106 protein-coding genes, 4 tRNA genes and 2 pseudogenes (1 of these 112 running past the window's edge) are annotated in these 115343 nt (G+C 52.3%); 94 read left to right on the forward strand and 18 right to left on the reverse strand.

Going from position 1 to position 115343, the window contains the following annotated elements:
* The first annotated feature begins 261 nt into the window (after positions 1-261).
* From asnS to EDM54_RS17645, 16 genes are all read left to right on the forward strand, one after another.
* A complete protein-coding gene (gene asnS, locus EDM54_RS17570) occupies positions 262-1551 on the forward strand; it encodes an asparagine--tRNA ligase (RefSeq protein ID WP_003387030.1) in 1290 nt (429 codons plus the stop codon).
* A 135-nt stretch (positions 1552-1686) separates the two neighbouring features.
* Complete coding sequence (locus EDM54_RS17575; protein ID WP_003387029.1) at positions 1687-2382, forward strand: DnaD domain-containing protein; 696 nt, start codon at positions 1687-1689, stop codon at positions 2380-2382.
* Positions 2383-2529: 147 nt separating this feature from the next.
* Positions 2530-2853: a hypothetical protein gene (locus tag EDM54_RS17580; RefSeq protein ID WP_024985019.1), complete on the forward strand. Its 324-nt coding sequence runs from the start codon at positions 2530-2532 to the stop codon at positions 2851-2853.
* Positions 2834-4012 carry a glycosyltransferase family 4 protein gene (locus EDM54_RS17585; protein WP_031933277.1) on the forward strand — a complete coding sequence of 393 codons (1179 nt, stop codon included), beginning with the start codon at positions 2834-2836 and terminating at the stop codon, positions 4010-4012. Before EDM54_RS17580 ends, EDM54_RS17585 begins: the two co-directional genes overlap by 20 nt.
* Positions 4013-4137: 125 nt before the next feature.
* Complete coding sequence (locus EDM54_RS17590; RefSeq protein WP_003387024.1) at positions 4138-5184, forward strand: glucose-1-phosphate thymidylyltransferase; 1047 nt, start codon at positions 4138-4140, stop codon at positions 5182-5184.
* A complete protein-coding gene (locus EDM54_RS17595; RefSeq protein ID WP_003387022.1) occupies positions 5181-6005 on the forward strand; it encodes a glycosyltransferase family 2 protein in 825 nt (274 codons plus the stop codon). Before EDM54_RS17590 ends, EDM54_RS17595 begins: the two co-directional genes overlap by 4 nt.
* The gene (locus EDM54_RS17600) at positions 6002-6952 is read left to right on the forward strand and encodes an NAD-dependent epimerase/dehydratase family protein (protein ID WP_122958560.1); all 951 of its coding nucleotides are present in this window, start codon (positions 6002-6004) and stop codon (positions 6950-6952) included. Before EDM54_RS17595 ends, EDM54_RS17600 begins: the two co-directional genes overlap by 4 nt.
* Positions 6953-6967: 15 nt before the next feature.
* On the forward strand, positions 6968-8044 hold the full coding sequence (locus EDM54_RS17605; RefSeq protein WP_122958561.1) for a glycosyltransferase: 1077 nt from the start codon (positions 6968-6970) through the stop codon (positions 8042-8044).
* Between the two features lie 9 nt (positions 8045-8053).
* Positions 8054-9343, forward strand: a complete 1290-nt coding sequence (locus EDM54_RS17610) for a UDP-glucose dehydrogenase family protein (protein WP_122958562.1) — start codon at positions 8054-8056, stop codon at positions 9341-9343.
* Between the two features lie 123 nt (positions 9344-9466).
* The gene (gene pepF, locus EDM54_RS17615) at positions 9467-11278 is read left to right on the forward strand and encodes an oligoendopeptidase F (protein ID WP_003387016.1); all 1812 of its coding nucleotides are present in this window, start codon (positions 9467-9469) and stop codon (positions 11276-11278) included.
* Positions 11279-11555: 277 nt separating this feature from the next.
* Complete coding sequence (locus EDM54_RS17620) at positions 11556-12779, forward strand: efflux RND transporter periplasmic adaptor subunit (RefSeq protein ID WP_003387015.1); 1224 nt, start codon at positions 11556-11558, stop codon at positions 12777-12779.
* 2 nt (positions 12780-12781) lie between these two features.
* A complete protein-coding gene (locus EDM54_RS17625) occupies positions 12782-15865 on the forward strand; it encodes an efflux RND transporter permease subunit (protein WP_024985023.1) in 3084 nt (1027 codons plus the stop codon).
* A 199-nt stretch (positions 15866-16064) separates the two neighbouring features.
* Positions 16065-16853 (forward strand): SDR family oxidoreductase, encoded by a 789-nt coding sequence (locus EDM54_RS17630; RefSeq protein WP_003387013.1) that lies wholly within the window; start codon positions 16065-16067, stop codon positions 16851-16853.
* Positions 16854-16896: 43 nt separating this feature from the next.
* Positions 16897-17388 carry a YajQ family cyclic di-GMP-binding protein gene (locus tag EDM54_RS17635; RefSeq protein ID WP_003387012.1) on the forward strand — a complete coding sequence of 164 codons (492 nt, stop codon included), beginning with the start codon at positions 16897-16899 and terminating at the stop codon, positions 17386-17388.
* A gap of 84 nt (positions 17389-17472) precedes the next feature.
* A complete protein-coding gene (locus tag EDM54_RS17640; RefSeq protein ID WP_003387011.1) occupies positions 17473-17946 on the forward strand; it encodes a hypothetical protein in 474 nt (157 codons plus the stop codon).
* A 120-nt stretch (positions 17947-18066) separates the two neighbouring features.
* On the forward strand, positions 18067-19725 hold the full coding sequence (locus EDM54_RS17645; protein ID WP_003387009.1) for an AMP-binding protein: 1659 nt from the start codon (positions 18067-18069) through the stop codon (positions 19723-19725).
* A 113-nt stretch (positions 19726-19838) separates the two neighbouring features.
* Here the strand turns inward: EDM54_RS17645 and leuD are convergent, their stop codons facing one another.
* Entirely contained in the window at positions 19839-20429 is a 591-nt protein-coding gene (gene leuD, locus EDM54_RS17650) for a 3-isopropylmalate dehydratase small subunit (protein ID WP_003387008.1), read from the reverse strand.
* A complete protein-coding gene (gene leuC / locus EDM54_RS17655) occupies positions 20426-21856 on the reverse strand; it encodes a 3-isopropylmalate dehydratase large subunit (RefSeq protein ID WP_003387007.1) in 1431 nt (476 codons plus the stop codon). The genes leuD and leuC overlap by 4 nt, the downstream gene beginning before the upstream one ends.
* A 114-nt stretch (positions 21857-21970) precedes the next feature.
* Here leuC and EDM54_RS17660 point away from each other — a divergent pair, with 114 nt between their 5' ends.
* The 5 genes from EDM54_RS17660 to EDM54_RS17680 all read left to right on the forward strand — a co-directional run bounded on the left by EDM54_RS17660 (position 21971) and on the right by EDM54_RS17680 (position 26122).
* Entirely contained in the window at positions 21971-22858 is an 888-nt protein-coding gene (locus EDM54_RS17660) for a LysR family transcriptional regulator (RefSeq protein WP_003387006.1), read from the forward strand.
* A gap of 86 nt (positions 22859-22944) precedes the next feature.
* Positions 22945-23286 carry a thioredoxin family protein gene (locus tag EDM54_RS17665; protein ID WP_003387005.1) on the forward strand — a complete coding sequence of 114 codons (342 nt, stop codon included), beginning with the start codon at positions 22945-22947 and terminating at the stop codon, positions 23284-23286.
* Positions 23287-23323: 37 nt separating this feature from the next.
* Positions 23324-24250: an RluA family pseudouridine synthase gene (locus EDM54_RS17670; protein ID WP_003387004.1), complete on the forward strand. Its 927-nt coding sequence runs from the start codon at positions 23324-23326 to the stop codon at positions 24248-24250.
* 41 nt (positions 24251-24291) lie between these two features.
* The gene (locus EDM54_RS17675) at positions 24292-25383 is read left to right on the forward strand and encodes a YheC/YheD family endospore coat-associated protein (protein ID WP_122958563.1); all 1092 of its coding nucleotides are present in this window, start codon (positions 24292-24294) and stop codon (positions 25381-25383) included.
* A gap of 289 nt (positions 25384-25672) precedes the next feature.
* Positions 25673-26122, forward strand: a complete 450-nt coding sequence (locus EDM54_RS17680) for a hypothetical protein (protein ID WP_039071327.1) — start codon at positions 25673-25675, stop codon at positions 26120-26122.
* A gap of 101 nt (positions 26123-26223) precedes the next feature.
* On the opposite strand, the pseudogene EDM54_RS17685 reads toward EDM54_RS17680, so the two are convergent.
* Together EDM54_RS17685 and trhO are read right to left on the reverse strand one after the other, a co-directional pair.
* Positions 26224-27672 (reverse strand): annotated as a pseudogene (locus tag EDM54_RS17685) (amidase family protein).
* Between the two features lie 145 nt (positions 27673-27817).
* Positions 27818-28759 (reverse strand): oxygen-dependent tRNA uridine(34) hydroxylase TrhO, encoded by a 942-nt coding sequence (gene trhO, locus EDM54_RS17690; protein ID WP_003387000.1) that lies wholly within the window; start codon positions 28757-28759, stop codon positions 27818-27820.
* Between the two features lie 276 nt (positions 28760-29035).
* Between trhO and EDM54_RS17695 the strand changes: the two genes are divergently transcribed.
* The 4 genes from EDM54_RS17695 to EDM54_RS17710 all read left to right on the forward strand — a co-directional run bounded on the left by EDM54_RS17695 (position 29036) and on the right by EDM54_RS17710 (position 33934).
* A complete protein-coding gene (locus EDM54_RS17695; protein WP_003386999.1) occupies positions 29036-29677 on the forward strand; it encodes a hypothetical protein in 642 nt (213 codons plus the stop codon).
* A gap of 329 nt (positions 29678-30006) precedes the next feature.
* Positions 30007-32256 carry a ribonucleoside-diphosphate reductase subunit alpha gene (locus EDM54_RS17700; protein WP_003386998.1) on the forward strand — a complete coding sequence of 750 codons (2250 nt, stop codon included), beginning with the start codon at positions 30007-30009 and terminating at the stop codon, positions 32254-32256.
* Between the two features lie 81 nt (positions 32257-32337).
* Complete coding sequence (locus EDM54_RS17705; protein ID WP_003386996.1) at positions 32338-33369, forward strand: ribonucleotide-diphosphate reductase subunit beta; 1032 nt, start codon at positions 32338-32340, stop codon at positions 33367-33369.
* A gap of 31 nt (positions 33370-33400) precedes the next feature.
* Positions 33401-33934, forward strand: a complete 534-nt coding sequence (locus EDM54_RS17710) for a dUTP diphosphatase (protein ID WP_003386995.1) — start codon at positions 33401-33403, stop codon at positions 33932-33934.
* A gap of 101 nt (positions 33935-34035) precedes the next feature.
* Here EDM54_RS17710 and EDM54_RS17715 read toward each other — a convergent pair whose 3' ends face one another.
* Positions 34036-34338 carry a DUF3846 domain-containing protein gene (locus EDM54_RS17715; RefSeq protein WP_003386994.1) on the reverse strand — a complete coding sequence of 101 codons (303 nt, stop codon included), beginning with the start codon at positions 34336-34338 and terminating at the stop codon, positions 34036-34038.
* Between the two features lie 144 nt (positions 34339-34482).
* Between EDM54_RS17715 and EDM54_RS17720 the strand changes: the two genes are divergently transcribed.
* The 6 genes from EDM54_RS17720 to EDM54_RS17745 all read left to right on the forward strand — a co-directional run bounded on the left by EDM54_RS17720 (position 34483) and on the right by EDM54_RS17745 (position 41416).
* On the forward strand, positions 34483-35118 hold the full coding sequence (locus EDM54_RS17720; protein WP_122958564.1) for an MOSC domain-containing protein: 636 nt from the start codon (positions 34483-34485) through the stop codon (positions 35116-35118).
* Positions 35119-35358: 240 nt separating this feature from the next.
* Positions 35359-36417 (forward strand): sulfate ABC transporter substrate-binding protein, encoded by a 1059-nt coding sequence (locus tag EDM54_RS17725; protein ID WP_003386992.1) that lies wholly within the window; start codon positions 35359-35361, stop codon positions 36415-36417.
* 88 nt (positions 36418-36505) lie between these two features.
* A complete protein-coding gene (gene cysT / locus EDM54_RS17730; RefSeq protein ID WP_122958565.1) occupies positions 36506-37342 on the forward strand; it encodes a sulfate ABC transporter permease subunit CysT in 837 nt (278 codons plus the stop codon).
* 12 nt (positions 37343-37354) lie between these two features.
* Complete coding sequence (gene cysW / locus EDM54_RS17735; RefSeq protein ID WP_003386990.1) at positions 37355-38218, forward strand: sulfate ABC transporter permease subunit CysW; 864 nt, start codon at positions 37355-37357, stop codon at positions 38216-38218.
* Positions 38215-39291 (forward strand): sulfate/molybdate ABC transporter ATP-binding protein, encoded by a 1077-nt coding sequence (locus EDM54_RS17740; protein ID WP_122958566.1) that lies wholly within the window; start codon positions 38215-38217, stop codon positions 39289-39291. The genes cysW and EDM54_RS17740 overlap by 4 nt, the downstream gene beginning before the upstream one ends.
* Positions 39292-39802: 511 nt before the next feature.
* Positions 39803-41416, forward strand: a complete 1614-nt coding sequence (locus EDM54_RS17745) for an ABC-F family ATP-binding cassette domain-containing protein (RefSeq protein ID WP_003386987.1) — start codon at positions 39803-39805, stop codon at positions 41414-41416.
* A gap of 140 nt (positions 41417-41556) precedes the next feature.
* Here the strand turns inward: EDM54_RS17745 and EDM54_RS17750 are convergent, their stop codons facing one another.
* Positions 41557-43194, reverse strand: a complete 1638-nt coding sequence (locus EDM54_RS17750; RefSeq protein WP_003386985.1) for a PucR family transcriptional regulator — start codon at positions 43192-43194, stop codon at positions 41557-41559.
* Positions 43195-43352: 158 nt separating this feature from the next.
* Here EDM54_RS17750 and EDM54_RS17755 point away from each other — a divergent pair, with 158 nt between their 5' ends.
* The 25 genes from EDM54_RS17755 to EDM54_RS17875 all read left to right on the forward strand — a co-directional run bounded on the left by EDM54_RS17755 (position 43353) and on the right by EDM54_RS17875 (position 70877).
* Positions 43353-43553: a DUF3311 domain-containing protein gene (locus EDM54_RS17755; RefSeq protein WP_003386984.1), complete on the forward strand. Its 201-nt coding sequence runs from the start codon at positions 43353-43355 to the stop codon at positions 43551-43553.
* Positions 43550-45046: a sodium:solute symporter family protein gene (locus tag EDM54_RS17760; RefSeq protein WP_003386983.1), complete on the forward strand. Its 1497-nt coding sequence runs from the start codon at positions 43550-43552 to the stop codon at positions 45044-45046. Before EDM54_RS17755 ends, EDM54_RS17760 begins: the two co-directional genes overlap by 4 nt.
* Before the next feature lie 22 nt (positions 45047-45068).
* Positions 45069-46685: an amidohydrolase gene (locus EDM54_RS17765; RefSeq protein ID WP_122958567.1), complete on the forward strand. Its 1617-nt coding sequence runs from the start codon at positions 45069-45071 to the stop codon at positions 46683-46685.
* Between the two features lie 76 nt (positions 46686-46761).
* Complete coding sequence (locus EDM54_RS17770; protein ID WP_122958568.1) at positions 46762-48021, forward strand: M20 family metallo-hydrolase; 1260 nt, start codon at positions 46762-46764, stop codon at positions 48019-48021.
* 252 nt (positions 48022-48273) lie between these two features.
* A complete protein-coding gene (locus tag EDM54_RS17775) occupies positions 48274-49131 on the forward strand; it encodes a carbon-nitrogen hydrolase family protein (protein ID WP_122958569.1) in 858 nt (285 codons plus the stop codon).
* Between the two features lie 10 nt (positions 49132-49141).
* Entirely contained in the window at positions 49142-49831 is a 690-nt protein-coding gene (locus EDM54_RS17780; RefSeq protein ID WP_039071322.1) for a GNAT family N-acetyltransferase, read from the forward strand.
* A 24-nt stretch (positions 49832-49855) separates the two neighbouring features.
* The gene (locus EDM54_RS17785) at positions 49856-50527 is read left to right on the forward strand and encodes a GNAT family N-acetyltransferase (RefSeq protein WP_122958570.1); all 672 of its coding nucleotides are present in this window, start codon (positions 49856-49858) and stop codon (positions 50525-50527) included.
* 96 nt (positions 50528-50623) lie between these two features.
* Complete coding sequence (locus tag EDM54_RS17790; protein WP_122958571.1) at positions 50624-50869, forward strand: hypothetical protein; 246 nt, start codon at positions 50624-50626, stop codon at positions 50867-50869.
* Complete coding sequence (locus tag EDM54_RS17795) at positions 50866-52176, forward strand: sigma-54 interaction domain-containing protein (RefSeq protein ID WP_024985040.1); 1311 nt, start codon at positions 50866-50868, stop codon at positions 52174-52176. The genes EDM54_RS17790 and EDM54_RS17795 overlap by 4 nt, the downstream gene beginning before the upstream one ends.
* A gap of 208 nt (positions 52177-52384) precedes the next feature.
* The gene (locus EDM54_RS17800) at positions 52385-53461 is read left to right on the forward strand and encodes a tartrate dehydrogenase (RefSeq protein WP_003386975.1); all 1077 of its coding nucleotides are present in this window, start codon (positions 52385-52387) and stop codon (positions 53459-53461) included.
* 3 nt (positions 53462-53464) lie between these two features.
* Positions 53465-54910, forward strand: coding sequence for an aldehyde dehydrogenase family protein (locus tag EDM54_RS17805; protein ID WP_122958572.1), 1446 nt, complete (start codon positions 53465-53467; stop codon positions 54908-54910).
* A 13-nt stretch (positions 54911-54923) separates the two neighbouring features.
* On the forward strand, positions 54924-55682 hold the full coding sequence (locus EDM54_RS17810) for an SDR family oxidoreductase (RefSeq protein ID WP_039071141.1): 759 nt from the start codon (positions 54924-54926) through the stop codon (positions 55680-55682).
* Between the two features lie 20 nt (positions 55683-55702).
* Positions 55703-56572 (forward strand): energy-coupling factor transporter ATPase, encoded by an 870-nt coding sequence (locus EDM54_RS17815; protein WP_039071140.1) that lies wholly within the window; start codon positions 55703-55705, stop codon positions 56570-56572.
* Positions 56569-57429, forward strand: a complete 861-nt coding sequence (locus EDM54_RS17820; protein ID WP_003386969.1) for an energy-coupling factor transporter ATPase — start codon at positions 56569-56571, stop codon at positions 57427-57429. The genes EDM54_RS17815 and EDM54_RS17820 overlap by 4 nt, the downstream gene beginning before the upstream one ends.
* 15 nt (positions 57430-57444) lie before the next feature.
* A complete protein-coding gene (locus tag EDM54_RS17825; protein WP_003386968.1) occupies positions 57445-58281 on the forward strand; it encodes an energy-coupling factor transporter transmembrane component T family protein in 837 nt (278 codons plus the stop codon).
* Between the two features lie 125 nt (positions 58282-58406).
* Positions 58407-58967 carry an ECF transporter S component gene (locus EDM54_RS17830; RefSeq protein WP_003386967.1) on the forward strand — a complete coding sequence of 187 codons (561 nt, stop codon included), beginning with the start codon at positions 58407-58409 and terminating at the stop codon, positions 58965-58967.
* On the forward strand, positions 58967-59926 hold the full coding sequence (locus EDM54_RS17835) for a P1 family peptidase (protein WP_024985044.1): 960 nt from the start codon (positions 58967-58969) through the stop codon (positions 59924-59926). The genes EDM54_RS17830 and EDM54_RS17835 overlap by 1 nt, the downstream gene beginning before the upstream one ends.
* Before the next feature lie 23 nt (positions 59927-59949).
* On the forward strand, positions 59950-61167 hold the full coding sequence (locus EDM54_RS17840) for a M20 family metallopeptidase (RefSeq protein WP_031933292.1): 1218 nt from the start codon (positions 59950-59952) through the stop codon (positions 61165-61167).
* Positions 61168-61332: 165 nt separating this feature from the next.
* Positions 61333-63114 (forward strand): M3 family oligoendopeptidase, encoded by a 1782-nt coding sequence (locus EDM54_RS17845; RefSeq protein WP_003386964.1) that lies wholly within the window; start codon positions 61333-61335, stop codon positions 63112-63114.
* A 127-nt stretch (positions 63115-63241) separates the two neighbouring features.
* Positions 63242-63481, forward strand: a complete 240-nt coding sequence (locus tag EDM54_RS17850) for a hypothetical protein (RefSeq protein WP_003386963.1) — start codon at positions 63242-63244, stop codon at positions 63479-63481.
* A gap of 318 nt (positions 63482-63799) precedes the next feature.
* A complete protein-coding gene (locus tag EDM54_RS17855; protein WP_039071137.1) occupies positions 63800-66019 on the forward strand; it encodes a hypothetical protein in 2220 nt (739 codons plus the stop codon).
* A gap of 26 nt (positions 66020-66045) precedes the next feature.
* Entirely contained in the window at positions 66046-67209 is a 1164-nt protein-coding gene (locus EDM54_RS17860; protein WP_170208349.1) for a HEAT repeat domain-containing protein, read from the forward strand.
* A gap of 19 nt (positions 67210-67228) precedes the next feature.
* Positions 67229-68644, forward strand: coding sequence for a glycosyltransferase family 2 protein (locus EDM54_RS17865; RefSeq protein WP_024985047.1), 1416 nt, complete (start codon positions 67229-67231; stop codon positions 68642-68644).
* Between the two features lie 24 nt (positions 68645-68668).
* Positions 68669-69493 carry a response regulator transcription factor gene (locus EDM54_RS17870; protein ID WP_003386957.1) on the forward strand — a complete coding sequence of 275 codons (825 nt, stop codon included), beginning with the start codon at positions 68669-68671 and terminating at the stop codon, positions 69491-69493.
* Between the two features lie 25 nt (positions 69494-69518).
* Complete coding sequence (locus EDM54_RS17875) at positions 69519-70877, forward strand: nucleotide sugar dehydrogenase (protein WP_003386956.1); 1359 nt, start codon at positions 69519-69521, stop codon at positions 70875-70877.
* A 223-nt stretch (positions 70878-71100) separates the two neighbouring features.
* Here EDM54_RS17875 and EDM54_RS17880 read toward each other — a convergent pair whose 3' ends face one another.
* Positions 71101-71655: a helix-turn-helix domain-containing protein gene (locus EDM54_RS17880; RefSeq protein ID WP_003386954.1), complete on the reverse strand. Its 555-nt coding sequence runs from the start codon at positions 71653-71655 to the stop codon at positions 71101-71103.
* A 108-nt stretch (positions 71656-71763) separates the two neighbouring features.
* Here EDM54_RS17880 and EDM54_RS17885 point away from each other — a divergent pair, with 108 nt between their 5' ends.
* Entirely contained in the window at positions 71764-72345 is a 582-nt protein-coding gene (locus tag EDM54_RS17885; protein WP_122958574.1) for a LysE family transporter, read from the forward strand.
* 137 nt (positions 72346-72482) lie between these two features.
* Here EDM54_RS17885 and EDM54_RS17890 read toward each other — a convergent pair whose 3' ends face one another.
* Positions 72483-73406 (reverse strand): C40 family peptidase, encoded by a 924-nt coding sequence (locus tag EDM54_RS17890; protein ID WP_003386952.1) that lies wholly within the window; start codon positions 73404-73406, stop codon positions 72483-72485.
* A gap of 181 nt (positions 73407-73587) precedes the next feature.
* Here EDM54_RS17890 and EDM54_RS17895 point away from each other — a divergent pair.
* The 6 genes from EDM54_RS17895 (at position 73588) to EDM54_RS17925 (ending at position 77115) form a co-directional block, all read left to right on the forward strand.
* Positions 73588-73664, forward strand: a tRNA-Asp gene (locus EDM54_RS17895).
* Positions 73665-73726: 62 nt separating this feature from the next.
* A tRNA-Thr gene (locus EDM54_RS17900) sits at positions 73727-73802 on the forward strand.
* Between the two features lie 19 nt (positions 73803-73821).
* Positions 73822-73905 (forward strand) — tRNA-Leu (locus tag EDM54_RS17905).
* A 321-nt stretch (positions 73906-74226) separates the two neighbouring features.
* A complete protein-coding gene (locus EDM54_RS17910) occupies positions 74227-75144 on the forward strand; it encodes an NAD(P)/FAD-dependent oxidoreductase (protein WP_122958575.1) in 918 nt (305 codons plus the stop codon).
* 715 nt (positions 75145-75859) lie between these two features.
* Positions 75860-75946 (forward strand) — tRNA-Leu (locus EDM54_RS17920).
* A 227-nt stretch (positions 75947-76173) separates the two neighbouring features.
* Entirely contained in the window at positions 76174-77115 is a 942-nt protein-coding gene (locus EDM54_RS17925) for an aminoglycoside phosphotransferase family protein (RefSeq protein ID WP_122958576.1), read from the forward strand.
* 255 nt (positions 77116-77370) lie between these two features.
* On the opposite strand, the gene EDM54_RS17930 is transcribed toward EDM54_RS17925, so the two are convergent.
* Positions 77371-78762 (reverse strand): sensor histidine kinase, encoded by a 1392-nt coding sequence (locus EDM54_RS17930; RefSeq protein WP_122958577.1) that lies wholly within the window; start codon positions 78760-78762, stop codon positions 77371-77373.
* Positions 78759-79475 (reverse strand): response regulator transcription factor, encoded by a 717-nt coding sequence (locus EDM54_RS17935; protein WP_122958578.1) that lies wholly within the window; start codon positions 79473-79475, stop codon positions 78759-78761. The genes EDM54_RS17930 and EDM54_RS17935 overlap by 4 nt, the downstream gene beginning before the upstream one ends.
* A gap of 174 nt (positions 79476-79649) precedes the next feature.
* On the opposite strand from EDM54_RS17935, the gene EDM54_RS17940 reads away from it, so the two are divergent.
* The 12 genes and pseudogenes from EDM54_RS17940 (at position 79650) to EDM54_RS17995 (ending at position 90283) form a co-directional block, all read left to right on the forward strand.
* Positions 79650-80561, forward strand: a complete 912-nt coding sequence (locus EDM54_RS17940; RefSeq protein WP_122958579.1) for an ABC transporter ATP-binding protein — start codon at positions 79650-79652, stop codon at positions 80559-80561.
* Positions 80561-81310 carry an ABC transporter permease gene (locus EDM54_RS17945; RefSeq protein WP_081924459.1) on the forward strand — a complete coding sequence of 250 codons (750 nt, stop codon included), beginning with the start codon at positions 80561-80563 and terminating at the stop codon, positions 81308-81310. Before EDM54_RS17940 ends, EDM54_RS17945 begins: the two co-directional genes overlap by 1 nt.
* 11 nt (positions 81311-81321) lie before the next feature.
* Positions 81322-82053 carry an ABC transporter permease gene (locus tag EDM54_RS17950; RefSeq protein ID WP_174768851.1) on the forward strand — a complete coding sequence of 244 codons (732 nt, stop codon included), beginning with the start codon at positions 81322-81324 and terminating at the stop codon, positions 82051-82053.
* 119 nt (positions 82054-82172) lie between these two features.
* Positions 82173-82799: a DsbA family oxidoreductase gene (locus EDM54_RS17955; protein ID WP_039071132.1), complete on the forward strand. Its 627-nt coding sequence runs from the start codon at positions 82173-82175 to the stop codon at positions 82797-82799.
* Between the two features lie 226 nt (positions 82800-83025).
* Positions 83026-83622 carry a VanW family protein gene (locus EDM54_RS17960; RefSeq protein WP_024985058.1) on the forward strand — a complete coding sequence of 199 codons (597 nt, stop codon included), beginning with the start codon at positions 83026-83028 and terminating at the stop codon, positions 83620-83622.
* A gap of 191 nt (positions 83623-83813) precedes the next feature.
* On the forward strand, positions 83814-84356 hold the full coding sequence (locus EDM54_RS17965) for a hypothetical protein (protein WP_003386939.1): 543 nt from the start codon (positions 83814-83816) through the stop codon (positions 84354-84356).
* A 58-nt stretch (positions 84357-84414) separates the two neighbouring features.
* The gene (locus tag EDM54_RS17970) at positions 84415-85041 is read left to right on the forward strand and encodes a fumarylacetoacetate hydrolase family protein (RefSeq protein ID WP_003386938.1); all 627 of its coding nucleotides are present in this window, start codon (positions 84415-84417) and stop codon (positions 85039-85041) included.
* Positions 85042-85364: 323 nt separating this feature from the next.
* A pseudogene (locus tag EDM54_RS17975) lies at positions 85365-86141 on the forward strand (C40 family peptidase); the annotation flags it as partial.
* Between the two features lie 270 nt (positions 86142-86411).
* On the forward strand, positions 86412-86951 hold the full coding sequence (locus tag EDM54_RS17980) for a TlpA family protein disulfide reductase (protein ID WP_003386935.1): 540 nt from the start codon (positions 86412-86414) through the stop codon (positions 86949-86951).
* Positions 86951-87664 (forward strand): hypothetical protein, encoded by a 714-nt coding sequence (locus EDM54_RS17985; protein WP_122958580.1) that lies wholly within the window; start codon positions 86951-86953, stop codon positions 87662-87664. The genes EDM54_RS17980 and EDM54_RS17985 overlap by 1 nt, the downstream gene beginning before the upstream one ends.
* An 81-nt stretch (positions 87665-87745) precedes the next feature.
* Entirely contained in the window at positions 87746-89332 is a 1587-nt protein-coding gene (locus EDM54_RS17990) for an acetate--CoA ligase (RefSeq protein ID WP_122958581.1), read from the forward strand.
* Between the two features lie 162 nt (positions 89333-89494).
* Positions 89495-90283: a transglycosylase domain-containing protein gene (locus tag EDM54_RS17995; protein ID WP_003386932.1), complete on the forward strand. Its 789-nt coding sequence runs from the start codon at positions 89495-89497 to the stop codon at positions 90281-90283.
* A 150-nt stretch (positions 90284-90433) separates the two neighbouring features.
* Here EDM54_RS17995 and xerS read toward each other — a convergent pair whose 3' ends face one another.
* Positions 90434-91546 carry a tyrosine recombinase XerS gene (xerS, locus tag EDM54_RS18000; RefSeq protein ID WP_003386931.1) on the reverse strand — a complete coding sequence of 371 codons (1113 nt, stop codon included), beginning with the start codon at positions 91544-91546 and terminating at the stop codon, positions 90434-90436.
* Between the two features lie 193 nt (positions 91547-91739).
* On the opposite strand from xerS, the gene EDM54_RS27050 reads away from it, so the two are divergent.
* Positions 91740-91871, forward strand: a complete 132-nt coding sequence (locus EDM54_RS27050; RefSeq protein ID WP_255320301.1) for a hypothetical protein — start codon at positions 91740-91742, stop codon at positions 91869-91871.
* 29 nt (positions 91872-91900) lie between these two features.
* Here EDM54_RS27050 and EDM54_RS18005 read toward each other — a convergent pair whose 3' ends face one another.
* From EDM54_RS18005 to EDM54_RS18025, 5 genes are all read right to left on the reverse strand, one after another.
* A complete protein-coding gene (locus tag EDM54_RS18005; RefSeq protein ID WP_122958582.1) occupies positions 91901-92227 on the reverse strand; it encodes a hypothetical protein in 327 nt (108 codons plus the stop codon).
* A gap of 33 nt (positions 92228-92260) precedes the next feature.
* Positions 92261-92605, reverse strand: a complete 345-nt coding sequence (locus EDM54_RS18010; RefSeq protein WP_255320303.1) for an aminoglycoside adenylyltransferase domain-containing protein — start codon at positions 92603-92605, stop codon at positions 92261-92263.
* Between the two features lie 104 nt (positions 92606-92709).
* Positions 92710-93030, reverse strand: coding sequence for a nucleotidyltransferase domain-containing protein (locus tag EDM54_RS18015; protein WP_183189171.1), 321 nt, complete (start codon positions 93028-93030; stop codon positions 92710-92712).
* Between the two features lie 112 nt (positions 93031-93142).
* The gene (locus EDM54_RS18020; RefSeq protein WP_051567398.1) at positions 93143-93442 is read right to left on the reverse strand and encodes a DUF2178 domain-containing protein; all 300 of its coding nucleotides are present in this window, start codon (positions 93440-93442) and stop codon (positions 93143-93145) included.
* Complete coding sequence (locus tag EDM54_RS18025) at positions 93439-93645, reverse strand: helix-turn-helix transcriptional regulator (RefSeq protein WP_024984333.1); 207 nt, start codon at positions 93643-93645, stop codon at positions 93439-93441. Before EDM54_RS18025 ends, EDM54_RS18020 begins: the two co-directional genes overlap by 4 nt.
* Positions 93646-93875: 230 nt before the next feature.
* Here EDM54_RS18025 and EDM54_RS18030 point away from each other — a divergent pair, with 230 nt between their 5' ends.
* The 4 genes from EDM54_RS18030 (at position 93876) to EDM54_RS18045 (ending at position 98158) form a co-directional block, all read left to right on the forward strand.
* Positions 93876-95222 (forward strand): sensor histidine kinase, encoded by a 1347-nt coding sequence (locus EDM54_RS18030; RefSeq protein ID WP_031933310.1) that lies wholly within the window; start codon positions 93876-93878, stop codon positions 95220-95222.
* A 44-nt stretch (positions 95223-95266) separates the two neighbouring features.
* A complete protein-coding gene (locus tag EDM54_RS18035) occupies positions 95267-95644 on the forward strand; it encodes a (2Fe-2S) ferredoxin domain-containing protein (RefSeq protein WP_024984335.1) in 378 nt (125 codons plus the stop codon).
* A 361-nt stretch (positions 95645-96005) separates the two neighbouring features.
* Complete coding sequence (locus EDM54_RS18040) at positions 96006-97199, forward strand: glycine C-acetyltransferase (protein ID WP_024984336.1); 1194 nt, start codon at positions 96006-96008, stop codon at positions 97197-97199.
* Complete coding sequence (locus EDM54_RS18045; protein ID WP_003386922.1) at positions 97196-98158, forward strand: L-threonine 3-dehydrogenase; 963 nt, start codon at positions 97196-97198, stop codon at positions 98156-98158. The genes EDM54_RS18040 and EDM54_RS18045 overlap by 4 nt, the downstream gene beginning before the upstream one ends.
* 75 nt (positions 98159-98233) lie before the next feature.
* Here EDM54_RS18045 and EDM54_RS18050 read toward each other — a convergent pair whose 3' ends face one another.
* The gene (locus tag EDM54_RS18050; protein ID WP_003386921.1) at positions 98234-99826 is read right to left on the reverse strand and encodes an S-layer homology domain-containing protein; all 1593 of its coding nucleotides are present in this window, start codon (positions 99824-99826) and stop codon (positions 98234-98236) included.
* Between the two features lie 248 nt (positions 99827-100074).
* Here EDM54_RS18050 and EDM54_RS18055 point away from each other — a divergent pair, with 248 nt between their 5' ends.
* Positions 100075-101064, forward strand: a complete 990-nt coding sequence (locus EDM54_RS18055) for a YpdA family putative bacillithiol disulfide reductase (RefSeq protein ID WP_122958610.1) — start codon at positions 100075-100077, stop codon at positions 101062-101064.
* Between the two features lie 50 nt (positions 101065-101114).
* Here the strand turns inward: EDM54_RS18055 and EDM54_RS18060 are convergent, their stop codons facing one another.
* Positions 101115-101453, reverse strand: coding sequence for a histidine triad nucleotide-binding protein (locus tag EDM54_RS18060; RefSeq protein WP_024984339.1), 339 nt, complete (start codon positions 101451-101453; stop codon positions 101115-101117).
* Positions 101454-101953: 500 nt separating this feature from the next.
* Between EDM54_RS18060 and fdhF the strand changes: the two genes are divergently transcribed.
* The 13 genes from fdhF to EDM54_RS18125 form a co-directional block, all read left to right on the forward strand.
* Positions 101954-104911, forward strand: a complete 2958-nt coding sequence (gene fdhF, locus EDM54_RS18065) for a formate dehydrogenase subunit alpha (protein ID WP_039071126.1) — start codon at positions 101954-101956, stop codon at positions 104909-104911.
* Positions 104911-105390 (forward strand): helical membrane plugin domain-containing protein, encoded by a 480-nt coding sequence (locus EDM54_RS18070; RefSeq protein ID WP_003386917.1) that lies wholly within the window; start codon positions 104911-104913, stop codon positions 105388-105390. The genes fdhF and EDM54_RS18070 overlap by 1 nt, the downstream gene beginning before the upstream one ends.
* 28 nt (positions 105391-105418) lie before the next feature.
* Complete coding sequence (locus EDM54_RS18075; protein ID WP_024984341.1) at positions 105419-105814, forward strand: Na-translocating system protein MpsC family protein; 396 nt, start codon at positions 105419-105421, stop codon at positions 105812-105814.
* A gap of 453 nt (positions 105815-106267) precedes the next feature.
* Entirely contained in the window at positions 106268-106846 is a 579-nt protein-coding gene (locus tag EDM54_RS18080) for a TVP38/TMEM64 family protein (RefSeq protein WP_003386915.1), read from the forward strand.
* 58 nt (positions 106847-106904) lie between these two features.
* The gene (locus EDM54_RS18085) at positions 106905-108557 is read left to right on the forward strand and encodes a multicopper oxidase family protein (protein WP_122958585.1); all 1653 of its coding nucleotides are present in this window, start codon (positions 106905-106907) and stop codon (positions 108555-108557) included.
* A gap of 63 nt (positions 108558-108620) precedes the next feature.
* Complete coding sequence (locus EDM54_RS18090; protein ID WP_122958586.1) at positions 108621-109322, forward strand: response regulator transcription factor; 702 nt, start codon at positions 108621-108623, stop codon at positions 109320-109322.
* 156 nt (positions 109323-109478) lie between these two features.
* Positions 109479-109877: an FAS1-like dehydratase domain-containing protein gene (locus EDM54_RS18095; protein WP_024984786.1), complete on the forward strand. Its 399-nt coding sequence runs from the start codon at positions 109479-109481 to the stop codon at positions 109875-109877.
* 16 nt (positions 109878-109893) lie between these two features.
* On the forward strand, positions 109894-110274 hold the full coding sequence (locus EDM54_RS18100) for a MaoC/PaaZ C-terminal domain-containing protein (RefSeq protein WP_003386911.1): 381 nt from the start codon (positions 109894-109896) through the stop codon (positions 110272-110274).
* Positions 110275-110815: 541 nt separating this feature from the next.
* Positions 110816-111268 carry an SRPBCC family protein gene (locus tag EDM54_RS18105; protein ID WP_003386910.1) on the forward strand — a complete coding sequence of 151 codons (453 nt, stop codon included), beginning with the start codon at positions 110816-110818 and terminating at the stop codon, positions 111266-111268.
* A 26-nt stretch (positions 111269-111294) separates the two neighbouring features.
* On the forward strand, positions 111295-111822 hold the full coding sequence (locus EDM54_RS18110) for a (2Fe-2S)-binding protein (protein ID WP_003386909.1): 528 nt from the start codon (positions 111295-111297) through the stop codon (positions 111820-111822).
* A 3-nt stretch (positions 111823-111825) separates the two neighbouring features.
* Positions 111826-114174 carry a xanthine dehydrogenase family protein molybdopterin-binding subunit gene (locus EDM54_RS18115; protein WP_039071143.1) on the forward strand — a complete coding sequence of 783 codons (2349 nt, stop codon included), beginning with the start codon at positions 111826-111828 and terminating at the stop codon, positions 114172-114174.
* Positions 114171-115043, forward strand: a complete 873-nt coding sequence (locus EDM54_RS18120; protein WP_003386907.1) for an FAD binding domain-containing protein — start codon at positions 114171-114173, stop codon at positions 115041-115043. Before EDM54_RS18115 ends, EDM54_RS18120 begins: the two co-directional genes overlap by 4 nt.
* Positions 115040-115343, forward strand: the start of a protein-coding gene (locus tag EDM54_RS18125; protein WP_122958587.1) for an AAA family ATPase. Its footprint extends 581 nt past the window's final position; only the first 304 of its 885 coding nucleotides appear in the window; its start codon is at positions 115040-115042; its stop codon lies beyond the right edge, outside the window. Before EDM54_RS18120 ends, EDM54_RS18125 begins: the two co-directional genes overlap by 4 nt.

Genomic DNA, 115343 nt, shown 5'->3' on the forward strand with positions numbered 1-115343 from the left:
GTCAAGCTTGGTGAACCGCCGTATACCGAACGGTACGTACGGTGGTGTGAGAGGACGGGGGTTAGTCGCCCCCTCCTACTCGATTATAATGGAGTCCGGTTTTTTGCTTTGATGAAGGGCTATAAAGTTGTCATAAAAATATTATGGTAAACTAACAGGCGCAGACTCTCATTGAATTCAACTACGCTGAATAGTATAATTGATTCGATATCAAGTAGTATGGATTTTGTGTTGCAATGGCAAATGGAGGGAAACAAGCCGATGATGACGACCATTGCCCAGTTGGGGCAGCATGTGGGACAAGAAGTACGATTGGGCTGTTGGCTTTTTAACAAGCGCAGCAGTGGAAAAATACAATTTTTGCAGCTGCGCGACGGCTCCGGATTCATTCAGGGAGTAGTCGTCAAAGCAGAAGTATCGGAAGACGTATGGGAAGCAGCATCGCAATTGACACAGGAGAGCTCTTTGTACATAAACGGCATCGTTCGGGCAGATGACCGTGCGCCGAGCGGCTATGAATTGACCGTGACCGGCATTGAAATTATTCAAATCTCCCACGATTACCCGATTTCGCTGAAGGAGCACGGGGTTGACTTCCTGATGGACCACCGCCACCTGTGGCTGAGAAGCCCTCGCCAGAGAGCGGTTATGTCGATCCGTTCCGAAGTGATTCGTGCGGTAAACGAATATTTTCACCAAAACGGCTTTTACAAAGTAGATCCGCCGATTTTGACTCCTACCTCTGCGGAGGGGACGACAAACCTCTTCCATACGAAGTATTTTGACGAGGACGCCTATCTTTCCCAATCCGGCCAGTTGTACATGGAAGCTGCTGCGATGGCTCTGGGACGGGTATACTCCTTTGGTCCGACCTTCCGTGCCGAAAAATCCAAAACGCGCCGTCACCTGATCGAGTTTTGGATGATCGAGCCCGAGATGGCCTTCGTCGATCACGAAGAAAACCTGCGCATTCAAGAAGAGTTTGTGTCTCATGTCGTACAGTCTGTTTTGAAAAACTGCCAGCGCGAGCTGAAAACACTGGAGCGCGACACGACCAAGCTGCAAAATGTCGTCGGACCGTTCCCGCGGATTTCTTATGATGACGCGATCAAACTGCTTCAGGAAAAAGGAAGCGAGATCAAGTGGGGCGATGATTTCGGCGCTCCTGACGAGACGGCGATTGCCGAGCATTTTGACAAACCGGTATTCATTACCCACTACCCGACAGAAATCAAGGCGTTCTATATGAAGCCAGATCCGAACAGACCAGAGGTTGTCCTCTGTGCCGATCTGATCGCACCGGAGGGATATGGGGAAATCATTGGCGGAAGCCAGCGTATTGACGATCCTGTCCTTTTGGAAGAGCGGTTCAAAGAACATGAACTGTCTGAAGAAGCGTATAAATGGTATCTCGATCTGCGCAAATACGGGACTGTGCCTCACTCCGGATTTGGTTTGGGACTGGAGCGCACAATCGCCTGGATTTGCGGTTTGGACCATGTCCGCGAAACGATTCCGTTCCCGCGCATGCTTTATCGCCTCTACCCGTAACCCGCTGCTTTTTTGGCGGTTACACGCTCAGTATCTTACACCCTGCTGCCGGAGGGCGGCAGGGTATTTACGTTCTTCAAACCAACGCGAACAGCACGCCAGCATGCAATCATGGCGATGAGGTGAAAATGTCTCATGGAATCACAACTATTACAGATTTTGCAAGAAGGAGCCACATCGATTTCCAACCTCCTTTTAAAAATGTACAAGCAAACGTCGCTCTCTGATGAAGAAATGATTCTCATTATCCATTTGTTATCCTTTCAGCAAGAGGGAAATCGCTTTCCGACGATTCAGGAGCTGGAGGATCGGATGTCGATGTCATCAACCAGACTGATCCAGACATTGCAAAAGCTTTTGAAGGAAGAATGGATCAGCATTGACGAATACATCGATCCCGAGACAGGGATGCGTCATGAGCTGTACAATCTGACTCCCTTGTATCGCAAGCTTTATCAAAGCTGGCGGGAGCAGCGCAGCGTATCCCGGATGATTGACCCGGTGGTAGAGCCTTTTGCCGAAATGGCCAGTACATTGGAAGGCGAGCAGACGGGATTGTACACCCGCTTTGAACAGGCGTTTGGCCGTCCGCTATCGCCGTTTGAGCTGGAGACGATCCACATCTGGACCAATCAGGACGGTTATTCGGATGAACTGATTCTGACAGCATTGCGGGAGGCAGCTACGGTCGGCAAGCTGCACATCCGCTATATCGACCGAATTCTTTTGGAATGGCAAAAGCAAAAGATAACAAGCGTCGAAGAAGCAAGGCACTATAGTCTCCGTTTCAGGCGCCATACGCCTATAAGCGATCAGCGTCAGCCGCTGTGAGGAAATCCCTCGCAGCGGTTTTTTCTTTTCCCCTGTACATGTACCTATTTGGGATCTTGTTCATACCATAAAAAGAGCGAAAGCTGTCGGAATGATTGACTTGGTCAAGCGAATCTTGATGTCGGATTGGTCTGGAGGTCATGAAGCATGGAAAAGCGAAAAAAAGGTGAGACCACACATTGGATTATGCCGGGAGTGTTTTCTGGCGAATTCGTGGTGGATGAAGCTGTTGAACGCGTTCAATTGAAAAAACTGGGAGACCAACGGGACGCCGCGGAAGCGCTGTGGAAAGAGAGGGCGGAAGAAATTCAAAAAGAGCTTGCGGCTCTCAAAGAAGCGGTGTCACGCTGGGAAGAACGGTTTAAGGTGCTGCAGGAAGAGCAGAAGCGCGAGCGAGAGTACCTGTACCAGGTCGTTCTTTCTTTAAAACAGGAGTGGGAGCGGGAGCGAAATGAAAATCGCCATCATTAGTCCCGGCCCCTTCTCTGTGCCGCCGGTCAAGGGCAGCTCAGTAGAGCATGATATCGATGAAGTGAGCAAGATGTTTGGGCCGGAGCATCAAGTGACCATCTACACGCGAACGTGCCCGACCTACCCTCGTTCGAGCTTTGAAGAGGGGAGAGACATTATCCGTTTTCCTTATAAGGGTCCCGGCCCTTATCTCAAGCGAATCATCGGCGATTTGAAAAGACGAAGTCCCGACGTGATCCTGGTGGAGAATCGCCCCAATTTCGTGCCTGCTTTGCGGAGAAAATTTCCATCAGTTCCGATCTATGTGAATATGCACTCTCACGTATACGCCGCCAAATGGTTTATCAGTCCGGAGAAAATGAGACAAATCGTACGGCTCGCAGATGGGTTTATCACCAACAGTGAATATCTGCGTCAGCATTTTATAGAAAAGCATCGTATCCCCCCAGACAAAGTCCATGCGGTTCACCTGGGGGTAGACGTGACGCCTTATCAGCTAGCAAAAATCAATTTCGGAGTAAGAAATTTGCGGCGGAAGCTGGGACTCAGACATGATGATCGGATCATGTTCTACGCAGGCAGGCTGATGAGGGCAAAAGGCGTCCACGTCCTGCTCAAGGCATTCCGGAAGGTGTGCGAACAGGATCCAAAGGCCAAGCTCATCATCGTGGGAGGAACTGGCTATGGAAGCAATCGAATGAACCCGTATGTCCGGTATTTGCACCAGCTGGCGAAACCACTGGGCGACCGGGTGAAATTTGTGAACTTTATCCCGAGCCAGGAGATGCCCCTGTACTACCAGATCGGCGATATTGTGGCAACGCCTTCCGTCTGGCAAGAGCCGTTTTGCCGGGTCAACCTGGAAGCGATGGCATCCGGAAAGCCGGTGATTACGACACCGAGAGGCGGGATCGGGGAGGTCGTCACACACGAGGACTCGGGTTACGTGATCTCTCCCAAGGAATGGGAAAAGGAACTGCCCAGGATTTGGGATGAGCTGTGGAGCATTCCTCACCTGCGAAATCAGATGGGAAAACGCGCATTGGTCCGGGCGAAGCAATTTTCTTGGTACGCCACAGCCCAAGGCTATTTACAGGCTTTTGAAAAGGGGGCTGACAAACGCGCAAGAGTCGCAGCAGCTTACAAAAAGGTCGGATAAATCGGGCGCGAATCAGACTGGGTGGTCGCCCTTTCTGCCCCGGTTGTGGACTTCTGCCCTGTCCAGATACGGCGGGACGCATACCTTATAAGTATCGCTAGAAGCACAACTGGGGAGTGATTTTTGTGAAAGGGTTAATCTTATGCGCCGGACGTGGCACGAGACTCCATCCATTTTCCTATTCGCAACCAAAAACCCTCCTCCCTGTGGCTAATCAACCGGTTCTATTCTACTGCATTCGCAAGCTGATTGAAGTGGGTGTCCGTGACATCGGAATCGTCATTCACCCTTCCCAAGTGCAGATTTCAGGATACGTAGGCGATGGTAGTCAATTTGGGGCTACCATTACCTATATCGAGCAGGAATCGCCGCTTGGGATTGCTCATGCAGTGAATATTTCACAGCCATTCCTCCAAGACGAACCGTTTATCCTTTTGTTAGGCGATAACTTGCTTATGGATTCCTTGCACAATCTCGTTCGCAGATTCCAGGACAATCGTGCAGACGGAATCGTCATGCTGAGCGAGGTAGAAAAGCCGCAGGACTACGGGATCGCAGAGGTACACGAGGGGCGTCTTATCTCCGTGGTGGAAAAACCTGTTGTGCCAAAAAGCAATCTCGCAGTGATTGGTGCTTACTTATTTACAAGGCCGATCTTTGAGGCGATCGCCTCGCTGAGCCCTTCTTCTCGCGGAGAGTACGAGATTACGGATGCGATCCAGACGATGATCGATCGTGGATCTTTCATTGCGCATACGACAACAAACGGGAAATACACCGACGTAGGGACGATAGAGCGTTGGCTGGAGGCGAATCGGTGGATGCTTTCCCGGGAGTTGGGAGAAAAATTGGCAATCGGAGAGGGCAGCGTCGTACAACATTGCGAGATTGTCGGTCCGGTTTTAATAGGGAAAGGATGTCATATCGAGAACTGTCGGCTAGGGCCGTACGTTTCCATTCAGGATGGTGTCCAGATATCGAATTGTACGCACATCGAGAACAGTATTTTATTGGAAAACAGCTCTATTCATGATGTGTCATGGCAAATGAAAGACAGTGTCTTCGGACGCGAGTCTTTTTTCAAAGGAAGCAGTGATCGAAAAGCCAGTATGTTTATTTTGAGTGACAAATCCTCCATCCAGCTTCCCTCTACGGGAGGTGACAGTGAATGACCAATCCAACTCCGTTGTTTACCGTAGTGATTCCCGCTTACAATCGCGCCAAATACATTCGCAAAGCAATTTCCAGTGTCATGAAGCAGACGTGCAAGGACTGGAAGCTGCTGATCATGGATGATGCGTCGACAGACAAAACAAGACATAAGGTAGAACGCTATCTGTTCAATCCAAACGTTCAATATTACCGGATGGAAGAGAACTCGGGCATCTCCAAAGTGATGAACAAGGCTTTGACAATGGTTGATACGCCTTTTCTGGTTCAGCTTGATTCTGATGACTGGCTTCCGAAACGCTCCCTTGCGATCTTGAAAAAGCATATCCTGCGCGACAAGAAGAACAAGCGCGCACTCTTCTATGGAAACGTCAAAATCTGGCGTGTGAGAAGAGGCAAGTACGTCAATCCATTTTTGGTCAAACACAAGCAGTTCAACACGAAATATCAATTTCTCAAATACAACCATTGGATGGTGGCTCCCCGCTGTTACCGCGTTTCGGCCCTGCAAAAGGTGGGGGGCTGGGATACTTCCGACAAGTATGAAGGCAGGATCATGGAGGACAGAAGGATTATCCTCCGCCTGATCGAGCGGTATCGGGTGAAGTGGATTAATCGAAAGCTGTACAATCGGACCAAACACAGAGGCCAGTTGACAGACAACAAGATGAAGCGGAAGCGCAACGAGCTGCGCAGAAAAACGTTCCGGTATTATCTGAAACGCTGGGGCAACAAGTACAAGGCCGTATACGGTTATAAGAACGGGTACTTGATTATCAAGCGATTGAAAAAGAAAAAGGGAAGGAGGAGACGGCGGCGATGAGAAAGGTGCTCATTACAGGCTGTGCTGGATTTATCGGGTCCCATTTGACTCAGCGCCTGCTGCAGGAGGGTCATCATGTCGTCGGAGTCGACGGTTTTATCGACAACTATGATGTGGCCTGTAAATTACGCAATCTCTCGCTGATCGGTCAACATTCCCTGTTTACGTTTCACTCGGCCCTGCTATCGGAAAAGCGCTGGGAGGAATGGCTGGATGAGGTTGATCTGGTATTCCATCTGGCTGCTCTTCCCGGCGTCCGTACCAGTTGGGGGAAGGCATTTTCCGACTATCTGGCACACAACCTGCTTGCAACACAAGAATTGCTCGATGCCTGTACGCGTCTAAAGACTGCTCCAAAGGTGATCATTTCCTCCTCGTCCTCTGTGTACGGAACGATGCGGGAAGGAATGACCGATGAGCAATCCCCCATTCATCCGATTTCCCCTTACGGCGTCACCAAGGCGGCCATGGAGCAGATTTGTCGTGTCTACGTCGAGGCGTACGGTCTTCCTGTCGTCATGCTGCGATACTTTACCGTCTACGGCCCGAGACAGCGGCCGGATATGGCTTTTCACCGATTTTTCAAGCAATTGCTGCGCGGTGAGCCGATAACCGTTTACGGGGACGGTCTTCAGAGCCGCGATTTTACATTTGTCTCGGATGCGGTCGAGGCCAATCTGCTGGCGGAAAAATACGCTGGACCAGGCGACGTGTACAACATTGGCGGGGACAGGGAAATCAAGCTGATGGAAGTGCTGGAGCTGATGGGCCAACTGACCTCTACAGTACCGGCTGTTGTGCATTTGCCTGCGATCGCGGGAGATTCCCGGCGAACAAGCGCCGACATCCGATTGGCCCAATCCAAACTCGGCTACCACCCGAAGGTGAAACTGGAAGAGGGATTGCGATTGCAGCTGGAAGATATTCGAGCCCAGATAAAAGGGTAAAACGGGAGGTTTGACATGCAACGGGTACTAGTCTACCGCCGCAAGTTTCTCCCTAAAAGCGAAACGTTTATTTATGAGCAATTGATCGGACACAAGCGCGTACAGACTGCCGTATTGGCCCGGCAAAAGCACTTTAACCGAAAGCAGTTTCCGTATTCCCCCGTATATGTGAAAAAGCGGTTCAAGGGACTTGCCCAGTGGTTGAAAAAAAAGAAATTCGGCTGTTTGCACGCCAGGTTCGGTCCGGCTGGAGTGGAAATACTTCCCTATGCCCGCAAGGCAAAGCTGCCGTTGATCACCTCCTTTCACGGCTTCGATGCAACGAAGCGCGTCAGGGAAAGCAGCGCCTACCGCCGTCAATTAAAAAAGCTGTTTCGCAAAGGAACAGCTTTTACCGTCGTCAGCGACCATATGAAAAAACGTCTCGTTCGGCTCGGTTGTCCGAAACACAAGATCACATTGATTCGCTCCGGCATTGACTTCAATAAATTCCCGATGCAACCGCAGCATCCTGTAAAAAATGGGGCTTTTCGTCTTTTGAGCGTCGGTCGTCTGACGGAGAAGAAGGGAATGGATACGCTGATCAAAGCGTTTTCCCGTGTGGTGCGTCAATACCCGAACGCTACGCTGACGATTGTCGGAGACGGCGAAGAGAAACAAAAGCTGCGGCGGATGATTAAAAAGCGAAATCTTGGCGGGAGCGTCAAGCTTCGCGGCGCGATGCCCCATCGGGAGGTCCAGCGGGAGCTGGCGAACTGCCATCTTTTCGTGATCGCATGCAAGACAGCCAAAAACGGCAATCAAGAGGGGATTCCCAATGTTTTGATGGAAGCGATGGCAAGCGGACGTCCGGTCATCTCGACCTATCATGCCGGTATTCCGGAATTGGTTGAGCACGAGGTTACCGGTTATCTGGTGCCGGAAAAGTCCCCCGGCCGTTTGGCAAAGATGATTCAGCATGTGTTGGGCCGAACGGATGAGTGGCCAGCCATTGCCGCAAGGGCCAGAGCCAAGGTAGAAAGCAATCACGACATTCAAAAACAGCGCGCCAGGCTGGAAGATTTATATGTGAGCGTGCTGAAAAAACGATGAGGTGAAGGAATGAATGTAGCCGTCATTGGAACGGGTTATGTCGGATTAAACACGGCTGTTTCCCTTGCCTTGCACGGTCATCGAGTCGTCGGAATCGACGTGGACGAAGAAAAAGTAAAGCAATTAAAGCAGCGACACTGCCCCATCTATGAGCCGGGGCTGGAAGAGGCCATGCGATCCGTGATGGATCAGGGGAATCTTCACTTTGACCATACATTGAATGGGGATGCCAAGGAAGCGGACATTTTGTTTATCTGCGTGGGGACCCCTGAATCGGCAGACGGTTCGGCTGATCTCGGGTATCTGTTTGCCGTGGTAGAAGATGTGAGGGCCGTGTACGCCAGCAATCCGGTGAGACGAGGAGTCGTCATCAAAAGCACAGTACCGGTGGGGACGGGAGACCGGGTGGCGGAGCTTCTCGGAGATTGCAAGGAGCTCCACGTCATTTCGAATCCGGAGTTTTTGCGCGAGGGAAGTGCCCTGCAGGATGCCTTGAACCCGTCGCGCATCGTGATCGGAGCAGAGTCGGCGGCAGCGTTTTCCTTGATGGATGAACTCTACGAAGGCTATTCTTGCCCTATGGTAAAAACGACCCGCCGAACTGCCGAGCTGATCAAGTACGCGTCCAATGCGTTTCTTGCCACACGCATTTCCTTCATGAACGAATTGGCCCGGCTCAGTACGGTATTGGGCACGGACATCGAGACGGTCGCACGCGGGATGGGGCTGGACAGCCGGATCGGCCCCGAGTTTTTGCGAGCCGGGATCGGTTATGGCGGATCATGCTTTCCGAAAGACACCATAGCCCTCTTGCAAGTGGGAAAAAGAAACGGAGTGAAATTGAGCATTCTCGAACAGGTGCGAGAAGTAAACCGCACACAGCCGGAATGGTGCGTTCAGCTTATCCGTGAACAATTGGGCGGCTTGCATGGGAAACGGGTTGCCGTTTTGGGGCTGTCTTTTAAGCCGGATACGGACGACATCCGTGAATCGCGGTCACTCCCTATCATCAAGCAGCTGCTGCACGAAGGGGCAATCGTTTCCGCGTATGACCCGATCTCGATGGAGACGGTGGCAAAGCTGTATCCACAGGTCAGCTATGCAGACGACATCTACGCCACGCTGACTGGTGCAGATGCAGCATTGCTCGCTACGGAATGGAAGCAATGCGTGAACCTCGATTGGCAAAAAGCAAAAGCCGTGATGGCCAAACCGGTGCTATTCGACGGAAGGAATGCCTGGCCGTCGGAGCTTGTCAAGCAGTACGGTTTTGCCTATCAGGGAGTGGGAAGAAGCTGACTTTGCCTCCATGGAAAGTCGGCTTCTTGCTCGTATATTGATTTGAACCCGGTGCAAGAATACGCTACGATAATACATATGGATTGTTTTGCCACCCGAAACGAATGCGAGGAGTGAGTGATATTGAATAAAAGCAAAACGTTGCCAAAGCGCAATGAGGTGCCTGCGGAATTCAAATGGCGTTTGGAAGATATGTACGCGAGCGACAGCGATTGGGAAAAAGACGTGCAAACAGTGAAGCAACTGGCCGAGAGAATCGCTACCCAAAAAGGCAAGCTGGGCAGCTCCGGACAACAGTTGCTCGAAACGCTGCGCCTCCAGGATGAACTGCTGAAGACGCTTGACCAGGTATACGTTTACGCCCGGATGCGCCGCGACGAGGACAATACGAACAGCACCTACCAGGCGCTGACGGATCGGGCGACGACGCTCAGTACACAAGTATACGGAGCCATTTCGTACATACAGCCGGAGATTTTGGGCATTCCGCAAGAAGAGCTGGAGAAATGGCTGAAAGAAGTGCCAGGTCTCGAGCATTACCGCATTCTTCTGGAGGAAATCACGCGGTTCAAACCGCATACGCTTTCGGCTGAAGAAGAGGCGATTATGGCCAATGTAAGCGAGCTTGCTTCCGCGCCCTCCAAAATTTACGGCATGCTGAACAATGCAGACATCAAATTTCCGATGATCACGGATGAAAACGGGGAAGAAGTCGAACTGACCAAAGGCCGCTATGTGCAGTTTATGGAAAGCAAGGACCGCCGCGTCCGCCGTGAAGCGTTCGAGGCTCTGTATGCCACATACGGGAAGCATCGCAATACGATTGCAGCCTCCCTCACGTCCGCAGTCAAGGCTGACGTGTTTTACGCCCGCACGCGCAAGTACCCGTCGGCCATTTACGCGGCCCTGTTTGCCGACAACGTCGATCTGTCCGTCTACGACAACCTCATTTCTACGATTCGCGAGCATCTGCCGCTCATGCATCGCTACATCGCGCTGAGAAAGAAAATGCTGGCGGTAGATGAGCTGCACATGTACGATTTGTATGTTCCCATTGTCCCTGAGGTTGATATGAAGATCCCGTACGAGCAAGCCGTGGAGACGATCAAGGAAGCGCTCAAGCCGCTCGGAGATGAGTACGGCAGCGTGCTGGCTGAAGGGTTTTCAAATGGCTGGGTCGATGTCTACGAAAACGAAGGAAAGACGAGCGGAGCGTACTCCTGGGGTGCGTACACATCTCACCCGTACGTCCTGATGAACTACCAGGACAACGTCAACAACATGTTTACGCTAGCCCACGAAATGGGGCATGCCCTGCACAGCTACTACTCCCATAAGGAACAGCCGTACACCTATTCGGACTACAAGATTTTTGTCGCAGAGGTGGCTTCCACGCTGAATGAAGCTCTGCTCATGGACCATCTGCTGGAAACGACGACTGACAAGCAGCAGCGGATGTATTTGCTCAACTACTACCTGGAGCAGTTCCGCGGGACTGTGTTCCGGCAGACGATGTTTGCCGAATTTGAAAAGCTCGTGCATGCCAAGACAGAGCAGGAAGAACCGCTTACCGCAGACAGCTTGAGCGAATTGTACAGAGAGCTGAATGTCGCCTACCACGGTTCAGATATGATCGTTGACAAGGAAATCGATCTGGAATGGGCGAGAATTCCTCACTTCTATCGCAACTTTTACGTCTATAAGTACGCTACCGGCTTCTCGGCAGCGACCTCCCTCGCCAAGCAAATTCTTGAGGAGGGCAAGCCCGCTGTAGACCGCTATCTGCAATTCCTCAAAAGCGGAAGCTCCGACTATCCGCTGGAATTGTTGAAGAAAGCTGGCGTGGACATGACGTCTCCGGAACCGATCCGCGAAGCGTTGGCTGTGTTCGCAAAGAGACTGGAAGAGATGGAACAGCTCATCGGCCAAGCATAACCGCTATTAGGCAGCAAAAACGATAAACGAGTGTAAAACCAGGGAATTGTCCCTGGTTTTTTTATTTCTTAACGCGAAACGACACAAATCAGACACATTTTTGGAGAGAAGAGGTAATTTTTCAAGTATCTATTTCGTAATGACTGAAGGGGAAAGGATACCAGAGCCCCTCCGTCTCAAGGCGGAGACGAAGTTCCATCCGCTGGCTGTTTTGAAAAGGATGGAAAAACTGGCACAATACCCTTGGGAATGATTGTTACGATTTGGAGGAATTTTCGTGAAGAGACGCGCATCCATTCTACTGGCCATCGTTGTACTAACGACCGCCGGGTGCGGGCCGGGAGCTTCCGAACCGGCAGCACAGCAAGAAACAAAAGCAAAAGTAGTCGAAGTATTTACAGTCAGGAAGTCGACAGATCCCGTACTGTTGACGACGACGGGGTTGGTGGAAGCCAAAAGAGAGGCGATTCTGCAGTTCGGCACTTCAGGAACCGTTTCTTCACTTCCAGTTGGCAAGGGGAGCAAAGTTTCGCAAGGCCAGTTGCTGGCCAGCCTCGATACCCGCTATTACCAGAAAGAAGTGGAAGCGGCTGCCGGCCAGGTGGAAGAAGCAAATGCCCGCAAGGTAAAAACACTGAAAGGCGCATCGGAAGAATCCATTCAAAAACAGCGGCTGCAGGTCCAAAGCTCCCAGCAGGATTTTGACAAAGCCAGCCAGGATGTCCTGCTGGGAGAAAAGCTGTTCGCCGGAGGAGCCATTTCCCAAAGTGAGCTTGACGATCGTCGACGGGCCAAAGACCAGGCGCAAATACAATTGCAGAACGACAAGCTTGCTCTGGAAGAGCTCCTGCGTGGCGCAGAGCCGGAGGATGTGATTGTCGCCAATGCCTCCATCAAGCAGGCTGCGGGGCAAGTAGAACGGGCGAAAAAGACGCTTAATGATACAAAAATTGTCGCTCCGTTCGCAGGCATGGTTGTGGATGTTTCCAAGCAAGTCGGGGAGCTGGCATCTCCGGGCGAGCAAGTGATTCAGATCGTCGACCTGTCCGATGTGAAAGTCACGCTGGATGTCGCGAACGACGTCATCGGCCAGTACCAGGAAAACGCGAAAGTCCAGGTCGTGGGAGAGGACGGCAAAAAAAGTGAAGGAACGATCAGCTTTGTATCACCTGTCGTTGACAAACAGACGGGAAAATACCGTGTCGAGGTAACTGTGCCCAACCCGCAAGGCCAATGGAAGGGCGGAATGGTGGCAACGGTTGAAATTCCCCGCAAGCTGAACGGCTTTCTCGTACCGCTTGAAAGCGTCGGGGTCTCCCAATCCGAGTATTACGTCATGGCTGTTGAAAATGGATTGACCGTTAAGCGGCCGGTCAAAACGGGCCAGATGGTGGGAGATCGGATCGAGGTGCTGTCGGGAGTCAATGATGGCGACCAGCTTCTGCGCTCCGGCATCACGTTCTATGTAGAAGGGCAAAAAGTGGAGGCGAAAGGGGAATAGGCATGGAAAAGATTATTCTCTTTTTGCTGAAACGACGGCTGATTGTCTATCTGTTCACCTTTCTCATCACTATTGCCGGTCTCGGCGCCTTGTTTAGCTTTAATATCGAGCTCGTACCGAAAACCAATTTGCCGCAGATCTCCGTCCGGATATCCGGAGGGTCGCTGCCTCCTGAAGAAATGGAGGAAAAGATCACCAAGAAGGTCGAGCAGGAGATCAAGTCAATGGCAGGCGTGAAAGAATACTCCTCGACAACAGGCACCGGCTCGGTCACAATCCGGGTTACCGCCGAGGAAGGGGAAGGAGAACGCGTCAAGCAGGACGTTCAAAACGCCGTTAACAGGCTTCGCAATAATTTTCCTAAAAACGTAGATACCGTAAATGTCATGCAAGACAACCTGGGTGACGAGATGTTGATTGAATACGCCATGGTCGGAGCAGAACCGAAGGCGATGCTCAGTTTGGCAAAAACATCAATCAAGGATCGGATCGAGGATGTTCCCGGGGTAAAGGAAGTCGAAGTATCGGATCGAAGCTTTGAAAACAAGATTACGGTCACGTTGCGACCAGAGCGCTTGGCTGCTTATCACGCCACTCCGTCGGGGGTAATTGACCAGCTCCAGGCAACCAACTGGAAGCAAGCGGTGGGGACCCTCGAAAATACCGGGTTCGATACAGTCGTAATGATTGACAACTCGTACACGACAGCTCAGGAATTGAGTCAACTTGCGATCGATACACCAAAAGGAACCGTTACGTTGGACCAATTGGCGATAATCGATGACATGCGCGGAAAAGTAAAGGACTTCGTCGCCTTGACGGATGGACAGGTGTTTGTAAACCTCAGCGTCAAACGCGCGGAAGGCAGCGACTTGATCTCCACGCAGGCAAAAGTGGAAGAGGTTGTCAAACAAATCAACGCCGAAGCAAACGGGCAGTATCAGCTTAAGGTGATGATCGAGGCAGTCTCCTATATCGACCACGCTGTCACCAATTTGAGCCGTGATGTGATCATCGGCGGTGCTCTTGCCATTTTGGTCTTGCTCGTTTTTCTGCGCAATTGGCGGGTGACATTGGTGATCGCCACGACCCTGCCCTTGTCGGCCATGATGACCTTTATCGCGATGAAGGCAGGCGGCTACAATATCGATATGATCAGCTTGCTCTCGCTCAGCTTGTCCGTAGGTCTGATCGTCGACGCCGCGATCGTGGTTCTGGAATCCATTTATCAGTTTCGGGAAAAAGGGGAGCCCATCACCCAGGCGATTGTAAAAGGGACTCGCGAGGTCATGACTCCCGTGTTTACCTCCCAGCTGACGATCATTGTCGTATTTTTGCCGCTCGTGCTGGCGGATTTTGAAAGCTGGCTCAAGCCGATTTTAGGTGCCATCGCTTTTACGGTTACGGCTGCAATCACAGCTTCGACATTGGCCGCGTTCTTCTTTGTTCCTGTCTTCTCTGACCGTTTCCTCAAGAACGACAAGAAGGTATCTTTGGAAGGAGAAGGCAAGGAGCACTTCATTGTCCGGGCGTTTACGAATCTGTTGAGAAAAGCGCTGCGTCACCGGATCAAGACGATCATGCTTGCCGTGAGCCTGTTTGTCGGTTCCTTTTTCTTGATGCCGTTCATGAAGATGGGGCAGGGCATCAATCCAAATGAAAATATGGTGTTCGCTTCGATCACCATGCCGACAGGCTCGACGCTGGAGAACACCCAGAGAGCCGCTCTGGACGCGGAAACAACGCTTCGCGAGCTGCCGGACGTCAAGGATGTCTTCTTTTTCGCAAGCAAAGAAAACGCAGAGCTGTTTTTGATGCTGAAAGGAAAAAAAGAGAGACAGTACGGGAAAGACGAACTGACTCTGGAGATAAATGAGCGGCTTCAAGCGATTCAGGGAATCGAGAGCATTACCACCTCTTTTGGCAGCCAGGGAGGAGCTGCACCGGTACAGCTCGATATTACCGGAGAGGACATGGAGAAAATGCGTCAAATCGCAGGCGAAGTGGAAGGCATGCTTGCGACGATACCAGGCGTCTCCAATATCCGCAATGACTTTAAAGAAGGCAAAGAAAAAGTCACTCTGCTCCCGAAGCAGGAGGCGTTGGCCCGGATGCAGGTCGATCATCGCTCGCTTCTGCAGCAGATCAGCATGTTGATCGGGGATCAGCCGGTGACGACCATTACGACAGATGGCATTGAAGTAGATGTGGTAGCCAAAATGCCGGAGGGCTGGCTAAAGCATCCGGAGCAGCTCAATCAGATCATGATCACGTCCAAAACAGGCGCAGAGGTGCCTTTGGGCGATCTGGTAGAATGGCGCTACAGCAAATCGCCGGTTACGATCACGCATGAAAAAGGCGAGCGGATCGTCACTGTCTCCGCAGAGCTGCTGGGCAGCGACCTGGGTACGGTCGGCCGGCAGATCAACGAAAAGCTTCCGCAGCTTGCCGTCCCGGCAGGGTATCAAGTGGAGATTGCCGGCAAACTGAAGGAGCAAAGCTCTACCATGACCCAAGGTCTCTTTGTCTTCCTCGGTGTGATCGCGCTGATTTACGTGATCATGGTGGCCCAGTTCGGCCGCATGTCTCAACCGTTCATTATTATGCTGACGATTCCGATGGCCTTAGTCGGTGTGATTCTCGGGTTCGTGCTGACCCAGCGCGTCTTTGGGGAGATGGCCATGATCGGGATGATCATGCTGGTCGGTATCGTAGTGTCCAACGCAATCCTGCTCATTGACCGGATCAATCTGCTTCGCGAGCGGGGAATGGAATTGGGAGAAGCGATCGTCCAAGGGACAAAAGACAGGGTGCGTCCCGTTATCATGACCAAGCTGACTGCCATCCTGGGCATGCTGCCGATGGGGCTGGCAGTAGCGGAGGGCTCCGATCTGGAAGCGCCGCTTGCCACAGCGGTCATATCCGGTTTGGTCTTCCATACGATCGTGACACTCGTATTGGTGCCGGTGCTCTACTCGCTGTTCGAGAACGCGAAAGCGCGGCGCCTGGCTCGCAAGCAGACTCGTGAGGCCAAACGCTTGGCCAAACGACTGTCCAAGGCAGAAATACAGCCGACGGACATTTAGCTGCTTGGATGTGAAAAAGAAATGGATGTAAAAAAGAAACGAATAACAGTGAAGAAGCGGAGCGACAGTTCCGCTTCTTTTCTTCTTTTCGGAAGTACAGTTCCTGCGTTTCCTGTACTAGGCGTTTGTCAGATATTTCTGTAGAATGAAGAAAGAAAATGGCAGCATGCCAAATTGTAGCTGGGAGGGGAAAGGTTTCATGGATCTTCATTTGCAAGGAAAGACAGCGATTGTTTTGGCTTCGACGAAAGGTTTGGGAAAAGCGACAGCGCTTTGTCTTGCCGCTGAAGGCGCCCATGTTGCGATTTGCGGGCGGGATGAAGCAGCATTATCCGCTACATACGAAGAAATTCGGGAGGCCACCGGAAAAGAAGCGCTGGCGGTCGTCGCCGACGTGACCAAATCGGAGGACATCGAGCACCTGGTCAAGGAGACAGTCGCCCGCTTTGGAACGGTGGACATACTGATCAACAACGCAGGCGGCCCTGCAGCAGGCACGTTTGATCAAATGACTGATGAGCATTGGCAGGCCGCTTTTGAATTGAACCTGCTCAGCTTTGTTCGCGCGATCAGAGCCGTTTTGCCGCATATGCGCCAGCAGAAATTCGGCAGGATCGTCAATTTCGCCTCCTCGTCGTTTAAACAGCCGTTGGAGAATTTGATCCTGTCCAACACCTTTCGCACGGGAGTCCTCGGCTTGGCCAAAAGCTTGGCATCCGAGCTTGGGCCGGACGGTATTCTCATCAATACGATCGGCCCTGGCCGCATTGCCACCGACCGTGTCGCTTCCCTGGATAAGCTGCGGGCGCAGTCACTTGAGATTGATCCGGAAGACGTAAAAAAGAGCATGGAAGCGATGATCCCGCTGGGACGCTACGGCGATCCCGAAGAATTCGCGCGGATGGCAACGTTCCTCGCTTCTCCCGCCAACAGCTATGTGACGGGTCAAGCGTTTCTCGTAGACGGAGGTTTGGTAAAAGCGATTTGATAGTCATTTGGTAGTAGGAATTTTGTGAAAAAGGGGAATCCGAATGAGTAAAGAGAGCTCTTTCGATATTGTTTCCAAAGTAGATCTGGCAGAAGTGACGAATGCGATCCATACCGCTTTGAAAGAGATTGAGACGCGCTTTGATTTCAAAGGGAGCAAAAGCAGCATCAGTTTGGAGAAAGAAGAGATCGTTCTCATCTCTGATGACGAGTTCAAGCTCGGCCAGGTCAAAGATATTCTCATCGGCAAGCTGGTGAAGCGCAATGTTCCGGTGAAAAATCTCGAGTACGGAAAAATGGAACCGGCGGCAGGGGGGACGGTTCGGCAGCGTGTCAAGCTTGTGCAGGGCATCGACAAGGACAATGCCAAGAAGATCGCCAGCATTATCAAAGAAACGGGCGTAAAGGTAAAGTCCCAGATTCAGGATGACCAGGTCCGCGTCGTCGGAAAAAGCAAGGACGAGCTTCAACTGGTGATCGCTGCGATTCGCAAGGCGGATCTGCCTATCGAGGTGCAATTTATCAATTACCGCTAAAAGTTTCGCTTCTATCTCTCTTTCTTTCTGCGTATGCATGTACTAATTGGTGGTGACAAGCATTTGCGAAAGGGAGAGTAGAATATGAAGGTCTTTATCGTCAGTTTGCGAAACCTTATTTTGGGCGGCATTGTATTTCTGATCGTACTGGTTGCCGGCATTGTACTGTTGGTGAAGGACCCGCTTAATGTCTCTGATTCCTACAGGATGCAAGATCCCGGTATCCCTGCTTCTGCTATGCCCATAACCCAGCCTGCAGGTACAGAAAAACCATCGCTCAATCTGGATATCCAGGTAGAGGGGAACACAGCGGAAGTTTCGCTCCTGACGCAGAACTTCCAATTCGTGGATGATAAAGGGGAGCTGGAACCGCAGGCGGTTTTTGGCCAAGGCCACGCTCATCTCTATCTGAACGGAGAAGCCAAGGGAATGATTTATCAGCCGGAATTTCTGCTGAAAAAACTCCCCAAAGGCACGCACGAGCTCCGGGTAGAGCTGAATTACAGCAATCACTTGCCCTACAAGATCGAAGCAGTCAAAACATTCGAGGTCAAATAAGGGAGCGTTCCGCCAGGGGACGCTTTTCTTTTTGCGCCCGAGAAGGAATAAGCTGTGAGGAGAGCGAATCAAATGAAAAATAATGCGGAATAGTCAGAAAAAATGAATGGAGGGCTATGAATGCTGCGTTCCATCACGATTGGCGACCTGTTGGATGAGACGGCAGGACGGTTCCCGCAAAAGGATGCCGTCGTCTACCCAGAGAAGGGGCTCCGTTACTCCTACGCCCAGTTTCAGGAGATTTGCAATCAGGCTGCCAGAGGCTTTCTTTCACTCGGGATCAACAGAGGGGAGAATATTGCGATCTGGGCGACGAATGTCCCGGAGTGGGTAATCTCTCAATTTGCGACGGCGAAAATAGGCGGCGTCCTGGTGACGGTAAACACCAGCTATCGGGTGCACGAGCTGGAGTATCTCCTGCATCAATCAGAGGCCACCACCTTGCTTTTGATCGATTCGTACCGAGATGCCAGCTATCTGGAAATGATCAAGGAAATATGTCCGGAGCTGGATCACTGCAAGCCAGGGGAGCTGCGGTCGGAACGCCTGCCCCATCTGCGAAACGTCATTTATTTGGGCGAGGAGCGCCAGCCGGGCATGTTCCTGTGGAGCGATATTCTGAGTCTCGGAGCCGAAGCCTCCGACGAGGAAAGGATAGCCCGCCAGCAGTCGCTTCATCCCGATGACGTGATCAATATGCAGTACACCTCGGGAACGACAGGTTTTCCGAAGGGCGTCATGCTGTCTCACGTCAATATTGTCAATAATGCGATCAAGGTGGCGGAATGCCAGCGGCTGGATGAAACAGACCGTATCTGCATTCCCGTGCCTTTTTTCCACTGCTTCGGCTGCGTGATGGGAACGCTTGCGAGCGTAGCGACTGGAGCGACGATGGTTCCTGTCATCGCGTTTGATCCGGAAATCGTGCTGGATGTCGTAGAGCAGGAGCGGTGTACGGCGTTGTACGGGGTTCCGACGATGTTTATCGCCGAACTGAATCATCCTTCTTTTCCCGGGCGCGACTTGAGCTCGCTTCGCACCGGCATCATGGCTGGCTCGCCATGTCCCATCGAGGTGATGAAAAATGTGGTAGAGAAAATGGGAATCCGCGAAATTACGATTGCCTATGGACAGACGGAATCTTCGCCAGTCATTACACAGACGAGGCCGGATGATTCCATCGAGCGTCGCGTTACGACAGTCGGGCGGGCCCATGATGAAGTAGAGGTCAAAATCATCGACCCGGTCACCGGAGAAACTGTGCCGCCCGGTGTGCAGGGAGAGCTTTGCACGAGGGGCTATTTGGTGATGAAGGGGTATTACAACATGCCCGAGCATACCGCAAAAGCGATCGACCACGAGGGCTGGCTGCATACGGGAGATTTGGCTACCGTGGATGAAGACGGATACTATCGGATCACGGGCCGGTTAAAGGATATGATTATCCGCGGAGGGGAAAACATCTACCCGCGGGAAATCGAGGAGTTCCTGTACACACATCCAAAGGTGCTGGATGTGCAGGTTGTCGGGGTCCCGGACGCCAAGTACGGAGAGCAGGTGTTGGCCTGCATCAAGGTGAAGCCGGGAGAAGAATTGACGGAGGAAGAGCTGCTCGCCTACTGCGAAGGGAAGATAGCCCGTTTCAAGGTGCCGCGCTATATCCAGTTTGTGTCGGAATACCCGATGACGGCGTCAGGCAAGATTCAGAAGTATAAGCTGCGTGAACAGGCGATTTCCGCATTCGGTCTGGAAACGGAGGACGGGATCGAGACTGCCTGACGGGGAAGGGGAGCGGACTTTACTTTCTCGCAAGACTCTTCTATGATTGATGATGGTAAAAAAACAGCGAAGGCAAGGAGTATCCTTTGCCTTCGCACTGTTTTTTTGCGCGATTATGCGCGTTTTTTCGCTTCGTATGCAGCAATCTTGTCTTCGTACTGAAGCGTGATGCCGATATCGTCAAGACCGTTCAGCAAGCAGTAACGGCGGTAGGAGTCCACCTCGAACGGATAGGACAGGCCGTCGCTATCCTTGACCACTTGCTCCTGCAGGTCGATTGTCAGTTCGTAGTTGTCCTTGCTTTGCGCACGGGAGAACAGCTCTTGCACTTGCTCTTCACTCAGTTTGATCGGCAAAATGCCGTTCTTGAAGCAGTTGTTGTAGAAAATATCAGCAAACGACGGCGCGATGACAACGCGGAAGCCGTAGTCGAGCAAAGCCCAGGGGGCATGTTCCCGGGAAGAGCCGCAGCCGAAGTTGTTCCGGGCCAAAAGCACGGTAGAGTTTGCGTATTTCGGTTGATTGAGCACAAAAGAATCAATAGGCTGGCCGTCAGCAGTAAAGCGCCATTCGTAGAAGAGGAATTGGCCAAAGCCAGTGCGTTCGATGCGCTTCAGAAATTGCTTCGGAATGATCGCGTCTGTATCCACGTTTACACGATCGAGCGGTGCTACCAGTCCTGTATGGATGACAAATGGGTTCATTGGAATACCTCCTTGTTCACGCCTTCACGCTTCCATTCGCGTACGTCTACGAAGTGGCCGGCGATTGCCGCAGCGGCAGCCATTTCCGGACTGACCAGATGGGTACGGCCGCCGCGTCCCTGACGACCCTCGAAGTTGCGGTTGGAGGTGGAAGCGCAGCGCTCGCCTTCTTGCAAAATGTCCGGGTTCATCGCAAGACACATGGAGCAGCCGGATTCGCGCCATTCAAAGCCAGCTTCTTGAAAAATCAGGTGGAGTCCTTCTTGCTCGGCTGCCTGCTTGACGGCCTGGGAGCCGGGGACGACCATCGCGTGTACGTGGGAAGAGACTTTGCGGCCTTTTGCCACTTCAGCTGCACGGCGCAGGTCTTCAATACGGCCGTTCGTACAGGAACCGATAAAGACGCGGTCGATCTTGATCTCACTCATCGGAGTCCCAGGCGTCAGCCCCATGTAGGAGAGGGCGTCCTGAGCAGCCTTGCGCTGTGCTGCCGTCTCAAAAGAATCAGGATGCGGCACTGTGCTGGTGATGTCTGTACCCATTCCCGGGCTGGTTCCCCAAGTGACCTGCGGGGCGATTTGGCTCGCGTCGATTTCTACATAGTGGTCGTAAGTCGCTCCCGGATCTGTGCAGAGCTGTTTCCACTGTTCGACTGCAGCCAGGAAATCTTCTCCCTGCGGTACGTGGCGCTTGCCCTTCAGATAGGCAAAAGTGGTTTCGTCAGGAGCGATCAGACCAGCGCGGGCACCGGCCTCAATAGACATATTGCATACAGTCATGCGCTCTTCCATCGTCAGCTTGCGAATGGCATCGCCGGTGTATTCAATGACGTATCCGGTCGCGAAATCTGTTCCGTATTTTGCGATGATGGCCAAAATTAAGTCTTTTGCGCTTACTCCATACGGCAGATCGCCCACTACACGGACTTCAAGCGTTTTCGGTTTGGACTGCTGGAGGCATTGCGTGGCCAGCACGTGCTCTACTTCGCTGGTGCCAATCCCGAAAGCGAGTGCGCCAAACGCGCCGTGCGTGGAGGTATGGCTGTCGCCGCACACGATCGTTTTTCCCGGGTGTGTCAGGCCAAGCTCGGGACCGATGACGTGCACAATCCCTTGATCAGGGCTGTTCAGGTCGGCGAGCGTAATTCCGAATTCTTTGCAGTTTGCGGTCAGCGTCTCCATTTGCTGACGAGAGATCGGATCTTTGACATTGAAGCGGTCCGCTGTCGGGACGTTGTGGTCCATCGTAGCGAATGTCAGATCCGGGCGGCGGACTTTTCGTCCGGCGAGGCGGAGACCCTCGAAAGCTTGGGGCGAAGTCACTTCGTGTACGAGGTGCAGGTCGATATACAGAAGACTTGGTTTGCCGGCTTCCTCATGGATTACATGAGAGTCCCAGATTTTCTCAAACATAGTGCGAGGTTTCATAAGGGTAATCCTCCTTCGTTCAAAACTCTTATCAAGGTTGTATCATGGCAATAGAAATAGTTCAAAGATATAATTATTATGAGATGGATAGTTTTTGCCTATTGGGAGGTCCTCATGGAGTTACGACAGATTCGTTATGTGCTCGCAGTCGCGGAAGAACGGAGCTTTTCACGCGCTGCCAGCCGTTTGCATTTGGCACAGCCTTCGCTTAGCCAGCAAATCGCCAAATTGGAAAAAATACTGGGAGTTCCCCTGTTTCACCGCCTGCCTCAGCACGTAGAGCTGACCGATGCCGGACAGAGGTTTGTCCAGGTTGCCCAAACATTGGTCGACATGGCGGAGGGCCTGGAGAGGGAAATGCGCTCCTATGCTGTAGGAGAGAGCGGGAAGCTGCTGGTCGGCAGCCTGCCGATTACGGGGGCGTATGTCTTGCCGAGAGTCATTCCCGATTTTACCCGCCAGTTTCCCGGCGTAGAGCTTCAATTGATTGAAGAAACCTCCAGCCATCTCGAGCATTTGCTCGTACGGGGAAAGATAGATATCAGTCTGCTGACGATGCCGATCACTGATCCTACACTGGAGACGATACCGGCGATTCACGAAGAGATATTTCTCGCCGTCCCGCCGCAGCATCCGATCGCAGGGCAAAAGGAAGTGGATCTGGCAGAGCTTGCGGGACAGCCGTTTATCCTGCTGAAGGAAGGTCAAGGTTTTCGCACGATTTCGCTCAGGCTTTGCGAAGAGGCGGGATTCCGCCCGCGAATCGTCTTTGAAAGCACCAACATCCAGACGGTACAGTCGCTCGTAGCAGCGGGCATGGGACTTTCTTTTGCGCCACGGATGATTTCGCTCGCTCCCGGAACGACCGAGCATCCTGTTTACGTGCGGTTGGCGAGAAGGCCGTTTCGCACGCTCGTCGTGGCATACCGCAAGGACCGGCCGTTGTCCCGACCGGCGGAAGCCTTTGTGAAATGCCTGGTTGAACAAAAAAACCATTTTTAAACGACACTTCACGCTTCCAGAAAAAAGACAAACATGTTTAGCTGTGCTACACTATAGCCAGATAAAACCAGAGGAGGGCAAGTTCGATGAAAGAAATCAAGACAGAAGCTGAATTTCAAGAACAAATTGCTCAGGAAAAACCGGTTGTCGTGAAATTTTATACGGATTGGTGCCCGGATTGCCATCGAATCGATCCGTTCATGCCTGCTGTCGAAGAGGCGTATAAGGACAAGCTGGATATGGTAGCAATCAATCGGGATACATTGCCAGAGCTGTCACAGCAGCTGGAGGTGTTTGGCATCCCGAGCTTTATCGCGTTCTCCAAAGGAAAAGAACTCGTCAGATTCGTAAGCAAGCTCGGCAAGAGCCGCGAAGAGATCGAGCATTTCCTCGATCGGGCGATTCAGGTGAGCGAGACGCTGGAATAACCGAGACGAAGAGATCGGCTGTGGGGGATAACCTCTGATGATAGCAATGAAAAAACAAGGAGAATGGCTGATCGGGACGATCCCCGATGAAGTCGACGGACTTGGAATCGGCAGCTTGCTCCGGGAACACTGGAAGTGGCCGAAAAAGCAGGTTCATCTGCTTTTTCAGCATAAAGAGGTTTGGCTGGAAGGAAATCCGGCTGCCCAACACGTCAAGGTAGCGGCCGGGCAGGAAATCAAGGTCAGGGCCTGTGCGCCGGAACCTTTTGGTCTGGACCCCTCGCCAGAAAAGCTGCAGGTACTGTATGAAGACGATCATCTGCTGATCGTAAACAAGCCGGCAGGGATGCTGTTGCACCCGACGGAGAAATTCCATAAAAAAACGTTGGATCATCTTGTCGCCGGCCATTTTGAACGGACTGGCGTCGCGGCGCGTGTCCGCCATGTTCATCGGCTTGATCAGGAGACGTCAGGGGTTGTGATGTACGCCAAGCATGCACTCGCCTCTGCTCTATTGGACGAACATCTGCGCGAGCGAAAAATCAAGCGGCACTACATTGCCTATGTTCACGGGAGGCTGTCAAAGGAAAGGGGCACGATCTCCGAGCCGATCGGGAAGGATCGCTTTTACTCCAACCGCAGGAGAGTGACCCCCACCGGGGATGCTGCAGTCACTCACTATCGGGTAACAGAGCGCTTCGAAACGGCGACAAAGCTGGAATGCGAGCTGGAGACGGGACGAACCCATCAGATACGGGTCCATCTCAGCTATGTGGGCTTTCCGTTGATCGGAGATACGCTCTATGGCGGAAAGGAAATGTTCGTGAAACGGCAGGCGCTGCATGCAGCAATTCTCAGGTTTTCCCATCCGTTCGGAATGGAGACGCTCGAAGTATCTGCAGCCCTGCCGCCCGACCTGCAGCAGCTAGAGTCCAGGCTTCGTCATTCGCCAATGCAAGGGTAGCTGAATAAACTGCCAGGGAAGGAAGCAGAAAGGGTGTTGAGATGAAACGACCCATTATTGGCATACTGACCTGGCGGGAGGGCAAGTCTTTTGCAGAACCGAGCTATTTTCGCAAAATGATTCGGGCAGGGGAGGAGCTCGGGTGTACCGTGTTTTTGTTCTCGCCCCCGGACGTATCGGCAAACGGAAAGCAAATTCGCGGATTCATCCCTGCGGCTCGCGGCTGGCAGGCGCGAATCTTTCCCCGACCGGATGCCGTGATCGACCGGTATCGCTACACGCCGAGAGACGCTTTCAAACGGTATGTGGCATTCCGCCGAACAAGCGACCTGTTGTATACAAACAATCGGCTCGCGAACAAGTGGAAGGTTCACGAGGTACTGGTGAAAGACAGCCGGATGCACCGGTGGCTGCCGGAAACGGTTCTGTACAATCGGCTTAACTTGCAGAAAATGTTGGCGCGCCACCCGTTGCTCTATGTGAAGCCGGCAAATGGAACGGGCGGACGCAATATCCTCAGTGTCGAAAAGACCTCGCAGGGCTACCATCTGCTGGGAAGGGATAAGCAGCGGGCCAAGGTGTCCATGGTGATCAAGCAGCTGGAGTCTGTCCAAGCCAGAGTGAAAAGCTGGGCAACCCGCGACAAGTATATCGTACAGCAAGGGCTTTATCTTAATCTGGTACCCGGCAGGGCTGTCGACATGAGGCTTCTGATCCAGAAAAACGGAGAGGGCTTGTGGAGCATTACAGGCGCGGGGATGCGGGTCGGCGGAGCGAAGAGCGCCACCTCCAATCTCCACGGCGGCGGCAGGGCGGTTCCCGTAAAGTCGTTCCTTGTAGCTACATTTGGCGAGCAAAAGACGAATGAAATTATACGAGATTGTGAGCAGCTAGCGTACCAGACAGTCGAGACGCTGGAAAATCACTTTGGGCGCATGATGGAGATGGGATTGGACATCGGGATCGATGTCAAGGGACGCGCATGGTTGATTGAGGTAAATCCGAAGCCGGGAAGAGAAATCTTCCGCGAAATGGGCATGCTTGGCCAATACAAGGACGCAATCAAAAGACCGATCCAGTACGCCATGCATCTAGCAAAGACCCAGTCGGGAAAAAGAGCGGCAACCAACTGACAAAGCGGCGCGATCACAGCGCCGTTTTTCCATTGAATAGCGTCCCTGGCTATGAGGAGCGTCCTTGGGTATGAGAGCATCGGCAAAAGGGAGAACGACTGTCCGGTGCTTGCTTCTGTTTCTCGCAAAAAATGGGGCGTGGAATCGTATTTTTGTAACAAACAGGCCTCTTATTCGTAATTGATAACAGAACGTGCAGCTTAGATTCGCTTTTGACCAGCAAGCTTTCGAAAAGATGATTTAGCCGCGCTCCCTTTTGGACAGAATGGGAAAGAAGGAGTTGATCGACATGGAGCAGCTGATCCAATTGGCAACAGATTACTGGCCGATCGCGGTAGGCGCTGTACTGGTTATTGTGATCCTGCAAATGATTGTGAAGAGTTTGTTTCGGATCGTCTCAGTCGTGGTCGCGATCGGTGTCATACTCGTACTCGTTTTTGAGTTTTCCCCCGAACAGGTAATCAATATGGGGCGGTCTGCCGTTCAGACGACGCAGGGCGCCTTGGAGAAGACCGTCGTTCCGTTGCTGGAGAAGGAGCTGAAGGATGCGGCGATCACGTTCCACGAGGACGGCAGCTATGTAATGAAGACAAAGAGCATCCAGATTACGGGGAAAAAGGGAGATTCGAAGGCGACGATCCAATACGGTGACAACAGCTGGGAAGCGGATGTCAGCATTCTGGGGGAATTGTTCCAGGACAAGCTGAACAAGGCGGAATCCTCGCTAAAAACGATGTAGAACAGATAGGACTGTTCTTGTGAGTAACAAAACGGGGCTGGTTTGGACAGGGTCATAAGACCGTCCAGACAAGCCCTGTTTGTTTTTTAGGCAGTTGCTGGCTACCCTTGTAATTGAGGCGGAACCCGCAGCAAGCTCGCCTGTTCAAACGAGTACCCGATGCGGATCAGAAGAGGCTCGCTGTACGCTCTGCCCGTAAACATGATGCCGAATGGATTCCCTGATGGTTCATAGCCGGCAGGCAGGGAGATGGAGGGGTATCCGGCCTTGGCAGCGATATCCGCGCCAAAATCATGGGGGAAGAGCAGGCAGTCCAATTGGTGCTGGTCAAAAGCAGCGTCCAATCCTTCCGTACGGGATTGCCTCAGATCCCGGAGGCGACTGTCCAAGTATTCCGCTTCAGTCAAGCTGCCGCCCGTTTGATCCGCTTTTTCCAGGATGTCTTGGCCGTAGCGCAAGGCTGCATCAGCGTTTTCCTTGTTCCATTCGATTATGTCGCCAAGCGTTCGTATGGAAAAAGAGGCGGGAAGTCGGGACAAAAAAGCGTTTACGCCTGATTTAAACTCGTAGTAGAGAACACTAGAGTCCCATGTTTCCTGTTCGGAGGGAATGCGGATATTCTCGACCAATATTGCTCCCTGCTCCTGAAGAATGCGAAGGACCGCTTCAAATAATGGCCTTTGGTCATCTGTCATCACGTCGTCGGCAAAAGTACGGACGACGCCGATGCGAGCGCCGCGCAAGCCGCTTTTGTCCAAAAACGGGGTGTAGTCCGTATATGAGCGTCCCGCGCTTGCTCCCGTAGCAGGATCCTCGCTGTCTACTCCTGTCAATGCACCAAGCAGAATCGCTGCATCTTCAACGCAAAGGGCCATCGGTCCAGCCGTATCCTGGCTCGTGGCGATCGGGATGATTCCTGTTCGGCTGACAAGACCCAATGTTGGTTTGATTCCGACAAGCGAGTGGTTGGCAGATGGATTGAGGATCGAGCCTGACGTTTCTGTCCCGACTGCAGCGGCAGCAAAGCCTGCTGCGATGGCGGCTCCCGAACCGGAGCTGGAGCCTCCCGTGTCAAATCGACCGGGGCCGTATGGGTTGCGTACCTGTCCACCGCGCGAGCTGTAGCCGTTGGGCATGGCAGTCGAGATGAAATTGGCCTACTCGGTCATGTTTGTCTTGCCGAGAATAATCGCTCCGGCTGATCGCAACTGCTGCACGACGAATGCATCGCGTCCGGCGTAGGAGTCTGCGAGGGCAAGCGAGCCTGCTGACGTATGCATCTGATCGGCTGTCGCAATATTGTCTTTGATCAAGACGGGAATGCCATGCAACGGGCTGCGTGGTCCGCGGATCAGCCGCTCTCTGTCCAAAGCGTCGGCGATATGCAAGGCATCGGGATTAAGCTCAGAAATGGCATTCAGGCCCGCTCCTCGTTTATCATGGGCTGCTATGCGCTCCAAATAGGCAAGAGTGAGTTCTCTGCTTGTCGTGAAGCCGCCGGCAAGCGCCTTTTGCAGTGTTCGAATACCGGCTTCCAGCAGATCATTCATTGGAACTCCCCCTTTCATAAGGTCATTTGTATTATGTAAATCTTCGGGACGGAAGGTCAGAAAACCTTTTTGAGAGAGAGGAAAGAGGGCAGGTCTGTAAAAAACGAAAAGGCTGATCATCTTTTCGACGATCAGCCTCACATATTTATTCCTTTGCGCCAGCCGCTTGCAGGTTGGCTTTTTCTTCTTCGACGTATCGGTTGCGCGGATGCTCGCGGCACTCGTCGGAGCAGGAGCGCTTGTATTTGACTTCACACTCGGTGCAGCAGAAGTGCTGCTTGTTGCAGAACGGGTTGGCACAGTTGACATAGCGGTCTTCCGGCTTCCCGCAGTAGTAGCAGGAACTGATCACGACATCTTCTTCTGTCTGGTTGATCTTGACGGAGATGCGCTCGTCGAATACGTAGCACTTGCCGTCCCACAGACGTCCCTTCACCTCAGGGTCTTTTCCGTAAGTGACAATGCCGCCATGAAGCTGGTACACCTCTTCAAAGCCTTCCTTCATCAGAACACCGGTCAATTTTTCACAGCGGATACCGCCTGTGCAGTAGGTGAGAACCTTTTTGTCCTTGAATTGGCTCATGTTCTCGCGAATCCACTCGGGAAACTCGCGGGAAGATTCGACTCCCGGACGAATCGCTCCGCGGAAGTGGCCAAGCTCGTATTCGTATTCATTGCGGCCGTCCAGTACGACGACGTCGTCACGCTGGAGCATTTCATAAAATTCTTTCGGGCTCAAGTATTTTCCGGTCAGTTCAGTCGGATGGAAATCATCCTTGAGACGCCAGGTTACCAATTCTTTTTTCGCACGAACGAACATCTTTTTGAAAGCGTGTCCGTCGGCTTCATCTATTTTAAACCAGATGTCCGCAAAACGCGGATCTTTTCGGACAAATTCCATGTAAGCGTCGGTTTGTTCCACGGTTCCGGAAACAGTTCCGTTCAATCCTTCAGGGGCAACGATGATGCGTCCCTTCAGGCCGAGTTCTTTGCAAAAAGCGAGATGCTCAGCTGCATACTCCTCGTAATTGTCGAGATGGACATACTTGTAGTAAAGCAAAACGCGATACGGTTTTTGTACTTGCAATGTACAATTCACCCTTTCCAGTCTATTTGATTTTAATGGTGCAACCGTGATTATAGCACAGGTAAAAAGATTTTGCTGAGAAAAAGGCTGGATGGAAATGATTTTTTTTTTGACAATCGACTCTGATTGTGAAAGTGGAGAGGAAAACTTGGCAGCATGTGGAAACGAAAAGGAGGGTGGCTTGCGTCTAAGCCTATGAAGGCAATTGCAAGCCATTGGAAAGCTTAGAAATATAAGCCGGCGATACTTTTTCGTACATGTGGGGGGATAGCGCACATGAAGTCAGACAAAAAGGAAAACACGGAAAATAAGAGAGGGAGACTTGGTCAGGATGAGCCGGAAGTAACGGCAAAGCGGCAGAGGACGATAAAGCCGATCCTCTATGCGCTCGCAATCATCGTCCTGCTGGCACTGGCGAATCTCGCTTTTTCATCGATCGCAAACAAGGAGGACGAAGCGCAAGCGACAAATGCTCCTCTAGCGGATGCTCCGACGTTTGCCGTCGACTTTCTCAACGCCAAAGGATACAAGATCGAAGCCAGCCAAGGCTTGGTCTCCTCGTACACCTTAACAAAGGATTATCTGGCTAATGACGGGAGCCACGCATGGGCTTATCAGGCAGTAAACCCCGATGATTATCTGGGAAAAGAAATCAGCCTGTACAGGTTCATCGTATCCAACCATCCGCTCGATCTGGAGCTTCCGAATGACGAATACGACAAGACAGTCATCGTCTTGATGACCAGCGGCACTGAAGTAATCGGCGGCACCTCTATGCCGGACTCAAAAGAACCATTGGCAGGCGGTCCCTACAGCCTCGACGGGAAGACGCTGGAGGAAGTGACCGGGCTTTCGTTCCCGGAGTGGAGGGAAAAGTGGACACAGAAATACGGATCGCGTAAGTATATCAGTGAGTAAATCGAACCCGCTTCTACATTTTTGGTAGAGGCGGTTTTATTGTCTGCTCCTGAAACGAAAGGGACATTCAAGCATAGCGATGACAAGTCAACCAGAAATGAGACTCTTGTCCTGTATCTTTTTTCTTCGTCTTGTGGTACATACACGCAGAGATGGATGTAATCAATATATAGTATTTGATTTGTCGAAAAATTTAATCCCTTGCTATATATAGTGGTCTCTTGTACACTGATAAAAGGTTTTGAGACTCAAAATCTACCAAATATTGATCCCGTCATTATACCCAATTCTACCAGAGAGAAAATTACGGGGGAGTAAGGAGTTGCGGCATGAACGCTGTTACCACCATTCAAATAGTGAAACGAAACGGAGAGCAGGAAGACCTGCGCATCGACAAGCTGAAAAAAGTGATCGGCTATGCTTGCAAGGACTATCCGGCATGCGATCCGCTTGAGCTGGAGATGGATGCTTGCATTCAATTTCGCGATGGGATGACCACCAAAGAGATTCAGCGGATCGTGATGCAGACCGCTGTGGAAAAGACCAGCGTGGAAACTCCGGAATGGCAATTCGTGGCAGCCAGACTGCTCGCTTACGATTTGTACAAGGACGCAGCGATCAATCGCGGATACCGCGGCCATTTTGGCTACGGCGACTTTACTGAGTTGGTACATACATTGACTGAAAAAGGACTGTACGGTTCGTATTTGCTGGAAACGTACAGTGATGAAGAGATTCAAGAGCTGCAGGCTTATCTAAAGCCGGAGAGGGACGAGCTGTTCAACTACGCCGGACTTCGCCTGCTGGCTGACCGCTATTTGATCAAAGACTACGACAAAGGGGTCATGGAGCTGCCCCAGGAGCGGTTCATGATCATTGCGATGCACCTGGCGATGAAGGAGCAGGACAAGCTGAAACACGCCAAGGACTTCTACGACATCTTGTCCAAGCTGGAGATCACCGTCGCCACGCCGACGCTCGCCAACGCGGGAACGCCACATCACCAGCTGTCGTCATGCTTCATCGACACGGTAGATGACTCTCTCTCAGGAATTATGAATACGGCCGGTGCGACCTCCATGGTCTCCAAATTCGGCGGCGGTGTCGGCATTTATCTGGGGAAAGTGCGCAGCCGCGGCTCGTCCATTCGCGGACACAAGGGAGCTTCCGGCGGCATTGTGCCGTGGACAAGGCTCTACAACCAGATTGCGATCAGCGTCGATCAGCTCGGTACACGGGCAGGAGCATTCGCTATCTACCTGGATGTATGGCATGCAGACATCCTCGACTTCCTCTTGCTTAAAACAAACAACGGAGACGACCGGATGAAAGCCCATGATATTTTCCCGGGCGTGTGCATTCCCGACCTGTTCATGGAGCGCGTAAAAGAGCGGGGCATGTGGTATTTGTTCGATCCGCATGAGGTTCGCGAGGTGATGGGTTTCTCTCTGGAGGACTCCTACGGTGAAGAGTTCGCCCGCCGCTACGAGCTGTGCGTCCAGGAAGAGAAGCTGACGATCAAGACGGAGATACCGGCCATTGAGATCATGAAGCGCATCATGGCCAGCGCTTTTGAAACGGGAACGCCGTTCATCTTTTTCCGCGATACGGTAAACAGAGCAAATCCAAACAAGCATGCAGGCATGGTGTACTCCTCCAACCTCTGCACGGAGATCATGCAGAACATGAGCCCGACCGTGTTCGTCAGCGAAGAGCTGGAGGACGGAGAGGTCGTATACCGTTACAGACCGGGCGATTTCGTCGTCTGCAACCTTTCCTCGCTGAATCTGGGACGCTTGCAATCAACAGAGGACATTGCCCGAATCGTCCCGATCCAGATGCGGATGCTGGACAATGTGATTGATTTGAACTACTATCCGGTAAAGCAGGCGGAAGCCACCAACCAGAAATACCGTGCGGTGGGTCTCGGAACGAGCGGCTACCATCAGTACCTGGCACAAAACGGAATCAAGTGGGAGAGCGAAGAGCACATAGAGGCGGCCGACAAGCTGTACGAGGAAATTGCTTATCAAGCGATTAAAACATCGATGGAGCTGGCACGCGAAAAGGGAACGTATCGCGTATTTGAAGGCAGCGAATGGCAGACCGGAGAGTACTTCGAACGGAGAGGCTACACGGATGAACGGTGGACTTCGTTGAAAGAGGATGTCGCCCGGTACGGCATGCGCAATGCCTGGACCTTTGCCGTGGCGCCGACGGGCACGACCAGCCTGATCGCTGGCTCCACAGCGTCTACCGATCCGGTTTACGCAAAGTTTTTCGTAGAGGAAAAGCGCAGCGGAAACATCCCGCAAACGGCGCCGAATCTGAATGAAAACACATTCTTTTACTACAAGGAGGCCCATCGCATCGATCAGCAGTGGTCGATCCGTGCAGCCGGAGCGAGACAGGTCCACATTGACCAGGCCCAATCGTTCAACCTGTACATCACGCCGCAAATCACAGCGCCCGAATTTCTCGACCTGTACATACAGGCGTGGGAAAACGGATTGAAGACGATTTACTACGTCCGCAATCAATCTGTTGAAGTAGAGGACTGTGTAAGCTGCTCGGCATAACAAACAAAATCAAAAGAGCAAACCTGACTCCCCGGTCCGACAGGCCGGGGACGTTACTTGCTCATAGGAGTGTGAACACGCATGCAACTGGAAAAAAAGCGTTTATTCAATGAAGAAGGCCAGCGCGGCACGCAGCGCATGATCGGCGGAAACACCACCAACCTAAGAGAGTGGAACCGGATCAAGTATCCGTGGGCTGCCAAGCTGTATCGGACGATGCTCAACAACTTCTGGATTCCGGAAGAGGTGCCGCTCGCAAACGACGCCAAGCAATTCGACTCGCTCTCTCCGGCCGAGCGAAGGGCTTTTGACAAGACGATCTCGTTCCTGAACTTTTTGGACTCGCTCCAATCGGTCAATTTGCCGAACATCTCCGACTATGTGACGGCGCCGGAGGTCTGCTCCCTATTGAATATCCAGACATTCCAGGAGGAGATTCACGCGCAGTCGTACAGCTACGTACTGGATTCGGTATGTTCCCCGCAAACGCGAGACAATATTTACGACGAATGGCGCAATGACGTTCACCTGATGGAGCGAAACAAGTTCATCGCCGATTTGTACCAGCAGTTCGTCGACAATCCGAATGACGTGAACTTCGTCAAAACCGTAATCGCCAACTACTTGCTGGAATCGCTCTATTTTTACTCCGGCTTCTCTTTCTTTTACACGCTGGCGCGTCAAGGAAAAATGACGGGAACCGCGACGATGATCAAATACATCCAGCGGGACGAGCTTACACACGTGGTGTTGTTCCAGAACATGTTCCGCGAGCTGCGGGCAGAGAACCCGGATATCTTTACGCCTGAATTGATCGAAGAGCTGCGCGGCATGTTCCATACGGCTGCCTCTCACGAAATCCGCTGGGGACAGTATGTGACCAACAATGAAATTCTCGGAATCAACAACGACATTTTGGAGCGCTATATCAAATATTTGGCCAACCAGCGTCTAAAAGGACTCGATTTGGAGATTCTGTACCCTGATCACCTGGAGCACCCGATGAAATGGGTAGACAGCTTCGCCAACCTGAATCAAACCAAGACCGACTTCTTCGAGCAAAAGGTGACCAATTATACTAAATCGAGCGGATTGAACCTGGGCGACCTCTAATCCGCACCAGTCAGCAAAGGAGAGACGAGAAATGACAAACACGTTTAAACGGCCTGTGGCTCCTGTGAAGATCAAACAACTGCATGCAGATGCCGTCATTCCGAGATACGCCCGTGCCTTCGACGCGGGATTTGATCTTGTAGCAGTCGAAGATGTGATTATTCTGCCAGGGGAGACAGCCAAAATTCCGACCGGGCTGGCCTTTGCCCTGCCCGATGGATATGAGCTGCAGGTTCGCCCGCGTTCCGGAATCAGCGCAAAGTCAAAGCTGCGGATCAGCAACGCTCCAGGTACTGTTGATGCCGGCTACCGCGGGGAAGTATGCGTCCTGATCGACAATATCCGCACACCGTCTGGCGAGAGCGGCAAAACGTGTATGGACGTCAGCGACAAGCCGGTTGAAGTAGATCGGGAAGTGGACCGCCACGCCTATCTCATCCGCAAGGGAGACCGGATCGCGCAGGGAGTGCTGGCGATTGTGCCGATAGCTGACTTCGAGGTAGTGGAGGAGCTGGACGAAACTGAACGCGGAGCGGGCGGCTTCGGCAGCAGCGGCGTACAGTAGGAGGAAAGAATAGATAGATGAAAAGACCCTGAAGACGGCAGGATGCCTATTGGACATCACTGCCTGCTCCAGGGTCTTTTTCTCCCTCGGGGTGTTGTTCTTTATACGTGCGAGGCAAGGTACTTCCGGATCTTCTCCATGTCCTCGTCCGTCAGAGAGGTGCCATCCGCTTTTACAAATACGCAGGGACCATACACCCAGTCGAGGAAACCGTCTGTCGTGACCGGAAAATTGTTCGCTGCCACTCCGCGCAAGTCCTCGTTTACGAGCAGAGATACTCCGTCCAGACGATCATCCGCAAGCACCTCGAAGTCGCCGCCGACGAGCCGGGTGACATCGTCGGTATCCTTGATTTGTATCGGGGCGACATCCTCGTGGGGATGTTTGATCAAAACGGTAATCACAACCAATCAACTCCTTCTTTCTATCATCATAAACGATGCGGCTGATGGAAGCGAGAGTGAGTAATTATCGGTAGATTCAGACAAAGGGCCTGAACCGTCATCTGTGGTACAATAATGAAAAAACTGGAAGGACGAGCGAGAGAGATGCAACTGGTATCCATCAATGTGGGCAAGCCGCAAACGGTCATGCATAATGGCAAAGAAGTAAGTACGGCAATTTGGAAATACCCCGTCACGGATCGCAGATTTCTGGATTGGGAACAGCTCGACGGGGACGGACAAGCCGATCGCCGCTTTCACGGCGGCAAGGACAAAGCATTGATGGTGTACAGCTACGATCATTATTCGTTCTGGGAGGAGAAGCTTGGTCAGGAGCTGGCTCCCGGTGCATTTGGTGAAAATGTGACAGTTCGCGGGTTGGACGAGTCCACCGTGTCTATCGGCGACATTTTTCAATTGGGTGAGGCAGTCGTGCAGGTAAGCCAGCCGAGGCAGCCCTGTTTCAAACTGGATGTACGGCTGCAGCGCAGCGACATGGTCTCGCTCATTCAACAGACAGGGTACAGCGGCTTTTATATGCGCGTGCTCGAGACGGGAATGATCGGCCAGGATATGGAGTTTCGTCTGCTGGAGAATAGCAGTCATAACGTGACGGTCGCTTTTATCAATCAGATCAAGTACCACAAAAAGGACAATCTGGAGGCCATTCGGCGGATTTTGGCGGTGAAAGAGCTGGCTGACAGTTGTCGGCCTTCGTTGGAAAAGCGTTTAACAACATAAGTGGTTCATGAACAAAGCTGGCATTTGCCGGCTTTTTTTTATTTTCGGGCTAGGTCCGATGAACGGCGCCCAAGCGTCAGACATACGGTAAAATTGGCGGGCTGCGAACACATTGGCGGGCTGAGAGCACAAAGATTGGGCGATTGGACCAAAACAAGTTGACACAAAGTAGGCAGTAGCCACAATACAATGAATTATATTCCGATGCATTTACTGAGAATTAGAAAAGGAGAAAGTCAGATGAGTGGACGTTATTGGTTTTTGCGACCCGTTTCTGTGTATGCAGTAGCCATTGTTTTGTGTCTTGGTCTGATTGGATGCACAGCCTCGAATTCGGCAACAGACAGCAAACAACAGACACAGGTGGAGCTGCTCAATGTGTCCTATGATCCGACGCGTGAGCTGTATCAGGAGGTCAACCAGCGATTCGCCGAGTACTGGAAGACAAAGACAGGGCAAACCGTCACCATCAAACAGTCGCATGGCGGCTCCGGCAAGCAGTCGAGGTCTGTTATCGACGGATTGGAAGCGGATGTGGTCACTCTCGCGCTGGCCTATGATATCGATGCCATCGCTGAGCGGGGATACATGCCCAAGGAGTGGCAGAGCAGGCTGCCGGATAACAGCTCTCCATACACCTCCACGATCGTGTTTCTTGTGCGAAAAGGGAATCCCAAGCAGATCAAGGATTGGGATGATCTGGTCAAGCAGGACGTGTCCGTCATCACACCCAATCCCAAGACCTCAGGCGGGGCCCGTTGGAACTACCTGGCAGCATGGGGCTATGCCTTGAAGAAAAACAATGGGGATGAAGGGAAGGCCAAGGACTTCGTGAACCGCCTGTTCAAAAACGTTCCCGTCCTGGATTCCGGCGCACGCGGCTCGACCACCACTTTTGTCGAGCGGGGTATCGGAGATGTCCTCATCGCCTGGGAAAACGAAGCCTATCTGGCCATCAATGAACTGGGGAAAGACAAGTTTGACATCGTCAATCCTTCGCTCAGCATACTGGCCGAACCTCCTGTCGCCATAGTCGACAAGAACGTCGACAAGCGTCAAACTCGTGAGCTGGCGACGGAATACCTTCAGTTTCTGTATACAAAAGAAGCACAGGAAATTGCCGCCAAGCATTACTACAGGCCCCGCTTAGCCGAAGTGAAAGCGGCCCACCAGCCGCCGTTCCCCGAAATTGAGCTGTTTACCATCCAGGAAGTATTCGGAGGCTGGGCCAAAGCGCAGCAGGTTCATTTCGCAGACGGAGGCGTTTTTGATCAGATTTATCAGGCCCAAAAAGAGTGACGGAACAGCTATTGATCCTTCACTTCCGTTGCTGCAAGGGGGCTGCTTTGCAAAGAAAACAAACTGTCAACCTGCGGGAGAGTCAACCATGGGAAAACGTATGAAATCAAAAGGAATCTTACCGGGCTTTGGGCTTACCATTGGGTACACGCTGGTCTACCTGAGCCTGCTTGTCTTGATCCCTCTTTCGATCCTTTTTCTCCAGACAGCCAGCATGACCTGGGAGCAGTTTTGGCTGACGGTGACGGACCAGCGCGTCCTCGCTTCCTTTCAGGTCAGCTTTTTGACCGCCTTTTTTGCAGCTTGCATGAATGCAGTATTTGGGGTGCTGGTCGCATGGGTGCTGGTACGGTACCACTTCCCGGGAAAACGGTTCATTGACGGTATCGTCGATCTGCCATTTGCCCTGCCGACAGCAGTAGCCGGTATCGCCCTTGCCTCGATATATTCGGAGAACGGCTGGATCGGTCAGTTGTTTGCGGCGTGGGGGATGAAAATCGCGTATACGCCTGTCGGGATATTTGTCGCTTTGACCTTTATCGGACTCCCCTTTGTCGTCCGGACGGTACAGCCTGTTCTTCAGGATTGGGACCGCCAGGTAGAGGAAGCCGCTGCCACCTTGGGAGCATCCCGGCTGCAAACGTTCCTGCGCGTGATTCTTCCTCATTTGCTCCCGGCGATCCTGACCGGCTTTGCCCTGGCCTTTGCCCGCGCCTTGGGCGAATACGGCTCCGTCGTCTTCATCTCGGGCAACATGCCGTTCCAGACCGAAATCGTTCCGCTTTTGATCATGACAAAGCTGGAGCAATTCGACTATACAGGAGCGACGGCGATCGCTTCGGTCATGCTCGTCGCGTCCTTTTTCATGCTGCTGGTGATCAACTTTTTTCAGTGGAAGACGAACAAATTGGATGCTGGACGATAGGAGGGATATGGATTGACTGATACGAGCGAACCCGGGTATGTTCGCTGGCTCTTGATTGCAGTAGCCTTGATCTTCATGGGATTGTTTCTGGTCGTTCCGCTGATTGCCGTCTTTTCCGAAGCTTTCAGCGAGGGAATCGGCTTGTTTCTCCAGGCTGTAAAAGAGCCGGATACCCTTTCTGCCGTCAAGCTTACGCTGCTGACTGCGGCGATCAGTGTCCCTGCCAATGTTGTTTTCGGCGTGGCCGCGGCTTGGGCCATTGCGAAGTTTTCCTTTCGAGGCAAAAACCTGCTTTTGACGCTGATCGATCTGCCTTTTGCCGTGTCTCCAGTCATTTCCGGCCTGATATTTGTTCTGCTGTTCGGCACGCAAGGAGTTCTCGGCCCTTGGCTTGCAGCGCATGATATCAAGATTATTTTCGCTGTTCCGGGAATTGTTTTGGCGACAACCTTTGTGACCTTTCCCTTTGTGGCGAGAGAGTTGATACCGGTGATGGAAGCGCAAGGGAAGGATGAGGAGGAAGCGGCGATCTCGCTTGGAGCAAGTGGTTGGCAGACCTTTTGGCGGATCACCCTGCCCAATATCAAGTGGGGGCTGTTATACGGAGTCATTTTGTGCAATGCCCGGGCGATGGGGGAATTTGGAGCGGTATCCGTCGTCTCGGGGCACATCAGGGGCATGACCAATACACTGCCGCTCCACGTGGAGATTTTGTACAACGAATATCAGTTTGTCGCCGCGTTTGCTGCCGCTACCTTGCTCGCTGTCCTGGCGTTGGTCACGCTCGTCTTGAAAAGCCTGATCGAGTGGAAAACGGAAGGACAGCAGCGAGAAAACGAGGCGATGCCGGAAATCATAAGGGAGGCCAGCGCATGAGTATTGAAATTTGCGGCATCAGCAAGTCATATGGAAGCTTTACTGCACTGCGCGACGTTCAGCTGGAGATTCCGACAGGACAGCTGGTCGCTCTCTTGGGGCCTTCTGGTTCCGGCAAAACAACGCTACTGCGATTGATCGCGGGGCTGGAGCCAGCCGATTCAGGCCAGGTGTTTTTCAACGGAGAGGACCATACACATCGTGACGTGCGGGAACGGGGAGTGGGATTTGTCTTTCAGCACTACGCCCTGTTTCGGCATATGGATATTTTTGACAATATCGCCTTTGGACTGACTGTCCGGCCGCGCAAGCAGAGGCCGACCAAGGCGGAGATCAAAGAACGGGTTCACTCATTGCTGCGTCTGGTGCAGTTGGAAGGGCTTGCGCATCGGTACCCTTCGCAATTGTCCGGGGGGCAGAGACAACGAGTGGCGCTGGCGAGAGCGCTGGCCGTGGAGCCAAAATTTTTGCTGCTGGATGAGCCGTTCGGTGCCCTCGATGCAAAAGTGCGACAGGAGCTCAGACGTTGGCTGAGACGGCTGCACGAAAAGCTGGGACTGACGATTGTCTTTGTCACGCACGATCAGGAAGAGGCGTTGGAGCTCGCGGACCGGGTCGTGGTGATGAACGAGGGGAGAGTCGAGCAGACCGGTTCGCCCCAGGAGGTCTACAATAATCCCTCAAATCCGTTTGTGTACAGCTTCCTCGGGCGCGTCAACTTCTTTCGCGGGCGGATTGCAGACGGCAAGGTGAAGCTGGGAGAGGCGGAATTTGCCGTCGATTGGGCATCAGAGGATGACAATGTGCCGGCGGTCGGCTACGTAAGGCCGCACGATGTAGATGTAAGCCGGTCTCCGCAATATCCGCAGTCCGTGGCGGCGGAGCTGATCTATGTTTACAATCTGGGCTCTGTAGTCCGCCTTGAGCTAAGACGGATGGATACGGGGGAAATCTTCGAAGCCGAAATGAGCCGGCGCCGCTTTGCAGAACTTTCCCTCCAGTCCGGCGATTTGCTGTATGTACACCTGAAGCATGTTGCCTTTTACGTGGGCGGACATCTGATCCATGCGTAGACATGAAATGAAGGGACAGACAATGACACAAGCCATGAAGAAATGGGCAACAAACGAACGGTACCGACGATTAGAAAAAATGACACCCGAACAAAAGTCAGCCGGTCTTTTTTTGATAGACCGGCTTTTCCAGTTCTGCTTGCAGAGCGTTGCTAGGCCAGGCAGCAGAGATTGCTACTCTCCGCGCTGCTTGGAACGAGTCTCTTCTTTGCTGATCGTATTCGAAGCTCGTGTCTGAGAAGGATTTTCCTTGTTTCCCATTTCATTTTTTACGCCGTTTTTCTTTGACATGACTTAGGTCCTCCTTTCGAGAAAAACCGTTGTGGGTCCATGCATAGCTTTCCCGAGAAAGGCCATCTCTATCAACGGAAACCTCCTTTTCCGGACTGTCTTGAAAAGCTGTAAAACAAACGGGGAGAGGCGGTCCCTTCTCAACTTGCGATATTTTGCGAAAAGTCTTCTTTTCTGATATGATTAGTGTTTGAATGAGTGAAAAAAGGCAGGTATTGTGATGATAAGTACTCAGAATGTTACATTGCGCTACGGAAAACGCGCATTGTTTGAAGATGTAACCATCAAGTTTACGCCCGGCAACTGTTATGGTTTGATCGGTGCCAACGGTGCCGGCAAATCAACCTTTTTAAAAATCCTCTCCGGTGAAATCGAGCCTACCAGCGGACATGTTTCGATCACGCCGGGAGAGCGGATCGCCGTTTTGAAGCAAAACCACTTTGAATTCGATGAATTTGAAGTACTCAAAACAGTGATTATGGGTCACCGCCGTCTGTACGAAATCATGGAAGAAAAGAACGCGCTGTACATGAAAGAGGATTTTTCTGAAGCGGACGGCATGCGCGCATCCCAGTTGGAAGGCGAGTTTGAAGAGCTGAACGGGTGGATGGCCGAAGCGGATGCGGCTGAGTTGCTGACAGGTCTCGGAATTCCTGCAGAACTGCACGACAAGCAGATGAAGGACCTGCAGGGCAACGAGAAAGTACGGGTTTTGCTCGCACAAGCCCTGTTTGGCAATCCGCACGTCCTGCTCCTGGACGAGCCGACGAACCACCTGGACATCGAATCGATCCGCTGGCTGGAAAACTTTCTGGCCGATTACGAGAACACCGTCATCGTCGTATCCCATGACCGCCACTTCCTGAACAAGGTTTGTACGCACATCGCGGATATCGACTTTGGCAAAATCCAGCTGTACGTCGGCAACTACGACTTCTGGTACGAATCCAGCCAGCTGGCGCTGAAAATGGCCCGCGAACAGAACAAGAAAAAAGAAGAGAAAATCAAGGAGCTGCAAGAGTTTATTGCACGCTTCAGCGCCAATGCGTCCAAGTCGAAGCAGGCGACCTCGCGGAAAAAGCTGCTGGAGAAAATTTCTTTGGAAGACATCAAGCCGTCCAGCCGCCGTTATCCGTACATCAATTTCAAGCCGGAGCGGGAGGCGGGCAAGAATCTCCTGATGATCGAAGGCCTCAGCAAAACGCTCGAAGGCGAGAAGCTGTTTGAAAATCTGAATTTGACCATCAACAAAGGGGACAAAGTCGCGTTCGTCGGACCGAATGAGCTGGCCAAAACGACCTTGTTCCGCATCCTGATGGGAGAGGTCGAAGCAGACAGCGGTACGTTTGAGTGGGGAGTGACGACCTCCCAGGCGTACTTCCCGAAAGACAACTCGGAGTATTTCAATACGGACCTGTCCTTGGTCGATTGGCTGCGCCAGTACTCCAAAGAGCAGGATGAAACGTTTATCCGCAGCTATTTGGGCCGGATGCTCTTCTCCGGCGACGAGTCGCTGAAGAAAGCGAACGTCCTGTCCGGTGGAGAAAAAGTCCGCTGCATGCTGGCGAAAATGATGCTGGCCCAGGCCAACGTGTTGATCATGGATGAGCCGACCAACCACTTGGATCTGGAGTCGATTACGGCTTTGAACAATGGCTTGATCGAATACGACGGAACACTTCTGTTCGTTTCCCATGACCATCAATTCGTACAGACGATTGCAAACCGGATTATCGAATTTACGCCAAAAGGCATCATCGACAAGATGATTACGTACGATGAATACCTGGAAAGCGAAGAAATCCAGCGGCTTCGCGAGCAACACTACGCGTAAGACGATTGAGCAAATGCAAAAACCTCTGGTCTGAGTTAGGCCAGAGGTTTTTTGATTTTCCGGAAGGTTTCATTGCAGAGCCTTGTCATTTCATCGTGTGAACCTGTCAGTTATTCCAGAACGCGAAACGGACGGCATCTTTACACCACCGGGCTGTCTTTGTAAGCGGTCAAAGCGATACGAAATAACAGTTGATCATGACCTTTCTCGGGGTGAAGTCCAGTCAAATCCCGGATGATCTGCAGCCTGTATTTGACTGTGTTTTTATGGACGTACAATTTCTTGGCAGCTTCGGCGTGATTGCCATCGCAGGCCAAAAACATACGGAGGGTGTCGATCAGCTGGCCCTTGCGCTCCCGGTCGTATTCGGCCAGCGCGGACAGGCACTCATCAGCCAACTGGCGGGCTTCTTGATCGGGGGACTCGGCAAACAAAATACGCTCGATGCCGAGTGACGAAAATTGGCGGATCGTCAGGGCAGATTTTGCACCCGCGACGGAATTGGGCGGGGCACCTTCTCTCGCAGCCCGACAGCTGATCACCGCTTCATGGTAGCTCTGGGCAATGCCACCCAAGCCGGGATAGGAACGGCCAATACCGATGGACATGGAGCGCTGCCTGTTTTTCTGTATCAACATCTCCAGGCTGGCGAGCAGCTCTTCGGAAGGCTGAACCACCGTATCAGCCTGCACCGGAAAGAGCAGCAATATCCGATGCTCGCGATCCAGCCCGCACAAGATCGGGGGCCGATGGGTTTCCCAGTGGTTCCGAATTGTCTCAAGCACAGCTTCATGCTCACTCCAGGCCTTCATGTCGCTGGCGGAACCGGCTGTAGCCTGCATGACAGCAGCCACATAGCGGTCCGCCAGCTCCCAGTCGAGCTCCTCCGCCTTGCGTATGAGCAGGTCAGTCGATTGCTCTTTTCCGGATACAAGAAGCTGGAGAAAATCATTGCGAAAACGCTGGTACGTCGATACGACGGTGTAGTGACGCTCGATTTCCAGCGAAAGCAGGGCAGCTGTCTGTTCCAGCGCAACGTTTTCCCAGGGAAACAGCTCGCGTGTGACGTTCCACAGGACAACAGCTCCCTCCCGGCGATTGTTATGTACAAGCCAGCGAATGAGATGCTGGTCGCGATAACGGGACAGTTGCGAGTGCATCCGGGCGTTTCGGGTCGATGTCAGCAATTCTTCCAGTCCGGGCGAATGTTCGATAGGGGCAGGCACATGCCAATTCCATTTGGGGGTTCTGGCGTAAATACTGACAGGCGTTTGCAGGATATCGTGGAGCAGCTCGGCCAAATTTTCGACACTGCCGTTTCTGGTGAGATGGCGGTGAAACACCTCGTAGATGGCATGGGTCCGATCCAGCTCCTCCCGCTGCTTGGCGTTTATGTAGTGCGCGACAGGGATAATGATGTCCGACCAGGCCTTGTCCATCGGAAAGGAGAGGATCGGCATCTGCCTTTCGTTGGCCCGCTCAATGACGCGGGCGGGGAGCTCGTCGATGTATCGGCCCAGCTTGATGGCAAAGCCGGGGGTGCCGATCTCGGCCAGCTCGTCAATTAGCCGCAGCAGCCTTGCTTCGCGCGTCTGCCTGTCTGTGACAAACGGATAGCCGGTTGTCAGGACAAATTCGCCTTTGTGAAGCCACTTGTATCCGTCGGGGGAATCAAACGACGTAACGGCGATAAGCTCTTTGTCCAAAAAGGATTCGCCTGCCAGCACGGCATTGGGTCCCCAGCCGACGACAGAGATGAGTTCACGTACGGTTATCATGCGATCCCTCCACATGTTTAGTAAATGGAACAAAAAAACCATCCGCTTTCTGGAAACGTGGACAAAGGAAAAGATTGAATCTTTCGATAATAATACCATACATGTTCGATCGGCCGATCGGCAAGCAACCAACATCCATTTGATTGGGGGTAGGGTGAGTGAAAGCGAAGGATTGGTTGGGGTTCGTACCGTTCGTTGGGATGCTCGGCGGAATCCCGTTTGTGAACCGCGTCGAGCCTTATGTTTTGGGGATGCCTTTCGTTCTTTTCTGGATCGTGATGTGGGTCGTTTTGACCTCGGGCATCATGGCCCTTGTCAACAAGCTGGACCCGGTCAACAGAGAGGAGGAAGAAGGATGAACCATGCGCTGTTAATCATCTTCGCATCCCTGCTTGCCGCTCTTTATTTCGGCATTCGCGCCCAAAAGGGAAAAGACATGAACATGGAGCAGTGGACCGTAGGCGGACGCGGCTTTGGCACGATCTTCATCTTTTTGCTGGTGGCAGGCGAAATCTATACGACCTTCACCTTCCTCGGGGGCAGCGGATGGGCCTATTCCAAGGGAGCTCCGGCTTACTATGTGCTTGCCTACATCTCGCTCGCATACGTCCTCTCCTATTGGCTGCTTCCTCCCATCTGGCGGTACGCCAAGGAACACAAGCTTGTTTCCCAGTCCGATTTTTTTGTAAGCAAATACAAAAGCCCGGTTCTCGGCATCCTCGTTGCGACTGTCGGCGTACTCGCGATCATTCCTTATCTGGTCCTCCAGTTTAAAGGGCTGGGAATCATCGTCTCGGAAGCATCATACGGCTCCATCTCTCCCTCTGCGGCTGTATGGATCGGCGTGCTCGCCGTGACCGCCTACGTCATGATCTCGGGCATACACGGCTCGGCCTGGACTGCGGCCATCAAGGACATCATGATCTTCTTTGTCGTGGTCTTTCTCGGTCTGTACCTGCCGTATCATTACTATGGAGGCATCAGGCCGATGTTCGAAGCCGTTCACGCTGCCAATCCCGGTTTCCTGACCTTTCCCAAAGAAGGAATGAGCATTTCCTGGTTTATCTCGACTGTCCTGTTGACGGTGCTGGGCTTTTACATGTGGCCGCATACGTTCGGTTCCATTTTTTCGGCGAAAAGCGCCCGTGTATTCCGAAAAAACACCGTCATGCTTCCGCTCTATACGCTGATGCTGCTGTTCGTCTTTTTCGTCGGCTTTACCGCAATCCTGCAGGTGCCAGGCCTGAAAGGAGCAGACGGCGATTTGTCGCTTCTCCGGCTGTCGATCCAGACCTTTGACCCGTGGATCGTCGGACTGATCGGCGCTGCCGGTTTGCTGACAGCGCTCGTTCCGGGCTCGATGCTGCTGATGACGGCGGCGACCCTTCTTTCGAAAAACGTGATCAAGGTTCTGCTGCCAAGTGTGGGCGACAAGCAGCTTCCCTGGCTTGCCAAAAGCCTGGTGCCGGTTTTATCGCTGATCAGCCTGTACTTTACGCTCAGCGGAGGAGATACGCTCGTCACCCTGCTGCTGATGGGGTACAGCCTCGTTACACAGCTATTTCCCGCTCTGCTGTTCTGCGTGCCTGCACGTCCGCTCGTGAACAAATACGGCGCTTTCGCCGGAATCGCGAGCGGGGTGTTGACCGTCGCTTATGTGACTATCGCCCAGGTCAGTGTCGGGACGCTGTTTCCCTCGCTGCCCTCTGTTGTCAAAGACCTGAACGTCGGAGTAATCGCTCTTTTTATCAACCTGGTTGTCATGTTCGCGGTGCATGTCATTACGCAGCGTATCGTTCAGGCGAGAGAGAAAGATGCCATCGCCGGAGACGAAACACACCAGCCGGTATAAGCTAAAAGGAGGAGACTTTTTTATGGCAGATACAGTATTTCTCAACGGACAAGTGATCACGGTAGATCGGTACGAACGCATTGTGGAGGCGGTTGCTGTCAGCGGCAACCGTATTTCGGCAGTGGGCACGAATGAAGAAGTCAGCAAATACATAGGCCCGCTGACACGGGTAATCGATTTGGAAGGCAAAAGCTTGCTGCCCGGTTTTATTGATTCCCATCTGCACATCACCATTTACGGGACCAACAAGCTGGGCGTCGACTGCAAGGCAAGAGGAATCGACTCGATCGAAGACCTGCTGGAAGCCTTGCGGGAGCAAGCATCCCGCACACCGGAAGGAAAGTGGGTGCGGGCCTGCGGTTTTGACGAGAACCGTATGCGCGAAAAGCGGTTCCCGACTCGCCAGGAGCTGGACAGCGTTTCGGAAAAGCATCCGGTCTTTGTCATGCGGACCTGTGCCCATCACTCCATCGTCAATACGGAAGCGCTAGGCAGGGCAGGGTTTGACGAGCATACGCCCGATCCGCAGGGGGGCAGATTGGACCGTGATGAACAAGGAGTACTAACAGGGCTGCTTGTGGAGACGGCGCATATGCAAATGTTTGAGGCTGCTGCCTTTTCGGAGGAGGAGTACCGGGAAGGGCTTCGACTCGCCTCCGAAGACTTTGTCGCCGCGGGAATCACGAGCGTGCACGATGCAGGCGGGTACGGGCCGGACAATTTGCGGGCCATGCAAAAGGCCGTACAGGCCGGCGATGTCAAGGTGCGCATCTATGCGATGATTTGCGCGCTAAATCAATCGGACGCCTTTGTCCGCAAAGTCATCGATGCCGGGATTGTCACCGGTCTTGGGGACGAGCGCTTCCGAATCGGACCGGCAAAAGTGTTCGTCGACGGTGCCAGCATCGCGCCGACAATGGCGATGCGCGAGCCGTTTGCCAGCAGGCCGGGGGACAGTGGAATCCTCTACTATTCCCAGGACGAATTGAATAGGATTTTAATAGAAGCACATGAAAAGGGATTCCAGATTACAGCCCACGCTCAGGGAGACCGGGCCATTGAGCTGCTGCTCGCCTGCTTTGAAGAAGCGCTCGAAAAGCATCCTCGCCAGAACCATCGCCATCGGATCGAGCATGCTGGCGTATCCGCCCCTGATCTGGTGCAGCGGATGGCAAAGCTGGGTGTCATTCCGACACCGAATCCGGCCTTTTTGTACGAGTACGGGGAGAGCTATCTGAAGAATCTCGGAGAACGCTCGGCATACATGTATCCGGTCGGTGACTTCTTCCGGAATGGCATCATCGCCGCGGGTGCATCCGATTGTCCGGTAACAGGCTATTCTCCTCTCGTCGGCATCCATGCCGCTGTCAATCGCAAGAGCAGAAACGGGGCAACGGTAGGAGAGCAGCAAGCAGTCAGCGTCATGGACGCCATCAAAATGTTTACCATTCACGGTGCGTACGCCAGCTTTGAAGAAGGGCTGAAAGGGAGCATCGAAGCGGGAAAGCTGGCCGATCTGGTCGTCGTCAACGGGAGAATGCTGGATGTGCCGAAGGAAGCCATCAAGGATTTGCAAGTTAGCCTAACGATGATTGACGGAGAGGTCGTGTATGCCAGTCAGGAAGCCATGGCGAAGTAAGCACCTCTTTCGTCCATTCCTTTCGTGAAAAACGGCAAACCGTTCTTTTGCGAGAATCAAAAGGAGGTCGCGGAAAATGAACGTGGAGACCAGGCAGCTCCAGATCAATCAGGAGCGCTTGAAGCAAAGGATTGAGGCATTGGCCCGGATCGGCAAGATCGGGGAAACAGGAGTATGCCGTCTGGCCCTTTCCCCGGAGGACCGGGCGGGAGTGGAATTGGTCAAAAGCTGGATGGAGGAAGCAGGACTTTCCGCCCGAATCGACCAGTTCGGCAACCTGATCGGTCGGCTTGAGGGACAAAACCCGGCTGTTCCCGTGCTGATGATCGGCTCCCATATCGATTCGCAGCCGTATGGAGGGCGATTCGACGGGACGATCGGCGTATTGGGCGGGCTGGAGGCTGTTCAGACACTCAAGGAACAGGGACTGCGGCCAGAGCAGACGATTGAGGTCGTCGCCTTCTGCGATGAGGAGGGCTGTCGTTTTCAAAAGGGCTTGTTCGGGTCGCGGGGGATACTCGGCAAGCTGGAGGAAGGCGAGCTTGCGCGTACGGACAAAAACGGCGTGTCCCGGAGCCAAGCGCTGCAGGAATTCGGCTGTGACCCCGAGCGCCTGCAGGAGTCTGTCTATCCCGAAGGCAGCATCGGCGCTTTTTTGGAGCTTCATATTGAACAAGGACCGATCCTCGATCAGATTGAGGAGCCTGTAGGCATCGTCAGCGGCATCTCCGGTCCGCTTTGGTGGACGGTCGAGTTTGAAGGCTTTGCCGGTCACGCCGGTTCTGTACCGATGCGGATGAGAAAGGATGCATTGGTAGGGGCGGCCAAAGTCATCACGGCCTTGCATGAAATTGCCAAATCCGACCCGGAGGCTCCAACAGTGGGGACCGTCGGCCATCTGGAGGTATTTCCCGACTCGCGCAATATCATCCCGGAGCGCGTTCGCTTTTCCATCGATCTCAGGGATATCGACCTTTTGAGACGCAATCAGCGGGAGCGGGAATTGCGGGCCGCGATCGAGCAGGCCGCACAAGAAGGTGGACTTCGTTATACGATTACGGAGGATACCAACAGCGAACCCCGGTACTGCGCCGACTGGATCAAAGCGATCATGCGGGAAGAGAGCGGCGCTCTGGGATTCAATCCTCCCGAGCTGATGAGCGGCCCCTTCCACGATGCCCTGGCGCTTTCGTACGTCTGTGATTACGGCATGATTTTCGTCCGCTGCAAAGACGGTATCAGCCACAATCCGCAGGAGTTTTCGACGTATGAAGATATTGCGCTTGGCACCGAGCTGCTGTACCGGACCGTTGTTCGAATGGCGGCAAACAAATAACGATTCGGCTCAAACGGCCTTCTGACAAAAGAGAAGGCCGTTTCTGCTGCCAGAAAAGGAGCCTGGTTTACTTGTGTGAACCTTAAAATCTGGTACAAAAGAACCGATACGGAAGAGAGAGTTGCGAGCCAAGGTGTCAGCGAAGGCATCGTCTTGCATTTTAGCTGCAAATAAGAGAGACTTTACCCGCTTTTTTTGCTATCATTTACCGTATATCTACGTACTTAGCTGCGTGCTGCAAGGAGGTTTCCCATGAAGATGCGCGTTTCTGCCGTGCAGTATCATCTGCATACCATTCATAGCTTTGAGGAGTTTGCCAATCAGGTTGAGCATTACGTAAAGACGGCTGAGGAGTATGAAACCGAGTTTTTGCTGTTTCCCGAGCTGTTCACGACCCAGTTGATGTCCATCGGAGACGGGCAAGGAAACGCGCTGACGATCAATGACCTCCCGTCGTTTACGGAGGCGTACATACATTTGTTTACCACGCTGGCACAGCGTCATCAGATGCATATCGTCGGGGGCACGCACATTATCCAGGAAAACGGGCGTCTGTACAATACGGCGTTCCTGTTTTACCCTGATGGCCGCGTCGGTCAGCAAAAAAAGATTCACATCACGCCTTGGGAGATCAAAGGCTGGAATATGGGCGCCGGCGACGACCTGCACATTTTTGAGACAGACAAGGGCAAAGTGGCGATGATCATCTGCTATGACATCGAGTTTCCCGAACTGGTGCGGATGGCGAAAGCCCGTGGCGCCGACGTGATATTCTGTCCATCCTGCACGGACGATCGCCACGCGTTTCACCGCGTCCGTTACACCAGCCATGCCCGAACCATCGAGAACCAGGTGTACGTGGTTGTGACGGGAACCGTGGGATCGCTGCCGACAGTCGACTTCATGCGGGCGAATTTTGGGCAGGCGGCAGTGCTCACGCCAAACGACATTCCATTCCCGCCGCAGGGCGTCCTTGTCGAGGGCGAGCTCAACAACGATATGCTGGTGACAGCGGATTTGGACCTGCAGCTGTTGTATGACGTAAGGGAAAAAGGCTCCGTCACGACCTGGCGCGATCGCAGGATCGATTTGTATCCCGATTGGAAATAGAGGTGCAGCCGTGTATCGGAAAGAACTTTTTGTGTTTCACGAGGACAAGCCGGCCAAAGCCGTGATTCGCAACTACACACGAGAGGATTATGCGGAGCTGATCCGCATCCAGCAGGAGAGCTTTCCTCCGCCGTTTCCCTCCGAGCTGTGGTGGAACGAAGAGCAGCTAACCAATCATGTCACACTGTTTCCGGAAGGTGCGATCTGCATCGAGGTGGAGGGCGTACTGGCAGGCTCGATGACGAGTCTGCTCGTTTCCTACGATCCGGAGCATCCGGACCACACCTGGGAGGAAGTAACCGACTCCGGGTACATCCGCAATCACGATCCTGACGGAAATACGCTGTATGTCGTGGATATTTGCATACGCCCGGCTTACCGCAAATGGCGGCTTGGGATGAGCATGATGCAGGCGATGTATGAATTGGTCGTACACAGAGGATTGGAGCGGCTGCTCGGGGGTGGCCGCATGCCCGGATATGGGCGGCATGCGTCTGGGATGTCGGCGGAAGCGTACCTGGAAAAAGTAGTGAAGGGCGAGCTGAAGGACCCTGTGATCAGCTTTTTGATGCGCTGCGGCCGTACGCCTGTAAAAGTAGTGGCCAATTATTTGGAAGACGAGGAATCGCATAACTATGCCGCGTTGATGGAATGGAAAAATCCATTTCGTTCTCGGCCAGCGGACCCGTTCATAAAATAGGAGAGAAATTGGGAGGAGTCACACATGCAGTATGTTCGCATTCAAAACATTTCGGACCCGCTATTTGCAAGCATGCACCGGCTCATGCAGGAAGTATTTCCGCCGGAGGAAGTGCTGGACTTTGACCTGTGGAAGGAGCCGCTTGAGGACCCGGGCATCCGTGTGTTTGTCGCTGTAGAGAACGGGGAAGTGGTTGGCGCCACCGAATACCGTTACTATACGGACCTGAACGTAGCAATGACCGACTTCACGATCATCGGCCGTGAAGGTTTGGGAATTGGCCGTTTCCTCGCCCGCGAGCGCCAGAAGGATTTGATGAATCTGGCAAAGGAAAACGGAAAAGAGCTGTACGGCATGTTTGCCGAAATTTACGACCCGTATCGGGTACAAGAGCATGCGTTTGGCGGGATCAAGCCGATGGACCCGTTCGTACGCCGGGAGGTGCTCTCCCACCTGGGCTACAAGCGGATTGATTTCCCTTATGTTCACCCGTCCTGGCAAAACGATGGCGAAGCCGTTGCAGGCCTGGACTTGTGCTTCATGCCGACAAATGAGGACCAGCAGGAGCTGGAAGCGTCTCTCGTGAAGACCTTTTTGACGAGGTACTACGCTGTGCTGCCGCAAAAACCGAAAGCGTGGCATGATATGGTGGAAGACCTGGCCGGACGCGAAACCCTGGCGCTTCGTCCGATTTAGCCAACGCGCTGCATCGACTCCTGGAAAGCGATCATGCTTCCCGGGAGTCTTTTTCCATAAACATGCGGGATTCTAGCGGATAGAAGGGGAAAAACGGTGAAAAAGCAAAATTGGGCATCGATTATACTTTATCTGGCGGTCCTTTTCCAATTGCTCGGGATGAGCGGGTGGCTGGACGCTTCGCTGACACAGCCTGTACAGCTCGCCACGCTCGTTCTCATGCTGACCGCGATCCTGACTTTGCGCAAAAAGAAACGGAAGCGCAAAAAAGCTGCCGGGAAGCCTTCTGCGGAAGTAGACCTGATGCTGGATCGGGCGCAGGAAGGAGGCATCGAAAAATGAAGGATCACACGCTCATACAGGCGATTCTGGACGCTTCTCATGACGGCATTATCGCGGTAGACCAAAACTCGACGGTCATCTGGGTGAACAAGAACGCCCTGGAAATTCTCGGCCTGCCGCCGCATATCGTCGGGGAAAAGATCACGCGGTACATTCCCCATTCCGACATGCTCCGCATTCTGGCTACAGGAAAGCGGGAGATCGGCGATATCGCAACCGTGTTGAACCGCCAAATCATCATCAACCGTTTGCCCATTTCCATAGACGGTGACATTGTCGGGGCTGTCAGTACGTTTAAAGAAATCACCGATATTCAGAAAATGGAGCTCCGCATCCGCAAGCAGAGCATGGAAAGCGGTCTGGAAGCAAAATACCGACTCGAAGACATCGTCGGCCAGTCCAGCGCGATCCGAGAAGCGAGGGAGCTGGCGGAGACCTTCGGAATGACCGATGCGACCGTTCTGATACTCGGTGAGACCGGAACCGGGAAGGAGCTGTTTGCACAAGGAATGCATCTCTGCAGCCAGCGGGCAACGGGGCCGTTCGTCGCTGTCAACTGTGCGGCGCTGCCGGGGAACCTCCTGGAGAGCGAGCTCTTCGGCTATGAGGATGGGGCCTTTACAGGGGCCCGCAAAGGCGGCAAGCCGGGACTGTTTGAGCTGGCTCACGGAGGAACGCTCTTTTTGGACGAAATCGGCGAGATGTCCCTGCCTATCCAGGCGCTGCTATTGCGCGTACTGCAGGAGAAAAAAGTGCGCCGGATTGGGGGAGAGCGAATTTTTCCCGTAGATGTCCGGATCATTGCAGCGACAAACCGCGACCTGGAGGAGCTGATCGGCAGGATGGAATTTCGCTCTGACCTGTACTACCGGCTCAATGTCCTGACCTTGGAGCTCCCGCCCCTGCGCCAGAGGCCCGATGACATTCCCGCCCTTGTCTGGTCGATGATCCGCGAGATCGAAGAGAGAGATGACAGATGCATCGTAGAAGTGAGCGAGCAGGTGTTTGAGCTGTTTGCCAAACACGATTGGCCTGGAAACGTCCGGGAGTTGCGCAATGTAGTGGAGAGAATGGTGCTGCTCTGCAAGGGAGGCCGCCTGGATTTATCCGATGCTGCTTTTTTTGCGAAGAAAGTGCAGCGCGGCAGGAAGGTGCAGGATATTCAGCCAGCCATTGACGAAGCAGATTTGATCCGCCGCGTTTTGCAAGAGACAAAAGGAAATCGGGCGGAGGCGGCGAAAATACTGGGGATGGATCGGACAACGCTTTGGCGGAAGCTAAAAAAATACGGGGTGATGCTGCCTTAGTGGATGGGGAATGAGGGAAACCAGTTTATGGAATTTGGCTGTTGCACTTGCAACAAGCTTGCAACAAAAATCGATGGTATGAAACAGCGATGAAACATTACGGCCGATATCCGGCCGATAATTGACGGAATATTTGAAACATACTGATTTGGCATGAGCCTTGCAAGAAGTTCGTGTAACAAAACTTCATTGCAAAGGAGTCGCTTTCATGAAACATTACTCGGCTGCGGTCATTCCAGGAGACGGAATTGGACCTGAAGTAATGGAGGTAGGATTGTCGCTGCTGCAATCCATCGCTGACATTCATGGCGGCATCTCGTTTCAAACGGAATCTTTTCCGTGGAATTGCCAGTACTATCGGGAGCACGGCCGGATGATGCCTGAGGATGGCTTGCAGAGATTGCGGCCGTTTGACGTGATCCTGCTGGGAGCGATCGGGGCACCGGGCGTACCCGACCATATTTCTGTCTGGGAGCTGATCCTGCCGATACGCCGGAGTTTTCAACAGTACGTCAATCTTCGCCCGATCAAGCTGCTGCGCGGTTTGGAAAGCCCGCTGCGCTACAAGCAGCACGACGATCTGGATTTTGTCGTAGTCAGGGAAAATACGGAAGGGGAATATTCGAACATGGGAGGACGTCTCCATGTCGGTACGCCGTATGAACTGGCAGTGCAAAACAACGTCTTTACCCGCTACGGGATCGAGAGGATCGTCCGCTTTTCGTTTGAGCTTGCCAAAGCGACCGGAAAGACGAGGCTCACGGCGGCCACCAAATCAAATGGAATCAATCACTCCATGCCGTTTTGGGATGAGATCGTCAAAGAGATCAGCAGCGACTATCCGGATATCGAAACCCAGCTCACACATATTGATGCCCTGTCTGCGTTTTTTGTCAGCAGGCCTGAATCCTTTGATGTCGTAGTCGCCAGCAATCTGTTCGGCGATATACTGACAGACCTGGGGGCAGCGGTAGTCGGCGGATTGGGGCTGGCACCTTCCGGCAATATCAATCCGGAAAAGCAGTATCCGTCCATGTTTGAACCGATTCACGGGTCTGCGCCTGACATCGCCGGAAAAGGCATCGCCAATCCGATCGCGACGCTGTGGAGCATCAGCATGATGCTTGATCACCTGGGAGAGCGGGAGCTGGGCAAACTGGTGCTGGACAGCATCGAGGATGTCCTGATCGCCGGAGAGGTCCGAACCCCGGACATTGGGGGGAAGGCCACCACGAGAGAGCTTGGCGACGCGATCCGTGAACAATTGTACAGAAGGGGAGGATGACAGATGGAAGGGACGACAGCTCAAGTGCAGCATTATCGTTTGTATATCAACGGCGAGTGGATCGAGACAGAGGAGAGCATTCCCGTCACCCATAAGTACACCGGCAAGGTGATCGCCACGATTGCGAAAGCGGGCAAGCAGCACGTGGAGGATGCCGTCACCCACGCGCTGCAGACGTTCCGTAGCAGTACGCTGACACCTTCCGAACGCAGCGATATATTGCTCGCGGCAAGTCAGATCGCCGAGAAGAGAAGGGAAGAGCTGGAGCTTTCCCTCGTCTGGGAGGTCGGAAAAACGAGAAAGGACGCCCGTGGGGAGCTGGATCGGGTCATCAACACGCTCCGTCTGTCGTCTGAAGAAGTCAAACGGCTTTCCGGCGAGATGGTCCCGCTGGCTGCCACACCGGGTTCAGAAAATCGGCTGGGCTTCGCCATTCGCGTACCCAAAGGCGTGATCGGCGCCATTACTCCCTTCAACTATCCGCTGCTGCTCAGTACACACAAGGTAGCACCCGCACTAGCAGGGGGCAATACCGTTGTCCTGAAGCCGGCCACTTCAACCCCGATCTCTGCCTTTTTGCTGGTGGAAATTCTGGAGCAAGCGGGCCTGCCAAAGGGACACGTCAATATCGTAACAGGCTCAGGCAGCCAGGTAGGCGACTGGATGCTCGACGATCCCCGGATCGCCATGTACACCTTTACCGGCTCGGCTGAGGTCGGCACGTATATCAAGCAGCGCAGCGGATTGCGCCCAGTCTCTCTGGAGCTGGGAAACAATTCGCCCAACATCGTCCACGAAGATGCCGATCTTGAGCTGGCGGCAAGACAGATCGCTCAGCGCAGTTTTCACAATGCGGGGCAGGCATGTATCGCGGTGCAGCGCATATTTGTAGCAGAAGCGATCCGCGAAGCGTTTACGCAAAAATTCCTGGAAGAGGTGCGGGCCCTGCGCGTCGGCGATCCAGAGGACGCCGAAACAGACGTCGGCCCGATGATCAGCGAGGCGGAAGCGATTCGGGCCGAGAGCTGGGTAAAGGAAGCTGTCGAGCAGGGCGCAGAGCTTTTGCACGGCGGAGTTCGGGAAGGCTCGCTCGTTTATCCGACTGTCCTGACGAGAACGAGGCCAGAGATGAAAGTAAACTGTCTGGAGGTGTTCGCACCCGTGGTCACAATCATTCCCTACCAGACGATCGAGGAAGCGTTTGCTGCAGCCAACGATTCTTCATACGGCTTGCAGGCGGGCATTTTCACGAATGATCTCAATTTGGCGATGCGGGCGGCCAAGGTGCTGGAGTACGGCGGCGTCATTATCAATGATGTTTCCACGTACCGCAACGATGTAATGCCCTACGGGGGAATCAAAAACAGCGGTCTTGGCAAGGAAGGGCCCCATTACGCCATCGAAGAGATGACCGATCTGAAGATGGTCGTCATGAATCTGAAGCCGTAAAGGAGGGGAGCAGATGTTGCTGAAAGGAAAAACGGCATTTGTCACCGGCGGCGGATCGGGGATGGGAAAGGCGATATGCCGGCTTTTTGCAAAAGAGGGAGCACAGGTAGCGGTCGTCGACTTGAACGGAGAATCTGCCGGGGCTACAGCCGGTGAATGCGGTCCTCTGGCTCTGGCTCTTCAGACAAACGCAGCCGATGCCGGTTCAGTTGAGTCCGCCGTTAACCGAACGGTGGAACAATTCGGTTCTCTCGATATTGTCGTCAACTGCGCTGGCGTTCCGATGGCGTTCACGCCGGTTGAGGAAGTATCGGAGGAACAGTGGCAGCGGACAATGGATGTAAACGTAAAATCGATCTATCTCACGTCAAAGTACGCTGTGCCTAGAATGAAGCAGCAGGGGAGCGGTTCTATTCTGAATATTTGCTCGATTGCGGGGGTACGCGCTCGTCCGGGACTGAATGCGTACTGTGCTTCCAAAGGGGCGGCGATCATGCTGACGAAAGCATTGGCGATCGAGCTTGCGCCTTATCGGATTCGCGTGAACGGGATCAACCCGGGGCCTGCCGAGACTCCCATGCTGAGCAAATTTATGCACGGCGATGCGGAACAGATCGAGAAGGATACGAAGGATATCTTTTTGAGCAGCGTTCCTCTGGGCGCATTGATTCAACCGGACGACATTGCACAGGCGGCTCTCTATTTATGCAGTGATCTGGCCAAAATCGTTACCGGCGAGATCGTCAACATCGATGGAGGACGCGGAATCTAACGGGTAAAGGAGGGGACGGCGTGTCGAAGGAAGCAATCATTCGTGTACAGAACGTCTCGTTTTCCTATCAAATGAATCAGGAACAGGCCATCCCTGTATTGCATGGCGTCTCTTTTGAGGTGTATTCGGGGGAGTATTTGGCGATCATCGGCCATAACGGGTCGGGCAAATCCACGATTTCCAAGCATTTGAACGGCATTTTGACACCGAGTGAGGGAGATGTCTGGGTACACGGGATCAATACGCGGGAAAAAGCACGCATTCACGAGATTCGCAGCCGGGTCGGAATGGTTTTTCAGCACCCTGACAACCAGATCGTCGCGACGATTGTGGAGGATGATGTGGCGTTCGGCCTGGAAAATATCGGCGTCGCTCCGGCTGAGATGAAGGAACGGGTTGATTTTGCTCTGGAAGCGGTTGGGATGAGTGCGTTTCGACACCGCCCTCCCCATCATTTGTCAGGGGGCCAGAAGCAGCGGGTGGCCATTGCCGGCATATTGGCGATGAAGCCGCAGTGCCTCGTCATGGATGAGGCGACGAGCATGCTCGACAGCTACGGAAGACAGGAAATTCTGGGGGTTGTCCGCAAGCTGCACAGGCAAGGAATGACGATCGTAACGGTTACTCACCATATGTCAGAGGTAGCGGAAGCGGATCGAGTGCTCGTCATGGAGGGCGGGCAGATCGTGATGGAAGGCACTCCCCGTGAGGTATTCGCCCATCAGGAGCGGCTGCAGGAGCTTCATCTGGACGTCCCGGATGCCAGCAGAATCGCCCATCTGGTCCATAGGCAGCATCCCGCTTTTTCCTCTTCGCTCATCCACAACCATGAGATCGTCGAGGAAGTAAAGCGGTTGCACATCAGAACGGCGGAGGCGAGCGGATCTTGAAACAGCCCATCCTGGTTACCGAACATCTGTCACATGTGTACATGCAGGGAACGCCGATGGAACACCGGGCTCTGGATGACGTCAGCATTCAGATTGATCGAGGGGAATGCATCGCGATCATCGGGCATACCGGGTCCGGCAAATCGACATTGATTCAGCACTTCAACGGTTTGATGCGTCCTCAGTCAGGGTCGGTGATCATAAACGGCATGAACGTCTCCGATCCAAAACTGGACGTAAAAGCTCTGCGCAGGCAAGTCGGACTCGTCTTTCAAAATCCGGAAGACCAAATTTTCGAAAAGCTGGTCGGCGACGATGTTGCCTACGGTCCGTTTAAAATGGGGCTGCCGATCGAAGAGGTCCGGCGGCGCGTCGAGTGGGCGATGGAGCTGGTAGGCCTCTCTTTTGAAGAGATGAAAGACCGCCCGACCTTTGCCCTCAGCGGCGGTCAGAAGAGAAAGGTCGCTTTGGCCGGCGTACTGTCTCTCCAGCCCAAAATACTCGTGCTGGATGAACCGACTGCAGGCTTGGACCCGCGTTCCCGAAATGAGCTGCTGGAGAGGATCAAACGGCTGAACACAGAGGAGCGCCTTACGGTTATTTTTGTTTCCCACAATATGGAGGAAGTGGCCCATCTGGCGGATCGTGTCTATGTGATGGCAAATGGGCGAGCGGTCTGCGAAGGCACCCCGCGGTCTATTTTCAGCAATCAGGAGCTTCTCCACACGCATCATATCGGGACACCCGAGAGTGTCGATATTTTGTATCGGCTTCGTGCAGAAGGCTATCAGGTCGACCCGGGAGCATACTCGGTGGACGAGGCAGCAGACCAGATCGCCCATCTGATCGGGCGATGAGAGGAGGGGAGCAGGATGTCAGCAGAATTTGAACTGACGCGCAATATAACGATCGGCCAGTACCTTCCCACGGGTTCAGTCATCCATCGTCTCGATCCCAGATACAAAGTGACAGCGTTTGTCATCATGATCTTGGCGATCGCGGTGTGCAATACGTACCTCGGCAACCTGTTTGCGCTTGCGGTTTGCCTGGTCATGTTTCGGCTTTCCCATATTCCGCTTCACTACGGGATCTCCGGGGTCAAGCCAGCGGTGCCATTCATCATTATTCTGGCGATCATGCAGCTGCTGTTTTACGGTGAAATAGCCCGTGGCGGGACCATTTACTTCCAATACGGCTTTGTCACCATATCCAGCGAGGTCATCCGGCTGGTCGTCGTTTCCGCGATGCGCTTTGTGGAAGTCATTTTTCTGTCCAGCGTGCTTACACTGAGCACCTCGACGACTGAGCTGACCCATGGGATGGAGCGGCTTTTGGGGCCGCTGGAGAAGGTGAAATTCCCCGTGCATGCGTTCGCTTTGATCATCACCATCGCGATCCGCTTCGTCCCTACCTTTGCGATGGAAATGGAAAAGATGATGAAAGCGCAAGCCTCCAGAGGAGCCGATTTTGGCACAGGCGAGTGGTGGAGGATCGTGAAACGGACAAAAGATATGTTTCCGATTATCATCCCGCTCTTTAACGTCGCTCTTTCCCGGGCAGAAGACCTGATTCTCGCTATGGAAGCGCGTTGCTATACGCCTGGTGCCGCTCGTACTCGCTATGCCCATTACCGAGCGACACCAAAGGACTTTGCGGCGGTCGGGATCTGTATGATTCTCGCTATTGTCATGCTCATCATTCCGTGGTGAGGAACAAATCGGGCTGGCCCGTCTTCTGCGGGTAAAGTGCGCGGGGGATCGGGTTTCGGTCTGCTGCGACGGGAGTCCTCCCTACCGGGGAATCCAATAAAAAAGCGAACGAAGGAGGAGAAAGCATGGAAAAAGGGTTGACGGTGCGAAAGATTGTCATCGCTGGTGTGCTCGGAGCCATCGCAATTCTGCTCGGAGTCACCCGTCTCGGCTTTATCCCTGTGCCCACGGCAGCCGGGAATGCGACGATCCTGCACATTCCGGCGATTATCGGCGGAATCATGGAGGGCTGGGGCGTTGGTCTCATCATTGGCCTTATTTTTGGTGTCTCTTCATTTTTAAACGCAACTGTCCCTCTGTTCAAAGATCCGCTGGTAGCGATACTGCCTCGCCTGTTCATCGGCGTGGTCGCGTACTTCACCTACGTGGGCTTGCGGCAATTCAACCAGTATGCAGCGATTGGCGTCGCCGGCTTTGTCGGTTCCATGACCAATACGATCCTCGTCCTGGTCATGGCGGTCATCCGCGGCTACATGCCGGCGGGGGTGGCAGCGACTGTCGCCGTGACCAGCGGGATTCCAGAGGCCATTGTTTCCGTTATCGTGACATTGGCCGTCGTAGTTGCATGGAAAAAGATTGGCTCCTCGGGCAAACAGAAGTCAAAAATTTCTGGAGATTTCAAGTGATGAACGGAACGATTACAGATGTCCCCGGCATTCTCGTCGGGCACGCGGAAGATACCGAAGCATTGACAGGCTGCACGGTTATTTTGGCAGAACGTCCTGCCGTTTGCGGGGTGGATGTCCGGGGCTCAGCTCCGGGCACCCGCGAAACCGATCTGCTTGACCCGATTAACCTCGTAAACAGCGTGCATGCGATTTGTCTGTCAGGAGGAAGCGCCTACGGTCTGGATGCGGCAAGCGGTGTGATGCAGTACCTGGAGGAGAAGGGAGTGGGACTGGACACAGGCTTTGGGCTTGTGCCGATTGTCCCTGCGGCCGTCTTGTTTGATCTCTCTGTCGGAAACCCGCGGATCAGGCCAACACGGGAGATGGGATATTTGGCTGCTTCTCGGGCGAGCCGGCAGCTTGTCCCGGAAGGAAACGTCGGTGCTGGAACAGGGGCCACTGTCGGCAAGCTGAATGGCTTTGCCCATGCGATGAAAAGCGGAATCGGCTCTGCTTCTCGCAAATATCCAGGGGGACTTTTGATCGGTGCGATAGTCGCTGTAAATGCAGTTGGCCATGTCCAAGAGCCGGATACAGGACGTATTCTGGCCGGACCTCGGGATGAGGACGGAACGATTCTGAGCAGCCTCGATGTCATGCAGAAACAAGCTTTTTCCCTCATACCCCCGGGCACGAATACGACGATCGGGGTCGTCGCCAGCAATGCCATCCTTACGAAAGCGGAAGCAAACAAAATCGCGCAAATGGCACATGACGGGCTGGCCCGCACCATTTGTCCCATCCACACCATGTACGACGGGGATACGCTGTTCGCGATGGGGACCGGTCAAATAGAAGCATCTGCAGATGTGATCGGAGCTCTTTCGGCCGAGATACTGGCTGAGGCAGTCATTCGTGCTGTCAGAGCGGCAAAGCCTGCAGGCGGACTGCCTTCATGCGATTCGATCAAAAGCTAACATCGGAAAGGGGCGTAATCATGATGAATCAAGTCATATCGAGTGTCGATGAAAAAGAAGTGGTGCGCTTGACACAGGATTTGATCCGCATCCCCAGCGTCTATCGACCCGGGCAGGCAGATGGCAATGAAGAGCGGGTCGCCCAGTTTGTGGCTGATTATTTGCGGCAGATGGGACTTCAGGTTTTTTATGAGGAAGTGGTGCCGGGACGGCCCAATGTCATTGCCTTTTATGACTCCGGCCGTCCGGGCAAAACGCTCCTCTTTGAAGCTCACACGGATGTCGTTACCGAAGGAGACCGCGATGCCTGGAGCTATGATCCGTTTGGGGGCCATATTTCGGGCAACCGCATCTACGGCCGGGGCTCATGTGACACAAAAGGCAATCTGGCGGCGGCCATTTGCGCCGTAAAGGCCATCCAGCGATCGGAGCTGCCGTTTTACGGAAAAATCCTGCTCTGCATTCCTTGTGACGAAGAAGGAATGATGATCGGCATCAAGGATTTCATTCGCAGGGGATGGGCCAGGGGCGTAGATGCCGCGATCATTTGCGAGCCGGAGGAAAATCAGTTGTGCATTACCCAGAAGGGCGCCATGCGAGCGATCCTCCGTACCTATGGGAAAATGGCTCACGGTGCTATGCCGCTGACTGGCATCAATCCGAACACGCGGATGGCAAGAGCCATCGTGGCTCTGGAGGAGCTGGAAAGAAAGGAAATGGCTCGGTTGGGAAATCATCCAATGTTAGGATGGCCCAGCATCACGCCGACGATTCTGCAGGCTCCCGTCAGGGGAGAAGCGCAGATCAACGTCGTCCCGGACCAATGCATGACGACACTGGATATCCGTACCGTCCCGGGACAGGACCATCAAGCCCTGCGGCAGGAAATGAATCAAATACTGGAGCAGCTTGCCCGTGAGGACGACCGCTTCAAAGCGACGTTGGAGGTCATCGAAGAAAGGCCATGGACGCTGACTCCGATGGATGCCGAGGTCGTGACAGCGGTCAGCGAGGCATATCGGGAGCTAACGCGAAAGGAGCCGGTGTACAACGGCGTTCCCGGCGCGACCGATGGCACCTTTCTGCACCAGGCGGGAATTCCGATCCTGACTACCGGTGCTGGGGATCGCCACATCCCGCATCATGCCGATGAATACGTGGATATTGATCAGCTGGTCGAATCGACACAGTTATTCGCCTTGTCCGCGCTAATGTTTCTAAAACAGCCCGTCAATGCGTGAATGGCGATACAGCGGGACACGAACCTTGCTTCTTTTCAAGAGCAAGGTTTTCTTGCGACTGCAGAAGGAGCGGATCGAAAAAATATATTGGTAAAACTTGCTCTCTCCATAAGATTTTTTTTACAATAGAAAGAAGGCTGACCAAGATAAAGGGGGCACGTCCGCATGGATATGCGTTGGAATCTGGACGTATTGTATACGTCTTTCGAAGCACCTGAATTAAAACAAGACTGGGAGAAGCTTTCTGCGGCCATCGAAGAGCTGCAGAAATGGGCAAAGCAAAACCTGCAATCGCAGGCCGACGCAGTCGAGAAAATGGAAGCGTACATAACCAAGCTGACCTCAATCCTGCAGACACAGTCCCGTCTTTACGGCTTCGCCGAGCTGACGGCAAGCGTAGATGCGAAAAATGAAAAGGCGTTGCAGCTCGTGGAACGGATTCAGGATCAAGCTGTCGAGCTCGTGGAGCCTGGCGTTCTCTTTCAAAAGTGGCTGGGTGGACTCGAACAGTTGGATATGTTGATCGCGAAATCACCTCTGCTTGAAACCCATCGTTATTTCCTTACTGAAACGGCAGAGAAGAGCAAATATTTGCTAAGTGAAAAAGAAGAAATCATTCTGGCCAAAATGAAAAACACAGGCTCCAATGCCTGGGCAAAACTGCAGGAGATGCTCACCTCTACCCTTTTGGTCGAGATTACGGTCGATGGCGAACAAAAACAGCTACCTCTGCCAGTCGTCCGCAATATGGCCTTTGAAAAAGATCCGGAGCTGCGGAAAAAGGCTTACGAGGCGGAGCTTGCCGCTTATAAAAAAATTGAGGAATCATCCGCTGCCAGCTTGAACGGAATCAAAGGAGAAGTGATCACGATAACCAAGCTGCGCGGCTATGAGTCTGCGCTGGATAAGACGCTGCAGGACTCCCGCATGGACAAAGAAACGCTGGATGCGATGCTGACGGCGATGCGCGAAAGTTTGCCTGCGTTTCACAAATACTATCGGGCAAAAGCCAAGCTGCTGGGGCATGAAAACGGACTTCCGTTTTATGATATGTTCGCGCCGGTAGGAGAAGCTGACATGCGATTTACGTATCAGGAAGCGCGCGACTTCATCGTCAAGCATTTTGGCAGTTTCAGCGAAAAGCTGGCACAGTACGCGGCGAGGGCCTTTGACAACCACTGGATTGATGCAGAGACAAGAGAAGGAAAGCGCGGCGGAGCATTCTGCTACAACCTTCACGTCGTCAAAGAGAGCCGTATCATGTCCAATTTTACGGGAAGCTACAACGACGTCAGCACGCTCGCCCATGAGCTGGGCCACGGCTATCACGGGGAATGTCTCGTTGGCGAGGCCTTCCTCAACAGTGATTATCCGATGCCGATTGCAGAGACGGCATCCATCTTCTGCGAAACGATTATCGCCAAGGCCGCATTGGAACAGGCATCCGAGGAAGAAGCATTTGCGATCCTGGAAAACGACCTTTCCGGAGCAGGTCAGGTCATCGTCGACATTTACAGCCGGTACCTGTTTGAGTCCGAACTGTTTAAACGGCGCGAGGACGGTTCCCTCTCTGTAAACGAGCTGAAGGCAATAATGCTTCAAGCGCAAAAAGACGCTTATGGGGACGGGTTGGACCACGAAGTGCTGCATCCGTATATGTGGGTGTGCAAGCCTCACTATTACTATGGCGACTACAATTTCTACAACTTCCCATACGCATTCGGCCTCTTGTTTGCGAAAGGGCTGTACGCCGAGTATCGCAAGCGCGGGCAGTCGTTCGTCCAACAGTACGACGAGCTTTTGGCCGTTACCGGCAAAAAGAAAATCGCGGATGTGGCAGCGATCATGGATGTCGATGTGCGTTCCGTTGATTTTTGGCGCGGTTCGCTGCAATTGATTGCCGAGGATATTGACCACTTTGTCAGCCTGGCTGCATCCCGGCGTTAAATATGTACGATAGACAAAGAAGAGCCTGATGGATCGGGTTCTTCTTTTTTTGTATAGGGTTGGCGCTGTCAGGAGAGCATAAGAGAAGCAACGGGAATCATCAAAGAATTGGCGACGAGGTGATACTGTGTTGAACGGATTGCAGTTGTTGGACATGTTACGGGAAACGGAAAACAAAATGCTGCATTTACATAGAGCAATCGACCGAGTAAGCAGCGAACCGGACTTTAAAGAGACGGTCAGTGTGTTGACGGTTGTAGTGCGCGATTATCAGATGCAGCTGGACAAAATGAAGCATGCGCTGCGCAACATTGAAATCAGCCATCAACAAAATCAAAACGGACAGCATGAAAACACGCAGCACTAGATATGAAATGCCTTCCAATCGGATATGGGAGGCATTTTTTTTGGGAGCAACCTACCATTTTTTTGAAGGGATCAGGACCCATTTTTTCATCCGCTGGTATGGAAAGCTGTGCGTTTTTTCCGAACTCTTCTGATCATGTTGCAGGACTCTCCACATAAAAAACGTGGGAAGATGGGTACAAATATGCCGTTTGATTACATTTTCATGACAAAGGTCAGCAAAAGGAAGCAGGTACCCAGTGACTATGGTCGGTGGCGATATTCTTGCTTATAATGACCGACAAGCGTGTCTGACAATAACAGGAATGGAGCAATCGAAATGGGGAAGACAGTGATTCGCAAACGGATCGGGTGGCTCTTTCTCACGGTTTTTGCGGGCTTGTTATGCGCGTACTTTATTTATGGGAATCCGACCCTCGCCCGTGTCGAAACATTGAAAACAGAGGAAGGCTACAGTCTGAAATTCCGTACGAACCAAGATCAGTTTCAGGTGTACGAGAAAGGAACATGGAAGCCTTACTTTGTAAAAGGGATCAATATGGGAGCATCGCTGCCCGGTCATTACCCGGGAGAGCTGCCGATCCAGAAAGCAGATTATCTTCGTTGGTTCGGAATGATACACGAACTGGGTGTGAAGGCGGTCCGTATTTACACGATCCATCAGCCTGTCTTTTATGAAGCGCTTGTCGAATTTAATCAAAAGCATGCGGAAGACCCCCTCTATTTGATCCAGGGGATCTGGTCTCCCGAAGAAGCGCTGATTGAAAAAAAAGACGCGTTTTTGCCGGAAATACGCAAGGAGTTTCGCGATGAAATCGAAGCGGCTGTTGGTGCTGTATACGGAGATGCGACGATACCAGAGCGAAAGGGGAAGGCGAGCGGGACCTATACAGCGAATGCGGGTCAGTATCTATTGGCCTGGCATATCGGAACAGAGTGGGACCCTGAAATGGTAAAGAACACCAACCGGATTCGAAAGGAAGAGCCGCGCTATCAAGGAAAGCATTTTCAAGCGACAGAGAAAGCAGCTCCTTTTGAATACTGGCTGGCAGAAATGCTCGACTATACAGCCGAACTTGAATCCAGACACGGCTGGCAGCATCCGGTAACCTTCACCAATTGGGTGACGACAGATCCGCTGGAGCATCCGGGAGAGCCGATGATTCACGAAGACATGGTAAGTGTTGATCCGACACATATCGAGTCCGTAGGGTGGGAAGCCGGGTATTTCGCAGCCTATCATGTCTATCCGTACTATCCTGATCTCTTCCGGTACGATGACACTTTGAAAAATGTTCGCAATGAAAAAGGAGAGATCGATACATACAAAGCGTATCTGCGAAAGCTGAAGGCACATCATCCGAATATACCGGTGATGGTAACCGAGTTTGGCGTCCCCTCTTCAGTGGGAGTCGCACATCTGGGAACACTTGGCCGAGACCAAGGCGGACATGATGAACGAGAGCAGGGCCGGATCAATGGAGAGCTGCTGCACGAAATATCCGCAGAAGGATATTCGGGAGCGATCTTGTTTACGTGGCAGGATGAATGGTTTAAACGGACGTGGAATACGATGCGCTTTGAGATCCCGGAAGACAGCCGCGCCTATTGGAAAAATGAACTGACGAATGAATCGTTCTTTGGCTTATTGGCAATGGATGCCGGGTTGGAGAATGTGATCAAGATCGACGGGAACCCGGACGATTGGGACAAGCTGAAGGAAGGAGAAAAGGCAAAGCTGAATGGAGGTTTGGACGGCGTTCAGGAGATATGGGCTGCACATGATGAAGCATATGTCTACTTTCTGATCCATCTTGAGCAGGCGCTGCAGCCGGAGCGCGAAAGCTTGGTCATCGGAATCGATACGCTGCCGGGCGGCAACAGAAAAACAGCAGAGCTGCCAGGACTGCATCTGGATGAAGGGTTGGAAGCTTTCATCCGTTTGGGGACAGCCGAAGAAAGCGAGGTCAAAATCGCATCGAACTACGACTTTCACAAACGGCTGTACGGGAAGCGCTACGGCATGATTCCGTACACAGACGCCGAGCGAAAAGACGATTCGGGTTTGTTTGCAGTGTGGAAGCTGGCCGTCGGACTGGAAATGAGTCCGCCTGATACGAAAGGAACGCATCCTTTCGAGGATGTTGTCGTCGGCCAGATGAAGCGGGGAACCAACGTCCCGGGAAAAGAAGGGTACAGTTCGCTCGCAAACTGGGAGGCGAGTGGCGAATGGGTGGAAGTTCGTGTCCCCTGGATGCTACTCGGATATACCGATCCCAGCACCAAGCAGGTGATGAGTTACGAGGATAAGGGGAAAACCTTGACTTCGACGAAATCTGCCGGTATCCGCGCGATTGCGATGCGCCAGGACAAAACAAGCGGAAAGATTCAGGGGCTTTCAGCGGAGCAGATGATCAAGCTGACCGACATCGGGCGCTATACATGGTCCGAATGGAGCTTGCCCCGGTACTCGGAACGGAAGAAAGAGAGCTTTTCCATCTATCAGAAAGCCTTGCAATCGATTCCTACTTACCGCTAGCAAGAGGAAGGAGAGTTGGCAGAGGGATGTTTCAGCATTTGCAAGCAGCGTATTTGTTTCTGATCGTTTCATCGGCGTTGATCGTTGCAGGGATCATTGTACTGCTTTGCCTGAAATACAGACATTTGTACGTGACCCGGGAAAAGCAGCGATTGGCAGCAAAGCACCAGGACTATATTGCCTATGTCCTTTCCCATTTGGATGAGAAACAGCCGTTGGAAGTGCCTGCCGTTCCACTGGGAAAACGGGATTTGCAGGTTCTGGAGGAAAAACTGATTGAAATCGCCGAGCGCGTAAAAGGCAAGCACCGCGAGCAACTGACAGCGCTTTTTGAAAAGCTGGGACTGCCCGAGCTGGAATTGGGACGCTTGAAACAGCTTCCCGGACCGATGCGGACCGATGCTGCATACAAGCTGGGAGCGATGGGATATGAGAAAGCGACACCGGCGCTGTTTTCCATCCTTGAGGCAGAGAGTGACGAGGCTGGCCGGTACATCATCGCAAGGGCCATCGCCCGTTGTACCCGGAGTGTCTCCGACCTGCGCGTGATGGTGGAGAAAATGGTGGAGTCTTCTCCGGACTCTCCACGGCTGCTGGCGGAGGTGCTGGGGGATTCGCCGCTTGATGTTTTGCCTTTGCTGCGCGAGTGGATAAACAGCGGTGACTCCCGTTTGGCGCTTGTCGCAATGGCGGGCTTGCCGGCAGCGAATCTCGATGATCCGCTGGTTGACAGCCTCTGGAAGCTGCTCGAGGCGGAGGAGAAAGAGGTGAGGATCCAGGCAGTCCGACTGATTGTATCAGGTGAAAGAGTTTCAGCCGATCAGATCAACGTGCTCATGGCAAGCCCTGACTGGGAAGTTCGTGCGATTGTAGCGAAAGCGATGGGGGCTTGGCGGGAAGCGGATGATATCCCCGTCCTCCAGCAGGCGATGGATGATCAGAGTTGGTGGGTGAAATACCATGCCGCTCGCAGCCTGGTCAAAATGGGAGCGGAAGGCTTCCAAGCGTTGTGCGAAGTCGCTTCCCGAACCCCCCATAAGGAAACAGCAGATCTGGCGATGCAGCAGCTTCAGGAAGCCCTGCATGAGGATAGGACTGCAGGGCAAGGAATGCCCGGCTCTAATGAACGGGATCACAAGCTGACGATCTATCACTCCTATTTCAATCGCCAAAAGGAGCGAGCCATCTGATGATGGAAAAGGAGGAACTATGCGCGAGTTATTGCTTGGATACGGATTGTTTGCGATGTACTACGTCATCGTGGTCAATTCGATCTATCTTGTCATCAACATCTTTTCACACTTGAATATTTCCACGATTATTAAACGTGCTCGCTTTTCGAGGTTTCAATCACTTGCTGGCTCCAAAAGAGTACCGCCGGTCTCGATTTTGGTGCCGGCCTACAACGAAGAGCTGACGATTATCGAGAATGTTCGCTCTCTGTTGGCTTTGCAATATCCGGAGTATGAAGTCATCGTCATCAACGACGGCTCCAAAGATGACACGCTGAACGTCTTGATTCGCGAGTTTGGATTGAAGCGGCAAAGCCATGTATCTGTCCGAAGCGTGGTTCCTTCATCAGCGCCATCCGGTATTTACCACAATCCGCAATACCCGCAGTTGTATGTGATTGACAAAGAAAATGGCGGAAAGGCCGATTCGCTGAATGCAGGGATCAATCTTTCTCATTATCCGCTGATTGCCTCGATCGATGCGGACTCTCTTTTGGAGCGGGACGCTTTGATCAGGCTGGCGCAGGTGTACATGGAAAATCCGGAAGAGACGGTAGCGATCGGAGGGAATGTCCGGATTGCCAACGGCTGCCGGATCGAAGACGGAATGGTCAAGGAAGTGCGTCTTCCAGACAAAATCCTCCCGATGTTCCAAACAATCGAGTACATGAAAGCCTTTCTCGGCGGTCGCATTGGCTGGAGCTCGATTAATGGATTGATCATTGTCTCCGGGGCTTTCGGGCTCTTTCGCAAAGACTGCGTGATTGCTGTCGGGGGCTACCGGGAGGGGTACCCCGGCGAAGATATGAACATCATCATCAAGCTTCACAAATACATGCTGGAAAACAAAAAGAAATATCGCATCGCGTTTTGCCCGGATGCCGTCTGCTGGACGCAGGCTCCCGATAGCCTCCACATATTGGCGAGCCAGCGTAAAAGATGGGGGCGCGGAAATCTGAAAAACATGATTGAGTACCGGCATATGCTGTTTAATCCGAAGTACAAGATCATGGGCCTGTTGACCATGCCTTACAACGTCCTTTTCGAGACGCTGAACCCGTACTTTAAACTGACCGGATTTCTCGCCCTTGTCGGGTACAGCTTATACGATATGACACACGCCCATATCGTTTTGATATTCCTGGCGATCAACCTCTTGTACGGTTATTTGCTGACGATCAGCGGGATTTTGCTGGAGGAGTTTGCTTTTCGCCGATATACAAAGCCAAGCGATCTGATGAAGCTTCTCGGGTACGGGTTCCTGATGTTTTTCGGGTACTACCAGTTGGGGGCCATATGGCGTGTGCTGGGGCACATTGATTTTCTGCGGAACAACAACACCTGGGGCGTCATGACACGCCAAAGCTGGCAGGTAGAGACTCGCCAATCCTGACGTCCGAAGAGAGGAGTGGATCCGATGGAAAAGAAAGACAGACGTTATATGCGGCCACCTGGCATACCGGAAAAACTGGCGTATTTTATCCGGTATTATGAGGCAAGCGATCTGTCCTGCGGGATGATTGCGATTCGATGCCGACACAGTGGAGATTTGGAGTGGAAAGAGTTGCAGCAGTTTCTGGCAACGAAAGAGCCGAAACAAGCGGCGGAGCTGTTTTACGAACAGAGCTCCGGACGCCTCGTCATTTTGCTGGACGATGTGAGTTTGGCTCAAACGCATTACACTGCGCTGGCGATAAAGGAATATTTGCAAAGCAATGAACAATTGGCCGAGGGCATATGCGTAGCTTCCTATCCGGAAAGCGGTGATTCTATGGAAGCCATTTTATGGGAAATGACAGAGCGCTTGTACCAGACGGCTGCCATGCCTTCCGCTATCCAGGTAGTGAAAGGCCATGATCACAAATGGGAACGTCGTCCCCGCCTTCTCTTGGTCGAAAATGACCCTGTGATCCAGCAAATCTTGTCCGTTCGTCTGGCTCGGCACGGCTATGAAATCCATCTCGCCGAAAACGGTATGGAAGGGAAGGAAAAAGTCGAGCAGGTGCAGCCGGACCTGGTAATTACCGAACTGACACTTCCTGTCATGAATGGCTATCAGCTGATTGACTGGCTGCAACAACAGCATGAAACGACGGAACGTTGCAAAATCATGGTATTGACGGACAGACGCCTGGAAGAGGATATGTCCCAGTGTTTTCGCCGAGGGGTTGCGGACTTTTTGACCAAACCGTTTTCCCCTGTCGAACTGGACTGGAGAATCAGGCGTTTGCTCGTTTCCTAGATACAAACAACCGGAGGGATGCCAGATGGATCGATTTACAGCACTTCAACAAAAAATCGAAGCAAAGACAGCGAAGGTAGGAGTCATTGGACTGGGGTATGTGGGACTTCCATTGGCAATTGAGATGGCCCGAAACGGATTTACCGTCTTCGGAATTGATCTGGACCTGAAAAAGATTGAAACCTTGCAGCGAGGGGAGTCCTACATACGCGATGTGCCAAATGATCCTGTCGACCAATTGGTCAAGGAAGGAAAATTCATCCCCACGACCGATTATCGGGTACTGAAGGAGCTGGATGCCATCAGCATCTGCGTTCCCACCCCGCTTAGTGAAAACCAAGATCCGGATACCTCGTACATTTCCCGCGTCGTCGATCAAATCAAGCATCATATCCAAAATGGGCCGTTGATCACGCTGGAGAGCACGACTTATCCGGGCACTACCGAAGAATTGATCCAGTGGGAACTGGAAAGGATGGGCTATCAGGTAGGGAATGACTTTTTCCTTTGCTTCTCGCCGGAGCGTGTAGACCCGGGGAACAGTCGTTTCTCTACCAAGAATACGCCCAAGGTCATTGGCGGGACGACGGAAAGATGCCTCGCACTCGGTGTTCAACTATATGGCAACTTCATTCATCAAATCGTCCCGGTATCATCGACCAAAGTCGCGGAAATGTCCAAGCTGTTGGAAAACACCTTCCGCAGTATCAACATCGCGTTTATAAATGAAATGGCCTTGATGTGCGAGCGAATGGGCATCGATGTATGGGAAGTGATCAAGGCGTCTTCCACCAAGCCGTTCGGATTTATGCCGTTTTACCCCGGACCGGGAATCGGCGGCCACTGCATCCCGCTCGACCCGATGTATTTGTCTTGGAAGGCGAAAGGATACCGCTTCTTTAGCAAATTCATCGATCTTGCCCAGTCGATCAACAACAGCATGCCAGATCATGTGGTCTACAAGACATCCGTGATTCTCAACATGTACGCAAAGTCGATCCGCAACTCAAAGGTATTGCTGCTCGGCATGGCTTATAAGCCTGATATCGACGATTTGCGCGAGTCGCCATCGCTGCAGGTGTATGAGTTGTTCAAAGAAGCCGGGGCACTCGTTGACTACTATGATCCTTATGCCAAGACATTCGTGGATCAGAGTGGGAAAGAGGTGAGGAGTGTAGCATACGACGCGAAAGCGTGGAGAAGCTATGACTGCATGGTCCTGTTGACCAATCACAGTGTCTTTAACTACCGGGAATTGGCGGAGATGGGAGTCGCGATACTGGATACGCGCAATGCGTTTGACGGCATACAAGCTCCGCATCTCTACAAGCTGGGCACTTCCGTAAAAACCATGCAAGCGCCTGAGGCCTCATTAGCGATTTAATAATAGGAAGGTCTTTCGTGACTTTCGGCTAGCAAGCTGAAGGTTGCGGAAGACCTTTTTCGTTGGGAGGCAGCAGGGTCATGAGCGGCACGCACCGTCTGCCTCTCCCTGCACACGGCACGGCGTTGCGTGGCGGTAGTCGGACCACACCTGTTTGGCAGTCGGCCCCGGTACGACAAGATTATACAAATGGTGAAAACGACCGCTCATTTGAAGCGGTTTTTTAAGCAGGGTAATAGATGATCATACTCATCCGTGTCATCGTTTCTCCGGTATTGCGGTAGGAATGCGGTCGATCGGCCTTGAATCGGATCGAATCACCGTTTTTCACCGTATATTCGATGTTGTTTACACATACAGTCACTTCCCCGTCAAAAACCGTTATAAATTCCTCAGTCCCGTCTCCGTGCGAATCCGACTGAAAGGAACCGCCTTTTTCGATTTCAACAGAATAAACTTCAAAGCGTTTATCCTCCTGGAAGGGAAAGTAGGGGTAAACGCGATACTTCCCATCGTCTTCAGATAATGTTTGAACCTCGCTCCGCAAGACCACTTTCGTATCGGGTTGCGGATGATTGATGAGGGAAGTGAAGGAGATCTTCAAGCCATTTGCGATTTTCCAGATCGTTGTAATCGTGGGGCTCGATTCGCCTCTTTCAATTTGACCGATCATTGTTTTGCTGACTCCAGTCAGTTCTCCGACCTTTTCAAGAGTCAGTTTCTTGCTTTCTCGGATGGCTTTTAAGTTTTTGGCAATGATCAGATTGATCTCTTCCATACACACACTCCTTATTTACAATATGACGTCCAATTTGTACAATATAAAGTAAACCGTTATAACGGTCTCTGTCGTCGTTATAACACATTCGGTAAAGGAGGTTCCCAGATGCCTTTCTTTTCATTATTGCTCTACGCTTTTGTTTCCAGCTTTACGCCAGGACCCAATAACATTATGGCAATGGTATTTGCCAATAAGTACGGTTTTAAGAAGACGCTGCGGTTTTGTTTCGGAGTTGGTTCAGGCTTTTTCATCATTATGTTACTGTGCAGTTACTTTGATCTCCTGCTGAAAAGCTTCATTCCGAAAATGGAATGGATCATGACGGTTTTAGGCGCAATCTACATGGTGTATTTGGCTTTTAAATTGATTATCAGCAAACAGCATGAAAATGACAATAATGGGGACCAAAACAGCTTTATAACAGGCATGCTCTTACAATTCGTCAATCCAAAAGCTATCTTGTACGGCATTACGATCGTTTCAACCTTCATTCTCCCGTATCACACTTCGAATCTCAGCTTGATCGGGTATTCCTTTTTTCTGGCGGTCATTGGTTTTATGGGTACGATCAGTTGGAGTGTGTTTGGTTCCGTTTTTCAAAGGTTCTTATCCAAGTACAGGAATCAGTTTCAGGTAGTTATGGCATTGTTATTGGTATTTACCGCTATTTCGATCCTTGTGCATTAAAGAAAAGAAAGAGAATTGATTCCAAAGAAAAAGGGACAGCTCTTCAGCTATCCCAAAAGGTGACTTACAGTTGGCCCACGAACGATGCCTAGCACGCTTGGAAGCTTTTCGATTCTTCCAGGCGGGCAGCTATCCTTCTACTCATCAGAGTAACGTTTGACCCCGAAGAACGGATAGAGCTTATGCATATTCGACAGCTTTTCGTAGCGGACGTCGTCGCCATTGGCATGAACGATCAGATCGTCGCCGAGATAAATGGCTACGTGGGATACGCGGCCTCTTCCCATGGTGTCGTAGAAGACGAGGTCACCAGGTAGAGCATCATCCAGTGAGACTGCCTGTCCGCCTTGAAATTGTTCTTCGGAGGTGCGAGGCAGGGTGATTCCCAGCTCTTTGAATACATAGGAAGTAAATCCGCTGCAGTCAAATCCGCTCGTCGTCGTTCCGCCCAATACGTAAGGGGTGTTCAACAGCGGTTCGAATGCTCGATACAACTCTTTGGTTGAGAATGAGCTTTTCTTGCGCTTTTTCGATTCTTCTTTAGAAGAGGATTCGGAAGAGGAGGACACCTCATCCAAATAATCGGTCGCAACAAATGATTCGTCTTGACCAAACGAAATCTTGGTCCATTCCGCTCCAGGGTCCAGGACATCTACGACCGCGCCCATTGGAAGCTTTCCGATCACTTCTGAATCGAGTGTAGGGGACTTGCGGACATTTACGATGTCACCGGTAATCCGTGCTTTTATCCCGGCCCGAATGCTAGATGACTTCCCTTGGGAAACGATATCGGCAGGAGCTTCGTTTACCGCCGACTCAGCAGCCGCATAAACAGGGGGAGTCGCTGTACCCGGCAAGGAAAGGCTTTGACCGATCGACAGCCGATCAGATGACAACTGATTTACTTGCATCAACTCTTGAACCGTTGTCTGATTCTCCCTGGCGATTTTCATCAGTGTGTCGCCCGCTTGAACCACATACACAGGGGAAGAAGCGTGGGCAGTCACTGGCATGAATGCGCAAACGGAGAGGATGGCGAGTATTCGTGTCGTTTTTTTCATAGAAGATCGTCTCCATTTTCTACATGATTCCGCATTGTGCTACATTAAATTGTAGCGAAAAATGGCTGGTAAATCTATGAAAACTTTTTTTGAAAAATCATAGAAATAGTTCTTGTTTTCTTTTTGAGGACATGCTATATTACAAGAGTCGCCGCTAGAAAGCGCGGTGCCATCGGAAAATGGAGCTGTGGTGAAGTTGGAGTTCACGCCGGTCTGTCACACCGGAGGTCGCGGGTTCGAGTCCCGTCAGCTCCGCCATTTTTACGAAGAAGCAACGAGTCTCTCGCCCGTAAACGGGTTCACCCTTTCAGCATGGACGTGCCGGTGTAGCTCAATTGGTAGAGCACCTGACTTGTAATCAGGGGGTTGTGGGTTCAAGTCCTATCGCCGGCACCACTTTACAACTTAATAGCTTGCGGTCGTGGCGGAATTGGCAGACGCGCTAGATTCAGGTTCTAGTGGTGGCAACACCGTGGAGGTTCAAGTCCTCTCGACCGCATCAACCAAGTAATGAAGAGCTCTTGAATTTGTCCTATGGACGATTCAGGAGCTTTTTGCATATGCGGGATTGATACGGGAACCCGTTTTGCCCTGCTCCTCGCAGAGACTACTAGCAGAGTACGGACCAAGTATGTTATTGCAAATTGGAGTCGAACTGTATATTATGGATATTGCGGGTCTGTAATAGTTATTATATGAAGTAGGGAGGAGGGGAAACATGCAGTTGCAAATAAGCATTGCAATCTCGATGCAGACAAGAAGCGATAAGCTTTTTGCATCTTAATTACGGATATTATAAATCCATAAAGGAGTGTTAATGGTGGGAAAACAACTGCTTGATGTAGCGATTATTGGCGGAGGTCCGGCTGGGTTGAATGCTGCCCTCATGCTTGGGAGAGCGAGAAAAAATGTGGCGGTGATCGATGAAGGCCATCCCCGCAATGCGGTGACTCGCGAGACCCACGGGTTTCTTACCCGTGACGGAATAAGTCCAGGTGAATTTCGGCGAATTGCGAAGGAGGAGATAAGCGCCTATCCGTCCGTGTCTTTCGTGGCGGATACGGCCGTTTCGATCACGGGATCAGATGGACATTTTCAAATTATGACAGAGCAAGGTAAGACTTTTGAAAGCAGAAAGGTGCTGTTTGCCATAGGAATGAAGGATCGGCCGCTGGACATTCCTGGACTAGCGGAAGTTTACGGAAAAAGCGCCTTCGTTTGCCCGTATTGCGATGGCTGGGAATTAAGCGACCAGCCGCTAGTCATCATTAACAAGGGGGCAGAGCTTATGCACTTCGCTCCATTGATTTCCGGATGGACGAATCGTTTTGCCATCTGCACGAACGGCCCCGATGAGCTGACGGATGCACAGCGCGAAGAGCTAAAGCGACATCAAGTCCCCCTATTTGACTCGCCGATTCAATCCATTGACTCCAGCGAAGGAATCGTCCGTCAAGTGGTTCTCGAAGACGGGACAACCATTCCGTGCAGGGGGATCTTTTTTAAACCGGTGCTGGTCGCGGGATCGGAGCTGCCGCGAACGATCGGATGCCGCATCACGGAAGCGGGAACGGTCGTTGTCGACGAGTTCGGGAAAACGAATGTCCCGGGCGTCTATAGCGCCGGAGATGCGGCATCGCGGCTCTATCAGGCGATTGCTGCAGCTTCTATGGGCGCATTTGTCGCTGCGGCCATCAATAATGAATTGAATATGGAGGCTTGGAGGAGAAACGGCTGAAGTTTCTTGCGGCAGATTTCGTCAGGTATTCAGGTACGAGGGGAGTTTCCAAAGAAAAAGTTGACGGTAGATATTTTACCTGCGTTAAATGGTCCTTATTTTGCCGGGCTTTTAGATGAGTTTCTGTCTTGGCGATTCGTTTTTTGGCTGGTGCTTCCTTTCATTGGCTTGTCTGTAGTGCTGACGATTCCCGCATTTCGCAAATTTTCGGTGAGAGAAGAAAGCGGCCTCCAACAACGGCCGCAAAGAAGGATATGTGGTGCTCCTGGCCGATGGAACGTGTTTGCTGTTGACTGGACGCGGTTTTATAACCGATTGGAGAGGGATGGCGCTTGCAGCAAGTGGGAGTGCTGATCATGATACAGCCCTTGCGAAAGCTGCTCCCCGAGGGTACTTTCCGTGCAAGGAGAGGCATGCCCGCGACCATTGGCTCAAGTGGGTTGTTTGTCGCTTGCTATCATGTCACTGAAAGTAACGTTGCATTGGGTTTGTTGACAGGAATATTGCTGGGATTGTCTTTGCGATTGCTTTTTGTTCTCTTGAGCTTTGCGATTTCCTTTCACATCAAACAAAGGTGAAGACTAACGAGCCGGAGTCCTCCATATGATCTGGATGGAACAGTCCCCCTGCAAAGCGGCAACGGGGTGCCTTTCCCATTTTCCCAAAGTCCGCTTTACATCTCCATCGTCTGCGAATATAATAATTCTTGTCGCTTGCGGTCGTGGCGGAATTGGCAGACGCGCTAGATTCAGGTTCTAGTGGTGGCAACACCGTGGAGGTTCAAGTCCTCTCGACCGCACCATATGTAAACATAGGGCCCTTCAGATTCTTCTGAAGGGTCTTTTTTTGTCTGAATATATTGCTGAGAGGGAAAGGGAAATATACGATAAAATAACAATTGTAGATATCGTAACCGGAGGCTTAAAATAAACCATTTGTCATTGATTATCGATCAGCTGTAGATCTATTGCACAAGACTCAGCTTGGTGGACCCATCCACTGGAAACTACAAATGAATAGAGGGCTACTATGGACGAGATAAAAATAATCCTAAGAGAGCAGTATGGTATCGATTGCAAAAATGTTTCGCCGCAGCAGGGGGGATGGTCAGCGCTGGCCTACAAAGTGCTTGATGACCGGTGTACTTATTTCCTGAAGGTTTATGAAAAAAACAGAGCATCTACCTCCAAGTGGACAGCTCTCATTGATACGTACATGCCTGTCACCGTTTGGCTCCAGCAAAATAGCGGCTTGAAGGGGAAAATTCCTGTGCCGCTATTCACAACAAATGGCGATTATAAATACGAAAGTAAAGATGCCATCTATCTTCTTTTTCAATATATTGACGGAGAAACGATTGGCAATCGTGAGTTAAGCAGGGAGCAGGTTTGTCAGCTCGCGGAAATCGTTGCGGAGCTCCATTGGTATGGGGGAGAAATCCCTGTTCAAACAGAAGGACTCCGGGAAGTTTTTGAGGTTCCGTTTTTGCAGGAGCTGAGGAACGCATTGGATCACGATTGGAACAAGCTGTCAACGGATGTTGTGAAAATGATCGAACCAAAGATGGAACGTATCAAGAGCCTGTCCGATAGCATTCGCAGGCTGTCTGCAAGGTTGAAAAACAGTCATCCCAAACTGGCTCTATGCCATACCGATATCCACAATTGGAATTTGATGCTGGCCGAAGAGAAGCTGATTCTGATTGACTGGGAAGGACTTACAGTGGCTCCCGTAGAAGCCGATCTGATGTTCCTGGTTGATCATCCGCATTTCGACACATTTTTAAGCGTCTATCGGAAACGCCATAAAGACTATTCCTTTAACCCCGATGCCCTCCAGTTTTATCAGGAGAAACGGAAATTGGAAGACATGTGGGAATTTGTTCAGCAGCTTTTATTCGATGAGCAGGATGCCGGGGAGAGAGCCGCAACGATCAGCTTGTTGGCGAAAGAGTTAAAAACGCTCGTTTAGATCATATAAGTGCTGCGATAGCCGTTTCGGTGGTAGAAGGAGCAGGAAGGAACTGTGAGGGACTTTGGCAATTTGAGTGCTTTTGTGTTGAGACTGGCCGTTTCCATGGGCTTAAAGCATGCCTATAAACCTGTTTTAAGACTGAAGCACACGATATAGCGCACTGGAATAACGGAAACAGAGCGGCTGCAGCAGGGTGAAAGCAGCCGCTCTGTTCTTTTGTTAGCGTGAAAGGACATGCACGGGGCAAAAAAATCAAGAGTCTGCCATGACCGGAAGCTCGATCTCGGCTCGCAGCCCTTTCCCCGTATCGCTCGTCAGGATCAGCCTTCCCTGATGGGCTTTGGCAATCCGCGCGACCATCGGGAGGCCGAGTCCGTGGCCGTTCTGTACAGGGCTCTTTCTCTTGGTCGAGTACGGCAGCTCCAGCAAATCGGCAAGCTCGCTTTGCGGTATTCCTTTTCCGTTATCCGTGACGGTGAAGCGGCACGTTTTTTTGTCGGGGGAACGCATGATTTGCAAAAGAATCTGGCAGCCCTCTCGATTGTGAAGCATGCTATTTTGCAGAAGGTTGGCAATCGCCCGCTGCAGCAGTCTTTCATCACCATTGACCTTGATGTTCTCATCCTCGACAGCCAGTTGCAGGGAGAATCTCTCACCGACATCATGGTTGTTGAGAAAGTCTGATACGGCCTGCCGGGCAAGCACCGGCAGCCTTACAGCCTTCCAGCTTACCGGCTGCATCTCGTACTCAAGCATGGAGACCAAATGGAGATCGCTGACAAGGGAACGAAGCTTTTCCCCCTGCCGCCGGATAATCGCGGCTTTTTTCCGTTGTTCATCCGGCAAGGTCTCGCTTTCCTCCAGTTGACTGGCATACCCAAGCACCATGGAAAGCGGTGTCCGGATGTCATGAGAGATACCGGCAATCCAGTTGAATCGCGCCTCATCTCTTGCTTTCAGCTTTGCGTTCTTTTCTTGCAGCAGCGCCGAAGTGTGATTGATGCTCTTTGCCAGGCTGCGCAGCAATCCCTTCGGCTCGACATGGGCAGGCTGCTCGTGGGCGAGACCGTGAATGCCGTCGATCAGCGGGGTTATGGATTTAATCAGGAGGGTGCCGATGACAAGCGACAGCAGCAGGGCGAGGGCAATGTTCCCGAAGATCATGCCGACCAGCCGGAGGGGAACGCTGCTGATCCAGTCAAGCGGAAAACTGAATTGGTATTTTGCCACGCTGTCCTTTGGATACCCGACAACGACAAGGCCATCGGGATGCTCCCAGATGAAAACGGGATAATCCATAACGTAATGCCGGGAGAGCTTTGCCACATCCGTTAGCGAATAGGCACGGGGCAATTCATCCGGCAGCTTAAAGCCCCATGCCACCTGTCCCTGCTTGTCGATGAGCATGGCCCAAGCATTGTGCTGCACAAGCAATTTTTCCGCCCTTTCAGCGAGCGCATAGCTGCCGCTGCTTCCATGAAGTCCCTCTGAAGCCCCGCGTACGACATCCTCAGGCGTTTTTCCAACGTTCATTCCATTAAAAAACCATGTCCCGAGCACTACGTAATTCAGGATGAGCAGAAACACCGAAATAAGGATGGTTGAGATTACGAAACGCCGCAAAATATGAATGGCCCCGTTCATGCCCGATCCTCGCTTGCCATCAGCTTGTAGCCCAGCCCTCTTACAGTCAGCAGGTGTTCAGGGGAGGAGGGATCCGACTCGATTTTTTCCCGGATGCGCCGGATGTGAACCATGAGGGTATTTTCGTATCCAAAGCTGTCGTCACCCCATACCGCGTTGCACAAAGCGTCGCTTGTGACGATGCGCCCGCGGTTTTCATACAGCTTTTTCAGCAGGGCATGCTCCTTGGCGGTCAACGGCTGTTCTCCGCTCGCGCTGCGTACCACGCCCCCTTCCAAATCGACAGTAAAGCTCCCCAGCGCAAAAACAGGCAGCCGCTCCTGCTTTGGCGGAGCGTACACGCGCCGCAATATGGCTCCCAGGCGCAGCATAAGCTCGCGAGGCAAAAACGGCTTGACAATGTAATCGTCGGCGCCGAGGCCAAGCCCGAGGATCCGGTCTTCATCCTTGTTTCTGGCCGAAAGAAAGAGCACAGGTATGTCTGAAATTCTGCGCAGGGAAGAAAACAGGGAAAAGCCGTCCCCATCCGGCAGCATGACATCCAAAATGGCAATGTCCGGCTTGTCCGACAGGCAGACCTCGATCGCCTCGCTGCAGCTTGCCGTATGGAATATCCGAAAAAAGCCTTCCTTTCGCAAAAAACTGTCGATCATCTCGCGTATTTCATGCTCATCATCCACGATGAGCACTTTCTTTTGCTTGATCTGGTCCATTCGTCATCACCTGTTTACAAATATACAGCAAAATTCCGGCGATTTCGCGATAACTCGAAGTGTTTCCCAGGATTTAAGGTCGCTGTAAGGTTGCCGTCAGTATCCAGAAAGATGCCGCTGTTATGCTCAAATTGCGATACTAAAATCAGCAGCAAACAGAGTGGAGTGAAAAAGATGAATGCAATCGTCTCAACGCATAATCTTTCCAAACGATATGGAGACGCTTATCGGGTGAACGAGGTGAATCTCGAGGTGCATGAAGGGGAGGTGTACGGCTTTTTGGGGCCCAACGGAGCAGGAAAGTCGACAACGCTCAAAATGCTCTTGGGGCTGGTCAAGCCATCAAGCGGAAAGGTTGTTGTTTTTGGAAAGGAATTTGACAAAAACCGGCTGTCCATTTTGCGCCAGACCGGTTCGCTCATCGAGTCTCCTTCGTACTACGGACATTTGACCGGTCTGGAGAACATGCGGATCATGCAGCGCCTGCACGATGTCCCGGACAAAAATGTATGCGAGGCACTCAAAATTGTGCGGCTGGAAAACCACAAGGACAAAAAGGCTGGACTGTATTCCCTTGGAATGAAGCAGAGGCTTGGCATTGCAATGGCTTTGATCGCTTTTCCGAAGCTCCTGATCCTTGACGAACCGACGAATGGACTTGACCCTGCGGGTATTGGTGAAATTCGCGAGCTGATCAAATCATTGCCGCAGCGCTACGGCATCACCGTATTGCTTTCCAGCCATTTGCTGTCAGAAATTGAGCAAATTGCTACTTCAGTCGGCATCATCAGCGATGGGAAACTGCTGTTTCAGGGCAGCATGGAAGCTTTGCAAAGCAAGAGCCAGCCTCGTATTGCGATAAAAACGGTGGATAACGAAACGGCGCATGTCCTGCTCTACAGGCAAGGCTTCCATTCAGTTATCGAGGATGATGCCTTGATAGTGAAAGAAATGAATGACGAGCAGACCGCTTTCGCAAACCGAATGCTTGTCCAGGCGGGCATCGATGTGATTCGGATTGAAGAGCGGAGGAAAAGCTTGGAGCGCATCTTTCTTGAGCTTACAGGAAAGGAGAAAAGCCTTTGATGAAAGCAATTCTACTGGAGTTCTATAAGCTGCGCCGCAAGCGGGTATTTCTCATGATCGTACTGTTTCTGTTGGTAGAAATAAGCTGGGCCTTCCTGTCTGTCAGCATGGCCATGTCCCGGAATCCGGATAAAGCGGGATGGGAGGGGATAGTTGTCACGATTGCCTCCATGAATGGGCTGTTTCTTCCGATCCTTTCGGCAGTGGTTGTGTCTCGCATCTCCGATATGGAGCATACAGGAAACACGTGGAAGCTGCTAATGGCGGCATCGCTTCCACGTAGCAGGATTTATGCTGCAAAATATGCTTGTGCCTGCCTGCTGATGTTGTTGGCCATGATCCTGCTCAGCATAGCGATTGCAACATTTGGATTGGCAAACGGCTTTGCGCAGCCGCTGCCGCTTTCTTTGCTGCTCCGATTTGTGTCAGGCACCATGCTGGCAAATATGGCAGTCATCGCCTTGCAGCAATGGATTTCATCTGCTGTCAAAAATCAAGCCTTTGGACTCGGTTTGGGGATGGTTGGCGGCTTTATCGGGATGACGGCCGATCTTTTTCCGGAAGCGGTCCGGCGCATCTTTGTCTGGTCTTATTATACGGGGCTGTCTTGTGTCACGTACAAATACGAGAACGGAACGATGGAGTTTGTCACCCGCAGCGTCGAGCCGGCTTTGCCTCTCGCTGTGGTTTTGATGGGAGGAGCCGTTTATCTCATCGGGAGTATCCATATGTCCCGCAAGGAAGAATAAGGGGGGGAACCATGTTGATAAAAAGTTTGGCTGCCGAATGGTTGAAAATGCGCAAGTCGTACATTTGGAGCATTCTGGCGGCACTGCCTGCTGTCAGCATCTTGATTGGCACCGCCAATTATTACGCAAACAAAAGCGTGCTCACCAATGGATGGTACAGCCTATGGACACAAGTAAGCCTGTTTTACGGGGAGTTTTTCCTTCCCGTTCTCATTGCCATCTGCTGTGCATATCTATGCCGTCTCGAGCATTTCAACAAAAACTGGTACCAGGTGATGACGGCCCCGGTTTCCCGGTCTGCGATTTTCATTTCGAAACTGGCTATCGCCGGGATAATGATGCTCATTGTCCAGGCATTTTTCCTGCTGCTGTATTTTTGCGCAGGGAAGGTGCTGGGATTGGCATCGCCATTTCCAATAGAAACCGTTGGCTGGATGAGCCGCGGCTTGTATGCATCCATCGCGATCAGTGCGGTACAGCTTGCTCTATCGATACGCATCCGCAGCTTCGCAGTCCCAATCGGCATCAGCATTTGTGCAGCGTTTATCGGTCTGGGGATGTATGTGATGAAACTCGGCATGTTTTACCCGTATTCTCTCTTGACGATCGGGATCGGCGCATTGAGCCAAGAAAGTTTGACAATCGCGGAGAACGGTCTGTTTTTGGCGATGAACAGCTTGTTCATTGTCATTGTCTCGGCTATTGCGATCAGGTATCTTTCAAAAAGAGATGTTGTCGCATGATATTTGTCGCATGATATATAGAAGAAAGACAAAAAATACTTACAAAAGATTATTAACTTACATTCTCTGAAGCTCTGCGCTACAATAAGGGTACCGTACATATGGAAGGAGCTTTTAAAATGATCATCGAAATTTTCCAGGACACGGTTTGTCCGTGGTGCCGGATCGGTAAAAAGAATGTATTTGACGCTATCAAACAGTGGGAAGGAGAACCGATCACCATCCGCTACCGGGCTTATCAGCTCAACCCGGACACGTCCAAGGAAGGCGTTCCCTTCTGGGAGTACATGGGGGCGATGAAAGGCGGAATCGAAGGGGCTAAACAAATGGTGCAGCATGCCGCCAATGCGGGTGAAGCAGCAGGGATCCCTTTTCAGTTTGATCAGGTTTCCGTTTGGCCCAATACGCTTGCTTCCCATCAGTTGATCAAGCTGGCTCCTCCAGAATTGCAGACCGAAATGGTAGACGCTATATACCGGGCTTATTTCGAAAATGGGCAGGATATCGGTCAATTGGATACGCTCGTAAATATAGCGGGTCTTCTCGGCATGGACGAGATCGAAACGCGCCTGCTCATCGAAAAGGGCGAGAAACTGGATGAAATACGCGAAGACCTCGAGTATGCGAAGCAACTGCAAATTACCGGTGTGCCCTTTTTCGTGGTTGATGGGAAATTGGCTCTATCTGGAGCGCATCCGGTCGAGAACTTTCTCAAAGCCTTCCGCCAGGTGTCGGAAACCCCATAGCATAGCGATTGCCGCCCGTTGTGAGGGCGGTTTTTTCATGCCTCCCCATGAATCCGCTCTCCAAGATTTACAGATTGAGTCTTGACAATAACCTTGCTAAAGTGGTAGAGGAACCGGTGAATCGTTGACCAAAGCCGGCTTTCTCAATTTATCGAAGAAAAGCGGGGGAGAGTTAGTGAAGAATCGATCTCGTTCCTGTCTATTCGCTCTACTGGCAGGGCTTGTGATGACTGTAATCCATGTTCCGGCGGCAAGCGCAGCGGGCACTCCTGATCCATCTGCACCGGGTCAATCGGTAACGAGTGGAGCAACTGCCGCCGTGCCCGGTTTTGACCGCGAGAAGCTGATCGAACGTCTTGGAGTAGATGAGGAAGATGTCGTGGGACTGTACTACACCTCTATGGCTGGCAGCTCTGAGAGTCGCATTCATAACATCAAAAAAGCGATGAGAAAAATCAACGGGGAAAAGATAAAGCCCGGAGAAGAGTTTTCCTATAATAAGGAAGTAGGCAACTCCAACCTGGCCGAAGATGGCTGGAAGGAAGCGCATGTCATCCAAAACGGCCAGTTGACCGAAGGATACGGCGGAGGAATCTGTCAAGTCTCCTCGACGCTGTTCAATGCAGTGATGGAAGCGCAGCTGTCGATTGTAGAACGGCACTCTCACAGCAAGACCGTCGGCTATGTACCCGTCGGACAGGATGCTACCGTCGCATATGGACTTCTTGACTTCAGATTTTCCAATCCATACGACTACACCTTGAAGATCAAGGCCAAGACTTACGATGATACAGAGGTGGTAATTGCCATCTTAAAGAAGTAAAACGGTACCAGCATAAACACATAACTGACAGGGATGGCTATGGCGTGTAGACAGATGATAGGTCTGTTACACGTCTTTTTTTTTGCCTTTCAAGCAGAAGTGGAATTCCACCCTCTATGATAAAAGAAAGGCGGCTTGCTCGTTTTGGACTCCTTCCGAGCGAACATACTGTTTGGTAAGGAGGGATTTGCATGTACGTTGTCGTTCGAGAGGAAACAGAGGGAGTTCTTGTGCACGTAATGGGAGAAAAGCTTGCTCTTGGAAAAGATGGCGCCTTTCTTTTGCCCGGGCGCCTGATCCATGCACTGAAACCGGAAGACCTGCCGGAGGGGGTCTCCTTTTCTCTCGAAGATACGCTTCCATGCGGGGCAGGGTTTTATCAGGAAGATCATGTAGTGTTTCGCCGGGAAGAAAAGTCACTTGCGTTTCAAGTCGATGTCACCTCCAGCTATGATCCCGAAACGTGGGACGGATTGTTTCCGCTTGGAGACACCCTGCGTGCGCGATATCACGTGCTGAAAACCATTCGGGATATCGATATAAGTGCAGTCTGCCTGGATGAGAAGGCCTTTCTTCTTTCTTACCGTCTGCACTGGCAGGCACTGGAGGAGGAAGATCTGGACAGCATGCTGTTGGCCGTTTGCGTAGCGATCGGGACGCTGGAGAACAGAGGCAACGAGCGCTTATGGTACGGCGGAAGAGATGAGAACGGCGGCAATGATTTCTGTCCGTGAAAAACAAACAGTGATATAGTAAAAGAGGGAAAATTGGGCAAGAGGGAGAGAAGAAGTTATGCAAACGATCCGGAATATTTACTGTGTAGGACGCAACTACAAGCTTCATGCGGCAGAGCTGGGAAACGAGGTCCCAACGGCCCCGATGCTTTTCGGCAAGCCGACTCATGCCCTGGTTGAGGCGAATGGACAAGAGATCGAGCTTCCGGGGAATCGCGGTGAACTGCATTACGAAGCCGAGCTCGTGATCCATATTGCCAGACCTTTTGCCGAAGGGGCGAAGCTGGAGGACATCGTCGACAAAATGGCATTGGGCATCGATTTTACACTGCGCGATGTTCAGAGCGAGCTGAAGAAAAAGGGATATCCCTGGATGCTGGCAAAAGGCTTTCCGAATTCTGCTGTCGTCACTGCTTTTCGGCCGTTCCCAGGTTTGCAAGCGTGCCTGGAAACGGATTTCACACTCGTCAAGAACGGCGAACAGGCACAGCGGGGGAATATCGGCGATGTCATCTTCGATTTGATGACCATTATCCGCTATACAAATGAACACTTCGGCTTGGACCAGGGAGATATTATTTATACAGGCACTCCTGCCGGTGTCGCAGCTACGAAAAACGGCGATCATTTTAGCTTCCTGTGGGGATCGGAAAACTGGGGAGAATTTACTGCAAGACTCGTCTAACTCCGCATAATGAAAGCCATCTTCTGACACTATCAGGCAGAAGATGGCTTTTTTGCGCTTGGCCTCGCGTATTTTTTGCTATCTAGGCCCAGGGAACTAAAAGGCATTCATGGCAATGTTTGAGACTCTTTTTTCGTGTAGGGCCAAGTTACCAAAAAACGCATTGGTAAATTTTACGGTCTTATCCTCCCGTTTCCTCCTGCGGTAACCTGTGCTTGTACCCGATTGAGGGATCACAACATGACAAGGAGGAAAAGAGAGTGACGAAAAGAGATTGGGTGATGAAATCGACTATCGCCGTCATGCTGAGTACGTCCCTGTTAATGGGTGGTCAAGTTGGACAAGCGGCCGCTTATTCGCAAGATTCCGGGAAGTCTGAACAAATCGTGAGCTTGACCAAATCGCTGCTGGGCAAAGATTACAAATTTGGTGCCGAAGGGCCGAACAGCTTCGGTTCAGCGGGATTGGCCACGTATGTATACGGCAAAGCAGGAATCAAAATTGATGATACGATCTCTGAATTGTATCGCGGCGGGACCAAAGTAAGCCGGACAAGCGTTAAAGCCGGGGATCTCGTATTCTTCTCCTCCAATGGGAAAGGCAATCCTTCCTTCATGGGGATTTATGTGGGGAACGATCAATTTATCTACTCTTCGCAGAGCCAAGATGAAGTAGTGGTGAAAAAATACTCCGCATATGAAAAGAAATTCTTGGGCGCCAGACGGTATGTAAAAGAAGAGTCTGCTTCAAAGCCAAGTACGCCCGACAATGGCTCGGAAGCTACCGCTATTGCCAACCAGGTAATTAAAAACGGTGAGAAATACATGGGTACACCGTACAAATTCGGCTCTAGCAAAAACACGACCAAAACGTTTGACTGCTCGTCGTTTACCCAACGTGTGTTTAAAGAAGCGGGAATTACGCTGCCACGCGATTCTCGCCAGCAATCCACAGTAGGGAAAAGCGTATCTTTGAAAAACGTGAAAAAAGGCGATCTGATTTTCATGAAAGCATCCGTCAACACATCGTCTGACCGGATCACGCATGTCGCCATTTATGCAGGGAACGGAAAAATTTTGCATACGTACGGTAAGCCTGGGGTTACATACTCGAAGTTCGATGGTACGAACTGGGAACGCCGTGTGGTAAAAGTAAAGCGCGTCATTCCTGAATAAAAAATCCGCGTATCCGCAAAGATACAGGCTCTCATGCTTTATGCGTGGGAGTCTTTTTTTCTTCGCTTTTGCAGACTTTCTCTCCATGTTGTTTCTATATTAACTAGGACGAAAGCGGAGTGCTTTTGTTACAATAGATAGGTTGACAAATGATGGAAGGTTTTTGTTTGCAAGAACAGGAGGTGTGTATTAGCGATGAAGATTCGTTACATGCTGGTTCTGGCGATTGTCGCTTTGTCTACTTATTTAGCAGTAGGGACAGGCAGTCAAAAGGAGAACGTAAACGAGATGATAGCCAAACCGGAGGTCCGGTATCTGGCCCCGGATTTTCAAGGGATGTCCTTGCATGGAGAAGAGATGTCGCTTGCAGAGCAGAGGGGCAAACCTGTTTTTCTGAATTTCTGGGCCAGCTGGTGCCCGCCTTGCCAAGCAGAGATGCCCGATTTGACTTCCTTGCATAAAACGTATGGGGATCAAGTTTCCTTTATAGGGATCAACACGACCTACAATGATTCGGAGGAGGCGGCACGGGATTTTGTTAAGCTATACCAGGTAGACTATCCCATCGTCACAGATCCCAAGGGAGAAATCAGCAAAGAGTACCAGATCATCGCCATGCCTACGAGTTTTGTCCTAGATGCGGACGGCAGGATTGTGTACAAAAAAATGGGTCCGGTGACGATCGAAGAATTTGAACGGGTTGTACAACCCCTGCTGAAGAAAGGAAATCCGTAATGCTGGAACCGGGGGCAATGCTGTCAATCGGTCCGTTGCACTTTTCAACCAGCGTCCTGTCTGTCGTCCTAGCACTCCTTCTCTATGGATTTTGGATCAAACGAGTCGAAGAGAAGCTGGAAGGGGTTCAGTCGTTTTTGCAGGCAGGCAGCAACGCATTATTGGCTGGGCTTCTTTTGTACAAGCTGTGGCCAGTGTTGGAAGCCGGAAAAGCGGTGTGGCTGCAGCCCTCCCGATGGCTGCTGTACAGTGGCGGAGCGTACGGTCTGGAAGCTGCCGCAGTCGGCGGGTTGCTGGTTTTCGCTCTGCAAGCCTTTCGAGGAAAATGGCCATTAGAGAGAACGATCGAATGGACACTCAGTGCTTTTGCCTTTCTGGCTGCGGTGTATTCGATTGTTGTCAAGCAGTACGGGGTGGAGACCGAAGGCTGGGGATGGGTACTGAATGGAAGCTACTACCTCCCTGTTAATGCCCTGCATGCAGGAGTGATGGTGCTCCTGATTGCCATGCTAACCTTTTCGCGTTCGCGAGCGCATTTTGTCCGCAGAGAACGGATCGGTCTGCTGCTGATGGGCATAGGGTTGTGGGCTATCCTATACGTTGCGCTCACCCCAAGCGAAAGCATACAGACAGGCTGGCGGTCATATCGTGAGGAAATGGGGCTTGCGTCTGTTTATGCAGGCGCCTGGATCCTGCTCAGACGCAGGAGCTAGGAATCCAAAATTTCTGAAAAAGGAAAAATTGAAAATTTGGAGAATCTTCCTATTATACCTGATGAAAATGGGGGAATGTACATGCAGCTACAGATGCCGGAGCGCTACAATTTTGCCGCACAGGTAGACCAATGGGCCGATCGTGATCCCGAAAGACGGGCTGTCTGGGAATTAAGTGACGATGGGACAGAAAGAATTCTCACGTACCAAGAACTGCGCCGCTATTCCAATCGCGTTGCCAATGGTCTTCAATCATTGGGGATTGAAGCAGGAGATAAAGTGCTCGTGCTGGTTCCGAGAGGGATCGAAGCTTATGCCATTTACTTGGGTCTGATGAAGCTGGGAGCAGTCGTCATGCCAGGATCAGAGATGCTTCGCAGCAAAGATATTGAGTACCGTGCGATTCATGCCGAAGCAAAGGCGATTATCAGTTTCGATGCCGTCCTGTCCGAAGTAGACATGATCCGTCAAAACTGTCCGTCGCTTTCGCGCTTTGTCACAATTGGTCAGAGCTGCGAGGGCTGGATCGCCTTGCAGGAGCTGTTGGCTGAACAATCTGACGAATTTTCCTGTGCGGATACTCGTTCGGATGATCTGGCCTTTCTCTCTTACACATCCGGTACGACCGGCGGACCGAAGGGAGTCATTCATGTTCACGGTTGGCCTTTTGCACATCTGGCTGTAGCAGCCAAGCTTTGGCTGGACGTACGGGAAGGCGATCTCGTCTGGGCAACAGCGGGACCTGGTTGGGCAAAGTGGGTGTGGAGCCCCTTTGTGGCAACACTGGGAATGGGAGCGACAGCGTTCGTTTACAAGGGACGTTTTGATCCCGAGGTGTATCTGGCCCACCTCCAAGCGTACCCGATCACGGTACTGTGTGCGACCCCGACGGAGTACCGCCTGATGGCCAAAGTATCGGGCCTGGAGAACTACTCCCTGCAAGCGCTTCGCAGTGCGTGTTCCGCTGGCGAGCCGCTGAACCGGGAAGTGATCGATACGTTCCGCCGTGTGTTCGGCCTCACCGTGCGAGATGGATACGGACAGACGGAAAATACGCTTTTGGTCGGAACATTCGTAGGCATGGAGCCAAAGCCGGGTTCGATGGGCAGACCATCTCCTGTCGTCCGTGTCGCAATTATCGACGAAGAGGGCAACGAGCTGCCGCAGGGCGAGGTAGGCGACATCGCGATTGACCGTGAGATGATTGCGCTGTTCCGCGGCTACCTGAACGATCCGGAGCGTACGGCCAGGGCCTTCCGCGGCAACTGGTATGTTACCGGCGACCAAGGGCGGATGGAGGAAGAGGGATACATCTGGTTTGAGGGACGTGCAGACGATATTATCATTTCCGGCGGCTACACGATCGGTCCATTTGAGGTGGAGGATGCGCTGGTCAAGCACGCGGCAGTCGCGGAATGTGCGGCCGTAGCCAGCCCTGATCCTGAGCGCGGACAAGTGGTCAAAGCCTTTGTCGTCCTGAAAAAAGGAATCGAGCCTTCCGATGACTTGGTGAAAGAGCTTCAGGATCATGTGAAAAAAATGACCGCTCCCTACAAATACCCGCGAAAAATAGAATTTGTCACCGACCTGCCGAAGACAACCTCAGGAAAGATCCGACGGGTGGAGCTGCGGCTTAAGGAAAGACAAAAAGAGCAACACCGCTCATAAATTCGATCAAACCCGGCTGCATGAAGCCGGGGCTTTTTTTGTTTAGTGACACCGTCCGTTGAAACATTACGGAAATGTAAGGAATGTGTAAGTGGATTCGATGGGAAGAACCCCTCTTCATTCGTATGATAAGGATAGATACGATAGAAGGGGTGATTCCAGATGAACCATGTTACCCTCACGACCAACGAGATCAATCCGCTTCCACGCGTTGAAACTAAGCGAATTCGCCCAGTGGGCAATTGGAAAAAATGGATAGCGGTTCTGTCGCTATGCATTATTTGCTTGACTTACCTGGTCCCGTCTCTCATGACGACTGCAGGCAGCGCCTGGATCGATGACAGCCGATTGCAAGCTTTGAAAGACAGCTCGTCCGGGTACATTCCGATAGAAGAAATGCCGGAACATCTGTGGAAGGCATTCGTCGCCATCGAGGATCATCGGTTTATGCAGCACGGCGGGGTAGACCCGGCTGCATTGGCCCGGGCTGTATGGATTGATCTCCAGGAGGGGGCCTATGTCCAAGGCGGGAGCACTATTACCATGCAACTGGCCCGCAACCTGTTTTTGACCCAGGATAAAACGATGTGGCGCAAAATGAAAGAGATGGCGATCGCGATGGAGCTGGAGCGCCGTTACACAAAGCAAGAGATTTTGGAGATGTATTTGAATGTCATCTACTTTGGACACGGCCAGTACGGAATCGGAAATGCGGCACAGTTTTACTTTGGGAAAGGAAATTCGCAAGCGATCGATACGTTGACGGTCGGCGAATCCGCCATACTCGCATCGCTGCCGAAAGCGCCCGAGGCTTACTCGCCTGTCAAGCACAGCGAAAAGGCGATGGCAAGACAGCATCTGGTGCTGGAGAGAATGACAGAGTTGAAGATTCTGTCACAGCAGGAAAAGGAAAAAGCCCTCGCGGAAAAGATTCAGGTGAGGCAGCCTTAAAAAAGCCAGAGTACTCTAAAAGACGTCAAAAGGCGAGTCTGTCGGCTTGCGACATTCTAATTGATAGGAATCACATGCAGCCGATCGGTTTTTTAAAGAGCCGATCGGCTTTTTTGCAAACTGATCCGATCCTTCATTATTGACTGGTCATTACGTCGTTCGATTGACTGCTTTGCTCAGAGCGTCCTCCAGCACATGGGCGTACTGCATGGTCGTCTCGATCTTGGAATGACCCAGTTGAGCTTGAAGCTGGTGGGCGTCAGGATTGAGCCGCAAAAATTGGGTCGCAAAGCTGTGGCGCAGCTTATGGACAGACAGATCGGGAATGCCAAATGCCTGCGCATATTTTTTCACCAGCTTCTGCACAGTACGGACCTCAATCCGATGTCCATGGGGCTTGGCAGGAGAGACAGCCAAAAAAAGGGCTTGTTCCTTCTCGTCCGGTTTATAGGTATGGCGTACTGCCAGATACCGCTGCAAATACGCTTTTCCCCAGTCACTGAAGAAAGGGGCATCCTCTTTTTTTCCTTTTCGCACCATCTTTAATTGGTTTTTCTCCAGTACGACGTCAGACAAATCCAGATTGACGATTTCTGAGACGCGGAAGCCGCCGGAGAGTATCAATGCGATCAAGGCCGTATCCCGATCACGGTTTTGGCGGTAGTACTGCAGTTTTTTTGTGGTGTCGCAGTGGGCTTGGTACCCGTTCTGGACGAAATCGACAAACTGGTGAATCTCATCGTCAATCAGGATTTTTGCACGGATGGCATGGGCGCGCGCAAGCGGTGTCGCTTCGACAAAGTCCAATTCGATTTTGGCCATGACATTGCGGGAAAGGTAAGACTCTCCATTCTCGTCCTCCGCGAGTGCGGACAGATACGTAAACAGGGACTTGAGACTCGAGATTTTACGGTGGATGGTCCGGTCGCTGTATTCACGCTTGGCGCTGCGCGTCGGCTTCTGCAAAAGGCCAGCCCGCTCAAACAAATGCGATTCCTGCAGATAGAGCATATAGCTTTCCACAGTTTCCTTCTTTAAATCGTTCAAGGTCTCCAAGGGGATGTCTTTCATTTCTTTGGCAGTCGTCAAGCCTTCAGCCATCAACCAGCGAAAGAAAAAGGAAAAATCCCGCAGGTATCCAACCAAGGTGGACGGAGAACTTTTCTTGCTCTTTTTATGCTCGACGAATTTTTCCACGTACCAGGGGAACTCGGGAATTAGCTGCAGCAATTGTATGGAATCTCGTTTTTTTATGACAGACATCAAACCGTCCTCCCTTTATGTCGCAATGAATAAAACAGGATCGTTCCCGAACATACATTCTATCAAAAAAGCAGGTTGATGGGAATTTTTGTTCCTATTTCGAGCAGGAGCATAAAGAAATGACGAATAGATGCTGCTGTGAGATAGTAACGGAATCAAGAAGTTGGTTGATTGTAAAAAAAGAGAGGAGTAGATGAACGACGAGCGGAAGCGGCTGATGGAAGAAGAGCAAAACGATTTGCGGATGCCGAGACAGATGGCAGGGAGGAAAGAGACCGGGCGAGGCGCGTACGGGTTTCCGAAATTGTATCTGAAGGAGGGATGACGGAAGGAGTGGCGAGGACTTGAGCGCGGTTAAAAAGCGACTCGTGAACCCTTGAATTTAAGGGCGGCAGAGAGAAGATAAACGGCACAGGTGAGCGCAAACCACTCCACATTGGATGCGACCCAGAGGTAAACGCTTAACGGCAGGGACCAAACAAAAGCAATCAGGATCAGCGGCGCCGGCACAAATGATGTGATCAAGGCAAAACAAGCGGGCAGCAAAATCAATAGAAAGAGCAAGAAATCAAGGCCTCTGAAGGCATCGCCAAAGATGAACTGGCAAGAAATTGCCAAAGCTGTCGCTGACCCGGCTATTCCGGTCAAAAGCCCGCCGGCAGACCACCAGTTGTTCAACATGTGAATCTACTCCTTCGGAAATAGAAATCCGCTTTACGCTTTGATTGATGTCAACATATGGCGATTATTGCAATGTTGAATGATAAAACGGATAAAAGCTTGCGTTTCTTTCGCTCGACGCCAACGGGAGACAAGGCCGATTTTCCTCTTTTCCCCTTGTCTGATCTGGAGTGCATCCGTCAGTATGGAATGCCAATGGGCAGGCAGAGTGTGAAGGGCGTATTGGGTTGCCTGCACTTTTGAACCGATTTCTTTGCACTCCAATGTATACAAAATCCTGCTGAGCGTACATACCGCATCCGCCAGCAATTCATCGACAAGATAAAGGGCTGCGTACTCTGCGCGTTTGTTCCAGTAAACGTTCAAATTAATGTTCATCGCATCCACGACGTTATCCCAGCCGATGGACAGTTCAAGCTCGGCAGGTTCAGGGCCGTAAACGGGGATGCCATGATGCTTGACGGTCCACCAGGTTACAGCGTTTATATCCCAATAGCCCTGCCGGACTTTTCCGTCGGCGACGAAATATATGAAGGGATTTGCTGGTTGGTTTTGCCCAGATGCTCTGCCGACAAGTACATGCCGTCCATCCTTTTCGCCAGCGGATTGGTTCTTTGCAGTCTTTTATGGATGTTTTGTATGCTTGTGAGATCCTCACGCGTCGGTTCATTTTGAAAAACCGTCAGAAAATCAATATCGCTTTTTCCGGAAGCAAAGGCTCCCAAGGCAATGGAGCCATAGACATATATTCCGGACAGGTGATCTGAAAATGCAGACTGGGCCTGCTCTTTATAGCTTTCCATTAGCAGTTGGACCTCATCTGGAACACTCACCGACTGCATGTGCAGATCACCGCCTTGCTGCTTATTGTTTTAAACGTACCATAATTTGCCTTTTGTTCACAAGACTTCTACATCAAAGCTTGTGCTGATAATAAAAGACGAAGCATCCCCAGCTTCCGATATGGACCATGATCAGCATTGCCAGAATGAAGGTGATCGAGCTAACGGCGTTCAGCAGGACCAGCACAAAGAAGAGGTAAATCGCAGCCAGGGTGACGAACCAGGAAGCAGCTCTCGCCTTCGTTCGGATCAAGTGGTGGCGCTCATCCAGTGCCCGTTTTTTCTTTGCGAAGTGGTTCCCCAAATACAAGCTCAACAGCCCCAATAGCATCCCGCCAAACAGCCCTGCATACGTACAGATTGTTTCAGTCATATGTTTTCATCTCTCTCAAAAATGAATAAATCTTCAATGGCGCATTCAAACGCTTGCGCCAGCTTGTGTCCGAGGACCAGAGAGGCATTGTACTTGCCGTTTTCCAAAGAAATAATGGTTTGTCTTGAGACACCAACGATTTCCGACAAGTATTCCTGCGACCAGCCTTTGGCCAACCGTCTTTCCCGTATCCGGTTTTTCATGGTTCACATCCTTTCTGTAAAGCAAGCTTTACGTAAGGTGTACTTTACATATTTTCTTTGTGTCAAGTTCGCTTTACATGGTGGATAGAAGAGAGGAGGAATAATTGGATTTTCAGGATGCGCGCACCCAAATGTGCTCTTTCATGTGAAAGCCTGAGCGTTCTCTGCTAAAATAAGTCATTGGAGCTTTCAAACAGGGTGATTATCTCTTGCGCAGCGGAGGAATCGGGATGAAACGCATCTGGATGAAGCTCGCTCTAGCCTTCATGGCCGTAGGGGCGAGCGGTATTCTCATCTCTGCCTTGCTCTCGATCAAAGAAATGGATATTCATTTTTCCATGTATGTGAACGAAGCAAGACAACTGGAACGTCAGGACGTTCTGGAGGTGGCCCGCAGGGCATATGAGGCCGAAAATCGTTGGGGAGAGCGTGCGTTTTCCCAGATGGATGCGATTGCCAAAGTGCTCGGCCTGCGAATCGTGCTACAGGACCAGAATCAGAGTCGGATTGGACAATTCGGCGATGAGTCTGCGGTGCGTGGCTCTGGATACACCAAGCTGCCGGTTGCTGTCGATGGCCAAACGGTCGGTTACTTGACCATCAGTCATCATGAAAAAGCTCCGTCTCATTCTGTTGAGACACATTTTCAAAGGGCCCATACGAACGCGTTGTTGTGGACGATGCTGATCCTGATTGTCGTCGTTATCGTGGTCAGCATTGGTATTGCCAAAAACATGGTAAAGCCGATCGTACGGATTAGTGATGCCTCGATAGCTGTATCGAGAGGAGACCGGTCAGTGCGCGTACCGGGCACGTCCGGCAAGGATGAGCTAGCCGGGTTGGTCGACAGATTCAATCATCTGATTGAGAGCCTTGAACATCAAGAGCAGCTGCGCAAGCGTTTGACGTCAGATATTTCTCACGAATTGCGGACGCCCCTTAACACTTTGCTCGCACAGACAGAGGGAATGATTGACGGGGTATGGGAAGCGTCGCCGGAGCATCTGGAGGCGACGCGAGCAGAGGTGCTGCGTTTAATCCGGTTGGTCAGCGATCTGGATGAAGTCATTCAGGCAGAATCAGGAACGCTCAAAATCAATCAGGACATGGTGGACATAAGCAAGATTGCAGAGCTGACTGCGGACGCCATGAGTGCCGCCCTGGCGCAAAAAAACATCGTGCTCAAAAAGCAGCTAGAAGGTGAAGCGATGGTGCTTGGGGACCGCCATCGGCTTGCCCAAGTGTTCACCAATCTGCTATCCAATGCCTGGAAGCATACAGCCCCTCATGGAGAGATCCGGTTGACTGTAAAAAAGGAACGGGATCGAATCGTTGCGGTTGTATCGGACAATGGAAGCGGCATCGCTGCCGAAGACCTTCCCCATATCTTTGACCGTTTTTACCGGGGGGATCGCTCCCGAAACCGGGAACGCGGCGGGGCGGGTCTTGGACTCACGATTGCCAAAGGGCTGGTGGAAGCCCATGATGGCCAGATCAGTATCCGGAGTGCAGAAGGAATCGGAACGTCCGTCACGATGCTTTTCCCGGCAGCCGGGCAACGGAATTCGGTGGATTGAGGCGACGAGCAGCAGAGAGAAAAAGGGAAGAAGGAGAAGATAAAATGGCTACTTGGAACTTATCGCGTACCCGGAAGCACGTACTCTTGTGCAATGGGGGAAGCTGCACCCGGGCAGGTGCAGAAGAAGTAACGAAGGCATTCCGCTCAGCGATCAAGGAAGCGGGACTGGATGATCTGGTACATACGACAAAAACGTACTGCAATGGGCGATGTGAAGATTCATGCGTTCTGATCGTATATCCGGAAGGAACGTGGTACCGGAATGTAACCCCGCAGCTTGCCGAAGAAATTGTTCAAAAGCATATGGCCAATGGCCAGCCGCTTGAGGCAAGCATCTCGCACCAATGGAGCCCTGACGGATTTGAACGGTCAGCCGATGCTCCCGTGGGACGATTCAAATCGGAAAAGAATGCAGAGTAGGACCGAGTACAGGCCACAGCATAAGATGCTGCGGCTTTTTTGTTTTTGCAAAGAATGAGAACAAAAAGGCTAGGCTATAGATACCTGTAGAACCACAGGAAAAGGGCTAAATGACCTGAAAAAAGGGGAGTGTAAAGAAAAAGCCGAGACAAGGGCGAAGAGAATGTGACCGCTTACAATATGTCTATGTCATATGGACGTTTTTGAAATAAAATGATAATATGAGTAAAGAAACGCTATTATACAAAGGTTTGTGCCATATTTTACTGTACATACCACAGAGACATCTGTTTTCGTCGCATGTATTCTTTTTCAACAAATGCTGGTTTTCCGGAAAATATCCTGGCAGGGAGGCATGTATATGTCAAGTAAGATTTTGGACGCTTTCTTGGAAGAAAATCTGGCGGATCTGAAAAGCAAAGGATTGTATAACGTCATTGATCCTCTGCAAAGTGCAAATGGTCCGGTAATCACCATCTCAGGCAAAGAGCTGATCAATCTTTCCTCGAACAACTATTTGGGTTTGGCCACTGATCAGCGCCTGATCGATGCTGCCGTCAAAGCGGCGCAAAAGTACGGCGTAGGGGCAGGGGCCGTTCGGACGATTAACGGTACGCTGGAGCTGCACGTTCAACTGGAAGAGAAGCTGGCCGCTTTCAAGCATACCGAAGCGGCGATTGCCTACCAGTCGGGCTTCAATTGCAACATGGCGGCAATTTCCGCTGTAATGGACAAGGACGATGCCATTCTCTCTGACGAGCTGAATCACGCATCCATCATCGACGGCTGCCGCCTTTCCCGAGCGCAGATCATTCGGGTGAAACACTCCGACATTGACGACCTCCGGGCAAAAGCCAAGGAAGCTGTCGAGTCCGGCAAGTATAAAAAAGTGATGGTCATTACCGATGGGGTATTCTCCATGGATGGGGATATTGCCAAGCTTCCGGAAATCGTTGAAGTGGCTGAGGAATTTGACTTGATCACGTATGTGGACGATGCACATGGCTCTGGCGTGCTCGGCAAAGGGGCAGGTACTGTCAAGCACTTTGGCTTGTCCGATAAAATCGATTTCCAAATCGGAACGCTTTCCAAAGCGATCGGTGTCATCGGTGGATACGTGGCAGGCAAACAGAAGCTGATCGACTGGCTCAAGGTACGCAGCAGACCGTTCCTGTTTTCCACTGCTCTCACGCCAGCTGATGTGGCTGCCAGCATAACGGCGATCGATATTTTGCAGAGCAGCACCGAATTGCACGATCGCCTCTGGGAAAACGGCAACTATCTGAAAAAGGGTCTAAAGGAGCTGGGCTTCGACATCGGGCATAGCGAGACCCCGATTACTCCATGCGTGATTGGCGATGAGCAAAAAACGCAGGAATTCAGCAAGCGCTTGTACGAAGCGGGCGTGTATGCGAAAGCGATCGTATTCCCGACCGTTCCGCGCGGCACCGGCCGCGTACGCAATATGCCGACAGCAGCCCATACCAAAGAGATGCTGGACCGGGCATTGGACATCTATGAAAAAGTGGGCAAAGAAATGGGGATTCTGCAATGAAAAAGATTCTGATCACCGGAGCTTTGGGACAAATCGGTTCCGAGCTGACTGCCAGACTTCGCGACGAATACGGTGCGAATAACGTCATTGCCACTGACATCAAAATGCCGCAAGACAGTGACGTACTGCAGGCTGGGCCGTTTGAAAAGCTGGACGTAACGGATGCAAAAGCCATGTTCGATATCGCAAAAAAGCATCAGGTCGACACCATTATGCACCTGGCCGCTCTGCTCTCCGCGACCGCTGAGGCCAAACCGTTGTTGGCCTGGAATTTGAACATGGGCGGTCTGGTCAACGCTTTGGAAGTGGCACGCGAGCTTGGCTGCCAATTCTTTACCCCCAGTTCGATCGGAGCCTTTGGACCGAGCACGCCGAAGGATCAGACACCGCAGGACACGATTCAGCGGCCGACCACGATGTACGGGGTCAATAAAGTGTCCGGCGAGCTTTTATGTGACTACTACTTCCACAAGTTCGGCGTAGATACGAGGGGGGTACGTTTTCCTGGCCTGATTTCCTATGTGACACCTCCAGGCGGGGGAACGACGGATTATGCGGTGGAGATTTATTACAAAGCAATCACCGACGGTACCTATACTTCCTATATCGCAAAAGGGACGTACATGGACATGATGTACATGCCGGACGCTTTAAAGGCGATTATCACCCTGATGGAGGCCGATCCGAGCAAATTGAAGCATCGGAATGCGTTCAATGTCACGGCGATGAGCATTGAGCCGGAAGACGTCGCCCGTTCGATTCAAAAGCTGATTCCTTCGTTTACGCTGAAATACGAGGTAGACCCTGTGCGTCAGGCGATTGCCGACAGTTGGCCGAACTCGATCGACGCCAGCGCCGCACGGGAAGAGTGGGGATTTACGGCAGAGTACGATCTGGAAAAAATGACAAAGGATATGCTAGCCCAGTTAAAAGGGCGGCTGCTTCAAAAAATCGGTTGAGATCAAAGAAAAACAAGCCTGATGCGCCAGGCTTGTTTTTCTTTGAGCAAAGCTTGATTGCAAGCTGCAGCTTCACTACTTTCTGTTTTTCAGCTTTTGCATGGTGATGACATTGGAGATGACGTTCCATACATCGGGCAGTTTTTCTCCCACGTACCAGTAGGCAAATCCGGCGATAGGCCGTTCCATGCTCGCCTGCATTTTCAGTCCAAGCGATCGGCTCTCTTCCAGCCAGATCGAATGAGCAGTCCCGTTTTTCCAGTACGTCGCCTTGTACTGCGAGGTTGCCGGATTCCAGTTGATAGCAGGTTTGTTTTGCGAGATGAGCCGGTAGGACTCCAGGATCAGCAAATCAGTTGATTGCCAAGCGCCATTCACTTTAGACCAGTCGCGAGTGTAGAGCGGCAGACCGACGATGTACTTGTCGGCCGGGATCTGCGTCAAAAGGTTGTTTGAGCTTTTGACGAGCCAGGGCAGCGATGAGACGGAACCGGCAGAAGGGCCTCCGCTCCAATGCTCTTCATAGCCCATTAAAACGATATAATCAGCATACCGTGCCAGATTGGCGTAATCGTACGGTGCACTCCAATCCGTCTGTGTATCAGGCGGAACATCGACGGAGACCGTTCGACCTTTCGCATGCATGGCCTGCGCCAGCTCTTTGACAAAAGCTGTAAAGGCTTCGCGGTCACCGGGCTTGATATTTTCAAAGTCGATATTGATTCCATCAATCTGGTACTTGTCGCTCAGTTGAGCCAGCTTATTGACGACGGCTGCGCGGTTTGCCGGTACAGAGAGCGCATTGTGGGTTGCGTTGGCATCGAAGCGGTTGCCAAACATCGCCCATACTTTTCTGCCATTCTGGTGAGCCCACCTGACAAGAGTGGCATCGGTATGATCGGCGATCGAGCTGTCGGCTTGCAAGTAAAACCAGCGGGGAGACAGCGTATTGACCGGAGTGTCTTTGACCAGATCAATGAACTCCTGCACGGTAGACCGGTACTGCCAGCCTAGGATGACGGGAGTCTTGCCTTTCGCTTGCTGATCGATTTTCTTCTTCACCCTGCTGAGAAGTACCGCCGTCTCTTCACGGGATAGCGGAGCGTTTGGACGGAAATATCCCTGGTAGCCAACCAGGAGCTTTTGGCGGATTGCCTCTGCCACATACGGTCTTGCCCAGTAGGCGACGCTGTAGGCATCACTGAGAGGCAGGGAGGCTGGCTGGGACGGTTCCATTCCCATCGCTCGAATGAGCAGTGCCGCCGCCTCCTGACGGGAAATGGTGCGATTAGGCGAGAAGGCGGTTGGCGTCGTGCCGTTTACGATACCGAGGGAGACCGCGGCCTGGACGGCGCCATAAGCCCAGGAGCTCTTTGGCACATCGGAATAGGCAGGAAACTGGCTTGATACCGTCTTGAGCTTCCACGTGCGGGTCAGCATGGCGACGAACTCTGCGCGGGTTACCGCCTTTTTCGGCCGGTAGTAACCATCGGCATCGCCCAGGACGATGCCGGCTTGATAAAGCGAGCGGATCTCTTCTTTTGCATAGCTGGCCGAAATATCCTTGAGCGCAGCAGCGGTCGATGCAGAGACACCTACAGAGACGGACAACAGTGACGTTGCCCACAATACGAAGCTAAGCATGATATGTACGTTACGTTTTCGCATGGCTCTACTCTTTCGTCTGTAATTTTTCTATGTCTCTTCTAGTGTAAAGAATAGAAAAACCTCTTTCATTCATCATTTTCTGGAAATAGAAAACAGGTATGGCTATGGAAGGGAGTGTCAATCGCCGCTTGCGGGTATGATATGATGGAAACAGATAAACTTCTGGCCGCGCTTGCGTGTGAACGTGCACGGAAAGCTGGCTCCAAGAAAAATAGAGACGGGAAGACATGGGAGGATGGATGGGAACCATGGAGCAGGTACTGATTATTGGAGCGGGACCGTGCGGGCTTGCCGCCGCTGTCGAATTGAAAAGACAGGGAATCGACCCGCTGGTCATCGAGAAAGGAACGTTGGTCAACTCAATTTATCGCTATCCGACCTACATGATTTTTCACAGTACGCCAGAGCTTCTCGAGATCGGAGACATTCCGTTTTCGACGCCGAACGAAAAGCCGACACGGCTGGAAGCTCTTCAATACTACCGTTTGGTGGCAGCCCGCAATCAGCTGCGGATCAACAGCTATGAGACGGTCGTTCATGTAGAGAAGGTGAACGGCGGTTTTTCTGTGCAGTCTGTAGACCGTTTTCAGACAAAGCACACATATACATGCCGGTACCTGGTGATTGCGACGGGATACTTTGACAATCCGAACAGGCTTGATGTGCCTGGCGAAAACCTTGATAAAGTGAGCTCCTTTTTTACGGAAGCGCATCCGTATGCGGGGATGAAGGTGGCGATCATCGGCGGCAACAACTCCGCGGTCGATGCTGCCATGGAACTTGAGCGCGCCGGTGCCGAAGTGACGGTCATTTGCCGCAAGCCGCAGCTTTCCGATCGGGTAAAAGCATGGACGAGGCCTGTTTTTGAAAGCTTGGCCGCAAAAGGACGCATACAGGTGCTCTATTCCACTACTGTAAAGGAAATTGCCGAGCGCAATCTGGTGGTCGTGACAGAGGGGAGAGAAGTCACTCTCGAAAATGACTTCGTCTTTTCCTTGATCGGCTTTCGACCTGACCGCAGCGTCCTGCGTTCACTCGGAGCAGCGACGAATCCGCAGACAGGCGAGCCCGTCCACAATCCGGACACGATGGAGACCAATGTACCCGGTTTGTACATCGCTGGTGTGATTGCCTCCGGCGAGCATGCAAACGCGATTTTTATTGAAAACGGCAGGCACCACGGAAAGCTGATCGCCGAGCATATCGCTTCGCTTGAAAAAAGCAAGGAGCAAGGGTAAAAAAGAAAAGACAACGCCGCGTCTGAATCGTGACGCTGGCGTTGTCTTTTTTACATCTTCCACTCGAGCTGACGGCCGCCGATCAAGTGGTAGTGGATGTGAAATACGGTTTGCTGACCGTGCTGGCCCGTGTTGGTGATGACACGGAATCCGGATTCTTGTACACCCATTTCTGCCGCTACCTTTTGCAAAGACAGGTGCAGATGGCCGATCAATTCCTTGTCCTCCGGTTGAATGTCCAGGAGAGAAGTGATGTGCTTTTTGGGGATGACAAGTACGTGTACAGGGGCGACAGGGTTGATGTCATGGAAAGCCACCACGTGTTCGTCCTCGTAAACTTTTTTGGCAGGGAGCTCTCCTTTAACGATCTTACAGAAAATGCAATCCATCTGGCGTATCCTTCCTTTCCATAGCTTCTCTTTAGCACTATTCGTCGCTTCCTTCCATTTTCCTGTTCTGCCGCTGATCCGTTTTGCCGCATTACAAGCACCAGTCAGCAAAAAACGGCGGCTCAGTTACGTTCTATGAAAGGGTTTTCTCTTGCAAAATCCACCTGTTTGATTATAATGGGAAAGGGAAGTGCATCGATGCTGCGGGAATGGATTATTCCTGGCACATTCTGGCTTCCGCGACCCAAATGGTTGGATTGATAACTGGTATGAAAGATGCTAAGTGTTAACCCACCATAAAGCGACTTGCGCAAACCTGGTTTGTACAAGTTGGTTTATGGTGGGTTTTTTTATGGTCGAGCGGATGCTTGTCATTCATCTGTCGACATCATGGATAGCAGCGAAACTAGTGCTCCTTTGGGTGCAAATCGCCGCCAAAAGGCTAGGCCAGACCATGTTTTCTAAAAAAGTTTTGATCGCATTGGCACAGAGGAGGAACCATGGAACAGAAAAAAGTGCGTTTTCAATTAAATGGGGAAGAACACGAAGCGGCTGAAGGCACGCGCCTTCTCGACTACATGCTTGAGCGGGAAATCGAGCACCCGCATATCTGCTATTCGCCCGTTCTTGGACCGATACAGACTTGTGATACTTGTATGTGCGAAATCGACGGGAAGATCATGCGCGCCTGTTCGACGACTGTTGCGGAAGGCATGCAAATCCTGAGCGCTTCCGAGAAGGCACGGTCAGCCCAGAAGGAAGCGATGGATCGCGTCCTGGAAAATCACATGCTGTACTGTACAGTCTGTGACAACAACAACGGCAACTGCCGGGTGCACAACACGACGGAGCTTTTGCAAGTGGAGCACCAAAGCCGTCCGTTCCGGGAAAAAGGGTACGAGGTTGACATGTCCCACCCGTTTTACCGTTACGATCCGAACCAATGCATCCTCTGCGGACGCTGTGTCGAGGTTTGCCAGGATCTGCAGGTGAACGAGACCCTGACAATCGACTGGGAGCGTGAAATGCCTCGCGTAATTTGGGATGACGATCGCTCTATCAACAACTCTTCGTGCGTTTCCTGCGGTCAATGCGTGACCGTGTGTCCGTGCAACGCCTTGATGGAAAAATCGATGCTGGGCGAAGCGGGCTTCATGACCTCGATGGATCAGGAGCTCTTGACCCCGATGATCGACCTGGTGAAGGAAGTAGAGCCGGGATACAGCAGCATTTTGGCCATTTCCGAGATCGAGGCGGCAATGCGCGATACGCGCACGAAAAAGACGAAGACCGTTTGTACGTTCTGCGGCGTAGGCTGCTCGTTTGAAGTGTGGACCCGCGACCGCAAAATTTTGAAGATCGAGCCATCGGAAAATGCGCCGGTAAACAGCGTTTCCACTTGTGTAAAAGGGAAATTCGGCTGGGATTTCGTCAATAGCGACCAGCGCTTGACCACTCCGCTGATCCGCAGAGGGGATGAATTCGTACCTGCTACATGGGACGAAGCACTGAGCTACATGACCGAGAGAATGTCGGCGATCAAAAAACAATATGGCGGCAATGCGCTTGGCTTTGTCAGCTCCTCGAAGACGACAAACGAAGAAGCGTATCTGATGCAGAAAATGGCCCGGCAAGTATTTGAAACAAACAACGTGGACAACTGCTCCCGCTACTGCCAATCGCCTGCTTCGGATGGCTTGATGTCGACCGTAGGTTTTGGCGCTGACTCCGGTACGATCAAGGACATCGCTTCCGCTGGCCTGGTCATTATCGTCGGGGCCAATCCGACCGAGGGCCATCCGGTTCTGGCGACTCGTGTAAAGCGTGCGAAAAAGCTGTTTGGCCAAAAATTGATCGTCTCCGATTTGCGCAAGCATGAAATGGCCGAACGTTCTGATCTGTATCTTCACCCGCGCCAGGGAACCGATTTCGTCTGGCTCTCTGCTGTCGCGAAATACATCATCGACCAGGGCTGGCATGATGAAGCCTTTATCAAGGCGCGTACCAATCACTACGATGAATTCGTGGCCCTGCTCGAAAAATACACGCTGGAGTACGCTGAAGAAATTACCGGCATTCCGCGCGAGCAAATGATCAAAGCAGCCACGATGATACACGAAGCAGATGGCACATGCATCTTGTGGGGCATGGGCGTGACCCAGAACGTCGGCGGCTCGCACACTTCCGCAGCTATTTCCAATCTGCTGCTCGTTACCGGAAACTTTGGACGTCCGGGCGCTGGGGCATACCCGCTGCGCGGTCACAACAACGTGCAGGGTGCCTGCGACATGGGGTCCCTGCCGAACTGGTTCCCCGGCTATCAGAGCATTGCCGATGACAACATCCGGAAGAAGTTCGAAGAGGCTTACGGCGTATCGATCTCTCCAAAGCCAGGCTATACGAACATTCAGATGCTGGAAGCGGTCGGCAGAGGCGAGCTGAAAGCGATGTACCTGATGGGCGAAGACATGGCATGGATCGATTCCAACGCCAACCATGTGCAGGAGATGCTCAGCCAGCTCGAATTCTTCGTCGTCCAAGACGTCTTCTTTACAAAGACAGCCCAGTTCGCAGATGTGATCCTGCCTGCTGCGCCGTCTCTGGAAAAGGACGGTACGTTCATCAATACGGAGCGCCGTATTCAGCGCCTGTACAAAGTATTTGAGCCGCTGGAAGGCTCCAAGCCGGACTGGCAGATTCTCACTGAAGTCGCCGCTCGCATGGGCTTCAACTGGGGCTACCAGCATCCAAGCGAAATCATGGACGAGATTGCGTCTCTGAGCCCGGTATTCTCCGGCGTTTCCTACAAGCGCCTGGAAGGATGGAACAGTCTGGTTTGGCCGGTACAGCCGGACGGCACAGACGAGCCGCTCCTGTATTTGGAGAGGTTCAACTTCCCGGACGGACGCGCCCGCTTCTCGCTGGTCGATTACGTTCCGCCCGTCGAGTATCCGGCAGAATTCGATCTGATCGTCAACAACGGCCGTCTGTTGGAGCATTTCCACGAGGGCAATATGACGAACAAGTCAAAAGGCATTCAGTACAAAGTGCCGGATGTGTTCGTAGAGGTGTCGCCTGAGCTCGCAAAAGAGCGGGGCGTACAGGATGGCACACTTGTCCGTTTGGTATCTCCATACGGAGCGATCAAGCTGCGCGCTGTCGTGACAGACCGCGTACAGGGGAAAGAGCTGTACGTTCCGATGAACTCGGTCAGCCATGAAAATGCGATCAACGTGTTAACCGGGAATGCCGTAGACGTTCGGACCCAGACACCAGCTTACAAACAGACGAAGGTTCGCATGGAAATCCTGGAGGCGACCGGCAAGAATCCTCTGCCGTTGTATAACCCGCGCTATGCGAAGCGAAATCCGCAGCTGGGAGTTCAGGTGGAACGCAAATGGGCGAGAGGCGATTATGCGCCAATCGCAGATGTGAACCAGCCGGGAGGGGTGAAATAATGGCGAAGCCGACGACCAAGATCGTTCAACCCGTACTGACCGAGGAAGAGAAGCGAGCCAAAGCGCTCGAGCAGGTTTTAAGCGACACAGCCCTGAACGCAGATGGCATTCGCGAAACGATCAAGCTGCTGCAGGAGCTCCATCAGAGCGGCATTCTCGGAGCTGTCGTTTCCCTCGTGGAAGCAAAAGAAGAGGTAGCCAAGATCGCTGTTGGCCAACTGGTCCGTCCGCCGGTAACCAAAGCGATCAACAATGCCATGGCAGTAGCGGAATCGCTCACAGAGCTTGAGCCTGAGATGACCAAAAAGCTGGCGGGAAGTCTGGCAAAGGGCTTGAAAAAAGCGGAAGAGGGCCTGCGTCAGGACGAAAAGGTCGGGATATTCGACCTGATCAAGGCGCTGCAGGACCCTGACATCAACCGTGCCGTCTCCTTTGGCATGAACCTCCTGAAGGGCATGGGTCAAGGATTAAAAGAGTAGTGGATTCCTAGAGTGTGGTGAAATATCTGTGTCCAATCAGGTCGAACATCAATTCAGCAGGCTTGTTCGCGAGATTCGCAAGCAATACGTCGGAAATGGTCCTGAAAAGATTCGGACCAGATTTGTCGGGTCATGGGCGATTATCGAGATGAAAGGCAATCTGACCGAGGTAGAAAAATGGATGATCGACTCCGACGAGGGCAGAAAGATGATACAGGAAACCCGCACAAAGCTGGTGAAAGACATCTACAAGAGGGCTGAAGTAGTCGAGAAGCTCGAAAATTTGGTAGGTGCCAAGCTGATCACACTCTTCAGCGATATCAATATGGATGCAGACTTGGCCATCACCGTTTACGTGTTCGACCGGAAGATAGAAGGCGGTAAACCAAGCCCGCTGCAGCCAGCAAAGCGTACGTGCATGTAGCGGCCTTGAAGTTGGCAAGTTGACAGGTGTACTACGCCGCCCTTCGCATGAAAAAAGTGCGAAGGGCGGCTTTTTTATTTTCGCTGACCGGCTTCTGAGGATTACTGTAGCCGACGAGAGTCGGTCCTACGTTGAGTGGAGCCATGCTTTTTGCCTTCATTCGGTGAGAATCTCTTCCTTCAAAAGGCGAAGAATGGAGTTCCGTGAATGAGTGGATGCGTCCGCATTGTCCGGGGGAGTCCCCGGTTGTATCGGGTTCCAGTGGCGGGGAGTAGAGAAAATGAATCTCGTGGCAGCCATTTTCGTAAGAAAGATAGATATGGTATTCTGATGATTCCGACATGAAAGATTAGGAGATACGTGCTCGGATAGACTATGACGGTCTTGGTTTTTCGGATGTAGAAGATTGCGGAAGAATGTTTTGTCCAAAATAGAAAGAGGAGGATTGCCTTCGTGGAGTGGTCTGAGTTGGTCGTAACCACAGCGGATTGGATTCGCTCGTGGGGAGTATTTGCAATTATCGCCAGCTTGCTTATCAATGTGCTGATTAGTGTCGCTGGTGTTTTGCCCTCATTGTTCCTGTCTGCTGCAAATGCGGTCGTGTTCGGGTTATGGGGCGGGTTTTTCATTTCGCTTGCGGGAGAAATCCTGGGAGCGACCGTTTCGTTTGTTCTGTACCGCTGGGGAATATCCCGTTCGGCCAAGCTGCAAAAGGTAAGGGAAGCCAGGTGGCTGAAAAGTCTTTCCGGCATGTCGCGCGGGCGCAGATTGCTGACGCTAATACTGTTGCGTGTAAATCCCTTATTGCCTTCCGGGGTGGTCAATGTAGGAGCGGCTTTCTCCACGATTGCTTTTGCCGATTTCTTTCTCGCTACGATGATCGGAAAGACGCCGTCGCTCGTCATGGAAACATTTATCGGTCACGATCTTGTCTTTTTCTCCGAGAACAAATTTCGTCTGATAATCGCGGTCATACTCGCAGCTTCCGTTTTTCTGCTGTTTAAATGGACAGAAAAAGAGAAGTCTCCATAATTTCTTCACGAGATTTTGATACGCTGGCACCGTAGAACAAACAGGAGGAGGCAGGTCGATGAAAAAGAAGGTCTTCATAGGCGCAGCCAGTGCCGGAATTGTAGCGATAGCAGCGGCCGGCGCTTTTTTCTACGGAGCGGGCGGTGAAACAAAAGCACATGCTCAATATATGGCAAAGCCCGAAATACTGCAGGAGAATGGACAAACAGTCCGCAGCTTTGAACTGGTGGCCAAGGAAGCGGAATGGGCACTGTCCAAGGATAAAAACGTACCTGTATGGACGTACAACGGTGTTGTTCCCGGCAGCCAAATCCGGGCGAAAGTGGGCGAGGTTATCCGCGTCACACTGAAGAACGAGTTGAAGGTGCCAACGACGATTCACTGGCACGGCTACCCCGTCCCCAACAATATGGACGGAATCCCGGGAACGACGCAGAATGCAGTACGGCCGGGAGAGACCTTTACTTATGAGTTTCCCGCAACAGTCCCCGGGACGTATTGGTACCACTCCCATCAGGACAGCGCCAATCAGGAGGACCTCGGCCTTTACGGAACGCTTGTCGTTGAGGGACCAGACCAGGCTCAGATTCAACGAGACTATACACTGGTTCTCGACGAGTGGAATACGGGCTCCCAAGGGCATGCGGGCATGAACATGGGAGAAATGGATCATGGCAAGATGGGTTCCGAGCGTATGGATCACGGCAAGACGAATTCTGAGACCATGAATCATGGAAGCATGAATATGGGCGGGATGGATCACGGAAGCCACGGAAACACGAGCATGCCTGGCATGGAGCACAGCAATTCACAGGTGCCGCCGGGAGCCATGCACGACCAGATGATGCAAGCGATGTACACGACGTTTTCGGTGAACGGAAAAACGGGAGACGCTATCGAACCGCTCGAGGTAGCAAAAGGAGAGCGCGTGCGGCTCCGCTTCGTCAATGCGGGCTTCCAAAGCCACACGCTTCGTCTGCCAGGACAGGAGTACAAAATTGCAAGCGCAGATGGTCAACCGATCAAGGACCCGGCCGTGATCAAGGACCAGCCGTTCACGATCGCACCGGGAGAACGCTACGATATCGAGTTTGTAGAAAGCCGTGATGGGGACTGGGTCATCGAGAGCCTGAACAAGACCGAAGCGGCCAAAGGAATGCGGATCCCCGTAAAAGTACAGGGAGCCGGAGCAAAGGAAAACAGCGTCGCCCAGGCAGAGGCGGCACCTGTCGATTTGACGGCGTACGGCCAAGGCGGCAAAGGGGTTTTCAGCCTCGACATGAAATACGACCAGGAATACCAGATGGACCTGGGCGAAAAAATGGGGAAAGACGGGATGGATCCGGTCTTTACGATTAATGGAGAGACGTATCCGGATATCAAGCCGCTAAACGTCAAAAAAGGGGACAAAGTGAAAGTCACTATGGTGAACAAAGGCTCCTCAGATCACCCGATGCATCTGCATGGCCATTTTTTCCAGGTGCTGAGCAAGGATGGCAAAGCCCTCACAGGCTCTCCCCTGGTGAAAGATACGCTCAACGTCAAGCCGGGCGAAAGCTATGTCGTGGCGTTTGAAGCGGATAACCCGGGGGAATGGATGTTCCACTGCCATGATCTGCATCATGCCGCAGCGGGAATGGTCAACTCCGTCCTGTACGAAGGACATCAGAAGTTCGTGGAGGACCCGACTGTCGGCAACAAAGCGCATTAACAGATGTGTCCCAGGTGTCCCCTGGGATCTTTTTTCTATTTTTGAAGACGGAGATGAGTTGGCGTGTCAACCATACTGATCGTGGATGATGAACCGCAAATTGTCGAAATCCTCTCTTCCTACTTGCAAAAGGAAGGTTATCATGTCGTCACGGCGGCGTCGGGAACAGAGGCGCTGGAGTGGACACATTCCACCGGAATCGATCTGGTTTTGCTGGATTTGATGCTTCCGGACATGAGCGGAGAAGAGGTGTTCGAGCGAATTCGCCGGGAATCACGGGTTCCGATTTTGATGCTTACGGCAAAAAGCGGAGAGCCAGACCGGATCACTGGACTGGAGCTGGGAGCGGATGATTACCTGGTGAAGCCGTTTAGCCCCCGCGAACTCGTGGCCCGCATACGGGCGATTCTGAGGAGAGCCGGCGATTACCAATCCCTCTGTGACCGTGTGCAATTCGGCGATTTGACGATTTCACATGGCGACAAAAGCGTCTGGAAAAAGGGCCAGATGGTGGAATTGACGCCGAATGAATACCGCTTGCTGATCACGCTGATCCGTCACCCCGGGCGGACCTGGACGAGGGAGGAGCTGGTCAAGGAAGTGCTGGGGATGGACTTTGAAGGGTATGACCGAACAATCGATACGCATGTCAAAAATCTCAGACACAAAGTGGAAGACGATCCGAAAGAGCCCGCATTTATTAAAACCGTGTATGGCATCGGCTACCGTTTTGAAGATCCCAATCTCGAGGCACGTTCCTCCTGAAAGCTTGCGATAGGCAGTACTGCTTACATACGTTCTCAAACCTTTCAGTGGGCATTTTAGAGGGAGAACAACAGCGCGAGTCGAATCCTTTTTAAGGAAAAAGACATGCACCTGCTCTCAGCACTGTTGATTTTTGAGGGAAAAGAGGGAATAGAGATGAATGAATCCCGGAAAGGAATGCGGCTGGAACCGTTCACCTTTACGATCGAGGCGGGTAAGATACGGGAATTTGCACAGGCACTGGGCGACGACAATCCAGACTACGAGACAGGCAAGCGCATTCCGCCGACATTTGCGACTGTCATTGAATTTTGGGGCAGCAAAAGACCGATGGAGGACGTTCTCCAGCTGAACATGGCAAAGGTGCTGCATGCCGGACAGGAGTACGAATACGTAGGCGCCATGGCCGTAGGCGACCAGATTACATGCGAGGGCGAGGTCATCGACGCTTATACCAGAGCCGGCATGAATTTCGTCGTTGTGGAAAACAAGTACAAAAATCAGCGCGGCGAGCTGGTATTGATCAGCCGATCTACCATTATCGAGAGATCGTAAAGAGGAGGGAAACTATATGCAAATCGGCTTTGAATTTCCACCTTTGGAGAAGGGGGAAATTACGCATACGCAGCTAGTACGCTATGCCGGTGCCTCTGGCGACTTTAATCCTATCCATACCGTCGTTCCCTATGCCGAAGAGGTTGGCTTGGACGGGGTAATTGCCCACGGCATGATGATCAAAGGATTTATCGGTCACGCGATCGGCAAGTGGTGCGGCGTCGAAAACCTGCTCCGCTTCTCAACTCGCTTTCGGTCGATGACACGGCCTGGCGAGCGGATTGTTGTCACCGGAAAGGTCGTGGGTGAGACTGCCGACGCCTGGCAGTGTGAAGCCCAGGCGGCCAATGAGCAGGGAGAGGTAAAGGCTAGCGCCAAGTTTGAAGTCAAAAAATAAAGCGTATCATTCAAGCTGTTAGTCGACTTTCAGAATACAAAAATCTGGCAGTTTCCTTAATCACGCAGACACCGGTGGGGCAAGCAATGCGGCTCTCCGGCGTCTTTTTTTGCTTTAGGGAGACAGAGCGGGCAGAAGCCATTTTAACAGGATGCGTTACTTCTTCCATATCCTTCATGAAAAAAGTTGACCATAAAAATATTAAGTTAACTTCCTGTCCTTCGCCAGAGGCTCTTCCGCATTTATCGCCATCACCAGGTTATTTCTTCACACTTGACCTCCCGTGGTATTTCTTCCTGTTGCATCACGAAACAATAAAGAAAAAAACTCCGCTCACACGCTCCGTTCTCACCTTTCATAAATGAAACGCGACCTATCAAAATTGAAAGATGCGCGCCCCTTTATGTGTATACTTTTCCTAATATTTCGACGAATTTCAACTGGCACGATAATTGCGATTGCCATTTAGAAAAGAAAAGCCTGCCTCCCTTTTATTTGGACGTTGGCAGGACAAATATGGCTCGAAAAGGGGGAGGAACGATTGAAAATTGCCTATACCCATCATTTCGGTTTGCCTTTGGACGCAGTATGGAAGGGAATTCAGGACGAGGAGGTGTTGAAGAAAGCCATCCCCGGCTGCCAAGCCTTTTCCCAGGTGGAAGAAAATGTTTACCATGCGGAAATGGGAATCAGTGTCGGGCCGGTCAAGGGGATGTTTACGGGACAGGTAAGGCAAGCCGATCAGGAGGAGCCGTTTTTTTACCGCCTGTTTGTAAAGGGAAAGGGAGCTCCTGGAGAAATCGACGCCGTTGCAGAAATGAAATTGGAAGAGGAGGATACGGGGGTAAAGCTGACCTGTACGGCTGAAGTTCAGGTGACGGGCGTGCTGGCGTCTGTCGGTCAACGGGTAATGGGCGGCGTGGCGAAGCTGGTGATTGGACAATTTTTCAAGACAGCGGAAAAAGAAATGGGTCAAATGTTTTCCCACTCGTAAACGAATGTACCTGAGGAGGTGTCTGCATGAACAAGTCTTGTAAAGTCACACTCACGGTCAATGAAGTGGAACGAACCGCGGAGGTAGAGCCGCGGATGCTGTTGGTGCATTTCCTGCGTGAAACTCTGAATCTGACCGGTACGCACATCGGGTGTGACACGAGTCAATGCGGAGCTTGTACCGTGCTGGTGAACGGCGAGGCCGTAAAGTCGTGCACCATGCTTGCGGTTCAAGCGGATGGAGCGAGCATTACGACAGTAGAGGGTCTTGGAGATGTCGAGCATTTGCACCCGATCCAGCAGGGCTTCTGGGAAAAGCACGGGCTGCAATGCGGCTTCTGTACGCCGGGCGTGATGATGGCGATGGTGAGCTTGCTGCAGGAGCATCCTGCCCCTACGGAAGAAGAGGTGCGTGAGGCATTGGAAGGCGTGATTTGCCGCTGTACAGGCTATCAGTTCATTGTGGATGCGGTCCTGCATGCAGCAGCCGAGATGGCCAAGCTGCAAGAGAGCGGAAACGTTTCTGACACGATGCCGGTCGGGGAGGGACGCTGAGCGATGGCAAATATGATCGGGACCCCTGTAAAGAGAAAAGAAGATCCTCGCCTGCTGACTGGCAACGGCATGTTTACCGACGATATGAAGCTGCCGGGAATGCTCCACGCCGCCTTTCTGCGCAGTCCGTTTGCGCACGCCAAAATTGTCCGCATCGACACTGAAACAGCGAAACAGTACCCGGGTGTTATCGCCGTATTTACCGGTGCCGACCTGATCGGCAAAGTGAAACCAGTCCCGACCATGTGGTATGTGCCCGGTGCAGATTTGAAAGCAAAGGACAGAAGTCCGCTGGCGTTGGAAAAGGTGCTTTATGCGGGTGAGGCTGTAGCGGTCGTTGTCGCCGAGGATCGGTACATAGCGCGTGATGCTCTCGAACTGATTTCCGTAGACTACGAGGAGTTGCCAGCCGTTACCCATCAGGAAAAGGCCCTCCAGGAAGGAGCGCCGCTCGTCCACGACGATGTGCCGCAAAACCTGGCTCTCCTGTGGAAAGCGGGAGAGGTGCCGGATGAGGCGTTTGAACAAGCGGAGGTGGTCGTCCGGCAACGGCTGTACAACCAGCGGGTGATCCCCAACCCGATGGAAACGAGGGCGGCAGTGGCGCAGTTCAACCCTGGCAGCGGCGAGATGACGATCTGGTGCACCTCGCAAAACCCGCATATTCATCGAATGATTTACTCGGGAGTCCTCGGCATTCCGGAAAGCAAGCTTCGCATCGTAGCACCTGATGTAGGCGGAGGTTTTGGAGCCAAGATCGCGACGTACACGGAGGAAGCGGTCGTCGGCCATGCAGCCAGAGAATTGAGACGGCCGGTGAAATGGGTGGAGGAGCGCCGGGAGCACTTCATGGCGACTACCCATGCCAGAGACGAGGTTATCGAGGTGGAGCTGGCCGGGAAAAAGGACGGCACCTTTACCGCTCTGCGGGTCAAAAACACCGCCAATCTGGGGGCTTATCTCTCGACATTTGGAGGGGGCTGTCCGACGATTGACTTCGGCCTGATGATTACTGGAGCCTACCACATTCCGCAGGCAGCAGTCGTAACGTACGGCGTTTATACCAATACGACACCGACGGATGCGTATCGCGGTGCCGGAAAACCCGAGGCGACCTTCCAGATTGAGCGAATCGTGGATCTGTTTGCCCGAAAAGTGGGAATGGACCCGCTGGAGGTCAGACGCAAAAATTTAATTCCAAAGGAATCCTTCCCCTATACGACTGCAATGGGCTTGTTGTACGACAGCGGAAACTACGAATTAACCCTTGAAAAAGCTTTGGAGGCGGTGGATTACGAGGCGCTGCGAAAAGAACAGGAGGAGCTGCGGGCACAGGGCAAACTGATCGGCATCGGCTTTTCCACCTATGTGGAGCTGTGCGGCTTTGGCCCCTCAAAGGTTGCCGGAGCGATCGGCTTTCAGGGCGGGGTGTGGGAAAACAGCACGGTCCGCGTCCATCCGACCGGCAAGGTTACCGTCTATACGGGCACGTCTCCGCACGGACAGGGGACAGCTACCTCTTTCGCGCAGATCGTCTCGGATAAATTGGGTGTCCCGATCGAGGACATCGAGCTTGTTCACGGCGATACCCAGAGCATTTCGATGGGTTGGGGAACCTACGGCTCGCGGACGACAGCGGTCGGAGGCGCAGCGGTAGCCATCGCGGCAGACAGAGTCGTGGCAAAGGCGAAACGGATTGCGGCGCACGAGCTGGAGGTCGCAACCGAGGATATTGATTTTGCTGGCGGCGTCTTTTCCGTAAAGGGAGTGCCCGGGCGAGAGAAGACGTTCCAGGAAATTGCCCGCTCAGCCAATTTCGCCTGGAATTTGCCGGATGATGTGGAGCCTTCGCTCGAGGCGCAGTCTTTCTTCGATCCGTCCAACTTCGTATACCCGTTTGGCGCACACATCTGCGTCGTCGAGGTAGACAAGGATACCGGAGAGGTAGCGCTCAGGAAATATGTCGCGGTGGATGATGTCGGCAAGGTAATCAACCCGCTTCTAGCCGAAGGCCAGGTCCATGGCGGGGTCGTTCAGGGAATCGGTCAGGCGCTCTGGGAAGGAGCCGTATACAGCGAAAATGGCCAGCTGCTATCCGGAACATTCATGGATTACACCATGCCAAAAGCGCGATTCTTCCCCAGAGTAGAGTGGCATTTTACCGAAACGCCTTCACCCGTCAATCCGCTCGGCGCCAAAGGAATCGGGGAAACAGGGACGACTGCCGCTCCACCTGCCGTCGTCAACGCAGTGATGGACGCGCTGCAGCCCTTCGGCGTCGATGACCTGGATATGCCGCTGACGCCGGAAAAGGTATGGAAAGCGATGCAGAACAGGAGGGAAGGCATATGATACCGACTACATTCGATTATGTTCGGGCTGACACCGTAGAGGATGCGATTCGCTTGCTGCAGCAAAGCAATGGGGAAGCGAAGCTGCTTGCAGGCGGACACAGCTTGATCCCGCTGCTCAAATTCCGTTTGACCGCACCCGGCACTCTGATCGACATCAGCAAGATTGGCGAGCTGCAAGGAATTCGGCGGGAGGGGAACCGCCTGGTCGTCGGAGCTTTGACTACCCACCACCAGCTTCACACAAGCCCGCTCATAAGAGAAACCATGCCGGTGCTGGCCGATGCGGCGCGTGTGATTGGAGATTTGCAAGTCAGACATCGCGGCACCGTGGGCGGAAATCTGGCCCATGCCGACCCGGCTGCCGATCTGCCGGGAGTGGCTCTGGCGTTGGATGCCATGCTGGAGGTACAGAGCGAGGACGGAAAAGAATTGCTCGAGCTGGACGGATTTTTTCTGGGACCGTTGGTGACAGCTCTGCCGGAGACCAGCCTGGTGACTTCTGTCTCCTTTCTGATTCCGCCGTCTGATGCAAAGAGCGTCTATCTGAAATACGCGCATCCAGCCTCCGGATACGCCGTGGTTGGCGTCTGCGCCGTCGTGGGGACTGATCCTGACGGGACGATCAACCATGCACGTGTCGGAATCAATGGTGTCGGCGATGTAGCGTACAGAGCGATCAGTGTGGAGGAGCGTTTGCTCGGTCAAAGGCCTTCGAGGGAGCTGATTCAACAAGCTGCCGCCCATGCTGCCGACGAGGGGGATATCGGCGGAGACCTGTTTGCATCGGAGGAATACCGCAGGCATCTGTGCCGTGTCTATACCGAACGGGCCTTGGAGCAAATTCTCTTGCCGGAAGGAACGGCATGAGCGGATACGATTTCGCTCTCATCGAACGCGACTTCTACCAGCACGGTTACGTGACGGATACGTCTGTTGCGACGGCTCTCCGCCTCGTTCTTTGTCTCGGCAAACCGCTGCTGGTAGAAGGACCGGCTGGTGTGGGCAAAACAGAAATAGCCAAGACGTTGTCTCGCGTTTTACACACGCGGCTGATCCGTTTGCAATGCTACGAGGGGATGGACAGCCAATCCGCTTTATACGAATGGAATTATCAGAGGCAGCTCATTCGCATCAAGCTCGGCGAGGATAGCGGGCGGACGGCCGAAG

It is taken from the genome of Brevibacillus borstelensis (assembly GCF_003710865.1).
Taxonomy (GTDB): Bacteria; Bacillota; Bacilli; order Brevibacillales; family Brevibacillaceae; genus Brevibacillus; species Brevibacillus borstelensis.

Bases quoted from the DNA above. Each gene is read 5' to 3' on its own strand.
- EDM54_RS18115 (WP_039071143.1), top strand. From the start codon at position 111,826: ATGGCAAATATGATCGGGACCCCTGTAAAGAGAAAAGAAGATCCTCGC.
- EDM54_RS17960 (WP_024985058.1), top strand. From the start codon at position 83,026: ATGACTGTAATCCATGTTCCGGCGGCAAGCGCAGCGGGCACTCCTGAT.
- EDM54_RS17740 (WP_122958566.1), top strand. From the start codon at position 38,215: ATGAGTATTGAAATTTGCGGCATCAGCAAGTCATATGGAAGCTTTACT.
- fdhF (WP_039071126.1), top strand. From the start codon at position 101,954: ATGGAACAGAAAAAAGTGCGTTTTCAATTAAATGGGGAAGAACACGAA.
- EDM54_RS18120 (WP_003386907.1), top strand. From the start codon at position 114,171: ATGATACCGACTACATTCGATTATGTTCGGGCTGACACCGTAGAGGAT.
- EDM54_RS17645 (WP_003387009.1), top strand. From the start codon at position 18,067: ATGCTGCGTTCCATCACGATTGGCGACCTGTTGGATGAGACGGCAGGA.
- EDM54_RS18030 (WP_031933310.1), top strand. From the start codon at position 93,876: ATGAAACGCATCTGGATGAAGCTCGCTCTAGCCTTCATGGCCGTAGGG.
- EDM54_RS18005 (WP_122958582.1), bottom strand. From the start codon at position 92,227: ATGTTGAACAACTGGTGGTCTGCCGGCGGGCTTTTGACCGGAATAGCC.
- EDM54_RS17890 (WP_003386952.1), bottom strand. From the start codon at position 73,406: ATGAAAAAAACGACACGAATACTCGCCATCCTCTCCGTTTGCGCATTC.
- EDM54_RS17750 (WP_003386985.1), bottom strand. From the start codon at position 43,194: ATGATAACCGTACGTGAACTCATCTCTGTCGTCGGCTGGGGACCCAAT.
- EDM54_RS17885 (WP_122958574.1), top strand. From the start codon at position 71,764: ATGCCTTTCTTTTCATTATTGCTCTACGCTTTTGTTTCCAGCTTTACG.
- EDM54_RS17605 (WP_122958561.1), top strand. From the start codon at position 6,968: ATGCAACGGGTACTAGTCTACCGCCGCAAGTTTCTCCCTAAAAGCGAA.
- EDM54_RS17805 (WP_122958572.1), top strand. From the start codon at position 53,465: ATGGAAGGGACGACAGCTCAAGTGCAGCATTATCGTTTGTATATCAAC.
- EDM54_RS17800 (WP_003386975.1), top strand. From the start codon at position 52,385: ATGAAACATTACTCGGCTGCGGTCATTCCAGGAGACGGAATTGGACCT.
- EDM54_RS17995 (WP_003386932.1), top strand. From the start codon at position 89,495: ATGAACCATGTTACCCTCACGACCAACGAGATCAATCCGCTTCCACGC.
- EDM54_RS17725 (WP_003386992.1), top strand. From the start codon at position 35,359: ATGAGTGGACGTTATTGGTTTTTGCGACCCGTTTCTGTGTATGCAGTA.
- cysT (WP_122958565.1), top strand. From the start codon at position 36,506: ATGGGAAAACGTATGAAATCAAAAGGAATCTTACCGGGCTTTGGGCTT.
- EDM54_RS17665 (WP_003387005.1), top strand. From the start codon at position 22,945: ATGAAAGAAATCAAGACAGAAGCTGAATTTCAAGAACAAATTGCTCAG.
- EDM54_RS17765 (WP_122958567.1), top strand. From the start codon at position 45,069: ATGGCAGATACAGTATTTCTCAACGGACAAGTGATCACGGTAGATCGG.
- EDM54_RS17625 (WP_024985023.1), top strand. From the start codon at position 12,782: ATGGAAAAGATTATTCTCTTTTTGCTGAAACGACGGCTGATTGTCTAT.
- EDM54_RS17825 (WP_003386968.1), top strand. From the start codon at position 57,445: ATGTCAGCAGAATTTGAACTGACGCGCAATATAACGATCGGCCAGTAC.
- EDM54_RS17925 (WP_122958576.1), top strand. From the start codon at position 76,174: ATGGACGAGATAAAAATAATCCTAAGAGAGCAGTATGGTATCGATTGC.
- EDM54_RS17785 (WP_122958570.1), top strand. From the start codon at position 49,856: ATGCAGTATGTTCGCATTCAAAACATTTCGGACCCGCTATTTGCAAGC.
- EDM54_RS18045 (WP_003386922.1), top strand. From the start codon at position 97,196: ATGAAAAAGATTCTGATCACCGGAGCTTTGGGACAAATCGGTTCCGAG.
- EDM54_RS17810 (WP_039071141.1), top strand. From the start codon at position 54,924: ATGTTGCTGAAAGGAAAAACGGCATTTGTCACCGGCGGCGGATCGGGG.
- EDM54_RS17935 (WP_122958578.1), bottom strand. From the start codon at position 79,475: ATGGACCAGATCAAGCAAAAGAAAGTGCTCATCGTGGATGATGAGCAT.
- EDM54_RS27050 (WP_255320301.1), top strand. From the start codon at position 91,740: ATGAACGACGAGCGGAAGCGGCTGATGGAAGAAGAGCAAAACGATTTG.
- EDM54_RS17695 (WP_003386999.1), top strand. From the start codon at position 29,036: ATGAAGTCAGACAAAAAGGAAAACACGGAAAATAAGAGAGGGAGACTT.
- EDM54_RS18055 (WP_122958610.1), top strand. From the start codon at position 100,075: ATGGAGCAGGTACTGATTATTGGAGCGGGACCGTGCGGGCTTGCCGCC.
- EDM54_RS17845 (WP_003386964.1), top strand. From the start codon at position 61,333: ATGGATATGCGTTGGAATCTGGACGTATTGTATACGTCTTTCGAAGCA.
- EDM54_RS18050 (WP_003386921.1), bottom strand. From the start codon at position 99,826: ATGCGAAAACGTAACGTACATATCATGCTTAGCTTCGTATTGTGGGCA.
- EDM54_RS18015 (WP_183189171.1), bottom strand. From the start codon at position 93,030: ATGGAAAGCTATAAAGAGCAGGCCCAGTCTGCATTTTCAGATCACCTG.
- EDM54_RS17720 (WP_122958564.1), top strand. From the start codon at position 34,483: ATGCAACTGGTATCCATCAATGTGGGCAAGCCGCAAACGGTCATGCAT.
- EDM54_RS17855 (WP_039071137.1), top strand. From the start codon at position 63,800: ATGGGGAAGACAGTGATTCGCAAACGGATCGGGTGGCTCTTTCTCACG.
- EDM54_RS17865 (WP_024985047.1), top strand. From the start codon at position 67,229: ATGCGCGAGTTATTGCTTGGATACGGATTGTTTGCGATGTACTACGTC.
- EDM54_RS17945 (WP_081924459.1), top strand. From the start codon at position 80,561: ATGAAAGCAATTCTACTGGAGTTCTATAAGCTGCGCCGCAAGCGGGTA.
- EDM54_RS17955 (WP_039071132.1), top strand. From the start codon at position 82,173: ATGATCATCGAAATTTTCCAGGACACGGTTTGTCCGTGGTGCCGGATC.
- EDM54_RS17835 (WP_024985044.1), top strand. From the start codon at position 58,967: ATGAACGGAACGATTACAGATGTCCCCGGCATTCTCGTCGGGCACGCG.
- EDM54_RS17950 (WP_174768851.1), top strand. From the start codon at position 81,322: ATGTTGATAAAAAGTTTGGCTGCCGAATGGTTGAAAATGCGCAAGTCG.
- EDM54_RS17585 (WP_031933277.1), top strand. From the start codon at position 2,834: ATGAAAATCGCCATCATTAGTCCCGGCCCCTTCTCTGTGCCGCCGGTC.
- EDM54_RS17830 (WP_003386967.1), top strand. From the start codon at position 58,407: ATGGAAAAAGGGTTGACGGTGCGAAAGATTGTCATCGCTGGTGTGCTC.
- EDM54_RS17595 (WP_003387022.1), top strand. From the start codon at position 5,181: ATGACCAATCCAACTCCGTTGTTTACCGTAGTGATTCCCGCTTACAAT.
- EDM54_RS17980 (WP_003386935.1), top strand. From the start codon at position 86,412: ATGAAGATTCGTTACATGCTGGTTCTGGCGATTGTCGCTTTGTCTACT.
- EDM54_RS17860 (WP_170208349.1), top strand. From the start codon at position 66,046: ATGTTTCAGCATTTGCAAGCAGCGTATTTGTTTCTGATCGTTTCATCG.
- EDM54_RS17670 (WP_003387004.1), top strand. From the start codon at position 23,324: ATGATAGCAATGAAAAAACAAGGAGAATGGCTGATCGGGACGATCCCC.
- EDM54_RS17660 (WP_003387006.1), top strand. From the start codon at position 21,971: ATGGAGTTACGACAGATTCGTTATGTGCTCGCAGTCGCGGAAGAACGG.
- EDM54_RS17870 (WP_003386957.1), top strand. From the start codon at position 68,669: ATGGAAAAGAAAGACAGACGTTATATGCGGCCACCTGGCATACCGGAA.
- EDM54_RS18025 (WP_024984333.1), bottom strand. From the start codon at position 93,645: ATGAAAAACCGGATACGGGAAAGACGGTTGGCCAAAGGCTGGTCGCAG.
- xerS (WP_003386931.1), bottom strand. From the start codon at position 91,546: ATGTCTGTCATAAAAAAACGAGATTCCATACAATTGCTGCAGCTAATT.
- EDM54_RS18110 (WP_003386909.1), top strand. From the start codon at position 111,295: ATGAACAAGTCTTGTAAAGTCACACTCACGGTCAATGAAGTGGAACGA.
- EDM54_RS17745 (WP_003386987.1), top strand. From the start codon at position 39,803: ATGATAAGTACTCAGAATGTTACATTGCGCTACGGAAAACGCGCATTG.
- EDM54_RS17680 (WP_039071327.1), top strand. From the start codon at position 25,673: ATGGAGCAGCTGATCCAATTGGCAACAGATTACTGGCCGATCGCGGTA.
- EDM54_RS17840 (WP_031933292.1), top strand. From the start codon at position 59,950: ATGAATCAAGTCATATCGAGTGTCGATGAAAAAGAAGTGGTGCGCTTG.
- EDM54_RS17930 (WP_122958577.1), bottom strand. From the start codon at position 78,762: ATGAACGGGGCCATTCATATTTTGCGGCGTTTCGTAATCTCAACCATC.
- EDM54_RS18010 (WP_255320303.1), bottom strand. From the start codon at position 92,605: ATGAACATTAATTTGAACGTTTACTGGAACAAACGCGCAGAGTACGCA.
- EDM54_RS17880 (WP_003386954.1), bottom strand. From the start codon at position 71,655: ATGGAAGAGATCAATCTGATCATTGCCAAAAACTTAAAAGCCATCCGA.
- EDM54_RS17630 (WP_003387013.1), top strand. From the start codon at position 16,065: ATGGATCTTCATTTGCAAGGAAAGACAGCGATTGTTTTGGCTTCGACG.
- EDM54_RS17705 (WP_003386996.1), top strand. From the start codon at position 32,338: ATGCAACTGGAAAAAAAGCGTTTATTCAATGAAGAAGGCCAGCGCGGC.
- EDM54_RS17610 (WP_122958562.1), top strand. From the start codon at position 8,054: ATGAATGTAGCCGTCATTGGAACGGGTTATGTCGGATTAAACACGGCT.
- EDM54_RS17700 (WP_003386998.1), top strand. From the start codon at position 30,007: ATGAACGCTGTTACCACCATTCAAATAGTGAAACGAAACGGAGAGCAG.
- EDM54_RS17970 (WP_003386938.1), top strand. From the start codon at position 84,415: ATGCAAACGATCCGGAATATTTACTGTGTAGGACGCAACTACAAGCTT.
- EDM54_RS17635 (WP_003387012.1), top strand. From the start codon at position 16,897: ATGAGTAAAGAGAGCTCTTTCGATATTGTTTCCAAAGTAGATCTGGCA.
- EDM54_RS18040 (WP_024984336.1), top strand. From the start codon at position 96,006: ATGTCAAGTAAGATTTTGGACGCTTTCTTGGAAGAAAATCTGGCGGAT.
- leuC (WP_003387007.1), bottom strand. From the start codon at position 21,856: ATGAAACCTCGCACTATGTTTGAGAAAATCTGGGACTCTCATGTAATC.
- asnS (WP_003387030.1), top strand. From the start codon at position 262: ATGATGACGACCATTGCCCAGTTGGGGCAGCATGTGGGACAAGAAGTA.
- EDM54_RS17940 (WP_122958579.1), top strand. From the start codon at position 79,650: ATGAATGCAATCGTCTCAACGCATAATCTTTCCAAACGATATGGAGAC.
- EDM54_RS17710 (WP_003386995.1), top strand. From the start codon at position 33,401: ATGACAAACACGTTTAAACGGCCTGTGGCTCCTGTGAAGATCAAACAA.
- EDM54_RS17760 (WP_003386983.1), top strand. From the start codon at position 43,550: ATGAACCATGCGCTGTTAATCATCTTCGCATCCCTGCTTGCCGCTCTT.
- EDM54_RS17675 (WP_122958563.1), top strand. From the start codon at position 24,292: ATGAAACGACCCATTATTGGCATACTGACCTGGCGGGAGGGCAAGTCT.
- EDM54_RS18100 (WP_003386911.1), top strand. From the start codon at position 109,894: ATGCAAATCGGCTTTGAATTTCCACCTTTGGAGAAGGGGGAAATTACG.
- EDM54_RS17775 (WP_122958569.1), top strand. From the start codon at position 48,274: ATGAAGATGCGCGTTTCTGCCGTGCAGTATCATCTGCATACCATTCAT.
- EDM54_RS17580 (WP_024985019.1), top strand. From the start codon at position 2,530: ATGGAAAAGCGAAAAAAAGGTGAGACCACACATTGGATTATGCCGGGA.
- EDM54_RS17875 (WP_003386956.1), top strand. From the start codon at position 69,519: ATGGATCGATTTACAGCACTTCAACAAAAAATCGAAGCAAAGACAGCG.
- EDM54_RS17795 (WP_024985040.1), top strand. From the start codon at position 50,866: ATGAAGGATCACACGCTCATACAGGCGATTCTGGACGCTTCTCATGAC.
- EDM54_RS18035 (WP_024984335.1), top strand. From the start codon at position 95,267: ATGGCTACTTGGAACTTATCGCGTACCCGGAAGCACGTACTCTTGTGC.
- EDM54_RS18070 (WP_003386917.1), top strand. From the start codon at position 104,911: ATGGCGAAGCCGACGACCAAGATCGTTCAACCCGTACTGACCGAGGAA.
- EDM54_RS17965 (WP_003386939.1), top strand. From the start codon at position 83,814: ATGTACGTTGTCGTTCGAGAGGAAACAGAGGGAGTTCTTGTGCACGTA.
- EDM54_RS17985 (WP_122958580.1), top strand. From the start codon at position 86,951: ATGCTGGAACCGGGGGCAATGCTGTCAATCGGTCCGTTGCACTTTTCA.
- EDM54_RS17575 (WP_003387029.1), top strand. From the start codon at position 1,687: ATGGAATCACAACTATTACAGATTTTGCAAGAAGGAGCCACATCGATT.
- EDM54_RS17990 (WP_122958581.1), top strand. From the start codon at position 87,746: ATGCAGCTACAGATGCCGGAGCGCTACAATTTTGCCGCACAGGTAGAC.
- EDM54_RS17640 (WP_003387011.1), top strand. From the start codon at position 17,473: ATGAAGGTCTTTATCGTCAGTTTGCGAAACCTTATTTTGGGCGGCATT.
- leuD (WP_003387008.1), bottom strand. From the start codon at position 20,429: ATGAACCCATTTGTCATCCATACAGGACTGGTAGCACCGCTCGATCGT.
- EDM54_RS18060 (WP_024984339.1), bottom strand. From the start codon at position 101,453: ATGGATTGCATTTTCTGTAAGATCGTTAAAGGAGAGCTCCCTGCCAAA.
- EDM54_RS18020 (WP_051567398.1), bottom strand. From the start codon at position 93,442: ATGACTGAAACAATCTGTACGTATGCAGGGCTGTTTGGCGGGATGCTA.
- EDM54_RS18095 (WP_024984786.1), top strand. From the start codon at position 109,479: ATGAATGAATCCCGGAAAGGAATGCGGCTGGAACCGTTCACCTTTACG.
- EDM54_RS17600 (WP_122958560.1), top strand. From the start codon at position 6,002: ATGAGAAAGGTGCTCATTACAGGCTGTGCTGGATTTATCGGGTCCCAT.
- EDM54_RS18085 (WP_122958585.1), top strand. From the start codon at position 106,905: ATGAAAAAGAAGGTCTTCATAGGCGCAGCCAGTGCCGGAATTGTAGCG.
- EDM54_RS17770 (WP_122958568.1), top strand. From the start codon at position 46,762: ATGAACGTGGAGACCAGGCAGCTCCAGATCAATCAGGAGCGCTTGAAG.